Here is a 97,072-nt window from a genome sequence, read left to right as displayed (position 1 = left end):
ATTCATGAATGTAGTTGGTCGCCTCAGTCAACGCATGCGCCAGACCAATTGCACCTTCACGATTTTTCATGATCATATGCAATGCCATACGTTGAGCCGATTTCGGCCCAACGCTTGGCAAAATGCGTAATGCTTGAACCAGTTGATCAAAACGATCACTAAACATTGCGCATTCTTCCTTAGAACATACCTGCCAGACCCGGTGGTAAACCCATACCCGAGTTTGCTGCTTTCATTCTTTCATCAGAGACCAATTCTGCCTGACGTGCTGCATCATTCATTGCAGCTGCAATCAGGTCTTCAATCATGTCTGGATCATCCTGAAGTAATTCAGGGTTGATTTCGATACGCTTCACCACATTGCGGCAAGTCATGGTGACTTTGACCAAACCACCGCCCGCTTCGGCATGCACTTCAGTTTGTGCCAGCTCTTCTTTGGCTTTTTTTACATTGTTTTCAACTTCTTTTTGCATGCGCTGAGCTTGCTGCATCAACATATTAATGTTCATAAATATCTCCGAACATAAATTTATAAAATTAGATAAGATCTAAACCACGAGTAATATCACGAATAATATCACCAATCTCTTCTAAACCAACAGAAACACGAATTAAACCTTCGCGAATACCTGCTGCTTCTTTGGCTTCAGGCGATAATTTACCGTGTGTGGTGGTTGCCGGATGGGTAATGGTTGATTTCGCATCCCCCAAGTTACCGGTGATCGAGATAAACCGGGTATTGTCAATCACCGTCCAAGCGGCTTCACGACCGCCTTTCACCTCAAAAGACACAATGCCACCAAAACCCGTCTGCTGTTTCACTGCCAGCACATGACCGATATGCGCAGGCAGACCGGCATAATAAACCTTCTCTACCTTTGGATGCTGATCCAGAAATTCAGCCAGTTGCTGCGCACTTGCTGAATGCTCACGCATACGTAAACGTAACGTTTCCAAGCCTTTCAGGAATACCCATGCATTAAACGGACTCATTGAAGGACCTGTGGTACGCACATAACCAAAGATTTCTTCCAGCAGTTTATGGTTTCCAACCACAGCTCCACCTAAGGCACGGCCCTGACCATCCAGATATTTAGTCGCAGAATACACCACCAGGTCTGCACCAAATTTGAGGGGTTGTTGTAACACTGGTGTACAGAAGCTATTGTCGATTGCCAGTAAAGCATCATTGGCATGGGCAATATCAGCCAATGCCTGAATGTCAGCCACTTCTGCAAGCGGGTTTGATGGAGATTCAACAAACAGTAATTTGGTTTCAGGCTGGATGGCATTTTTCCATGCATCAAGATCGGTCAAATCTACAAAATCAACACTAACGCCAAATTTTGCGACATATTTTTCAAATAGCGAAACAGTCGAACCAAAGACTGCACGTGAGCAGATGACGTGATCACCTGCTTTCAAAAAAGCCATGGTCACTGCCATAATGGCAGCCATACCTGAACTGGTAGCAACGGCGCGCTCTGCACCTTCGAGTGCCGCCAGACGTTTTTCAAACATGGCAACGGTTGGGTTGGTAAAGCGAGAATAGATATTGCCCGGTTCCTGACCTGAAAATTTCGCAGCAGCTTCGGCGGCATTTTCATAAACAAATGACGATGTTAGAAAAATGGGTTCAGCATGCTCACCCTCAAAGCTACGGGTATGACCTGTACGGATGGCTAAAGTTTCTAATTGATATGAAATATCGTCTTGCTGGCTCATCGCTCTACCTCAGCCCTAAGGCTGCCTTTTGTAAAAAATTGCCAACATTTTGAGCGCCTATGCTATTTCAGGTCAAGGCATAATAAGCAATTATTGCTTAGACTTCGATCAATCCTTCCCCGGATACGGATATTTTATTTACATGATTCAGTTAAAACAAAACTTTCAGCGCCAGCAAAAAAAATTGAAACATTTCAGTGCCCGGATGTTTAATGCCTCCTCTCTGATTCTGTCGCAAAAAACGCCTTTTGAATATATTGCCAGCACCGAGTTTTGCAAGATTCGCTATTACGCCTCACCCGAGAAGAAATACAAGGAGCCATTGGTATTTGTCGCCCCTCTCGCCATCAATATGGATATCTATGATCTGTATCCCTATCGTTCGCTGGTCAAACATTTTCAGCATAGCGGTTTTGATGTCTATCTGGTGGAATGGAAACGTTTTAACTTTAGACATCGTCATTTAAACTTTTTGTCTTTTATTGATGCAGCCATTCCTCAATCTATTGAAACCATCTGCAAGCATTCGAACAGTCAGTTCATTTCCCTACACGGCTGGAGTATGGCTGGGGTATTTGTCACGCTTTATACCGCCTTGCATTCGCCTGAACATGTCAAAAATTTGATGGTCGTTGGCAGCCCCATCGACAGTTATGCATCAGGACGGGTCGGCAAACTGTTTTCGACCACCAATAAACTGATTTCTAAAAATAAAAATCTGCAACAGGCCATTCATCAGGGTCATATTCCAAAGCAATATATTCATACGCCCGGCATTGTGAATGCCTTGGGCTTTAAATTACTGGATCCGATCGGCTGGCTGAAAAGCCAGAAGCAGTTTTTGCTGAATCTGGATCATGTCGAAAATGTCTATGAACATGCCACCATGGGAAATTTTCTGAATAAGATGATTGATTATCCGGGCGGGATTAATCAGGACATGGTCTTACATCTGTGGCTGCAAAATCCTTTAAAACAAGGTTCAATCACCTTAAATGGTCGTACTGTTGACCTTAAGAATATCAGCTGCTCGCTGTTGGTCGGTGCCGGCCAAACCGATCAGATTGTCACAGAACAGTCAGCTAAGCCTTTGATAGAATTGACAAGTAGCCAGGATAAGACGTTTACTCTGATTCCGGGTGGTCATCTGGGCCTGATGTCCAACCAGAAAACAGCCAATACGTTCTGGCCCAAAATGACGACCTGGCTGGCGCAGCGCTCTATACGTCTTGATGCTTAGCGCATCTGCGTCAGCATCGCCAAAAAACATTAAAATTTATTTACATATTCAGAGGATACAGCATGATTCAGTCAGTAGCATTTATCGGCTTAGGTGCCATGGGTTATCGTATGGCAGCACATTTACCCAAGCAGTTTGATACCGTCTATGTCTGGAACCGCAATTTTGACAAAGCAGAGCAACATGCTGCTGAATATGGCACCCAAGCCGTTACGCTAGAACAGGCCGTTCAGGCAGATATTATCTTTTCATGTTTGCCGACCAGTGCCGATGTAGCACAACTTCTGGAAAATTTGTCGCTTAAATCCGGCTCAGTCTGGGTCGACTGTACCAGTGGTGTACCGGATTCCGCGCAAACACTGGCAGCACAACTGGCTGAACGTGGTGCTATCTTTCTGGATGCACCGGTCAGCGGTCAAACCATTGGTGCTGAAAATGGCACCTTGACAGTGATGGTAGGCGGCGATGTCCAAGGTTTTGAAAAAGCCCTTCCTGCGATGCAGGCTTTTGGCACACTGATTAAGCATGTCGGTGAATCTGGCGCAGGTTTTGCAGTGAAAGCCGTGAATAATATGTTAATGGCTGTAAACCTGTGTGCGGTCGCAGAAGGCTTTACTACGCTGAAAGCACATGGAGTCAACCTGAATGAAGCACTGGATTGTATTAATGCTTCAAGTGGTAAAAGCATGGTGACCGAAACCGTATTACCACAGCGTATTTTAAATCGCAGTTTTCCTGTAACCTTTGCCCTGCCACTCTTGGCCAAAGATACCGGCATCGCAATCGATCTGGCGCGTGAGGCTAAACTGTCTGCGCCTGTGCTATCATTAACCCAGAATCTAATTCAGGCGGCCAGTGATCTATCGGATAAAAACAGTGATTTTTCCAGTGCCGTGAAAATGTATGAATCATGGAGTAATATTACCATCGAGTAATATCTCGCCATTGAATAATGATAACAAAACCTCATATTGTGACTAGTAGGCAGGCACATATAGTGGATAACCCAGAGGAAACTCGCATGAAGAAATTTTCTGTTGCAGCATTAATTGGCTTAGCAACTTTGTTCGGGGCTTCAACATCGGTTCTTGCATCTGAACAGGAATGCAAAAAATTGAAAAATGATCATGACGTGATTTATGCGTCTAAAGGATTCTGTTTTAAAGATCCAGAAGCAAAAGCGAAGTTCGGCAATGACAATTGCTATACAACCAAGCCAAAATTCTCGGAAAAAGAGCAACAGCGTCTTGACGTGATCAAAGATCGTCAGAAAGAATTGAACTGTAAATAATTCAATTCAATAACGCTCAAGGAATGTACTTATGACTTATGATGATCAGAATATTTTTGCACGAATTCTACGCGGTGAACTTCCTGCGATTAAAGTGTATGAAGATGACCAGGTTCTTGCATTTATGGACATCATGCCGCAAGCAGATGGTCATACTCTGGTCGTTCCGAAAGCACCAGCCATCACTTTACTGGATCTAGATCCTGAAGCTGCGGCCTATACGATTCAAATTGTACAGAAGGTTGCGAAAGCAATTGAAAAAGGTTTGGGCGTTGACGGCATTGTCCTGATGCAATTATCAGGTGCTGCTGCTGGCCAGACTGTACCGCATATTCATTTTCATCTAGTGCCGACTTCTCTGCACAACTTGGGTAAACATGCTGCCCAGATGGGTGATCAGGAAAAAATTAAAGCGCTGGCTGAAAAAATCAAAGCTGCACTTTAAGTTTAACTGAATAAAAAAATGGAGCTTCGGCTCCATTTTTTTATTCTACTTAAAGCATAAAACTTTAGAAATAAATGCGAATCATTAAGATAATAGCAACCAAATTATCTTTAAATACAAAAAATTGAATGTGTAATATTACAAAACTTACAAAATACAACATTTAACAGATTTGAAATATTTCCTTAATCTTACTGTCTTATTTGTAATCGATACTTGGCACCAATAGAGCGGTACATGTTTTAACACATGACTGAAACTTGTTTTAAGACGATGAATAAAAAGTCTTTATTGGAGCAACACATGAAAAAAACGTTATCTGCATTAGCAATTGGGGCAACAATTTTAACACCAGTCATGGCAGCTGCTGCTGACGTTAAAATTTATGGTCGTGCACACGTTTCTTTAGATTATCTGGATGATGGCCAGGATTATAACGAAGTAGGTCTTTCTTCAAACTCTTCACGCCTAGGCTTTAAAGCTGAACAAGAACTAGAAAATGGCATGACTGTTTTTGGTCAAATCGAACAAGAAATTAACTTTGCTAGCGGTGCTCAAAATAATAGTGGTGTTGACTTCGCAACTCGCGATACCTTTGTCGGTTTAAAAGGTGATTTTGGTCAAGCACGTGTAGGTCGTTTTGATAGTCCGTTTAAAGTTGCACGTAGCCCGGTGAATTTCTTTGGTGATATGGTTGGTGACGTACGCAACGTAACACGTGTAGGTGAACAGCGTTTTGATGAACGTAATGAAAACACTATTGAATATAAATCACCAAAATTTGGTGGTGGTTTCAATGTATTAGGCGCAATGTCCCTACATGAAGACAACAGTCCATTAGCAGATGATAGCGCTAAACAAGATAACAAGGACAAAGATAAAGCATATGATCTAGCACTTACCTATAAAGAAGGTAAAGTTGATTTTGCTACTGCCTACGAGCACTATGAAGAAAATGCTAGTCGTGGTGAGCGTAATGGCTTCCGTATTGCAGCAGCCTACAAAATTACTCCAGAATTTAATTTAGGTGCTTTATATCAATACACTACGTTTGATAAACAAGGTACAGCAGCAGAAATTGCGGCAGCCGAAGGTAGTGATTTAGATAAATTAATTTCAAAACAAGATACACATGTATTTGGCGTAGCAGCTGACTATAAATTTGCACCAAAAACGTATCTCCGTGGCCAAGTGTTCCACCGTGATGTAGATGCAAATGATGCAAATGCAACATTATTGGCACTTGGTGTTGAACACCGTTTAGACAAAACAGTACGTGTATATGCAAACCTGGCAACTGTCCTAAATGATGAAAATTCAAATGTTACACCATGGGCACAAGCACGTACAAATAACGTAGGTGGTACACGCGGTGAAGATGCAACCGGTCTTTCTCTAGGCTTCCGTTACGACTTCTAAGCTGAATACCTATTCGCTTAAAGAGAACATCTCTGTAGCTATTATTTATTAAACATGACATACAAAAAGATCCCTAAACGGGATCTTTTTGTTGATGCGTTTCTATTAAAGAAACAGTATAAGAAAGCCTGTGATCAAGATCGCTTATCAGGCACATCTTTGAATAACCTCCTATAACACTTCCCTTTCAACCCTTATAAAACCAACCAAAATAGTTTGATTAATTTTATTCTTTATTTTAAAACCAAGCATTTTAATCAGATTAAAAAGCATTAATCCAACTAAAACAATCTACATTCAAATATATAAATATAAGCATTTTAGTCGGATTTAAAAAAACAATAAAATTACATAAAATAATAAAAAATATTTAGAATAAATTTTAACTAATAAAAATATATACCTTTTATTATCATACATTTAAAAATATATATTTATTTAAATTGTATCGTCTATTTATTTTTTAGTTACAATAGATTAATAATATACAACAAGTCACAGACAGGCTTAGTCGAATGAGCTTAGTTCCCAAAAATCTAAACCAGAGAGTGGTTAGAGAAATAACCGCTATTTTAATTATCAAGGTTATTTTACTGATGATCATTAAAAATATCTGGTTTGATGCGCCTACGATTCCTAAAAATTTTGATAACCAAGTCGCCGAGCGTATCGCCGGCAATCCTTCCCAAATCCAGGAGACACGTTGATGATTTCTGAAAGCGTGGTCGATCTCTCGCGGTTCCAGTTCGCCATGACCGCGATGTATCACTTTATTTTTGTTCCACTGACTTTAGGCCTGGCTTTTCTGCTTGCCATTATGGAAACCACCTATGTGATTTCCGGCAAAGAAATCTATAAAGACATGACCAAGTTCTGGGGAAAACTGTTTGGTATTAACTTTGCCTTAGGGGTAACCACAGGCCTGACCATGGAGTTCCAGTTCGGAACCAACTGGGCTTATTACTCGCATTATGTCGGTGATATTTTTGGTGCACCGCTGGCGATTGAAGGTTTGATGGCCTTCTTCCTTGAATCGACCTTTATTGGCTTGTTCTTCTTTGGCTGGGATCGCCTGTCCAAAGTGCAACATCTGGCAGTTACCTGGCTGGTAGCTTTAGGTTCGAACATGTCTGCGCTGTGGATTCTGATCGCCAATGGCTGGATGCAAAACCCGGTTGGTTCTGTATTCAACTACGAAACCATGCGTATGGAAATGGTGGACTTTGCCGCACTGATCTTTAACCCGGTTGCTCAGGTAAAATTCGTACATACAGTGTCTGCAGGTTATGTCACAGGTGCTATTTTTGTACTGGCCATTTCAAGTTATTACATGCTGAAAAAACGTGACTTGCCGTTTGCACGCCGTTCTTTTGCCATTGCAGCCATCTTCGGGCTTGCGTCTACACTTTCAGTGATTTTACTGGGTGATGAATCAGGTTATGAGCTGGGCGATGTCCAAAAAACCAAACTTGCGGCGATTGAAGCAGAATGGGATACGCATCCTGCACCAGCAGCATTCACCTTATTTGGGATTCCAAATGCAGAAACCCAAACCACTGACTATGCGATCAAGATTCCTTATGCGATGGGTCTGATTGCAACCCGTTCCACCACTGAACAAGTGACCGGAATTAAAGATCTGATTACTCAGCACGAACAGCGGATCCGTAACGGTATGGTGGCGTATGAACAGTTAGAGCTGCTCCGTGCAGGAGATAAATCACCTGAGCTTAAAGCGGCTTTTGATGAATCACAAAAAGACCTCGGTTATGGCTTGCTGCTGAAGAAATATACGCCAAATGTGGTGGATGCGACTGAAGCACAAATTAAAGCTGCGGCGGCAGACACCATTCCACATGTACCAAGCCTGTTCTGGGCATTCCGCGCCATGGTGGGTTCTGGTTTCTTGATGCTGCTTCTCTTCATTCTGGCAACTGTTGCAGTCGCAAAACGCAATGCTGAAAACAAACCTTGGTTATTAAAATTTGCCTTATTTGCACTGCCTTTACCTTGGGTGGCTGCACAAACTGGCTGGTATGTAGCAGAAGTCGGTCGTCAGCCTTGGACGATTGGTGAAGTCTTACCGACGCATCTTTCAGCCTCCAGCTTAAGTACTGGCGATGTATGGGGTTCAATCCTGGCATTGGCAGCCTTCTACACGGTGTTATTGATTATCGAGATGTATCTGATGATCAAATTCTCACGCCTTGGTCCAAGTTCCCTGCATACCGGTAAATACCACTTTGAAAAGCTTGCAGCAGAAAAGGCAAATGGGGAGACTCAAGCATGATCGAATATGAATTACTCAAAATAATTTGGTGGGTGCTGGTCGGCGTATTGCTGATTGGCTTCGCCCTCACCGATGGCTTCGATATGGGCTCTATGGCGATCATGCCATTTGTGGGCAAAAATGATAACGAGCGCCGTGCTGCAATCAATACCATTGCCCCGCATTGGGATGGTAACCAGGTCTGGTTCATTACTGCCGGGGGGGCTTTATTTGCTGCCTGGCCAATGGTTTATGCAACAGCCTTCTCTGGCATGTACTGGGCATTATTACTGGTACTGTTTGCCTTATTCTTACGTCCGGTCGGCTTCGATTACCGCTCTAAACTGGAAAATACCAAATGGCGTACTTCCTGGGACTGGGGCTTGGCGATTGGTGGTGCAGTTCCGGCATTAGTCTTTGGTGTAGCGTTTGGTAATATGTTCCTCGGTGTGCCTTTTACCCTGGATGAAACCGTACGTTCTACCTACACAGGAAGTTTCTTTGCCCTGCTGAATCCATTTGCGATTGTGTGTGGTCTGGTCAGTTTATCGATGTTATGTGCACATGGTGGTGCATGGCTGATGCTGCGTACCGATGGTGACTTACGTCAGCGCTCTGCCAAAGCGACGCAAATCATGGGTCTGGTCTACTTGGCGACTTTCCTTGCTGCGGGTGCATGGTTGTATTTTGGAAACATCCAGGGTTATAGCCTGGTGATGCCTTTTGACACCAATGGTGTTGCCAACCCCTTAGCAAAAGAAGTACTGACCAATGCCAATCCGGGCTGGATGAACAACTATTCAACTTATCCAATTACAATGGCAGCTCCAATTGCCGGCATTCTAGGGGGATTCATCATTGTACTGGCTGCAGGTAAAAACAAGGCTGGCTTGAGCTTCCTGGGTTCTTCTCTGGCAGTCGTCGGGGCAATCTTGACTGCCGGTTTTGCCCTGTTCCCGTTCCTGATGCCATCCAGCTTAAATCCGACTGTCAGTCTGACCATGTGGGATGCGGTATCCAGTAAAAATACCTTAACCGTGATGACCGTTGCGGCAGGTATCTTTGTTCCATTGATCCTGATCTATACCACTTGGTGTTATTACAAGATGTGGGCCGTGATTACCAACAAACATATTGAAGACAATTCACACAGCCTGTATTAAGGCTGTGCACTAAGGAGACAAAATTATGTGGTATTTTGCCTGGATTCTGGGTGTACTTATGGCGTGTTTTGCCAGTGTGATTGCTGCAATTTATATGGAACAACACCAAGACCTGGATGAGGAATAAAATATGACCGAAGCTGCGCTTGAGAAAACCGTTGTAGACAAGAAACCAAACAAATTTGCGATGATGATTTCCTGCCTGCTGGCTTTTCCTCTCGCCGCAGTGTTATTGGTTCATCCCTCTGCAATGCTGGATGCCAACGGTGAATATAGCCATAGTGCCATGATGTATATCATGATTGGTATTTCTGGAGGCTTTGTACATGGTGTCGGTTTCGTACCTCGCCACTGGTTCTGGAAATGGCTATTTAGTCCATTTTTGGCTTGGCCTTTGATGATCTGGGGCTATTACACCTGGTTTTTCAGTTAAGTTTTAAGACGAAAGAAGCCCTCGATTGAGGGCTTCTTTATATCGTTTATCCATTTCTGCTTTTTGTTGTACGCTTATATCACTCTGCATTTGGAAGCAATTTCCACATTGAGCATGAATGTAATGAAGATACTTTTCTTTACCCGCATGTCTTAACAATATTTGTAAAACCGGAACACATCCGACTTTTAGAATAATTTATCGATGGGTATGAATCGACATCACAATTCCCATGCCTGCGAGCATTGAGATTACCGCCGTTCCGCCATAACTCATAAGCGGCAATGGATCTCCAGTCACCGGTAAGATACCACTCACCATGCCCGAGTTTAAAAATACAAAGAAGAAAAAGGTCAGTCCAATAGCTCCGGCATATAAACGTCCAAAATTATGAAAACTGTTTAAGCCAATCATCAAACAACGAATAATAATCGCAGTAAATAAACTGAACAGCAGAAACACACCAATAAAACCGAATTCTTCGGCATAGGTCGACATAATAAAGTCGGTATGATGCTCGGGCAGATAACCCAAATGCGATTGGGTCCCCTCAGTATAGCCTTTGCCTGTGGAACCACCTGAACCAATCGCGATTTTGGACTGAATGATATTCCAGCCTGCACCCAATGCATCCGACTCCGGATCAAACATCGTGGTGATACGTTTCTTTTGATACTCTTGTAGTACGAACATCCATAAAACCGGTGCTGCTACAGCCAGTGCTGCGGCCGCACCAACAATCAGACGCCACGACATCCCACTTAAAAACAAGACAAAAACACCCGGAATCACCAAACCAATATTCAAGTCAGGTTGGAGTGCAACCAAAACAAATGGTATAGCCAGTAAAATTAATGCACCGACAATATGTACAAATTTGGGAGGAAATGGCTTACGTGCAAAATACCAGGCCATCATCAAAGGCATGGCAAATTTCATCACCTCACTCGGTTGCATACTCCCAATACCAGGCAAAGTAATCCAACGCGTTGCACCCAGGCGTTTTTCACCAATCACAAACACCAAGAGCAGCATGAATATGCCAAAGGCATACAGGTAGGGACTGATCGCCTGATAGACTTTCGGTGGAATCTGCGCACAGATAAACAGCAGCACAAAACCAATCCCGAAACTGATTGCCTGACGAACAACCATCCCGGAGTCTTCAGAGGTCGCGCTATACACCACCATCAAACCCAGGATTGCATTGAGAACCAGAAAGCACAACAACCAGGGATCAAGGTGCAACTTGGTCCACCGGGAGGAATCTTGCGGGTTAATACTACGTCCATCACGCAAAGAATGACGTAAAAACCGATACTGCTGTGAAGGTATCATTGGCCAAAAGGTGAAAAAGAATGATGGCAAAATTATAAGTGAAAGCTATAGGGAATAGATCGCTATAGCCAGATTTATTCTGCTTTTATTTAAATTTTATCGAATATATTTTTAAGCCTGAGCTTGTAAAATCAGCTTGGCCAGTTCCAGATCATCCGGATAGGTAATTTTAATATTATCGGAACGCCCTTGCACCACACTCACCTGCTCACCGATATGTTCCAGTGCGCTGGCTTCATCGGTAATGTTAGCACCATCCTGCAAAGCCTGTTCAATCGCCCGTTTTAATGTGCCCAGCTTGGCCATTTGCGGCGTTTGTGCCTGCCAGAGCATGGAGCGATCCACCGTTTCCTCAATATCAGAACCGGTGACTACACGCTTAAGTGTATCTCGTACCGGAATCGCCAGAATCGCAGCCCGATCCTGTGCAATTGCCGTATTGACCAACTGTTGAAGACAATCCAGACTGACACAAGGGCGTGCCGCATCATGCACCATGATCCAGTCATCTTCAGAGGCCATTGCAGATAAATAATTTAATGCATTCAGCACCGAATTCACTCGCTCTGCGCCGCCCAAACAAAAATGTGCTTTTTCCAGATCGGAAAATGGCAGAGTTTTTGCGACATTGTCCTGTGTACCAATCGCCAATACATAACCAGTCAAAGGCAATTGATTCAGACGTGCAACGGTATGTTCAAGAACAGTTCGTTGTTGAAGCGTCTGATATTGCTTGAGTTCTGTTTTAGAAAAACGGCTACCTGAACCTGCAGCAGGAAGAATGACCCATAATTTACGGGGTATTTGTTGGCTCAGGTGACTCATTGGTTCGCAGATCTACTTTAGAATTTGGATTAAGATAGATGGGTTTATATTGAGTACTGATCGTGCTCATTTGAATAAAAGTTTCACGTGGCTTAATCAGGCCAAGATCTAAACGCGCATGTTCTTCGATGGCTTCAATACCATTCTTTAAATCGTAGACTTCTGCCGCCAGAACGCGATTACGTTCTTTCAGCTCATCATTCAATTCCATTTGCTGCTGGATTTTCTGGGTCAGCTGCTGATGATCATGATAACCACCTTCACCAAACCAGTATAAATATTGAAACCCTGCGATCAAAATGATCGCAAGGCCCAACAGTACTTTACTCGCAGTCGAGTCGAATACATTTAACATTGACATAAGTCGCTTAGTTCAAACCTTTAAACTCAGCTTTACCGCGATATGCAGCATTAGTCAATTCTTCAATACGAAGTAACTGATTATATTTCGCTACACGGTCAGAACGGCAAAGTGAACCGGTTTTGATTTGACCTGCTGCTGTACCTACTGCAAGATCCGCAATGGTTGAATCTTCAGTTTCACCTGAACGGTGTGAAATCACAGTAGAGTAACCATTTTCTTTGGCAAGATAGATCGCATCTAAAGTTTCAGTCAAGGTACCGATCTGGTTATATTTGATCAGGATCGAGTTACCTACTTTTTCGTTGATACCACGTTGCAGGATTTTAGGATTCGTTACGAACAGGTCATCACCTACCAACTGGATCTTGTCGCCAAGAATCGAAGTCAGGTAAGACCAGCCTTCCCAATCCGACTCATCCAAACCATCTTCAATTGAAATAATTGGGTATTGGTTTACAAGGCCAGCCAAATAGTCAGAGAACTGGTTGCTGGTGAACGCTTTGTTGCCTTCGCCCGCAAGAATGTACTGACCATTTTTGTAGAATTCTGAAGATGCACAATCCAGCGCCAGCATAATGTCAGAACCTGCTTTGTAGCCAGTTTGACCAATTGCTTCAAGAATAACCGTGATTGCTTCTTCGTTAGAACGAAGGTTTGGTGCGAAACCACCTTCATCACCCACAGCAGTGTTTAAACCTTTTTTGTTTAATACTGATTTTAAAGAATGGAAGATTTCAGCACCGGCACGTAGCGCTTCAGAGAATGAAGTGAAGCCTACAGGTTCAATCATAAACTCTTGGATATCAACGTTGTTGTCTGCATGTGAACCACCATTGATGATGTTCATCATTGGTACAGGCATGGTCAAAATCGAGTTGTTGCGAAGGTCTGCAATATATTGAAAAAGAGGAATTTTCTTTTCATCAGCAGCAGCGCGTGCAGCAGCCAAAGATACAGCTAAAGTTGCGTTTGCACCCAGTTTTTCTTTGTTTTCAGTACCGTCTAAAGCAATCATCGTGTTATCGATGTCTTTTTGTTCGAATACAGATTTACCAAGCAAAGCATCACGGATTAAGGTGTTTACATTATTTACCGCAGTTTTAACACCTTTACCTAAGTAACGTGCTTTATCGCCATCACGAAGTTCTAAAGCTTCACGAGAACCAGTTGAAGCACCAGATGGTGCACATGCACGGCCAACTACGCCAGATGCTAAGATTACGTCTGCTTCGATGGTAGGGTTACCACGAGAGTCCAAAATTTCACGTGCACGAATGTCAACGATTTGGCTCATGAACTATTCCTCAGTTGATTAATATGAGCTGCCTTTAGGGCAGCGCAAGAGTGATAAACTCAGTGTGTATCTAACTTTTCGAAACCTTTGACCAAGGTATCCAATTCTTTTAGCTGTGCCAAGAAAGGCTCAAGTTGAGACATGCGCAATGCACATGGGCCATCACACTTGGCTTTCTCTGGATCAGGATGTGCTTCCAGGAACAAACCTGCAAGACCGGTTGCCATACCTGCACGCGCCAATGTGGTAATCTGGGCGCGGCGTCCGCCAGCAGAATCGGCACGGCCACCTGGAGTTTGCAAGGCATGCGTCACATCAAAGAACACAGGCACATTCATTTCTTTCATGATATCGAAGCCCAGCATGTCTACAACCAGATTGTTATAGCCAAATGCTGAACCACGCTCACAAATGATCAGTTTGTCATTTCCTGCTTCCAGACACTTATGCAAAATATGACGCATTTCGTGTGGTGCAAGGAATTGTGCTTTTTTGATGTTGATGATGGCATCGGTTTTTGCCATGGCTTCCACCAGATCCGTCTGACGACTCAAGAAAGCCGGCAGCTGGATAATGTCCGCCACTTCTGCAACAGGCGCCGCCTGGTACGGCTCGTGTACATCAGTGATGATTGGCACATTAAAGTGTTTTTTAATGTCAGCTAACCACTCGAGACCTTTGTCGAGGCCTGGGCCACGGAACGAGTTCAAGCTTGAACGGTTGGCTTTATCAAAGCTGGCCTTGAACACATAGGGAATACCCAAACGTGTACAAATATCGACATAAGTCTCAGCGATCTCAAAAGCCAAGTCTTTAGATTCAAGTACATTCATTCCGCCGAATAATACAAATGGCAAATGATTTGCCATTTGTATATCGCCCAAACGTACAATTTCTTGTGGTTTTAATTGCGACATTTAAACTTCCTAGTTGTGTCCTACACACCGATTATTGAGTTTTTTGGTACTGCTTTTTCGCAGCATCAATGAAACCGGCAAATAATGGATGACCTTCACGTGGTGAGCTGGTAAATTCCGGGTGGAATTGTACCGCAATAAACCAAGGATGTTGAGGAATTTCAACTGTTTCTACCAGATGCTGTACCGGTGAATAACCAGAAATCTTCATGCCTTTTTCTTCAAGCAATGGGATATAACGGTTGTTCATTTCGTAACGGTGACGGTGACGCTCAATGATTTCTTCAGAACCATAGATTTCAGCTGTTTTTGTGCCTGCAACCAGTTCAGATTTTTGAGCCCCTAGACGCATGGTGCCACCCAAATCAGAGTCAGCAGAACGTTGCTGAACTTCACCGCGCTCATCTAACCATTCAGTGATCAAGCCAATCAATGGAGATTTGGTCGAACGGTTAAATTCAGTCGACGTTGCATCGCTAATGCCCACAACATTACGTGCATATTCGATTACAGCCAACTGCATACCTAAGCAAATACCAAGGAAAGGTACACCGTTTTCACGTGCGAATTGAATCGCCTGCATTTTGCCTTCAGTACCACGTTCACCAAAACCACCTGGAACCAGAATCGCATCGGCATCTTTCAATACTTCGTTCACGTCCTGGCTTTCAAGTTCTTCTGCATTGACATAGTCAATTTGGACTTTAACGCGGTTTTTCACCCCGGCATGTAAAAGTGCTTCGTTCACAGATTTATACGCATCTGGAAGTTCTACATATTTACCGACCATCGCTACACGAACGGTGTATTCTGGGTTCAATAATGCTTCTACCACGTTATCCCAATCGGTTAAATCCGCTTCAGGAAGGTCGTTATAACCAAAACGTTCGCAGATTAAATCATCAACATTCTGTTCGTAGAAAGTACGTGGAATCTGATAGATCGAACGTGCATCTTTACATACCACAACGGCACGTGCTTCAACGTTGGTAAATAATGCAATTTTACGGATAGTATCTGCATCTACATCGTACTCGGTACGGCAGATGAGAATGTCTGGCTGAATACCAATCGACAGAAGTTCTTTAACAGAGTGCTGTGTTGGTTTGGTTTTTAATTCTGCTGCAGACTTAATGTATGGGAGTAACGTTAAGTGCATTAACATGGTACGTTTATGACCAAGTTCAACCATTAGCTGACGTACAGATTCCATGAATGGGAGAGATTCAATGTCACCTACTGTACCGCCGATCTCTACAATCGCAACATCATAGCCTTCGCCTGCACGCAGGACACGCTCTTTGATATTGTCAGTAATGTGTGGAATAACTTGCACAGTACCACCCAGATAGTCACCACGGCGTTCTTTGTTCAGAACATCTTGGTAAACACGACCTGATGTGAAGTTATTCAGTTTGGTCATTTTCGCACGACGCAAGAAACGTTCGTAGTAACCCAAATCTAAGTCTGTTTCAGCACCGTCTTCTGTAACAAAAACTTCACCATGTTGGAATGGGCTCATCGTCCCTGGATCGACATTAATGTATGGATCCATTTTTACCATGGTCACTTTTAAACCACGAGCTTCTAAAAGTGCAGCAACAGAAGCAGCTGAAATACCTTTACCTAGTGATGAAACTACACCACCAGTAACGAAAATAAAATGGGTCATTGGGTTTCTCGTACAATCGAGCCTAAATCGGCCTGCAATGTTGCGCAATTTTACTTTACCTTGTACCTAGAAAGCAAAGTCAATCCGCATCAATTCAAAGAACAATAAACAATTGACTATTCTAACAGCAATTCCAATAAAAAATTACTGTAAGTTCATATGATTTCTATCTTGTAATTTGCTGCTATAATAGTGTAATCCCCTCCACACTTTTCTGTTTGATGCAATGATGATGAAGAAATTTTTACTCTGTACCGTAATCCTGACTGGCCTGAGCTTGACTGCGTGTGTAAAAAAAGAAGCACCTAAAGAAGAAGAACAAGTTGAGGTTAATCCAGCACCTGAAGTTGTAACGCCTGAACCAGCACAATTTGAACCGCTTGAGCCGGTAGAAGAAGCGGTAATTGAAGAAGTTCCAGAGACAACTGTGGAAATTCAACGTGAACAGACAGCTAACACGACGACTGAAATTCGTCGTGAAGTGAAGAAGCCTGAACCTGTTGAAGCTACACCAGCTCCAACAAGAACGCCGTCAGAAAACAATCCAGCTCCAGAGCCTTCAAAACCTGCAGCAACGCCTAAATCAAACTCTGATTCAAACAAATCTGAAGAAGACGCTGTGGCTGATGCCATTGCAGCAGCGATGCCAGCGCTTGATTAATCAAGAGAATTCATCAAAAAAACCCAGCTTTTGCTGGGTTTTTTTATTACTCTTTTTTAAGCAGATGTCGGTGCAGAATTACGAGACAAGTGCATCAAATAGTCTGCCATTAATCGCGTAGCCCACGATTCTGTTTGCATCAGACCTTGATAAAATCCGCAATGACTGCCTTTTTTGGTGGTAATCACCATGATATTCGACATTGCCCGAATTTTTTCTTTATAAGGTTCCAGATTCTGGATATGACACACCGGATCATCTTCCGCATTTAAAATCATTAATGGAACTTTAATGTTTTCAAATACATAAATTGGATTCGTGGCCTTACTATAACTCTCATAGTCTGAAAAACCGGCCAGTTGATAATAACGCTGTTCAAACTCCGATAAGTCTTTTACCTCCAGCAATTGCTTCCAGGAAGGATAAATTTGCCAGGTTTCCTGATAAGGATGAATAAAGCGTTTGATTAGTTTTTTGGCCATGACTTTGCTATAAAACGGATGTACATGGGCAAATCCAGTTTCGGTGTTATAGCCTGGACATAAGGCAAAAGCCGCTTTTAACGGTGTTTGTGATCCCTCTTCTCCGAGATAACGCACCAGCAAGCCTGTACCCGCAGAAGATCCGACCCCATACAGCTCAGACTGAGGAAATCTATCCTGTATATACAGCAGTTGTTCACGTAGATCTTGGGTCGAGCCGAACAGGTTCATTTTAGCTACAGGCATGGGCAGGTCTGCATGCCCACGGCGCAAACACAAGGCCACTCGCCAACCGGTATGTTTATGCAGATCCTGTACCAGTTCACGCATCGACTCTGGAGAGCCGGTGATGGTATGTAATAAGACAATGGTCGGTGTATTTGCTGGCAAATCCAGCCCATACCAGGCAATACCGGTAATCCCGCCATCCGACATTTTTAGCTGTTCAAGTACATCATATTTAAGTTTAATCGTATGTTTTTTAATAAGATCCAAATATAGAATATGTGCGTGTGCATTGGCTAACCACGGCGTAGGACGATATTTTTGTTGCAGCTGCGGTAAGCGTTCAATGAGTCCTGAAAAAACACCATTTGGATGGTAATACAGGGTCGGTTCATCTGCGCCACTGAAGCGATCCAGATATTCACTGGACAGCTGACCCAATTTTTTAAGCAACATTTTCATCTGTCATCCTCTCTAGTTCGACTAGCTGTGATTTACAAACTTCATGCCGACTTGAATCAATAATTCGAATTAAGTTTTAACTTGGAATGACTGCATCCGTTGGCCCATTTGTACCGCTAAGGCTTCAAGTCCAGACTTAGGCCGGATCATCACTTCAAAATCAATGATCTGACCTTCTTCATTAAACTGAATCATGTCAACTCCCTTGAGTTTTTTATCGCTTACCTGAGCAGAAAACTCAAGTACGACATTGTTACCATCTTCACTTATAAATTCACGGTGATAAGTGAAGTTTTCAAAGACTTGGATCACATTGCTCAGAATAAAAAAGACCACCTGTTTGCCAGGATAAGGATGAAAAGCCACAGGTGAGCGAAATACAACATCCTCAGCAAGTAACTCATTCAAGATCGACATATCGCGGGTTGCTAACATCTCGTGCCAACGATCAATGGATTTTTTTGTAGTTTCGATGCTCATTTGAGGTTCCTTTTTTGTTTTGATATTTTAAATACAGAGCGCTCCCCCTTTATTAAAGGTGAGAAGTACTGCTTCACAAGGGAGATTCTTTCTTATAAATCCTCTCCTTTAATAAAGGAGAGGAAAAAAAGCAGGTTTTAATATTTTTAGATCACCGCTGCCAATTCAGCCCCCTGACGAATGGCACGTTTAGCATCTAACTCACCCGCTTCTTTGGCGCCACCAATCAGGTGTACACTTTTACCAGCAGATTTTAACTCATCAAACATGGCGGTATAAGATTCCTGACCAGCACAAATAATGACATTATCCACTTCCAACACCATTTGCTTATCATTGACGGTGATATGCAAGCCCTGATCATCAATCCTGTCATAGCTGGCACCCGCAATCATTTTCACGTCACGATGTTTAAGCCCTGTGCGGTGAATCCAGCCCGTGGTTTTACCCAGACTAGAACCCACAGAAGCAGCTTTTCGTTGCAATAAGTAAATTTCACGGGATGATTTTTCCAGAACCGGAGTTTTTAAACCACCGACCTGATCATATTTGGTATCGATGCCCCATTCATCATAGAATTTTTCTGGATTGATACTGCCACTTTCCCCTTCATGGCTCAGAAGTTCCGCGGTATCAAAACCAATACCCCCCGCACCAATAATCGCCACACGCTGTCCCACAGCTTTACGCTCTTTTAACACCTCGAGATAAGACAAGACTTTTGGATGATCAATCCCCGGAATATCCAGTTGACGCGGGGTTACCCCTGTTGCCACGACAATCTCATCAAATGCTGACGCTTCAAGTTCTGCAAAACTGGCAGTATGATTTAACTTTAACTTGATGCGTGGCTGCAACTCGATTTGACGTTTAAAGTAGCGCAAGGTTTCATAAAATTCTTCCTTGCCCGGAATGGTTTTGGCAATATTAAATTGTCCCCCAATCTGTGCAGCCGCATCAAATACCGTGACCTGATGACCACGATTCGCTGCATAGACTGCAAAACTTAAACCGGCAGGACCTGCCCCAATCACGGCAATATTTTTCGCTTCGCCAACGTCTTTGAAGATGAGTTCGGTTTCATAACAGGCCCGTGGATTGACCAGACAGGTGGCAATTTTCATCGAGAAAATATGATCCAGACAGGCCTGATTACAACCGATACACGTATTGATCTCATCGCTACGACCCTGTTCAGCTTTAAGCACAAACTCAGAGTCAGCCAGCATTGGACGCGCCATGGAAATCATATCGGCATCACCAGAAGCCAGTACATACTCAGCCATCTCAGGTGTATTGATGCGGTTAGAAGTAATGAGAGGAACTTTTACCAGACCTTTGAGCTTGCGGGTAACCCAGGTAAAGGCTGCACGAGGAACCTTGGTGGCAATTGTCGGAATACGTGCTTCATGCCAGCCGATGCCGGTATTGATAATCGTGGCACCGGCTTTTTCAATGGCTTTAGCCAGTTGTACCACTTCATCTAAAGTTGAGCCACCTTCCACCAGATCCAGCATAGACAGACGATAGATAATAATAAAGTTTTCACCGACCATTTCACGGGTACGGCGCACGATCTCGATCGGGAAACGAATGCGGTTTTCATAGCTGCCGCCCCATTCATCATCACGATGATTGGTTCGCGCTGCAATAAACTCGTTAATCAAATAACCTTCCGACCCCATAATTTCTACGCCATCATAACCGGCATACTGTGCCAGCTTGGCACAATTGGCGAAGTCATCAATAGTTTGCTGAACCTCAGCTGAACTCAAGGCATGCGGCTTGACCGGGTTAATGGGTGCCTGAATCGGAGAGGGTGCAACATTTTCTGCCTGATAGGAATAACGGCCCGTGTGCAAAATTTGCAGGGCAATTTTCCCGCCTGCATCATGCACCGCTTGGGTAATCACTTTATGCTTTTCAGCTTCTTCGACACTGTCAAGCTTGGAGCCGCCCTGAAACGTCACCCCATGATCATTGGGTGAAATACCACCCGTCACGATTAAGGCCACGCCACCTTTGGCACGCTCTGCATAAAAAGCTGCCATCCGCTCATATCCGCCGGGTGCTTCTTCAAGCCCCACGTGCATTGACCCCATCAGCACCCGGTTTTTGAGTGTGGTAAACCCTAAATCAAGCGGGGCAAGTAAATTCGGATATTTAGACATTTCAACTCCTTAGCGTGCTGATGTGCTGGCTATTTTTATTCAGCTGATCAGATATTGCATTTATCGATCAGAATTATGCAACTTGTTGCACTAATATATAAATCAGAATTGATTTTTATGCAACATGTTGCATAATAATCCCGAGTCATTTTTTTGAGACGTTTATGTCTTTATCGCATGTGCTACTGACCAGCCTGATTGAAAAACCCAGTACCGGAATAGAACTGGCGCGGCGCTTTGACCGCTCAATGGGATTCTTCTGGAATGCGACCCACCAGCAAATCTATCGAGAGCTAAATGCCATGTCAAAACAGGGCTGGATTTCAACACTCGAAGAAGAAGATGCACATTCACGTAAAAAAACCTATCAGGTTGAACTGCCCGGTCGTGAAGAATTGGCTCACTGGATGATACAGCAAAGTCCACCGGCACAGTTGCGCGAAGAATTGATGGTACGCTTACGTGCCGAAGCGCAGCTTGGTGGCAACAACACATTAGCGGAACTGGAACGGCATTTAGTCCTGCACAAAGAAAAACTCAACACCTATCAGCAAATTTTTGCCAAAGACTTTGCCCAAGCTGATGAAAATGATCGCACCCTGTATATTCATAAAATGATTTTACAGCTCGGCATTGATCAAGAACTTGGCTGGATTCACTGGCTGGAAACCGTTATTCCGCGACTCAAACAGTTTAAATAAACGATCGGGATAAAAATAAGGAGAATATTCATGCCCTTTTATCGCATGCCAGACGGCGAACAGCTGTTTGTACGTGAATACGGTCAGGGTCAACCGGTTTTAGTGTTGTCTGGTCTGGGCATGTTGAGCTGGCAATGGGCGGCCTTTTTATATCCGCATAAAAACAGGTTTCGTTTTATTATTCCAGAATGGCGTGGTTTCGGTGCATCCAAAGACTGTAAAATTCCAGCAAATCTGGATGCAATTAACTGTCATTGGCAGGATGTGCGCTCAGTGGTAGATCAGCTCAAGTTCGATCGAGTCATAGTCATTGCCTACTCTATGGGGGCAACCACACTTATGCATGGTCTGCACTCTGATCATTTCGCTAAACGGATCACGGCTTATTTGCATATTGATCAGACACCCAAAATACCGGTAGATGATACTTGGGCTTTTGGTCTGTTTGGACCAAAACATGACGAATTTAGGGGGATTTTGCAGCAACTGTCTGTTCTCCTCGCTGCACATCCGCAAATTCAATTTATTCGCGATCTAGATCAAACAGTACGCCAACAGATTGGCGCATTATGGCTGCGCTTTATCCAGCTGCAAAACAGTCATCCCTATAGTCTTAAAGCATTTGAGTTTTTACTGCATCAACCTCGCTTTCAAAGTTTATTACTGCCATCCAGCCGTGTGGACTACATGGCCTGGTATATCAACAATTATCTGTATCATCGAGAAGATTACCGTGAAGCATTAACCAAACTTCAATGTCCGGTGACTTTCTTTAGCGGCGCGCAATCCCGGCTCTATCCTTTTGAAGGACAGCGCCTGATTGCAGAAAGCCTGTCTCAAGCCAAACAGGTGATTTTTAAAAAATCCGGTCATACGCCCTTGCTGACTGAACCGCTAAAATTTTCCAGAGAACTCGGTGTCTTCTTGAAAGAGAATTCACAATCGAGTACTTCAGCAGTTTAAATATTCAGGAGAAAAATAATGAAAAAACTGGTGGTCTTTTCAGGTGCGGGTATGAGCGCAGAAAGTGGCATCAATACCTTCCGTGACAGCGATGGTCTTTGGGAACAGTATCGGATTGAAGATGTCGCCACTCCGCAGGCCTGGGCCAGAGATCCGCAACTGGTGCAGTGCTTTTACAATGCACGCCGAAAAAATATTCTGGAGGCAGAGCCAAATACTGCACATCTCCAGATTGCGCAACTGCAACAAGATTATGATGTGCATGTCATTACCCAGAATATCGATGATCTGCATGAACGTGCCGGCAGCAGCAAAGTGATTCATCTTCATGGCAATATCCGACTGGCTAAAACCTCAGGTCCAGATGCACAAAGTACGACCCAATTCTATCCGATTGAAGAAACTGAATTAGATTTAAACAAGCACTTTTGCACAGCAGGTTATCCACTGCGTCCACACGTGGTCTGGTTTGGCGAAGCCGTTCCTGCCTATGCAGAAGCCCAAAGTTGTGTACAAGATGCCGATATTTTTGTGGTGATTGGCACCAGTCTGCAAGTTTATCCAGTGGCGGGATTGATTCATGACATTCCGGCATCTTGCCAGGCCTATTATATTGACCCCAAAGCAGACCAACAACAATTGCCGGTACAATTTCACAAGATCACCCAAACGGCCACTCACGGTATGCAACAGTTGATCCAGCTCCTAGAAAAATAATTTCATCACAAGACATATGCTGTGTCATGTTCGATGATGATTATTCAGGTATTTAGAAAACGTAGCGACACTTAATCATATTGGTTACAGCCTAAATACTATCTAACTCTTACTGTCTATAGCATACACCTCGTGATTTTCTAAAGTGAAATAGCCGTATCTAAGGCGCCACACTTAAACCAAATTTTTTCAAATTTGGATATTCATAGGGGGCATCTTCAGCTGGATAACGTAATGACTCGAGCCCATAAATTTGTGCAATATTCCATAAAATACTTTCACCCGCAGGTAGAGTTTGTGGCTGAATTTTATAAATTGAATCCTGATAAGCGCTATCACTATCAACAAATTTCCAGCCCTGTTGCTTAAACAAATCAATAATGTCTTCTAGCCAAGCCGCATTAATGGCTCTTACATGAAGTAAAAGCACATGCTTGGGGGAACGTCCTAATGTTTGTTGTGCTAAATTATCGTAATACTGTGCTCGATCAAGCAAATGAAACAGATAGGCTTGTTTTAATTTATTCAGGTTTTCTTGATCTTGTGCTTGCTGATACTGCAAAAACAGTTGATTGTAATACCAATCACTCGCATCGATGCTAACAGTTCCCGATTGATAATGATGGGTTATCAGCCATTGTCGTACTCCTTCCCTTTTTTCTAGCGTATTTCCCTCTTTAAGAAATGGAAATCGGTAACGTGGTACAAATCCGGGTAATGTAGAAAATATTTGATGTCCTTGCTCTATGTCTTTTAAATAATTTTTCAAGCTAATGTCATCTTTATTTAGGTTAAGATGTAAATTTCCATGATTGCCTATTCGATGCCCCTGTTTCCCCCACTCTGAAATCATCTGCAACCCTTTTTCTGTGCTAATTTTACTGACGCTTGGATAGACAATAGCCAAAATTCGCTTTTGTTTTAGGGTATTTAGAATGTCATTATTGATATGACAAGCATCTGGGTTATTGGCTGGGTCTAGTCCATCATCGAAACTGAGGGCGATCTGTTGAGCAAAAGCCACATGAGAAACACAGAGACATAGGCTTAAGACAATTTTTTTAATCATAAATGAGTGCTAGAGCTTAGAAAATAAATACCTTTTAACCTAGCATAATTATTCAAACTGATTGAACTTTACATCGACGGCTAATACGAAATTTATTTATTATCTAAGCTTATATATTGAATGGCAATTTTTTTAATGAATCACCACTTAGCTGTGGTGTAATGAGATTCCAGACATTATAAATGAGCGCCTATGTATCACATTATCGAGTGTGTTGGCTTTTAAATTTTAGTAACTTCAATATTTTTTTAATTGACAGAACGTAACAATCAATTTTTAATCAGCAGATTGTTGCATAAATGGAATTTTGGAATGCTGACTGATCTTGATGATTTTTACTGCTTTGCACAGGTGGTGGAACATGGCGGCTTTAGCGCAGCCGAACGTGCAACAGACATCCCTAAATCCAAGCTTAGCCGTCGTGTCCATAACTTGGAAGAACGTCTAGGTGTCCGCCTGATTCAACGCAGCTCGCGTCATTTTGCGGTCACCGATATTGGCATGAACGTTTACCGCCATGCACAAGTCATGTTAAATGCAGCACAGGCAGCACATGATCTGGTCGATCATCTTAGTACCGAACCGCGTGGTACGATTAAAGTCAGTTTGCCGGTTTTAATTGCCCAGAATGAAATCGCCAAAATCCTGCCAAACTTCCTCAAGCAATATCCAGAAATTAAAGTTCAGATGATGATCACCAATCGCCGGGTCGATATCATTAATGAAGGCTGTGATCTGGCACTGCGAGTACGCTCCAATCTGGATGACGATCCGAATCTGGTCATCCGTCAGTTTGAAAAAATTGAACAGCATCTGTTTGCAAGTCAAGGTTATCTCAATCAGTTTGGTGAGCTAAAAACCCCCGAGCAACTGGCTGAACATAAGATTCTGACTATGGCAGAAGATCATACCGAACAATTTCTAACCTTACAAAACGAGCAGCAAGAACAAAAGAAAATTCGGGTCAGTCCAACTGTATTGGGTTCAGACCTCAATATGTTGGCGCAACTTGCGGCTTCAAGCTGCGGGGTGACCTTATTGCCAGATAACGTGGTAGAGCAGTATGTGGCACGTGGCGAACTGGTACGGGTTTTACCTGACTGGAAAGCACCGCATGGTATTTTTCATGCGGTTTATCCCTCACGTCGCGGTCTGCTGCCTGCAGTCCGGGTATTTATTGACTATCTGGTCGCAGAATTAAACCATAGCTAATAAAAATATGGACAAAAAAATAGCTCATTCTTGGGGAAAAATGAGCTAGAGAAACAGGTCACTACAGCACAGTGAATAAAAAAGGAAACTTTGTAACTGATTCTCAGTCTAACCAGACTTCTATTTTCAAACCATTGTTTTGCTGTAGTGTTTTGTATATTTTTGTCAGCAAAAACGATGAACTTGTAAATTTGGCAAGTCAAAAGTTTTTAACAGAAATCCCGTCAAAATTTTAAATTTCCGGATAATCACCCGTGCCTTCAGGCCATGGAGAGAGTAATTCAAATCCGGTTTCGGTCACATAAACCATATGTTCCCATTGTGCAGACCACGATTTATCCGTGGTAACCACAGTCCAGCCATCTTTTAGTTCTTTGACACGAGCTTTACCCATATTTACCATCGGCTCAATGGTAAAGACCATACCCGGCACCAGCTTGATGCCTTGACCCGGCTGTCCATAATGCAGAATATTCGGTTGTTCGTGATAAACCTTGCCGATGCCATGACCGCAATACTCACGCACAATCGAATAGCCTTCACGCTGTGCAACGGTTTGAATTGCATAACCAATATCGCCTAAGGTAGCTCCCGGCTTCACTGCATGAATCCCGGCCAGCATCGCTGCATAGGTGGTATTGACCAGACGTCTGGCTTCTGGAGATGGCGTTCCCACATAATACATCCGGCTGGTATCACCGAAATAACCATCTTTGATGATCGCCACATCAATATTGATAATATCACCATCCTGCAACACGGTTTTTGAGGATGGAATACCGTGACAGACTACTTCATTCGGCGAAATGCAGGTGGTCTTGGTATAACCATAATAGCCAATATTGGCCGGTGTTACTTTTAGAGTATTGATAATAAAATCATGACAGAGATCATCCAGATATTCGGTCGTGACACCTGGCTTGACATGCTCCCCGATCATCGCTAAAACTTCTGCGGCCAAACGCCCAGATATCCGCAATTTTTCTACATCTTGCTCAGTTTTAAGACTAATCGCTGGAGCTCGCATATATCTATCCTCACTATGAATATCTGAATTATAGTCCCTTTTTTGTTACATATGTCACAGTTAGTGGATTTCATCACCGCAATTTTTCTGGAAATCAGAATTTCAACTGTTGCTTATTCATACAAACAATAATCTGAGAATTTTAAAGAAAATTCAGATCAATCCATACAGTGGGCTTAGATCATCTATTTTTTAGCTGATTATCAATCAGATATTTCTACCAAAATTTGAATGAATGGTTATCTGAGCAGCAAAATCAATAGATTCAAGGTCTGCAGCCTTAAAATAAGCTCCAAAAAGATGGACATATACACTAAAATCGCTTTCTTTTGGTCGATTGATCTCCCTTTATGACAAGTCTGCGTACCCGGGATATTGTCGCCCTAGGTTTTATGACCTTTGCACTGTTTATTGGTGCGGGCAACATTATCTTCCCCCCGATTGTGGCTCAACAAGCTGGTGAACATGTATGGCTCGCTGCTTTAGGTTTCCTTATTACTGCAGTTGGCTTACCTGTAATTACCATTATTGCGTTGTCGCGCGTTGAAGGCTCCATTCAGGCACTCAGTTCCCCACTTGGTAAAGCAGCCAGTATTTTACTGACTGTGGTGTGTTACTTAGCTGTTGGCCCTTTATTTGCAACACCGCGTACTGCAACCGTTTCTTATGAAATTGGTTTTTCTTCTTACTTTGGTGATGAATCGAGCAGCCTGCTCATGTACAGCATCATCTATTTTTCTATAGTCACTGTGGTGTCTTTATATCCAAACAAGATTCTGGATACAGTTGGCTATTTCCTGTCACCGCTTAAAATTATTTCTTTGATCATTTTGGGTGTGGCAGCCGTAATGATTCCTGCCAGCAATCCACCGGCAGCGATCAATAATTACGTTACCAGTCCGGTGACTGAAGGCATCGTCAATGGTTATTTGACCATGGACACTTTAGGTGCTTTGGTTTTCGGGATCGTGATTGTGAAAGCGATTACTTCACGTGGTGTAACCGATAAAAAACTGATTACCAAATATGCGGTGAATGCCGGCATTATTTCCGGTATTGGTTTAACACTGGTGTATTTAAGTCTGTTTAAACTCGGACTCGGTAGCCACGAAATTGCACCGAATGCAGCCAATGGTGCCATTATCCTGCATGCCTATGTACAACATGCCTTTGGTGATATGGGTGCTTATTTCCTGTCTGGCATGATTTTTATTGCCTGTATGGTGACTGCGATTGGCCTGACCTGCGCCTGTGCCGAATATTTCTCCAGTTTGACTAAAATTCCATACAAGATTTTTGTATTTATTCTGGTCGGTTTCTCACTGATTATTTCAAATCTGGGTTTAACCAAACTGATTGCCGTTTCGGTGCCCGTATTGAGCGCGATTTATCCACCTGCAATTAGTGTGATTTTATTGAGCTTCTGCGCTAGCTTCTTCAAAAAACCGTCTCATGTGATTGCACCAGTGACGCTAGTGGCATTTATCTTCGGTATTTTTGATGGAATAAAAGTTGCTGGTTTTGAGTTGCCTGCCGTACTACAAAATTTGCCGCTCTCAGAACAGAATCTGGCCTGGTTTATTCCATCCATGATTGTATTGCTAATTGCAGCTGTGATTGACCGTATTAGAAACTAATCTTTCTAGGCTGTCTGATAAAGATCGTATTTTTACCCAAAATCCGGTTTTAGCGTGATCAATAATTGTCAGGTTTTACCCAAACGGACTTTTATTGCTTCTTACAGACAATATCAAATCATCGCTGTGTGTCTATTTACTCGTGCTTTTTCCAGAAAGTGTGATTCATAATCAGGCTCGAATGATCCTATTTTTAATATAAATATAAATAACTTTTTGAATTTTAGCTTTTAGATACCTGTTGTTGCTGACTTAAACCATCTTGCCCTCTGACTTATACACAGTCTTACATTCTATTGATTAACACTACATATCTTTGGCGTAGAATTTGCATTTTCTATCTGCTCACATCAAACAATTGCTAGCTATTGTTTTCATGACGATATGGAGGTGTAATCTGAATATATAATGCTTTACTAATCAATTGATTATGTATTTTTACGACTAAAGAAGGCCATTTTGACCCTGAAAGTGCAGCCCGATGGTTGCAAAGGCTGATATTAAACAGTACAACTGTATGTTCAATTCTGACTAACTTAATCTGCTTTAGTCTTCAATAACATAAATAAATGGGAGGGATGGAGATGTTATCATTACATTTCAACAAGCAAGTCTTCATTGACGCTCTTAAAGCCAACGACACCAATCTGGTGACATTTATATGCACCACTTTTGCACTTATGCTGACTTTAACCGTCCATTGCTTAATTCAAGGTAATTTAAAACTTGAATACTTTGGTTATGCGCTGATCGTCTCAGCTGCTTTCTTCCTATGGGCTGCCATAGACCAGAAATACCGATAATCAAATTTTAAATTAGCCCAGATGGATGATGTGGCCAGTCATCCATCTGGTAAAAAAACCAAAATATTACTTTTAAGAATAATTAAAATAGCCCACCAAATGCGCCATAGAGTAAAATCCCCGTTCCTCCAAGTTCTGCAATAATTAATCCCAGCATTGCCAAGCTCATCAGACTGCCAGGTAGATGAAACCGACCCAGTTGATGCGGTTGCTTAAACTGATTGGTGGTATCTTGCAGGAAACCATGCAGCATATAAGCTGCAATCGAAAAACTAAAAAATACGATATTCACCAGTACGCAGATCAAATTCATGGCACTGGATAAATCGGAATAATATGCCAGAACTGCCAGAATTAGCGTCGCTGGTGCATATAGCAGACTGCTACGATGGGCAATATCGACATAATAATGTGCGCGTGACTGTGGTGATTGACGGATCTGCCAATACTTCCAGACCCCGGTAAACATCCCAATCCACAAGAATATTCCACTAAAAATAATGGCGATTTTAACGGCCAGTGCAAGTTCCATTGATAGCATAAGCTCATTCCATATCTATTATTTTACTGACTTTTAAGTCATGCTTTGCGCAAGCATCCCTTCAAAAACTGTATAAAGTTAAAGCTTCATCAGGAAGCTAAAATCATAGTGTATCGTATGTCTGAATTTGAAACATTGACTCTACAGTGCCAGGATGGCTATCACTTAAGTGCACGCTTTTATGCGGCTTCTTCAGAATCTGAAAAACGTCCGGTATTGGTCTGTCCTGCCACAGGTATTACCCAACAGTTTTATCATCATTTCTGCATCTGGTTGCAAGCTCAGGGCTATGCGGTACTGGTCTTTGACTTTCGGGGAATTGGTGAGTCACTCGCAGGCCCTTTAAAACAGTCCAAAGCCAGCATTGTGCAATGGGGTCAACTGGATATTCCCGCCGCGATTGATGCTTTATTAGCACGTACTCATGCAGAAAAAGTGATTTTGCTGGGGCATAGTGCTGGTGGTCAGCTTCTGGGGATCGTACCGAATTATGACAAAGTTGCAAAAGTGGTGGCTGTTGCTGGCTCAACCGGACATGTCAAAGGACTTAAAGGTAAAACCAAACTGCTGGCGCCGGTCATGTTCAATCTCATTTTCCCACTGGCCCGTATGAGCAAAGGATATGCTCCGACTCAAGCCATTGGCATGGGCGAAAATCTGCCTAAAGATGTGGCGCGTGAATGGGCACAGTTCTGTAGCAAACCGGGCTATGTCATGAATGCAATGGGTAAAACCATATTGCCACGCTCAGATTTTCATGCTCAAATCACCTGCCCGATTATTTCGATCTGGTCATCGGATGATGAAATTGCAACAGAAGCAAATGTAAAAGATTTACTGCGTTTATACCCCAATGCAGATACTCAGATGATTGAGCTTCAACCTAAAAGATATGCGCATAAAGCCATTGGCCATATGCTGATGTTTAAAAAATCACATGAGAATTTATGGCCGGTGATTGAACAACAATTGACGGTTTAAATCAGATTTAGATGGTTATTTGCAAGCTGCTATGTTCTAATACACTCAGTTTGAGATGAGCCTCTTACAGTATATGGGCTTGACCTATATACGACTAGCCCCTAACCATGGGGCTTTTTATTGCATGTATGATTTTAAAAACGTATTAACATTTAGCCGAAAAATGCAATGATGCTTTGGATCACCACAGCATTCACAATATCAATAAAAAATGCACCACACAGCGGTACAATTAAAAAAGCTTTATGTGATGGACCATAGCTATTGGTCACCGCCTGAATATTGGCAATCGCTGTCGGTGTTGCCCCCATACCAAAACCACAATGCCCTGCCACTAATACTGCTGCATCGTAATTTTTGCCCATAATTCTAAAGGTCACAATTGCGGTAAATAAAATCAATACCGCTGTCTGCGCCAATAAAATGGTAATGAGCGGACCTGCCAAATCGGCCAGTAACCAGAGTTGTAGTGATAGTAAAGCCATAGATAAATACAGGGATAAAGACGCATTGCCAAATACATCGATTGCACGGTCGAAGATATCGACTTTCAGCACATGCTCCAAGACATTACGCACAATCACACCTGTGCCTAAAGCCCATACAAAAGTGGGCAATTCAAACCATCTTCCCTGACTGAAGTCTGTCATCTGATTGGCGACAAAAATACACAGGGCAAACATCCCCAAAGTCGACACGGCATTACTGGATGTAATCAATCGGGTTTTCTTTGGATATTCAAAGGGCGCAGTGTTGATGTGCGATTCGAGCTGCTGTTCATTAGTCTCTTGCGCTACTGTTTCAGCCAGTTGGTTGCGTTTAATCAGGAACTTGGCAACTGGACCGCCCACAAGTCCACCAATAATCAAGCCAAAGGTAGCACTTGCCATACCAAGGACAACTGCTCCCTGGATCGCATATTGAGTTTCCAGAACCTCGCCCCAGGCACCGGCGGTACCATGACCACCCGTTAAGGTGACGGAACCGACAATCAAGCCAATCAGTGGATCAAGTCCAAGCGCTGTGGCTAAACTCATACCGACAGCATTTTGCACGACTACAAATAAAATGACACAGACCAAGAAGGTCAGGAGCGATTTTCCACCTTCTTTCAGTTTCAAAAAGTCTGCACTTAAGCCAACAGAAGTAAAGAACATCAGCATCAGGATGGTTTGAATTTGTGCGTCAAATGTGGCACTGATATTAAACAATTTATAGAGAATAAAGGCCGTAATCGCTGCGACTAAACCACCGATTACAGGTTCAGGTAAGTTATAGTTCCTAAAGAAGCTAATTTTACTAACAAGATACCGCCCAATAAAAAGAAAAAAAACAGCAATTACCAGAGTGCCAAAGGCATCTATTTCATAAGTCATAACATTCCCTATTGGCTTTATTTTCATACAGTTTTAGGAAAGAGGTATGAAAAATCAACCACAGAAATGTAATGCAAGTTATTGTTTCTAATAATTGTTTAATTTATAGCCTGAATAGATGCAATTAACGGGATGGAATATCATAAACCCAGTTGCGCGCTTGCTGATCTGTGGTGCTTTCACAGACATAGTAGTCATGATCCCAAGCGTCAGGATGGAAAATTTCCTTTTTTGTGTAAGTCACATTTTTAGACTTTTCGACACAGACAAAGTTATCGCCTTGGTCTTTAACTTGCGTTCCATTGAGGAAACCACCAATACATAAAAATCGGGATTGTTTGGGCATTACTACATCAACTTGCTAAATCATTTTTCAATGTAAAGATTAAACGATGATTGAGTTTAGTTGTAAGGTCTAGTTAATGATTACTTACCAATTGATCGCAATTTAAACTAAAAAATCATTTACTGGGCTTAGCATTTCTTCATTTTATAAATTTTCGCTCTAGTTGGAGAATAAGATTATCTATATATTCATGATTACAATCATAAATATTTTCGTATACACCATACTGACTAACTTGTGCAGTTATATGCTTCTTAAGTGTAGTTAAAATGGAATCTGTGACAACTTTACCCTGAGCTTCTAATACGCTTTTCAAAGCAGTACTCCACTTACTATTATCTTTACTAAATTTGGTGTTCTTAAGGTCAATCCCAAATTCCTGATCTACTTTATTTGAATAAAATTCAATTTTAAATAAATTTTCAATTTCTGTTTCTTTTTTTCCCTTCGCCATTAAATAGCTATAAGAATTATTATTTAACTCAGTAGAATCGAGTAGTTTTGGTATGATTGATTTTGAGGCCTCATCGTTATCCACAATAACAAAACATGAGCAAAGCATATCTTGATAATGTTTAAGTTCATAATTTAATTTACTCACACCACCCAAAAATTTAATTATTAAATCACCATCTTTCATTATTTTTGATAGTTTTTGACTCCTCTCGGTTATAAGTTTTTTAATAATAATACTGTCACATTCACCTTCAACAATAATAACTTTACGTGCATGCTCCAAATTATCAGAAGTTCTAACACCCAAGCAATCACGAATTTCTTGAATTTTCTTAACTGATTTTACTTTATTATTCGATACTAAAATATTATTAGATAGCTCATCTCTGTCAACAAACACTGGATTATGTGTTGATATAACTAACTGGTTTACTATAGACAGCTCTTCAACAGCCACTTTCAAACTGTGCATTGCTGAAGGATGTAAATGTGATTCTGGTTCTTCAATAGCAATAATAGATGCCCCATTATGAATTCTATTTCTATCTTTCAACAAACCGATAGCTGCTAGGCTTTTCACTCCATCACCTTTATATTTAATATCGGTTTGATCACCATCATCAACCTCAATAACATAATCTTTTCTTAATCTATATCTTCTAGCTGAATCAGAGATTCTTAATTGTACTGATTTAATATTTGGCAAAAATTTATGTAAAGAATCTTTAATAGTATTTGCAACTTTATCTAATACAGGTTTTTGTAAATTTTCGATTACAGCTAATGCTTGTTTAAAATCTTCATCACTTTCTAATTTTGCTAATTCCTCTTCGACCATTTCATTAATTACATCTAAAGCTTCTTGTTCAGTTCTTACCGCTGGTATATATGTAAATTGAATTTTTTCAGCAATGTATTTTGCGATTTTCTCTGATTTTTCAGATAAAGAACTACTTCCACGTTTTGGTACAAGAATTTCACCTACATTATTTTGATCAAATGAAATCTGTATACATAAATCACCATTGATTCTACTTCTTATTACTTTATAAAAATCTAGTCTTTCATCTTCATTTAGCTCAAAATTTAATATAAATAATGTATTTTTAGCGCGTGGCTTATTTTGAAGAGAAATTGGAAAGTCCCTATACCAGTCATAATTATTTCTCTGTTTAAAACGTACACTTCCTAAACTTTTATAAGATAATCCATGAAACTTTAAAGTATCCATTGCTAACTTCAAAGCAAGTAAAACAGTAGTTTTACCCTCATTATTTTTACCAACTAGGACGGACTGATCTTTTAAATTAATTTCTCCTCCATCCGTAATACTTCTGAAATTTTTAATCGTAAATTTTGTTAGTTTCATAGAAAAAGCCCCACCTAAGTGGAGCTTTTATAAACTACTTTAATTTATTTTTCAATAAATTAAGTCAACTGAGCAGCAGCAATTTTCTTCGTATCAACATTCGCAGCAGCGTTAGTATATTCGCTCATCTTGTCGAAGCTTAAGTATTGATAGATGTCAGCTGACATACTGTCAATTTGAGCTGCATATTGTTGGTATTCTTCTGGAGTTGGTAATTTACCCAATACAGCAGCAACAGATGCAAGTTCAGCAGAAGCCAAGTAAACGTTAGCACCCTGACCTAGACGGTTCGGGAAGTTACGTGTAGACGTCGATACACAAGTTGTGTTCGGAGCTACACGTGCCTGGTTACCCATACATAATGAACAACCTGGCATTTCAGTACGCGCGCCAGCTTTACCATAAATGTTATAGAAACCTTCTTCCATCAACTGATGTTCGTCCATACGCGTTGGCGGAGCAATCCACAAACGAGTTGACAATGCACCACCTGGAACTTTCTCTAACAATTTACCAGTCGCACGGAAGTGACCAATGTTTGTCATACAAGAACCAACGAATACTTCGTCAATTTTCACGCCTTGAACGTCAGAAAGAAGTTTTGCATCATCTGGATCGTTCGGGCAGCAAAGAACAGGTTCTTTAATGTCAGCTAGATCGATTTCATACACTTTCGTGTATTCAGCATCCGCATCAGCTTTAAGAAGTGATGGATTCGCTAACCATTTTTCCATGTTCTCAACACGACGAGCCATCGTACGCGCATCGCCATAACCTTCAGAAATCATCCACTTAAGCATAGTGATGTTTGAACGAAGGTATTCAGCAACTTTCTCTTCAGAAAGCGTGATCGAACAACCAGCAGCTGAACGTTCAGCAGAAGCATCAGACAATTCGAATGCTTGCTCAACAGTCAGGTCAGTTTCCATTTCTGTCAAATCGATCTCAAGGATACGACCAGAGAAGATGTTTTTCTTACCTTTCTTCTCTACAGTTAAGTCACCCGCTTGAATTGCGTAGTAAGGAATTGCATGTACCAGGTCACGTAGCGTGATACCAGGCTGCATTTTACCTTTGAACTTCACAAGTACAGATTCAGGCATATCAAGTGGCATAACACCAGTTGCTGCAGCAAAAGCTACTAGACCAGAACCCGCCGGGAACGAAATACCGATTGGGAAACGAGTATGCGAGTCACCACCAGTACCCACAGTATCCGGAAGAAGCATACGGTTTAACCAAGAGTGGATAATACCGTCACCTGGACGTAAAGACACACCACCACGGTTCATGATGAAATCAGGAAGCGAGTGTTGCATTTGAACGTCAACTGGCTTTGGATACGCAGCGGTATGACAGAAAGACTGCATAACAAGGTCAGCAGAGAAACCTAGGCAAGCCAAGTCTTTCAATTCGTCACGCGTCATTGGGCCAGTGGTATCTTGCGAACCAACAGTGGTCATCTTAGGTTCACAGTAAGTACCTGGAAGTACGCCTTGACCTTCAGGAAGACCACAAGCGCGACCAACCATTTTCTGTGCTTGAGTGAAGCCTTTGCCAGTTGCAGCAGGTTGAACCGGAGTACGGAACAACGTAGATACTGGAAGACCTAAAGCTTCACGTGCTTTAGTGGTCAAACCACGACCAACGATCAGGTTAATACGACCGCCAGCACGAACTTCGTCTAGAAGTACAGGTGTTTTAAGATCAGCTTCAGCAATTACAGCACCGTCTTTAGATGCAGAAACTTTCGCAGCAGCATGATCGATTTTAAGAACGATTTCATCGCCCATGTTCATGTTGCCAACATCGATCTCGATCGGTAATGCACCCGCATCTTCCATCGTGTTGAAGAAAATTGGCGCAATTTTAGAACCTAGGCAGTAACCACCGTCTTTTTTGTTCGGGATATGAGCAATGTCATCACCAAAGAACCAAAGCACAGAGTTGGTTGCAGATTTACGAGATGAACCTGTACCAACAACGTCACCTACGTAAGCAACCTGGTTGCCTTTCGCGATCAATTCTTTGATTTGGTTTAATGGACCCACTTCACCAGGAACTTCCGGCTTGATTCCGTCACGTACGTTTTTCAACATTGCATTTGCGTGCAATGGAATGTCCGGGCGGCTCCAAGCATCTTGTGCAGGTGACAAGTCATCAGTGTTGGTTTCGCCAGTGACTTTGAAAACTGTCAGTTTGATTTCTTCAGGAACGTCTGGACGTGAAGTAAACCATTCAGCATCAGCCCAAGACTGCATAACAGCTTGTGCATTTGCATTACCCGCTTTTGCTTTATCAGCGACATCGTGGAATGCATCAAATACAAGAAGCGTTTTCTTAAGCGCTTCAGCAGCAAGCTCAGAAAGTTCAGCGTTGTCTAAAAGTTCAACTAAAGGCGCTACGTTATAACCACCAAGCATAGTACCTAGCAAGTAAACCGCACGTTCTTTAGAAACAAGTGGAGAGGTTGCTTCGCCTTTTGCCAATGCAGCCAAGAACGCAGCTTTTACATATGCAGCTTGGTCAACACCTGCTGGTACACGGTTTTCAAGCAAATCTACCAAGTATGCTTCTTCACCAGCTGGCGGGTTAACTAGTAGTTCAACTAATGCAGCGGTTTGGGCATCGTCAAGTGGCTTCGGTGGGACTCCGAGTGCGGCACGTTCTTCAACGTGTTGGCGGTAAGCTTCTAGCACAGTGTTATTCCTCTTTTTTAAAAAATTACTTATGAATTCCTGCTTATTCCAAGCTTCACAAATAATATGGACTCCGAAATTTTACTAAATTTCCAGTTAAAAGTTAATGCAACTCAAGTGTTTCTTTGTGATGCTCGTTATTTTATAACTAAATGATGCTCTTAATGATTATTCAATAATCACTTTTAGATCAGATCTCAAGAAACAAGCCTATGAGCAGGCCCTTTTAACTGAATTTAATGCATAAAAAAGGCAACCATGATGTTGCCTGATTTGAAGTTAAAAAGATACTCCACCTTAGTGTACAGTGGTCGAGTTTAAATATTGCTGATATGAATCCCGGCAGCCTTTGAATTTCACCACACATTCATCTTCACACATCGTGCTGTGATTATTGCTGGCAAAGGAAATATCCACCTGATACAGCTTTTTTTCTTGTTCTAGCACCTTCTTTAAAAATACTTTGTCGCCTACGCTCAGGACATAGCGACTACCAGCAATAATGACTACACCATGTTCATCTTCTAAGAGCAGATCAGAATGATGTAAATATCTGACGACTTGCATATTGTGTTACTCCTCGGGTAATTGGAGTTAAATTCATTATTCAATATAAAGATAAGTATTTCTATATTTTAGATTTAGAAATTGTCACAAAGTGTACATTTCGCTTAGGCTATTTCTATTATTCATTAGATGTTTTTTTGTCTTTTATTCGGGTTGATAGTTTTTTTTAAAAGAGATGCTGCATTATGCCCGATTCAGCCATTAAAAAAAACCGTTCCCTAGAACGGTTTGTAATCTGGTAATTCATCATGCGGCGTGGCAATACATTTTTCAGTAAACTCAGCGCGGACTTTTTCACGGGCTGCTTTTACATCTGCCTTAATCTCTTCGGCTGGAAGTGCGTAGACTTCATCAATAATGTTCAGAATAAAACCTTTGGTGGTTTCATCATCGATCTTGTTGGCATGCTCGATTGCTTTTTCTTTCTCAATCGCGTTCTGACGATCCAGCATAATGGTACGCGCCGCATTACCGACACTTCGACAATAACCTTGCCACTGCTCTTCAGGGGTTAAGGGTTTCTTCTCGGCACAACCGGCCAGCGCCAGCATAAACGATAAAGCCAATAACTTTTTCATGAATTTCTCCTTCCGAGGGGCAATATAAAAGATCGGGGAAGATTTGTCATTTCAAAATGCCAGTTGTATGGAATTAAAAAAAGCCCACTCATGGGCTTTTTCATTTTGTGTGATTAACCGCATGAAGCCTGGATAATCTTTTTGCTTGCAGGATCTACGGTTACAGTCACCCGTTCTTCGCGATAATCCATCGTCACCGCTTGACCCGGCTCGACCATACGTACAATTTGTGCCTTGGTTTTCTGCTTGATTTGCGCTTCAGTCAAATTGGACTGACCCACCAATGCTGCCGCCTGATCAGCAATACATTTAGGTTGATTCATGTGCAGTAATTCCCACTCCTCGACCACCTGACCATTTTTTAAATGGCAATATCCGACCTGACCATTGCTTTCAGTACGAATCTCAAGCTTGCCACCCTGATTGACACAATAAGCGCTTGCAGGATTCGCTGAACCTATTTTAGGAGCTTCCGTCTCAGATTGCGGCGTGGTGGTACATGCACTTAGAGCGACAGCCAGCAAACCGAACAGCATTGTTTTTTTCATGAGAGCCTATTCTTCTTCAATAATTCTTCACCAATTTAGCATATTTCCTTGTCCTTGCCAGGCACAAGTCTGTGTACATTGTTAATCAAATACCTTCAATAAGGTTTAATAATAAAAGTATTGCTAAATTCAGTATTGCTATCTTGCCAACTATTTGATTGATGAAGATAGAGATGCAGGGAATCTGTTTAAATTGAAACGAATACGAATTTAACGTTCTCAATGAAGTGATTCTTCATTCCATCATCAACACAATGTCATTACATAAAGTTTAAGTGACTGCATTTTTAGATTTGTGATCTTGAGCAGATTGATTTACTATTTGATTGAATTTTAAACTTTATACTGGCATGACAGACGATCTCCAACTCTCCCTCAAGGAATATCTTGCGACAGTTCAGGAAGCGGTCAAACTCACTTTCGATACGCCGGTATGGGTCAAAGCTGAGATTCGCAACCTTAGTACCAAAGCAGGTCATTATTATCTGGAACTGGCAGAAAAAGAGGCTGATAGCGATCAGGTCATTGCCAGTTGCCGAGCCACCATCTGGAAATTTAGCGCCCAGAAAATTGTCACTCAATTTGAACGTGAAAGCGGGATTGAATTAAGTCGTGATCTCAAAGTTCTGATTAAAGTCCAAGCCAATTTTGATCCACAATATGGTTTTTCTTTAAATATCGTCGAGATTGACTCGGGTTATACCTTGGGTGATATTGCCCGGCGTTATCAGCAGATTATTGACAGGCTAAGCGCTGATTCAGCGTAATAGAAACCTGCCCAGCCCTTTTGATTTGAACCGAATTTTAGTGATTGCTCCCGAAAACGCAGCAGGTCTCGGAGATTTCAGAAAAGATGCCGATGCACTACATCGTGCGCAAGTTTGCGAGTTTATCTATCACACTGCGACTTTTCAGGGAAATTCTGCCCCGCAAAGCATTATGCAGAGTCTGGCACAAGCTCTGAAACAATGGGCGAAAACCTATGACACTGCGCCAGATTTAATCGTCATTATTCGGGGTGGCGGAGCAGTCAATGATCTGGCTTATTTAAATGATTATGATCTGGCTGCCCTGCTCTGTAAACGCTCGGTTCCGATTTGGGTGGGCATCGGACATGAAAAAGACCACACCATTCTGGATGAGATTGCGCATCGCTCCTTTGATACTCCGAGTAAAGTCATCGCCGGAATTCGCAATCATATAGTCGAACTCACACAAGATGTCTTGAATTATTTACAGCGGATTCAGCGTTTATCTCAACAGCAAATTCAGGCCTACCAAAATCAGAATGATCAATTCTTAAAACTCATTCAAAGTCTGGCCAACAGCCAAATTATGGATGCCCTGCAACGTCTGCAACAGATCAAGGCCAATACCTCCAGTCTGGCTCAGCAACATACCCAACTAATCAATCAGCAGCTAGATGCCCTGATGCGGGAAACGCTATTGCAAAACCCACGACATGTTTTATCGAAAGGTTATGCCATCGTACGTCAGCAAGAACATGTGGTGGGTTCTATCAACCAGATTCAGCCCAGCGATCCGGTTCAGGTAGAACTGCAGGATGGCATTTTTTCAGCACAACTTATACAGGTACTTCCCCATGACTCATGATACTTTAAGCTTCCAGCAAGGCTATGACATCTTGAAAAAGAATGCGGAATTGCTCGAATCTCAGCAAGAACCGGACATTGATAATCTGATGAAAATCGTGGAAGAATCCATGAGCGCCTATAAAGCCTGCAAGGCACGTGTTGAAGCGGTGCAAAGTGCGCTAAATGACACATTTAAAGATTAGTGATTGAATGACTCTAGTTGAGTAGCTTAGGCTATTTAAGCATCTTTATATCATAAAAAACCCTCAAAAAATGAGGGCTTTTTTCAATTTAATTTACGCTATGAATATCCAGTTCCTCATTACTTGCCAATACGACAGAGGCTAAAATTGGCACCCCCAGAATAAAGGGTACAGCGAAGATCCATAAAACCACAGTCACTTCTGGATCAAAGAAAAATTGAATCGAAAGCGCAGTCAAAATAAGTACAGCGAATAGAATCATTGCAAAACGGATTATAAATTTAGTCGCCATGCGAACATACTCTGATGAGTGAAATTGTACTTTCAATATACACCTAATTTTATTAAGGCTTTATTGATTTTCAATTTATTATGATCTGATTTGATTGATTTTTTATATTTTAGCGCTGATTTATTGCTTCATTCATTTTTCTTAAGGATGTAACAGAAACATAATTTCAGCCATATTTCACAACTTTTTTGCAGCCCATTGCGCTTAAATTCTGATATTCATTGCTTCTACAGGTGTATACCCAAAGCACTGTACTTCATGACAAAGAAAATCACGAACATAAAAAGCCCAATATTGAATTGGACTTTTTTCTTTACTCTTCAACTTCTATGGGATTACCATCTTCAGGGCGAATATGCCGCGTGCCATCATCTGCAGGATCAACACTTGAACCATCTTTGGTAATCGTGTTGTACAGCTCATCCTCTTTCTTATCATCGATAAACTCTTCATCTTCGAAATCTTGAGGCTCATTGTCATCATCGAAGTTTAACGGCTTTTCTTCATCTATCATGGCGATCCATCACTTCTATAACCCAGAAAATATCATGCTCAAACATTTGATCGTTTCATTCAAGGGTCAAGCATGATCATTTGTGTAACCGGGTCTATATTGCGGTTTTCAAGCCAGATACATATCAATAGATACTAGCGTTCTTTGATAAGTCATTTTTTAATCATTATAAATAAAATACCCTCATCCTCTTGCGAAGCAGTGCTTCTCATCCCAGAAGGATGAGGGTATTTTCAGCATCTATTTAAATATGAATAAATTGAACATTTTTTGATCAATTAAAGATATCTAATGAAATCTAGCAATCATTTAAAAATATTTATCTGTCCTTATGATTAGAAACGCCAGTTATAGAACAAGTCAATTGCACGTTCTAAGGACTGACTCGCTTCCAAGTAAAGACGCTGATTCACCTGATAACGTAAAGTCAGCTTGTTCACCGGGGTAAACACCCCAACACCATAACGAAGATATAAATCAGGGGTAATATAGCCGGTCACCGACACCTGGGTATCATCCCCTGTTCCTTGTGCATCTAGTGCCAAACCACTCAAGCCAAACGTCCGTCCAATCTGGTTGGTGAGCGCGCGGGTTCCACCCAGGCCCAGACTGATACCTGCTGCGGCAATGGTATTATTCACATCAGATCTGAATCCTTCAGCCTGACTTAAACCGGATGCACCTTCGTTGATACGACCAGTAATCAAGGCATTTAAAGCTTCCTGCTCTGACAAGCCAGCATCATTATAAATCTGAATATTTGAACTTGAAGCAGTGCCCGTCACCCGTACCCCGACCGTACTTCCCTGAACCGACTTATTGGCATCAACATCCAGCGTCGGATTGGTCAACTCACCATTAAAACGGGCAATGGCACGGTTCAGATCCAGACTCTGACCATAAGCTTCGATTTTCACCCGCTGTGATACCCCGATCGCACCATTGGCACGCATCGCAGTTTCCAGACCCCGCTGTGACAGATTGACCCGGCCCAATAGCGGAATACGGCTATCAAAGCCCTGAAATATCACTTGATTACCCAGAGAAACCGCCACATCAGCCCGAATATCCCAAGGACGGGCCGATTTGAGAATAGCCAGCTGGTCATCACCTTCACGCACCACACGTACATCTGAAGAAAGTCCGACCACAGGTTCTGAGGCTTCAGGCATAGAAATTAGTGCACGTGGCACATCAACCGTACCACTTAGACTCAGCTTTTTATTGAATGGATACATGTCCAAGGTTAAATCGGGCGTAACCACGGCAGTAATTAAAGGTGCCTGACGAATCAGCAGATTTTCACCTTGCAGTTTTAACTGTACTCGCGGATCACCTTTCCAGTCGACTGAACCGGTCAATTTACCCACGCCACGACCACTGTTAAATGCACCATTAATACTGGCAGAATTCTGACGTATCGATGAATACAACTGCACATTGGTCAGATTCACCGGCAAGGAGATCATGCTGATCGAAGCATCTTTGACTCGAACCTCACCTTCCAGCAAAGGATCAGTTAAGGTTCCACTCACTTTTCCGGCATAGGACAAGGTGCCATCCAGATTACGGATGTCCTGAATAAAGGGTTTAAAGACTTTAAGCTGCACCTGATTAAAGGCAATTTCGCCACGCATCGGTTTACTGTCCCGATATGGATCAATAATGACATTGGCATACCCTGTCCCGATATCCGGAGTTTTTACATCCAGTCGAACTTGTAAGCCTTCTGCGACACTTTTTGCCACCAGACCCACTTCATCATATTTTAGGGTAGAACCTAAATAATCCGGGTCTTCCGAAGATAAGCCGACCACACCACTTCGGGTGACCAGACGCGCATCGATTTTTGGTTTAGCACCTTGCGCCCAGGCTGCCTTGGCATAACCGTTCACTTTACCGGTCAATGCCAGCCCTTCAGGCAGGAATGCACTGAAATCATCCAGATCCAGGTTTTGGGTCACAAAGGATACGCTGCCACGGGTTTTATTGACCCGAATCGGTTGATCAAAACACAACTGGCTTTGCTGACTCATCCAGCAATGTGCACCGACAAACAGATCAGACTGGGCCGCATTATAAATCACTGCCGCATTTTGACGCTGTACTAAATGAGCACGCAAAGAGTCAAAATCACCTTTTTGAATCTGACCCAGCCAGTTATTTTGTGCATTAAAGCCACCGGCCAGCTGCACAAAGAATTTTGACAGTTTATTTTCTGCCTGAACTTTAAGGATATGCGCCGCACGAGTACCGGCAAGTGATATTTCCCCGCGTACAATTTCCCGTGAACCGCTACGCAAGCGATCCATTGTCGCGGTCAATAAAGTTGGTGTGCTTTGCGATGTTGGCAACTGTCCGCGGACACGAATTTTTTGCACACTCATCAGGTTTTTAAAGGCAAAATTATCAATCGAAAGATTTGCCGAAGCCTGCAAACGTGGCTGCGCCTGCATATTGATATAGCCCTGTGCACGACCTCTTAAGCCCGGATATAACTCATACAATGCTGGTGCGTTGACTTTGAGTTGCAGATTCTGCGCATTGCCAGTGGCCTGAATCTGGTTGCTGGCATAAGACAGGAACAGGTTATTGGCTTCAAACTGCTCTGGGACAAAACCACGCTGATTTGAATTAATAATGACTGATAAATTACCTGTGCCTCGTACCGGCTTGTTATTTAACATACCGGCCAGATTCAAACGCTGGATCTGAATGCGTTTTAAGGCATCTGACCAAACCCCTTGGGTTTTTACATTGCCCGACAACTCGCCTTTCAGGTTGGCATTAAAATATTGCGGCTTAAAGCGGATTAATGAAGCGTTAATATCCCAGCCAATACCATTTGCCAGATTCACCAGACCATTGGCATTAATCTTGCCAGCGATACCATCATGACGCAATTCATTGACTCTCAATACTTCTGGTGTACCTGAAACACGCAGTTTCAGGATTCCCTGACTGGCTTGCAACTGACTGGCATTTAAAGCCCCATCATAATTGACTGCATAGCCTCTAAAACCACCGCCGGCTTTTTCATTATGGAATAATAAAGCAATGGTACTGTTACCGGTCAGACGTACTGTTTCGTTCTGTTCTGCCAGGCGCCCAGTCAGGTCTACATTAGACAGTTTAATAATCTGCTGATTGGGTTGTGCATAGCCATTGGCCTTGATCTGGCCATTTAAACGGTCTATCGGTGAAGCCGCAGCCAGACTTCGGGTATTTAAGTCCTTGGCGTTTAATAATGCAGTCCATTTCAACTGGCGTTTTTCTTGTGGCAGTTCAATTCGCGCATGACCGCTTAAGCTACCTGCCTGTGCATTGGCGCTATAATTGAAGCTCGGCACATTTAGAATATTATTTTTCAGATCCAGTTTGGCCTGATACATGCCTGCTGGCAGAAGACCTTGTTCGTGCTGTTCGACTTTGGTTGCCACATGAATATTCTGCTGGCCTTCGACCAGTGCCAGTTTCACATCGCCAGACTGACTGCTGAGCCAGCCGACATAGGGTACGGCGCGGTCGATATTTTGCCAGGCAACATCCAGAAGAATCGGTTGTGCTTTATTGTCTTTAACCGGATTCTGATCCAGTTTGATATTCCAAGTTTCATAACGGTCAAAATCTACCAGCGCCGTCAGATGCAGGCCATTTTCCAGATTGCCTTTTGAGGCAATATTGCCATCCAGGCTAGGTGGTAAAAAGTCTTGTACGACTTGCGGGATACGTTCATGCTTAGGATCAATTCCGTTTAATCGTCCGTTCAGATCCCAGCTTACCTGTTCGTTCCAGCCCACTGTCCCGGCAAGGCTAACCGCACCTTTCATCAGCTGGCCATTCAGATCGGTAATATTGAGCTGATTGACCAGATCGGTATACATCACCGCGTTATACTGGCCTTGTGGAATATTTTCACCGATCAGGTCGGTACGGACGTTCAAGTCCAGACGATCGATATCTCCATTGAACTCGGCAATCCCGTCTTTCGTAAACAGTTTCTGCTCAGTCAGAATCGGCCAGTTATAATCCTTAAATTTTAACTCGCCACGCATCGGCACCTGGGGCCGCATTGGATGTACGATGGCCCAACCGGTTAATAAATCGGGTGTATTGGTCGCTACGCCTGCCTGAATCGTATCCAGCGTGCCACGCGCCCGAACCTGAATATCATGAATATTCAAGCTGTCTCTTAAAGAAGGCAGATTGACGATTGCGCGGGCATCCAGTGGATATTTGCCTTCAAACTGCATTTTACCCGTCGCTTCACGCACCGAGAGATAACCCATATCCATGCGGGAATCTTCAAAGTTTAATTCGGTACCAGACCAGAGCGCATCATTTAATTCGATATTATAAAAATCAACTGCCGTGGTTTGGGTTTTAATCACCAGATGATCAAGCAGCAGATGATCGACGCGCAGCACAAAAGGCAAACGGATGGCATTGAACTTGAAAGGTTCGCTGCTAGACGGAGTTTTATTAATAATTTGCAGGTTACGGACATCTGCTTCATTCAGATGAATTTCTTTTTTGATGATCGCCCGCCAGCCCAGTTTTACATCAGCACGATCAATTTTGACATCGACCGGTTTCAGGCTGACCAGCACATTTTTAAGAATAATTCCACGCCATAAATTTCCGCCTTCATATTCATAATGAATAATTTGCTGGCGTTGTAATACCTGATCTAGCAGGAACTTACTGCCCTGATTGGTCGAAAACAGCAGCGCCAGCACAGAGAGCAGGAAAATGAGTGAGAAAAGTACCGACAACAGGATACTTCTCAATATACGGCGCTTTTTCGGCACAACGCTATCTTGTGGTTGTTGTTCTGGCTGTGGTTGGTTCTCGACCATGATGTACCCAAATAACTATTTTAAAAAAATGATGTTTTATAACTGCGAACCAATAAAGAAATGCAGACGAATTGGGTGATTGTCATCAGACAATCCAGTCGCCACATCGATACGAATCGGTCCAATCGGTGAGGCCCAACGTATCCCCACACCCGCACCATATTCGGTCGGATTACTGAACTCTTTATTATAAGCATTTCCGGCATCTGCAAAAACCGCAGCACGCCAGCCTTCCCTAAACTGATAGTTATACTCTAAGGAAGCAACCCCTAAGGCCTGACCACCGACTTTAAAGCCTTCAATTTCCGGAGAAAGACTCTTGTAATCAAAACCACGAATGCTCTGGTCACCACCGGTGAAATATCTCAGGTTATACGGCACTTTGGCAAAATCTTCAGTGAAGATATAACCGGCATCGGCACGTCCAACAAACTGATGATCTGCATTTTCACCCAATGAATAGATAAAACGCCAGCCTGCATTTACAATCGCCATATCTGCATCAGACAATAACACCTCACTACCCAGCTCGACTTTGTAGGTCTGCTTGAAACCCTTGGTCGGATTGACCCGACGATCGGTATCGGTACGTGAAACTTCATAACCGACCAGTAACGACTGCTGTTCATCTTCGGTATTAAAGCGAAACGCTTCCGGAATCTGGTTAAAATCAACAGAACCATTCTGCTTCAAGCGATCCAGACGGTAACGCGCTCCAAAAGTACGCTGCCAGTTACCCAGCGGGTTTTTAATAATCCGGTCTACACCCAGCACTGCCGATTCAATTTGCAGACCTTCACCTTGAGCCACGCCATCACGTTCTTCGCGCTCATAACCACCGACAATACTGACATAATCATTCAGCGGATGGTGATAAGGAATGTTATAACGACCATCGATGGACTGCCGGATACCGGACAACTCGAGGTTGGCATCAAAAGAATGTCCGCGCTTATTTACAATGGCGCGGCGGTACTGACCACGTAGACGGATATTGGTATCTGTTCCATAACCCAGACCCAGTTCAGCACTGTTTAAACGGTCTGCATTTAAAGTCACAATCACTGGAACTTTCTTCTCTTCCCGCGCTTGTGCCTTTAAACGCTCCTGCTCATTTTCTTTGGTCTGCTGCTCGACCCGCAAGCTTCTTAAATTTGGATTTTCCTGATCGCGGCTACCGGCAAACTGGTCTTCATCGACGACATTTTGAGTGACTTCTTTAGCAGATGCCACTGAGCGATCAGGCTGTGTCGCAGTCGCCTGATCTTCAGAAAGTTTCTGTTCTTCTATCAGGCTTTGAATATCCGGTGCCAGCTCCAGCTCCCTGTCAACCGGATCAGGGCGAATTGCATCCACCAGGGTATAGTTAAAATAGCGCGAGTTGGTCAGGTTATTGGCCAGGCTATTCACTCGCCAGAAGGTATAGTCTGCACCATCTTTCCAGGTGACCAGACTTTCGAGTACATCACGATCCAGCGGAAATTCCTTTTCAGGATCACTCATTCTAAACTCGACATTGCCCAACTTGTAACGCTCGCCTGTCTCGAAACGTAAATTTACATCGGCCGTATTTTGTGGCTGTGCAATCTTGACATCATGCAAGCGCCAGTATGAATCAAAATAACCGTTGTTATTGGCGGCAGTATTAATCCGTTGTTTGGTCTGTTCATAATTGCCGTGATTGAAAATATCGCCCTCTTCCTGCTCAGGCAAAAGACTGATGACCTGGAATTGCGGCTGTTCCGCACCCGCTCCGCTAAATTCCAGATTTTGTGTAGTGATCAGCACAGGTTCATTCGGGGTGACAAAAACCCGAACGCGACTATCAGAGATTTTTTCAAACCTGAACTGGGCATTGTAATAACCGACTGCCTGTGCCGCCTGTCGGGACAAGGTTCGCAGTTGTGGCAAAGCGGAATTAAAGTCGCCAAAAGACTCCTGGGTAAAACTGGACAGTTTGGCTTTGACATTATTTCTTAAATTCAGATAGCCTTCAGGCTCAGCTCTACGATTCAGCATACCATTGCTTTGCGCAATACCTTCGCCGTTCATAATCACCACATCCGCACTAATTCGCGGAACTCTCGCGGTCATGATCTGACGTGGCGGACGGATTTTATAAAATAGTCGTTTAAAAATATTGGGACGTTTCTCATCTTCAGCAACAAGTGGCCCCGTTACTTCTGGCAAAGTCATGCCGGCTTCATTATTTTGTACAATAATCTGGCTGTCTGCCTGAATCGATTGCATCAACTGGTCGACATTTACAGGTGCCTGATTGATTTCAAGTAACTCTTGCTGACTGATATCTGCTACGACTGTTTCAGCGGTCTGGGTATTGCGATAATTTTGTGCTTCCTGCTTGGCTTGCTCGGCCTCACGATAAATTTCATTCGCCATGTTCTGGTCAATGGACTGGATCGGCAGCTCTTCCAGATCATCGAACTGGATCGGTGTAAATACGTCCAGACCGGAGCCTGCATTTTGCTGTTGCTCCAGCATCAACATGCTGTCGACAGATGCTTCCGGCTGTATCGCTTCTTCAATTTTTTCGGTGGCTTCATTTTCAGATGTGACCAGTCCCTGTCGCATCGCTTCTTTGGACAGTTCATCTACCATTTCTGCCTGAGAAATGGCCACAGGTGTTTCAGGCTGTTCGGTTTGTGCCATGCTCTGATGGGATAACATCATAAAAAAAATGCTCATACACAGCTGTGTCCCACTCTGAAGTGGTATAAGCGACCCCATACTGCGATGAAGCATCGTTTTTTTAAATTTTTTCTTTGCAGGCATGGCAAACTCGAAACGAATACATTCTTTAATTGATTATTTGACCGAAAAATATAAGCTAAAGAGCTTAATTGATTGGTTTTTACCTTTACATGGCTGAAAGTATCTTACATGATTTTTCTCAATGTTTACGCATAACTGACATTTCTTAATAAAACTTAATGTAGCACGCTCTATATGAACAAAAATGAACATTTGTTAGCTTCTCGGCGCTTTTTACCGATGTTTCTGACGCAGTTTTTTGGTGCATTAAACGATAATGTATTTAAACAAGCGTTACTCCTAGTCATCACCTACGGCTGGATTCAGCAACAATCGGCCAGCATCAGCACCTTGAATAATCTGGCTGCTTTGCTGTTTATCCTGCCTTATTTTATTTTTTCAGCCACCGCCGGACAAATTGCCGATAAATACGAACGTTCACAGCTGATTCGCTATTTAAAGATTCTGGAAATTGTGATTATGTTGTTGGGAACGGTGGGTTTCCTGCTTGGCAACCTCTGGATTCTGTTATTTGCCTTGTTCCTGATGGGAACCCAGTCCACCTTCTTTGGCCCAATCAAATATGCCATTTTACCGGAAGTGCTAAAACCCAATGAGCTGATGTCTGGCAATGCCCTGTTTCAGTCCGGAACATCGCTGGCAATTTTATTCGGTATGATTCTGGGTGGTGCGGTCATTGCTGCATCTTCTGGTAATCTGATCTGGATCAGTTTAACAGTCGTTGTGATCGCCCTGATTGGTTATGGATCGAGTCGTTATATTCTCAAACAGAATATCCCTGCGCCAGAACTGCAAATTGACTGGAATTTTTTCCGTACCAGCTTGCAAACATTAAAATATGCCCAGGGTTTGCCATTAGTCTTTACCATTTTATTGGGCAACTCATGGTACTGGTTTTACGGCGCAACCTATCTGACTCAAATCCCTCAACTGACCTTGCAAAATCTGCATGCCTCTGAAAATGTTGCCAGCCTGCTCTTAACTTTCTTTTCTGTCGGAATCGGGCTAGGTTCATATTTATGCCGTAAAATTGGCGGCAGCAAGGTCAATATCAAGATGGTGCCTTTTGGCGCAATCGGTCTGGTGATCTTTGCCCTATATCTGGCCGCGAGTCTGGCCTTTGTTCCAGCACGTACCGGTGAATTAATCGGTCTGGCTGATGTGTTTCAGCAAGGCTGGAGTTATTACCATGTGATGCTGGCAGTGACCTTACTCGGGATTAGTGGCGGTTTTTATATCGTACCGCTTTATGCCATGATGCAGGCGCATTCTCCCCGCTCACATCGTGCGCGTGTGGTTGCAGCAAATAACATTCTGAATGCCGTTTTCATGGTATCTTCTGCTATATTTTCGATTATTATTTTAAGTATTTTAGAGCTTGATCTTAAAGTACTTTTTTGTATTACCGCAGTGTTGAGCGGCCTGTTTACCCTATGGCTGCTTTTCCGACTCAAACCCATGATCAAAACCGCGAAAACACCCTTGGAGGATTAATTCATGCGTCAATATACAGGTGTCGACAAGCTGATTCATTCTTTTGATCAGGCATTACGCAGTCTCGTCCCGGGCACGACATCGGCACAACGTGAAAATCCAGCCCAACCGGTAGAAACACAATTGACGGTGAGCGATGCCCGTCATGTGGCAGGTTTGATGCGGGTCAATCATAGTGGTGAAGTGTGTGCACAGGCGCTCTATCATGGTCAGGCCATGACGGCAAAACTTCCGAATGTGCGTCGTGAAATGGAACAGGCAGCGATTGAGGAGCAGGATCATCTGGCCTGGTGTGAAGACCGCTTGAAAGAACTGGATAGCCATACCAGTCTGCTCAATCCGGTCTGGTACGGCCTGTCCTTTGGTATGGGCGCGCTGGCCGGAATTGCCGGTGATAAATACAGTCTGGGTTTTGTCGCAGAAACTGAACGTCAGGTGAGCATGCATTTGCAGCATCATATCAGTCAGTTGCCGCTGCAAGATGAGCGTTCTCGCCGTATTCTGGAACAGATGAACGAAGATGAGCTGCATCATCGGGATACAGCGTTGAAGGCAGGCGGTGTAGATCTGCCTGCTCCGGTCAAAATCACCATGACAGCTATTTCCAAACTCATGACCAAGACCAGTTATTTTATTTAAAAAGATCGATCCGATCTCAGCCCACGCATTGTGGGCTTTTTAATGTGTCTCAAATTTTGATCTAAATTTATTCGCTAAAGATATGCGATCATCCTTTATTTACAATCCATATAAAATATGAGAAATACCACAGCTTTTCATTTCAATACTTCTTGCTCATTTCCGAGAGTAAATCTAGCTGGATTTCCTGTATTTGCGCCAACCGTTCCCATTGATGCATTAATAGATGATCGAGTTTTTCATGTAAATGCTGAATTTCCAGTTCAGCTTTTAAATTAATCTGATAATCATTTTGCGAACGTAAGCGGTCTTTTGCTTCCTGTCTGTTCTGGCTCATCATAATAATAGGTGCTTGAATCGCCGCAAGACACGAAAGGATTAAATTCAACAGAATAAATGGATAAGGATCAGCAGGTCGTGTCACCATCACCACAGTATTTATCATAATCCACAGACCCAAGAAAATTGCAAAACAAATCAAAAAGGTCCAGCTTCCACCAAAAGTTGCAATTTTATCGGCGAGCCTTTCTCCCAAGGTCCACTTTTGCTCTAAGGTCGTTTCCACATTTTTGGTGATCAGTTCATGCTGATGCATGCTATCAATCACTTCAAACTCAAGATCTGTGACCTCACCCTTTTCCAAACTTAATAATGAATGTACATACTGCATGCGATAGCGGGTTAGATCTGTCTGACAAATATAATCTTGCGGCGTCCAGACTGGAATATCCTTGCCAATCTCTTCAGTAATGACTTTTCTGACCGTTCCCATCGGAGTAAGATCTTTCAGAAGAAAGTGCTTGCCGCACACCAAACATTTATGGCTCTCATTTTTTTCTTTCATGATAATTCTCTTTTTAAACCAGCTCACTCAGCTATAATTTTTATATAATTGTTTTTATTAAATAAGTTTGATCCCTTGGATATCAATTATATATCAAGTCCGTCTGGTCTTTTGAATAAATGAATTTCACCTCGGTTTTATTTTGGATTGATAAAATACTTAACCAAGCGCACTATGATCTGATCATTCAAGGTAATTTTCAGATCGATTCAATCCTACTATCTATACATGACTTAAATTTACTATAATCATAATGATAATAAAAAAGGGCTTCATTGTGCGCCATTCATACCATCTTGAAAAACATTATATCGAACGTGCGGGCTGGCTTCGTGCAGCTGTACTGGGGGCAAATGACGGGATTATTTCGGTCACCAGTCTGGTGGTGGGTATCGCAGCCAGTGGAGCATCCACTGAAATTTTATTGGTGACCTGTGTTGCCGGATTGATTTCTGGCGCCGCATCAATGGCGGCCGGTGAATATATTTCAGTAAAATCCCAGCAAGATATTGAAACCAATGATCTACTCATGGAAGAGCGCGAACTGCAACGCCATCCCACCCATGAATTAAATGAGCTCAAAACGATTTATATACAACGAGGTCTGGAACCCGCTTTGGCACAACAGGTCGCTGAACAGTTGACCGACCATAATGCCTTGGATGCCCATGCCCGGGATGAAATTGGTATTTCAGCACATACCTCGGCTCAGCCCTTTCTCGCTGCATTTTCTTCGGCTATGGCATTTACGGTAGGTTCATTATTTCCTTTAATTTCAATCATGATTCTACCGGAACACTATCTGGATAAAGGCGTCATGCTGATTGGCGTTTTAAGTTTGGGGATGATGGGTGCACTGGCGAGCTATGCCGGTGGAGTGAGCGTCTGGAGAGGTGCAGTTCGGGTGATGCTCTGGGGAATTATCGCCATGTTATTCAGTGCGTGGATCGGATCATTATTTAATGTGTCTGTTGCCTAAATATGGGTTTATTTTTTAGTTAAATACAGAATAGGATTGAGCGGTTCTTCTATTAACATCACTGAAAAATGTTTTTTCGAAAAACTAACGGCTCTAACAAAACTTGAGTTTATTTTAATTTACGTTCAGTTTTAATTTAGACGCTTAAACCTTAAGATCTATGTCTGAGAGGTATTGTTATGGAAACTACGATCATTCTTGCCATCTTGGCGATCATTATCGTATTGCTGATCATTTTTTATAACAAGAAAAAGTGAAATAGCGATGATTCATTTCTTGCTACTTTGAGGTTTTTTATCGAGCTTAAAATAAATTCCAGAGCTTTAAATCAATCAAATATTAATTCCCTGTCGGAAAACCATGAAATCCCCATTGGATCACATAAAGGATCCCAAGGATTAAAATCACCGAAACCACAATTTCCAATATTTTCATTTTTAAATGATTCCTAAACTCCACCTGAGCCATCTTATCTGAATTTTTCTTTTCATATAAAAACAAAAAACTGCATCATAAAAAAGCCTGATATTGCTTGATCAGGCTGGTTAATTATTCTTACTGGATAAATTGTATTAGCAGAAAATCATGTGATTCGATTTAAATCAGCTGTTCAACTGTTGGGAAACTATGTGATCCATGTTCAAACATGGCATCATGCCAGATATCAAACATGGGCACTTTCACATCCAGAGCCAAAGGCAATTTTTTTTCATTAAACTGCATATGTCCAAGATCCGGGCCCCAGGCAATTAAATCAACATCCAAAGTAATCTGATGTGATGGACGTGCTCGCCCTGATGCCTGTTCCAGCTGTTTAAGCAACTCAATCATGTCTTCACTAGATACCGAACTTCGCAATAAACACGCTGCATTCCAGTAATCGGCGCCGATGCCATCACGGCAAGGAATCATATAAATGGGAGAAAACTGAACTTCCCCCCATTCGGAAATACGTTGCTGTGCAGCTTGAAAATGTTGCTGAGGATGACAATTACTCGCTAATGCTAGGGCGAAAATCGTTTCGGTGGCGTTCAAGACGTATCCCTACAGAATTGGCTTGCGCGATAATGGCAGGCTTACGGATCGTAATATTAATCGATTCAATTGCTGTAAAGGTAGTAAAAAGTGCATTCAGCACTAACTTTGCTGCATGTTCAATCAATTCAGGCTTGGCGTCTTGAATGACTTTGCTGGAAATCTCACAAATTTCTGCATAATTCAGCGTATCTGCAAGTGCATCTGAGTTTGATGCCTGTTCTAAATCGGTTTGAATGGTCAAATCCAGCATTAGAGGCTGAATAATTTGACGCTCCCAGTTAAAGCAGCCCACGACTGTCTCAACCTTTAAACCTTCAATAATAATGGCGTCCATTAGATTGCTCGAGAATTTAATACTGACCACATCCCTCTCAAGCTCCTCTTCAAAGGGAGGAGCTTTTAAAGTCCCCCTTTAAAAAAAGGGGGATTTAGGGGGATTTTTCCAAGTCTAGATGGGTTTAAGATTAATGCTTTAACAGCAGATTCGGATCCATGCTCTGCACCATTTGCAAACGCTGATCGGCATAGATATCGGTATACGGCGCCAGAATTCGCATGAAACGGTCGAAATACAACATTTGCTTGAACAGCAAGGCAAAGTCACGCGGGAACCGAATCCCATGACGTTCACCCACAGCCACCATATCCATCATGATATCGTTCAGGTCAGCAGGATTTGAAGTGAGCAGTTCCTGTGGATCTGCCATCAATACACCACTAAATAAACGTTCCAGATCAGCAGCCAAGACTTTGGTATCAATCTGCACAGCGGTCATGCCCATTTTCAGCATGTTTTGCGCCATCAGCTCATAATTGGTATGTTGCAATGAATCCATAAATGCCATACATGCCGTCCATACCTCAGGCTTGAGCTGACCGACAATACCGAAATCAATAAAACCGACACGGCCATCTTCGAGCAGCATCAGGTTGCCTGCATGCAAATCGGCATGAAAACTGTTACACATCATCAAGCTGCCAAACCAAGTATTCATCGCAGTGATGAGTACTTGAGATGGATCTTTGGATACCTTTTTAACCACTTCAAAATCTGTCAAAGGCACACCGTATAAACGCTGCATGGTGAGCACACGACGGGTCGAATATTGATGATAAACCTTCGGTGCAGTCGCTGCCTGATTGTTGGTGATATTCAGGTAATTAACAAAATCATCCAGATTCTGGGCTTCTTCGATAAAATCGACTTCACGCACCATACGGGTTTTGATTTCTTCGACAATGTCGGCCAGTGACGCAAACTTGACTTTTGGTACTGCTTTTTCCAGCACTTTGGTCGCCCAGTGCAGTACATTTAAATCGGTGTATAAAATGGTTTCCACACCCGGTTTTTGTACCTTAATCACGACATCTTCGCCAGACACCAGTTTGGCTGCATGCACCTGTGCAATAGATGCAGAAGCTAACGGCGTTTCATCAATCGATGCAAAGATTTCATCCAGATTGCGTCCTGCAAATTCAGAAGCCAACACTTGCTGGATATAACTGAACGGTAAGCGTGGAGTCTGATCCAGACAGCCCTGAAATTCTTCTACATATTCACGCGGAAATAGAGACGGCGTACTGGCAATAAACTGCCCCAGCTTGATATAAGTTGAACCCAGAGATTCAAAAGTCTCCCGCATGAGTTTGGCATTGCTTGGCTTTTCAGTAGCATATTTAAAGCCCGCCTTTGCCGCAACGACCGCTGTTTCTCCCATGCGGGCAACTGAACGTATTCCATCTAACCAGATATTGTTTTTCATAATGTCTTAGGAAAAATTAATTACATGCAGTGTAGCAAAAAAATATTAATTTGCAGGCTTATCTTGCCTGACAGATCGGACAATCTGTATCTTTTTCGAAAGCGAGAATCCGCTGCTTAAAACTCAATCCATCCCATAACAGCAGTTTTTGTCTGAGTGGCATCAATCCCAAACCCAGATATAACAAGGCATGATGGGCTTGCAAGCTGGCCATCACGTTAGGCGTGGTCGCCAGTACACCGGAGTTTGCACAGCGTAGACTTTCATCAGCCTGGTTTTCGGGTGGGAACAGGCAGGCATAGCAGGCCGAATCCCCTTCGAGCATAAAAAGTTGCCCTTGCAGGCCAATCGCCGAGGCACTCAACAAAGGTACATTCAGTTCTACACAGCGCTGATTAACCAGATAACGTGTCGCAAACTGGTCGCAACCATCCAGCACCAAGTCCTGATGCCGAATCACACTGACTGCATTTTCAGCCGTTAAGGCCTGATTAATATATTCAACCTGTACGTTTGGATTAATTTGGCCCAGTCGTTTCGCCAGAATTTCTGCTTTGTAAAGTCCAAGATCCTGCGGTGTAAATGCAAGTTGTCGCTGTAAATTGCTCATCTCGATCGTATCTGGATCGATTAGGGTAATTTTTCCTACACCGGCACGTGCCAAAAGTTCTGCCAGTGCACAGCCAATTCCACCACAACCAACAATGCAGACATTAGAAAATTTTAACCGTTCTTGAGCGTCAATATCCCAGTCATCTAAGAGAATCTGACGGCTATACAAATGTAATTCAGCATCGGTGAGTTCGAATTCTGGGGATATGGCATCCATATTAAATGTAGACAACGTCTTTCCTTGTTTCGAAAATTTTTAACAATGATCGCAAAATTGGCTTTACTGATGTTTCTAAAGGCTAAAAATCTTTGGAAGATCAATTTCACAGTCAATTCACAGCACATCAATAAATGGTTTGGCCATCGCTGAGCCAAATAGCATATCAGCTAAACGCTCGGTATCAAGCTGCAGCCACTAGAGCTTGGCATGATTTTTTTGAATCACCTCAATTAAACAGTTCCGGCAAATGGCTCTCCAGTTTATAAAAGGCGTCAGACCTGCTGTTATTAAAATCTTTGCTATTAAATTACCCTGTACATTAAGTTGCCTTGTTTAGCGATTCTGTAGTCTCTGCCTGCATTTGCGTATAAAAATGTATGAGTTCAGTGAGACCTCAGGCATCTGTCTCTAAATATGATTAATCTGAAAATACCAAGCAATTTTTTCAGCTTTCATAAAATCGTATGGAGAACATACATGACCGAGCATAACAATACTCAACATGATAATCGTGAAAAATTATGGGAATTGATCAAGGATGTTCGTTATACCATGATCAGCCATTTAACCGACACACATGAAATCCACTCCCAGCCGATGACCATGCTGAACTCCGAGCAGATGAATGAACGTCAAAACTTATATTTCATCCTGCGTAATACCAATGATCTGGTCAAAGCAGCAGAAACAGGCCGTGGTCAGATTGGTCTGTCTTTTGCAAAACCATCAGATGGTATTTATGTGTCGATTAGTGCACATGCTCAGATCAGTACTGACCGCATCTTGATTGAGCAATTATGGAATCCCTGGGCTGAAAACTGGTTTGAAGGCAAGGATGATCCGACTGTACGGGTACTGATTGCTGAAGCGGTCAGCGCTGAATACTGGAATGTGACCGACAACAAAGTCACCCAGCTCTTTAAAGCTTTAAAAGGTGGCGTTACCGGTGAAGCGGGTGAGCCACATGCGGAACACCAAAAAGTAAATTTACAAACCAATATTTGGTAATGGATACATTTAGCCTCTTAAGATTAAGAGGCTAAATTTTTGATATATTTAATCTTAAACCTTGTCATAATTTCAATGTAATTACATCAACCATGTATTTCGCTTAATTTAATTCGTACTTTTGAAAATAAAATCTTGTAAAAATCAGTCCTATTTCTAACTTAAAATTTAACTAGAAAATGCTGTATTTTGTCAAAAAACCACAGGCTGCCATGGCAGCCTTTTGACACTTACTTAACAGATTAATTTTAAAAACTAACTAACTTGTTTGATTTCTTGAAGTTTGGCAATTTCCTGCTGTTTGAGTAAATTTCGCTGAATTTTTCCACTCGACGTTTTAGGTAAACACTCGACAAATTCAATCTCTTTTGGGTAGGCATGCTTGGATAGGCGTGAACGCACATAGCTTTGCAGCTTCAGCATGAGTTCCTCAGTGGCTGGATAGGCTAATTTAAGTACCACAAAGGCTTTTACAATTTCTGTTCGTTCTGGATCTGGTTTACCGACGACTGCAGATTCAAGCACTTCTTCACATTCCAGCAAGGTACTTTCCACATCAAAAGGCCCTACACGATAGCCCGAAGTTGTAATGACATCGTCCGCACGCCCAATAAAATCAATACCGCCATATTCATTCAGTTTTACAGTGTCACCGGTTAAATAATACTGCCCGACAAAAGACTTTCGATTATGACCGGCATAGCCTTTAAACCACATCAAGGGTGAAGCCGAACAGTCAATTGCCAAGATTCCAATCCCGCCTTTTTCGACTTCCTGATGTTCTGCGTTCAATACCGCAAAGCGATGCCCCGGAATCGCAAATCCAGCTGAACCCACTTTTTTATGATGCTCCAAGCCATGATGATTGGCGATCACCATACCGAGTTCAGTCTGTCCATATTGATCATAAATATTCACATTTAAATCATGATTGAACCACTGGATCACTTCAGGCGTAAGCGGTTCACCTGCACTACTGACCACACGCAAATGCGAACTGATGCCTGCATCAAATTTTTCTTTAAAGCCAAAGAACATCCGGAATGCAGTTGGCGAGCCAGTCAGGTTACTGACTTTATATTTCTCAATGATATGTACAGCATTATCGACGCTAAATCCACGTTCATCCATAATGATGCTATGACCTAAACTGAGCGGGCCCGCAATGCCATAATATAGTCCATAGGCCCAACCTGGGTCGGCCAGATTCCAGAAGGAATCTTCTTCTCGCAGATCTACGGCGTGCAGCATATAGCCTTTAAAGGCCAACAACGCTTTTAAAGGTACAGGAACCGATTTTGCCAAGCCTGTGGTGCCTGAAGTAAACATCATCAGAAAAATATCATTAAATTGGCCACTCACTGGCTCAAACTCTTCTGACTGCTGCTTTAACTCGGTCCAAAAGTCAGCATCCGGATAATGATCTGCCACTGCCTGATGTACGGTCAGAATATTTGGAATATTCAGATCATGCAGTTTCAAGCGCTGCTCTTGATCGGTGACAATCAGTTGAGTAGCGGCTGTACTCATACGATGCTCAATTGCTTTACTTTCAAAGGCAGTGAACAAAGGCTGATAGATAGCACCGATCCGCCAGGTGGCCAAAATAGTAATTAAGAGTGCAGGTGTTCTTGGCAGTAGTCCAGCTATACAATCTCCTGCTTTTAAACCCAGAGAATGCATATAATTGGCCAGCTGTCCTGAAGCAGTTGCCAATTGTTCAAATGTCCACTGCTCTGTTTGACCATTTTTGCCTTCCCAGATCAGTGCGGTTCGGTTTTGGCCAAGGTAACGTCCACAACATTCAGTATAGGCATTGATGGACTCTGCATTTCCAGCCAGATGTTCCTGAACCATATTTTCAAAATTGAAATCAACATATGCTTGTTCTAGTGTCTTCATGACGACAACCTCTATCCTGTTGTATTTTTCAGGCGACCTTGCCTGAGTGTGTCCACTTATCGTTGTTGTTCCTGCTGATTCCATCAGCATAGTTTCTTCACATCTAATTCATGCCTGATGACTAAGACATGAATCATGCTGCTTTATTTATCTTCTGCGTACTGTCTGTCTTTAGCTAATCAGGGTTGCTTGATCCTGGCAATTTCCATATCCATCAACCGAAATGCCAGATTTGAACATCGACCAAAGTCTATTTTTAATCAAAATCAACGTTAACAGACTTCACGCGCAATCACCAAACGTTGAATATCCGATGCACCTTCATAAATTTGGCTCACGCGCACATCACGGTAAATACGCTCTACTGGAAAATCAGAGACATAACCGTAGCCACCATGAATCTGAATCGCATCGGAACAGACCCGTTCTGCAATGGTTGATGCAAACAGTTTTGCCATTGAGGCTTCTTTTAAGCAGGCTAAACCAGCATCTTTTAAAGTTGCCGCATGCAAGGTCAGCTGACGTGCCGCTTCAATTTGTGTCGCCATATCTGCCAGCCTGAAAGCCACTGCCTGATGCTGCACAATTTCTACACCAAAGGCTTTACGTTCATTGGCATATTCCACCGCTGCATCCAGCGCAGCCCGAGCCATCCCGACTGATTGTGCTGCAATACCAATACGACCAGATTCAAGATTGGACAAGGCAATTTTGTAGCCTTCACCTTCCTGACCCAGCAGGTTTTCCACCGGAATCCGGCAGTTATCCAGAACAATCGTCGCGGTATCGGAACAATGCTGACCCATTTTCTCCTCTAGGCGTGACACGATATAACCCGGTGCATCGGTCGGTACCAGAAAACATGAAATGCCTTTTTTCCCTGCCAATTTATCTGTCACAGCAAAGACTAATGCGATCTGTGCATGTTTGCCCGTGGTAATAAACTGCTTGGTGCCATTAAGTACCCATTCATCGCCATCACGTTCGGCCCTACATTCTAAAGAACTGGCATCTGAACCGGCCTGAGGTTCTGTCAAGCAGAAACAACCCAGCCATTCACCGGTGGCCAGTTTAGTTAAATACTGCTGTTTCTGTGCTTCGGTGCCATAACGCTGGGTAATCCCACAAGGCAAAGAATTCTGCACACTAATAATAGTCGAAATTGCCCCATCTCCTGCGGCAATTTCCTCAAGTGCCAAAACCAGAGAAACATAATCCAGACCTGCACCGCCCCATTCTTCAGCAACGGTCATACCCAGTGCGCCAAGCTCACCCAGTTCTTTGAGTTCTTGTGCAGGAAATTGTGCTGTTTTATCGCGTAAGGCCGCTGTTGGTTTCAGTTTCTGCTGCGAATAATTGCGCATCATGTCCTGAATCATTTTTTGTTCATCATTTAAAATCATTGAACTTCCCTTTCTATATCTATTTTATTTACTTCAAGCTTTTTACTATTGAGATCGTTGGAACGTCAGTTAAGGCGGCATGGATGTCGCCTGCGAAACTGAGATACAGGGATGTATCTTCAGTTTCGCAAAGGGTTTTTGTTTCTTTTGATCCTTCAAAAGAAAATGCATGCTTAAACAAAGTCATTTAAATTCAATGAGAAACTGGCAGCTGTGCAAATCATCATGTCCTATATAAATCGAAGACTTATTTAGGCTGCATGCGAATCGCGCCATCCAGACGAATCACTTCACCATTTAAATAGCTATTTTCAAAAATATGCCCCACCAGCTGGGCAAATTCCTGAGGTTTAGCCAAACGTGATGGGAATGGCACCATTTGTCCCAAAGCATCCTGAACATTTTGCGGCATACCTTTTAGCATCGGGGTTTCCATAATGCCCGGGGCGATGGTCATCACTCGAATGGCTTCACGTGCCAGTTCACGAGCCAAAGGTAAAGTCATCGCCACCACTGCACCTTTGGAAGCAGCATAAGCGGTCTGGCCAATTTGACCATCATAAGCGGCGACCGAAGCGGTATTTACAATCACGCCACGCTCTTCTTCACCAGATTGCAGTTCATATTTTGCAATTAACGCCGCTGCATGACGTAGCATATTAAATGTGCCATTCACGTTAATATTCAGCACTTTTTGGAACATCGCCAATTCATGAATACCGTTACGCCCCAGCACTTTGGCAGAAGGTGCAATACCTGCGCAGTTGATCAAACCATTCAGTTGAGCATACGCATTTTCGACATGTGCAAAGAACGTTTCTACGGCCTGCTCATCGGTGACATCCAGCTGTACAAATTCAGCCTGCTCACCCAGTTGTTGCTGTAATGCCTCACCCTGCTCCTGATTCATATCGACCAGAATCACTTTGGCACCGTGTGCAACCAGATGCGTGGCTGTCGCTGCACCCAAACCCGATGCTCCCCCGGTAATCACAACGACTTTTCCCTGAATTTTCATATTTCTTCCCTGATAATTTTCTATTTGAGATACGACTTAATATGCAGAGTAAACAGAGTTTTTATTCTGTACAATTTCCAAATATTGCATCTTGCCTGAGGTATTTGGACAATAAAAATGAGGATGTCACACTGAACATGCATAAGCCTGCACTGGAATATAGCAAAGGGACTATTTCGATCGACTTGGTCAAGGAAGCCTTGCTCGATGCCAAACGATTAGAATTTGATATCTCTACTATTCTAAAAAAAGCCAATATTCCAGCCGAAGTACTCAATGCACCTAAAGCGCGCGTGTCGGTGAGCCAGTTTGCTCAATTATGGACAGTGCTTGCAGACAGCATGAATGACGAATTTTTTGGCATGGACAGTCATGCCATGCGCCGTGGCAGCTTTAAATTGCTTTCAAAAATGCTTATGCAGGCAGATACACTAGAAAGGGCGCTACAACACATTTTGCAATTTCTCAACTTGATTCTGGACGATCTGCAAAGCACGCTTCTCGTTGAGGAACACTATGCCTATATCGTGATTTATGATTTAAAATCTACAAAACGCATGTTTAGTTATGCGACCTATCTGATGCTGATTCATACCTTGATCTGCTGGTTAAGTGGACAACGGATTTTGCTGAATCAGATTCAATTAAAATGTCCTGCACCACTCGATGATTTTGATTATAAAGTCCGTTTTTGTGAACAGATTGAATATCAGGCCAATGAAAACTATGTGCAGTTTGATGCAAGCTATCTGCAACTGCCGATTAAGCAGGATGCTCAATCCTGGTATCAGTTTATTCAACAAACGCCTCACAATTTATTGGTGCGTTTTAAAAATCCTTATGCACTCAGCACCCAGATTCGCAGACAGCTTCTGCAAGTTTCACCGTCAGAATGGCTAGAACTGAATGATCTTGCCTCAAAAATGAATATGTCCGAGGCGACCATACAACGGCGTTTAAAAAGCGAAGGGGTCAGCTACCAGCAATTAAAAAATGAAATACGCCGGGATACCGCAATCGAATTATTGACGCGTACTGAGCAAAGCTTGCAAGACATCAGTGACCAGCTCAACTTCCAGGAATCCAGCGCCTTTCATCGTGCCTTTAAGAAATGGACTGGAGTCAGTCCGGGAGCTTATCGTCAAAATAATATTAGATAATTTATATAAATTGATACTTAAAAAATATTAATAAAATTTTATTGAAACTTAAGTTCATATTTTTACTGTGATTATAAATTTCAAGCCCTGCAGCATATATTAGCAGGACTACACAGTCATCCAGAAAGCTTTGCAATTCGCCTGAGAATAGATTATTTTTCACTCAATTTATAGCACTTTGCTATTAGCTGTACTCCCAAATTTTCTCCTAAGTTGAAGGTATTTTCATGTTAAAGATGACTGATGTTCTTGAACAGAATCTTGTTCAAAACTTCGCCAATGCTTTAGTTCATTCAGCTGATCAAATCTCTGAACAGCTTAATCAAGCTATTTTAAGTGCCTCTGACTCAGCGCTTAAAGATGTTGTGGTTCAGTTCTTTAACCGTGTTGATGCAACTGAAACTGCCGCAGCCTTAGAAATTCCGGCAGATCGCATTGTCGCCCTGCAACAAGGTATTGCGCTCAAAGATGAACAATACTTGGCAGATACCGTGAAAGTTGTAGCGCTTTGTCTGGCAATGGAAACCGGTGGCTTAGATCAAGTCGAAGTCTATGACTGCCTGCAAGACTATCCGATGTAATTCTTTTAAAGAATTTAACAAAAGTGATGCTCTGGCATCACTTTTTTCTTTATAGGATAGTAATAGAATGTCATTAAAAATACTGGATATTTCAGATGTTAATCTAAGAATTTAAAAAACCAAAAAAAAAGCGACCAAATCGGTCGCTCTTTTCATAAAGAAGGATTAAAAATTAATGCGGCCACTGACCCAAAGTCACCCGATCATTACCGCCATAATCTTTTACGGTACGGACCTTTTTATAACCGGCCTGCTTAAATAGATGCTGCACGGCATCAGCCTGATCATAACCATGCTCAAGCACCACCCAGCCATTGACGGTTAAATGCTTTTTGGCCTGAATAATAATGTCTTCCAAATCAGCCAAGCCCTTTTTATCCGCAACCAGTGCACGTTGCGGCTCGGTCGCCAGATGCTGCATATGTGCATCATCCGGATCGATATACGGCGGATTTGAAGCAATCACATCAAAGAACTGACGGCCAAATGGTTTCAACCACGAACCCAGAACGAATTCTACATTCTCAATATCATGTTGTTCTGCATTATATTTGGCTACTTCAAGCGTAGGCGCATAAATATCTGATGCAACAATCACCCATTCAGGACGCTCCGATGCAAGCGATAAGGCAATTGCACCTGTGCCTGTACCCAAATCCACCACACGGGCATCTTCAGGCAAATCTAACTTTAACACGGTTTCAACCAGCACTTCAGTATCAGGACGCGGCACCAACGTATCTTTGCTGACTTTCAGATCCAAAGTCCAGAATGGTTGTGAACCGGTGACATAAGCCAAAGGTTCACCGGCAGCAATTCGTGCCAGACCATCCTTATAAGCTTGTTCCTGCTCAGGCGTCAATTCCTGATCTTTTTTCATCAACAGATCAAATGAATCAATCTTGGTGATGTGTTCCAGCAACCAGGCATTTTCCTGACGCTCATAACTTTCAGCTTCGCCGCGTAAAGCCAGCGCTTGTAAAATATTCATTATCCACCATTCTGCTGTGCAAGCATGGCCAACTGATCGGCCTGATATTCGCGATGCAGGCTGTCCAGCAATTCGGTCAAATCACCTTCCATGACCGCATCCAGCTTGTATAAAGTCAGGTTAATGCGGTGGTCGGTCATACGACCTTGAGGGTAATTATAGGTACGAATACGTTCTGAACGATCCCCTGAACCAACCAGATCACGACGCATTTCAGAGGTTGCAGCATCGGCAGCAGCCCGTTTGGCATTTTCTAAACGAGACACCAAAAGTGCCATCGCTTTGGCTTTGTTTTTGTGTTGCGAACGTTCATCCTGACACTCCACTACCGTGCCTGTCGGTAAATGGGTAATACGTACCGCAGAATCAGTTTTGTTAATATGCTGACCACCAGCACCTGAGGCACGGTAAGTATCAATCCGCAAATCCGAGGAATTGATTTCTACCGAAGTATCGACATCGACTTCCGGTAAGATCGCAACGGTACAAGCAGACGTATGTACACGACCTTGCGATTCGGTTGCTGGCACACGTTGTACACGATGCGCACCACTCTCAAACTTCAAGCGACCATATACACCGTCACCATTGATCAGGCAAATCACTTCTTTATAACCGCCGTGTTCACCTTCATTTTCTGACAGGATTTCAATACGCCAGCCTTGATTTTCTGCGTATTTACTATACATGCGATACAGATCACCCGAGAAAATCGCTGCTTCATCGCCGCCGGTTCCGGCACGAATTTCCAGATAAGCAGAGTTGGCATCATTTGGATCTTTTGGAATCATCAGAATATTCAGGTCTGATTCAAGCGCTTCAATCAAAGCTTTATTTTCTTTGATTTCCTCTTGTGCCATTTCCTTAAAGTCCGGGTCCGACAACATGGCCTGAGCTGTTTCAATATCTTCTTCAGCCTGTCTGTACTTGCTCCAAACGCTGGTGATTTCTGTCAGGTCATTATGCTCACGCGACAGCTGACGAAAACGTTTATTGTCTGAAATTACTTCTATATCAGCCAATAATGCTGTCAGCTCTTCGTGGCGGTCAGAGAGTTGGTCTAATCGTAAACGTAACGATTCTTTCATTTTTTAAAAAATCTCAAAACATAGGCTGCAACTAAAAACCGATTTAGCACAGCGAAATCAAAAAATTGCGCCTAGTTTAACGATTCTGGCTTCTAATGAACATCATTATTGAGTAAGTCCACGCCGCTATCATTCTCTCTCGGCAGCATTTGTTAACAAATAAGATTAAAAATAGTGGAATTGCCTTTTTTATAATCGATCTTATGCTTATTTCTTGCAGATTTTACAATTCATCAAATAAAGCAGTGAATTATGGAGAAACATCTTCATATTATTCTGGGCATGATTTGTTACATTTTCCACATCGAAATAAATACAGTCCTGTTAATGGACACGGAGTGATGACATGAAACTCAACGCACTTTTAATGAGTACAGTTTTAGCTGCTGGTTCAATGATGGCGGTAAATGCACATGCAGACAGTACAGCACGTGTTGCAGCAGCAAGTGCCTTAGGTAGTGTTGCAGGTACAGCCCTAGGTAAAAACATGGGCGGCAATACTGGCGCTACACTTGGCGCAGCCTTGGGTGGTGCAGGCGGCGCAGCAGTGGCAAGTAGCAAAAAGAACCGTACTGAATCTGCAATCGGTGGTGCTTTGGGTGGCGGTGCAGGTTATACCGTAGGTAAAAACATGGGCGGCAGCAATGGCGGTTATATCGGTTCAGCCTTGGGTGCTGCCGGTGGTGCTGCATTAGGTAACAAGATTTCCAAAGACAAAACTGCAGAAAAAGCCAAATCACGCCACTACAAGAAAAAACGTCATTACCGTTATAACTGATCAATGCGTTAGACCTCAGACATTCGTCATTAAGAGCACCTTCGGGTGCTTTTTTTATGCTTTTCAAACACAGTCAAATTCATGTAATACATAAAATTATTCACTCAAAATCATGAATAAATTAAGGAGATAAAAATCACAATTCGTCAACACGGCCTTCATGCTGTTTGACGCTTGCTAGATTAAATTGATCTTATCAACAAATACAGCTAGATATACGAAAAGGTGTACTCATGAACTATAAATCTCTAATGATCGCTGTTGTAGCAACCTCAGCCATGGGTATGACAGCAGCCAATGCCGGTAATACCACCAATACAGCTTTAGCTTCAGCACTTGGTGGTGTGGTTGGTGCAGCCGTGGGTAATAAAATGGGTGGTACAACCGGTGCAACCATCGGTTCTGCGATTGGTGGTGGTGCTGGTGCAGCTGTTGCGGCAAACAAGCGTGACCGTAATGGTGCGATTATCGGTGGTGCCCTCGGTGGTGGTGCCGGTTATGCAGTCGGCCGAAATATGGCGGGTACCAATGGCGGTTATATCGGTGCAGCACTAGGTTCTGCGGGTGGTTCAGCACTGGGTAAAAAAGTCAGTGAGGATCGCCGTTATGATGACCGCTATGACCGTCGCTACAGTTCAAAAAACTACCGCACGAATGACTATCGCTATAACAACCGTCGTCGTTAAGGCTGCACTCTCTAAGCTTCCCTCCTTAAATAAGCATCTTCGGATGCTTATTTTTTTGCCTGTTATTTTCGTTTACACTTATATCGATTTTTTTCGATATACAAATACAATGCAAAGTCGTATGCTTTTAGTCATGTCTATTTAAGAGTAATACGATGCGTACACTTAACGATACCCGGTTCTCTATCCTCGAACTGGTTCCTGTTCGTGACGATAAGACTATTCAATTCGCGCTGAACCACGCGCTGGAGCTTGCCCAGGCAGCAGAACAACTGGGTTATAGCCGAATGTGGCTGGCAGAACATCACAATATGGATGGCATTGCCAGTTCAGCCACAGCCGTTCTTTTAGGCTATTTACTGGCGAACACCAAAAGCTTAACTTTAGGCTCAGGCGGGATTATGCTCCCGAATCATGCGCCGCTGGTGGTGGCTGAGCAATTCGGAACTTTAGCGACCTTATATCCAGATCGTGTTGAACTCGGTCTGGGCCGTGCTCCTGGAACTGACCAGATGACCATGCGTGCCCTGCGCCGTGGCCGTCAGGAAACTGAAGATCAGTTCCCGCAAGATATTCTGGAAATTTTGCAATATTTTAAAGATCCAGAGCCAAATCAGCGTATTGTTGCGACTCCCGGTCAAAGCACGCATGTTCCGGTCTGGCTACTCGGATCGAGTCTGTTCAGTGCACAACTTGCAGCAAAACTGGGCCTGCCTTATTCTTTTGCTTCACATTTTGCCCCGCGTATGCTCGGTCAGGCGATTCAGCTGTATCGTGAAAACTTCGAGCCTTCCGAATACTTGGATCGACCTTATGTTTCAATGGGTGTACCGACCTGTGTGGCAGATAGCGATGAAGAAGCAGAATATCTGGCGACCAGTGCCTATCAGCGGGTTTTGTCATTGATTCGTGGTCAGACCTTAAAACTGAAAGCGCCGATAGATTCAATGGACGGTCTATGGTCACCTGCGGAAAAAATGTCAGTCGATAATTTCTTTGCCATGGCACAGGTCGGCTCCAAAGCAACTGTGAAAGCTGGGCTGGAATCACTTTTAGCCAGATATGATGTTGATGAGTTTATCTTCACTTGTGACATCTATGACACTGACAAGCGTCTGCATAACTTTGAGCTGTTGATGCAGCTTAAAAACGGGCAATAAATGAAAGCGACATCTACCTATTCTCAGCAATGGGTAGATGTTGTATAATTTTCAAATAAAATAGCAACAACCTGTTTAACGCCTTCATCCAAACTTTTTCTATTCATTCTTCTCTCTTACTTAACACCACCGCTTTTTAATCATATTTATCTCCCCTGACTTAGAAAAAAATAAGCCGCTGTATTTCTGTCAAATAGATGACTGTCTAAGTTAAATTTTCTCCTTTACCCTGCTTCTGGTTTTTGTTTATATCTAGGACAAAGAAAATCAATTATTAAATAAATTCAAGGAAGTCTAATGGCCACCAAGCAAGATCTACACGCTGGCATTTTTGAAAATCATCCCGAACATTTCCAGCTGTTTACCGGAATAAATATCGCTTCTTCCGAGCTTATGAAACTGGATTATTCAAACAAAGATATTGCAATTATTGGTACAGACCAGTTTACCGTTACCCAGCTGGATAAAATTAGTCAACATGCCGGTTCGGTGAAAGTTTTTCAGATTAATCCTGCTTTTGTGCTGCCAGGTTCAGACCGCATTCTGCAACGCATTATTAATCATCCTTTAATTGGTAAAAATCGTCGTCTATTTAACAACCGGATTAAGAGTCTGCTTTCCCTCAGATTTCTGGAAAATCAGGTACAAAACCTGTGGCTAAGACGCCAGTTAATGCCAAATCTTGCATCTTCTCCTAACACCTATCTCAAGTCAGATCATTATTATGCCGCGCTACAGCGGGAAAATTGTCAGCTGATTACCTGGCCAATCCTAAAAATTACTGAAAACAGTATTTGCTGTATCAATGGAGATCAGCATCAGGTCGATATTATTATTCATACTTATTTAGCAGAAGAATAAGCTACGTTGGCAACTCAACATGAAAAATTGATGAAATCTAGAACTCTACACCCAGGATTAATAGTGTACTTATTCAACAAATTGATTAAATAACGCTCTTTTGTATTTTTAATTATGATACTTGATATTTTTTAAATTTATAAAAATCATATATTATTTCTATAAATAAGCACTTATTGGTATTTTTTAGCTATAAAACAGAGCCAAATCAAAGTTTGGCTCTGTTTGGCTTTTTAGCCAATTCGACGTTTTAAACCCGTCATTTGCAAGACACGTGTCGAGATTTCTTCAATCGACATTTCAGAGACATTCAGGTACTTGATTCCTTCCGAAATGTAGATTCCTTCAATGGCACGCAGCTCCATCTGGCACTGGCTAAAGCTGGCATAACGACTATTGGCCTTACGTTCAGTGCGAATCGCGACGAGACGGTCTGCATCAATCATCAGACCAAACAGCTTGTTTTTATGCGGACGCAGTACCGCTGGCAAGCGATTATCGTCCAGATCTTCTTCTGTTAGTGGATAGTTGGCCACCCGAATACCAAATTGCAAAGACAAATAAATAGAGGTAGGTGTTTTACCCGAACGCGACACCCCAATCAGAATCAGATCGGCTTTATCATAATGACGCGTACGCGCGCCATCATCATTGTCCAAGGCAAAATGTACCGCATCGATACGGGCTTTATAGGAGGCAGTATCAGTCACCGCATGGGTTTGACCGACTAAAGTTGTAGGCAACACCTGCAACTCATCCGACAACTTACTGATAAGCCCTTCAAATACATCAAGATTTACGGCATTTGCGGTATTAATAATCTCCCGCACATAAGGGTCGACTAAAGTATCAAAAACCAGTGGTTTTTCACCGTCTTGCAGAGCACGCGCATTGATCTCTGCAACCACACTGGTTGCGGCTTCTTCAGAGCTAATATAAGGGATAATATGAATGTCAAACTTTACATTTGGAAACTGCGCTAATAGTGAGTGTCCAAGCGTTTCAGCGGTAATTGCCGTGCCATCCGAGATAAAGAAAACACTACGCTGAATTTGTTTACCTTCTGACATTAAAATTCTCCTCCACCATTTGTCTTAGTGCTATATAATCTTTATAGTAAACCGATCTTACATGACTGTCGCTTAGTAAAATCAAAAACCTAGATGATTTGCTATACTCTCATGCCAAGATAGTGATTAATACTGCAAAAGTGGAGTAACAACTTTGGAAGCGCGCGTAATTGGTCTGGAAAAATTAGGGAAGCACGACGTTGAACTCGTGGGTGGGAAAAACTCATCCTTGGGCGAAATGATCAGCCACTTATCCAATGCTGGTGTATCGGTGCCAGGTGGCTTTGCAACTACAGCTGAAGCATATCGTGAATTTCTCGAGCAAAGTGGCCTAAACGCTAAAATTAATGCAGAGCTTGCAGCACTAAATGTGGATGATGTGAATGCTCTTGCTGAAACCGGTGCAAAAATCCGCCAATGGATTGTGGATACTCCACTTACCTCTGAATTAGAACAAGAAGTTCGTACAGCATTTGCAGAACTTTCTAACGGCAACCCTGATATCGCGGTTGCCGTTCGTTCATCAGCGACAGCAGAAGATTTACCAGATGCTTCTTTTGCTGGACAGCAAGAAACTTTCTTGAATATTCGCGGTATTGATAACGTGCTTATCGCGATCAAAGAAGTTTTTGCATCTTTATATAATGACCGCGCAATTTCTTATCGTGTCCATCAAAACTTCGCGCATGACGTGGTTGCCCTTTCAGCAGGGATCCAACGTATGGTTCGCTCTGAAACGGGTGCTGCAGGTGTGATGTTTACCCTGGACACTGAATCAGGCTTCCGTGATGCAGTGTTTATTACCGCGTCTTATGGTTTGGGTGAAATGGTCGTTCAAGGTGCAGTCAACCCTGACGAATTCTATATTTCTAAACCGCTGTTAAATGCAGGCCGACACGCGATTTTACGCCGCAACTTGGGTTCTAAACACCAGAAGATGATTTATGGTGAAGAAGCTTCTGCAGGTAAATCAGTGGTTGTCGTAGATGTAGAAAAAGCTGAGCGTCAACAGTTCGCTCTAAACGACCAAGAACTCCAAGAACTTGCCAAACAAGCGCTGATCATTGAAAACCACTACGGTTCTCCAATGGACATCGAGTGGGCAAAAGATGGCGATGATGGAAAAATCTACATCGTTCAGGCACGCCCTGAAACAGTAAAAAGCCGTGAAAATGTCGGCACCATGGAGCGCTATCTCCTCAAACAACGTGGTACTGTGATCTGTGAAGGTCGCTCAATCGGTCAACGTATCGGTTCTGGTAAAGTCCGTATCGTGACTTCAATCAAAGAAATGGACAAAGTACAAGACGGTGACGTGCTGGTATCTGACATGACTGACCCGGATTGGGAACCAGTGATGAAACGTGCTGCTGCGATTATTACCAACCGTGGTGGTCGTACCTGTCATGCTGCAATCATTGCACGTGAACTTGGTGTTCCTGCGATTGTAGGCTGTGGTAATGCCACTGAAGTACTGGTTGACGGTCAGGAAGTGACTGTGTCTTGCGCTGAAGGTGATACGGGCTTCATCTATGAAGGTGCGCTGGATTTCGAAATCCAAACCAACTCGATCGAATCAATGCCTGCTCTTCCGTTCAAAGTCATGATGAACGTCGGTAACCCGGATCGTGCATTCGACTTCGCGCAAATTCCAAACGAAGGGATTGGTCTTGCACGTTTAGAATTCATCATCAACCGTATGATCGGTGTGCATCCTAAAGCATTGTTGAATATTGACAGCTTGCCACGTGAAACACGTGCTGCTGTGATGGCGCGTACTGCTGGTTATGCTTCTCCAATCGAGTTCTATGTAGAAAAACTGGTTGAAGGTATCTCTACTCTTGCTGCTGCATTTGCAGATAAACCAGTGATCGTGCGTATGTCTGACTTTAAGTCAAATGAATACGCAAACTTGATCGGCGGTAAGTTGTACGAGCCAGAAGAAGAGAACCCGATGCTGGGCTTCCGTGGTGCAAGCCGCTACGTGTCTGACAACTTCCGTGACTGCTTCGAGCTTGAATGCCGTGCATTGAAAAAAGTTCGTGATGAAATGGGCTTAACCAACGTACAGATCATGATTCCATTTGTGCGTACTGTGGCTGAAGCAAAACGTGTGATCGAGTTATTGGAATTGAACGGTCTTAAACGTGGTGAAAATGGTCTTAAAGTGATCATGATGTGTGAATTACCAACCAACGCATTGTTGGCCGATCAATTCCTTGAACACTTCGATGGTTTCTCTATCGGTTCAAACGACCTGACCCAGCTAACGCTTGGTCTAGACCGTGACTCTGGTATCGTATCGCACTTGTTCGACGAACGTGACCCTGCTGTAAAAGCGCTTCTTGCTCTTGCAATCCAGGCATGTCACCGTGCAGGCAAATACGTGGGTATTTGTGGTCAAGGTCCTTCAGACCATCCTGATCTTGCGAAATGGCTCATGGAACAAGGCATTGAGTCTGTATCTTTAAACCCGGATTCAGTCCTGGATACCTGGTTCTTCCTGGCTAAAGAAAAAGTGGCAACTGCATAATAGATTTTAAATAAAAAAAAGACCCTTTCGCAGGGTCTTTTTTTTATGGGATGAATATTCTTTTATATTTCAAAACGCTCTTCTGAAAGTTTTAAAAATATAAGTTTTTGTATTTTGTTTCTCCACATTCAAATTGTAATGACAAACAAATGCCAACAGTAAAATCATTTTTAAAGGGCAATAATTAAAGCGAATCGGATATGTTGAATGATGCACTCAAACCACCCGATCCTTGTTACACTGTTTTTGATTTGAAGCATTTTCTTCATAAATAGGATTGAAAATACTCAATTTATCTATAATCTTAACGATAAGATGGTGTTTGTTTTCAAAATAGAATTCAATACAATCTTAATTCAACCTATTATCAGTTCAAATTTATATATTGAGATTCAGTCTATATGCAGATTTACTTGGCACGAAACAATCAACAAGCTGGTCCATATACGCTCGAGCAATTAAATCAAATGCTTGCCAATCAGCAAGTCATGCTAACTGATTTGGCATGGCATCAAGGCATGGCAGAGTGGAAAGCTTTAGGTGAGCTTACCCAGGGAAAATCGGTATATCAACCTGAGGGTTATGTCGCACCAACCGCAACACCTGACACGCCTTTCCAGAACAACCCGCCTATAACAGTGTCTGGTACGCAACCACGCACCCAAGCAACTACGCAAAAAAATACACTTGCCAGTATTCCCAGCCGTATTCTGGCCAAAATTGTAGACGTGTTACTCTGGTTACCAGCGACTTTTATTCTGACTGGATTCTTCACCCCTGAACAGGAAGTCCGCTTTGCAGAATTGAACCAAGAGTTCATGAATGTGATACTCAACAGTGATGCTGATCCTACCATGGCGCAGCAACTGCAAACCCAGATGTTTGAGATGTTTTCTCAACAAGCCTGGATTGCAACTGCGGTCTATTTACTGATCATGCTGGTGATTCAAGCCTACCTTATTGCCAAATCTGGGCAAAGTATTGGCAAAAAAATGATGAAAATCAAAATTGTAGATGCTGAATCTGGTGAGAAAATTAGCTTATTACGTGCCTTCACCATTCGTAGCGTATTCTTTATATTTCTGAATATCATCTTCATGCCCTTGAGTTTAATGATTGACTGGGCCTTCGGATTGGGTAAAAAACGTCAGACCCTACACGATAAACTGGCAAAAACTCAAGTGGTAAAACAATAATTTTGAATCACTTAAAATGGGATGATATTCATCCCATTCTTTCTTACATAACTTTGAAATTGAAATAAAATTCCTATAAATATTCCTAAATCCCGAGCAACAAAATCGGTTTTTATTACAGGCATTTAAAGCGGCTTTAGATATAGCTTAGTTCGTCAATCTCAGGCATAATGCCCTACAACGTAGCGGTGTATTATGATTAATAGGATGTTTTGTAAAAATCAGCCTTTTTCGTCATGTGCACTTTAATCGCTATCCCATATTAAATTAGGGAATGGGACTCTTCACCGAGGTTGTAAAATGAGACAAACGATTTTAGCTGTATTGTCTTTATCTGCGATGACTGCACTCTTGACCGGGTGTGGTGGTGATATGGTACTTCTGAACTCTAAAGGTCCAGTTGCAGCAGGTCAAAGTAACCTGATGATGACTGCGATTTACTTAATGCTGTTGGTGGTTATTCCATCAATCATCATGGCATTATGGTTCGGTTGGAAATATCGTGCATCGAATAAAGACGCAGACTATAAACCTACATGGACACACTCTACTGCAATTGAAATTGTAGTATGGGGTATTCCTGTCATTATTATTGGTATTTTAGCTTGGTTAACTTGGTGGGGTTCCCACAAGTATGACCCATACCGTCCAATTGAAGCAGATAAAGCACCATTAACTGTTCAGGTTATTGCTGAACAATTTAAATGGATCTTCATCTATCCTGAGCAAAACATTGCAACAATTAACGAATTGCGTTTCCCAGAGAAAACTCCGGTAAGCCTTCGTATCACGTCTAACTTCACGATGAACTCTTTCTTCATCCCGGCGTTAAGTGGTCAGATTTATGCAATGGCAGGCATGCAAACTCACCTTAACTTCTTAGCTGATGAAACGAGTCCAGCTGAAGGTTATCGTGGTTTCTCTTCAAACTATTCAGGCTATGGCTTCTCGCAAATGCGCTTCCGTGCACATTCTGTGACTGATGCTCAATTCGCTGAATGGGTTGCTGCAGTTCAATCAGGTAATGGTACTTCAGTAAATCCTGTTGCAGTTCAAAAAACTGTTTTAGACCAAGCTGAATTTGCGACCTTACGTGACGGCAACCGTTCACAAAAACAAATTGATGCAATGGTTCGTAATGCAAGAACAGATTTAGAGAAACGACTTGCTGAAACTGCACAAGCAGAAGGCCCATATAAGACTCAGCCACATCCTGTGACTTATTATTCTTCTGTCGAGTCTGGTTTGTTTGAATCTGTGATTCACAACTATATGAGTAACTACCACGGTGCTGATCATACAGCTCCTGTAGAAGCTGCAGCGACTGATGCTGTTGCTCAGGAAGCATCTGCTTCTGAAGCTCATGTAGCAGGTGAACATGCGACTGCTTCTCAAGGAGAATAAGACATGAGCTTCTTAGGTAAGTTAGGTCCAGATGCAATTCCTTACGATCCAATCGTATTGGCAACTGTTGCAATGATGATCTTGGGTGCTATCGCAGTTGTTGCTGGTATTACCTACTTCAAAAAATGGGGCTACTTGTGGAACGAATGGTTCACATCTGTAGACCATAAAAAAATTGGTATCATGTATATCTTCGTATCTGTGATCATGCTGGTGCGTGGTTTCGCCGATGCGATCATGATGCGTCTTCAGCAGTTCCTTGCAAAAGGTGGCGGCGAAGGTTATTTACACCCTGAGCATTACGACCAGATCTTTACCGCGCATGGCGTGATCATGATCTTCTTCGTGGCAATGGGTCTTGTAGTTGGTTTAATGAACATCTCTGTGCCGCTTCAAATCGGTGCACGTGACGTTGCATTCCCATTATTGAACTCACTCAGCTTCTGGTTATTTGCCGGCGCTGCGGGTCTGATGATGGTTTCACTTGCGTTAGGTGAATTCGCTGCAACAGGCTGGATGGCATACCCTCCACTGTCAGGTATCGAATATTCTCCAGGCGTAGGTATGGACTACTACATCTGGGCACTGCAAATTTCAGGTCTAGGTACGCTATTAACGGGTGTTAACTTCTTTGTTACCATCATCAAAATGCGTGCGCCTGGCATGAAACTCATGGAAATGCCAATCTTTACCTGGACATCTTTATGTACAGCGGTATTGATTATTGCTGCTTTCCCGGTGTTGACTGCAACAATTGCAATGCTAACGCTTGACCGTTACTTCGATTTCCACTTCTTTACAAATGACCTGGGTGGTAGCCCAATGTTGTATGTAAACCTGATTTGGACTTGGGGTCACCCAGAAGTGTATATCTTGGTATTACCAGCATTTGGTATTTACTCAGAAGTTGTTGCGACTTACTCGCGCAAAGCATTGTTCGGTTACAAATCCATGGTGTATGCAACAGTAGCAATCACAGTATTGTCATTCGTTGTATGGGTTCACCACTTCTTTACTATGGGTGCAGGTGCCAACGTTAACGCGTTCTTCGGTATCATGACCATGATTATTGCGATTCCTACAGGTGTGAAGATCTTCTCTTGGTTGTTCACCATGTACAAGGGTCGTATTGTTTACACTACCCCAATGCTATGGACACTTGGTTTCCTTGTGACTTTCGGTATCGGTGGTTTAACAGGTGTATTGATGGCAGTTCCACCAGCGGACTTCCTGGTACACAACTCTTTATTCCTGATTGCTCACTTCCATAACGTAATTATTGGTGGTGTAGTATTCGCGATGTTCGCAGGTATCATCTTCTACTGGCCGAAAATGTTCGGTTGGAGACTGAATGAAACTTGGGGTAAAGCAGCATTCTGGTTCTGGTTCTTCGGTTTCTACTTTGCATTCATGCCACTTTATATCCTTGGTTTCATGGGTATGACTCGTCGTTTGAATACATTTGACAACCCAGACTGGGATCCGTATGTAAATATTGCAATGTTTGGTGCAGTTCTGATTGCACTTGGTATTGTATGTTTCGTGATGCAAATTGTGGTTGGTTTCCTACAACGTGACCAACGTCTAGATTTGACTGGCGATCCATGGGATGGTCGTACGCTTGAATGGTCGACATCTTCTCCTGCTCCGTTCTATAACTTTGCTCATCTTCCAAAGATCAATGGTATTGATACTTTCTGGGTTGAGAAAGAAAATGGTGTTGCATATGCAAAACCAACGAAGTATGAAGATATCCATATGCCAACGAATCGTGCTGCTGGTTTCGTTATCGCGATGTTCATCACTGTAATGGGCTTCGGTTTAATCTGGCACATCTGGTGGTTAGTAGTTGTTACGTTCATTGCTTCTATCATTAGCTTCATCGTGTCTTCTTTCACCAAGAAAGTGGATTACTATGTTCCTGCTGCTGAAGTTGAGCGTATTGAAAACGAACGCTATGCGATTCTTGAAAAACACTTGAAGAAGGACTAAGACAATGGCTGAAGTACTTCATCACGATAACCACGGACACGATGAGCATCATCACGATGATACTGACATCACCGTCTTTGGTTTCTGGACTTACTTGATGAGTGACCTTGTCCTGTTCGGTACACTCTTCATTGCGTTCGCTGTTTTAAGTAGCCACATTCCTGTGGGTACTCCAAGTGCGAGAGACCTGTTTGGCGACTCTTTAGGTTTCGTTCTGACTGAAACCTTCGCTCTCTTGATCTCTTCTGTAACCTTTGGTTTTGCAGTTCTTGCTGCATACAAAAAAGACGTTGCAAAAGTACTGACTTGGTTAGCGATTACTTGGGTATTCGGTGCTATCTTCATCGGCATGGAACTATATGAGTTCAATCACTTAGTTCATGCGGGTCACGGTCCAAGCACAAGTGCGTTCTTATCTGCGTTCTTTACCTTGGTAGGTACGCACGGTATTCACGTAACTTCTGGTCTGGTCTGGATGATCGTGTTAATGGTTCAAATCAAGAAATATGGTTTGACTCTTGCAAACACGCGTCGTCTAGCTTGCCTAAGCTTGTTCTGGCACTTCCTTGACATCGTTTGGATCTGTGTATTCAGCGTAGTTTACTTGATGGGAGTTCTGTAATGAGTCACGATCATAACTCAGCTGGTGCATCACACGGTAACGTTAAGCAATATACAATTGGCTTCGTACTTTCTGTCATCCTTACCGTAATTCCATTCGGTATGGTGATGGCAGGCGGTTTTGAACGCGGTATCTTGATTGCAGTAATTGCGATTACTGCGGTTGCTCAGATTCTTGTGCAGTTAATTTACTTCCTGCATATGAACTCTTCTTCAGAGCAACGCTGGAACGTGATTGCGTTCGTGTATACCATCTTAACCATCGCTATTCTTTTAGTAGGTTCTGTATGGATCATGAATTACCTACACTACAACATGATGATCTAAACTGGTCGTCATGTTGAAAAAGTATTTATTCCTGACTAAGCCAGGAATTCTCTTCGGTAACTTTGTTACCACTTTGGGTGGCTACTTCGTAGCCACTCAAGGTTCTGTAGATTTCCTTCTCCTGCTTATTACCCTTCTCGGTACTACGCTTGTCGTAGCATCAGGATGTGTGGTCAACAACGTGATTGACCAGGACATCGACCAAAAAATGCAGCGCACACAAAATCGTGCTCTGGTCATCAAAACCATCTCTGAACCTGTTGCCCTGGCTTTTGCTCTGGTCTTAGGCCTCATTGGTTTTAGCATTTTATGGTTCTGGGTAAATGCGTACGCTTTTCTTTTCGCGGTGATTGGTTTTGTTGTATATGTTGGTTTCTACAGCCTATGGACAAAACGAACCACAATTCATCAAACTGTAGTCGGCAGTATTTCTGGTGCAGCTCCGCCTGTCATTGGCTATACCGCTGTGGCCAATCAATTTGACCTGGGTGCATTACTGATCTTTTTAGGTTATGCGTTGTGGCAAATGCCTCACTCATGGGCAATTGCGGTTTACCGCTTTGATGATTACAAAAATGCAGGCATTCCCATTTTGCCTGTGGCGCGCTCGATTCATCGTACCAAGATCGAATCACTTTTGTATGTGGTGTTATTCACCCTGACCATGAATGCATTATTTGTATATGGCTATGCCAATTGGTTGTATGCAGTCATTTTAAATCTATTGTGCATTTACTGGTTGTATATCGGTGTCATTGGATTTAAAGCTGAAAATGATCAGCTTTGGGCAAAGAAATATTTTCTGTTCTCTGTCATCCTGATTACCGTGATCAGTATTGTATTTAGCTTTACTTCAACTGCGCCATCTACACAGATAGTGTTTTTTTAAAAAGATAGAGAGTTCGCCTCTATCTTTTTTTATTTTGATTTTATCCCCCCACTCCGAGCATCTGTTTGCAGAATCAAAATTTCAGCTTTAAGCGCTCGTCCCCTCCTTTCTTATCTTCTGTGAAATTCACTCATTTTTGTTTTAGAGTCACATTCATAGGTTTAGGCCAATTCCTGCCTAGAAAGAGTCGGTTGATATGATCAACAGTATATTTAATAAATTTAAGCAGTTTAAGCCTGATTAAAAATATAACGATTTTTTGATAAGAGAATCTGGCAATAGATATAATTTCACAAAAATGGCTTATCTGGTTGAAATTATCCTCGAAAATCTCTACAATTCACCCTTCGCAAACACTGCGACACAACCTTGGTTGTGACTCCTTGCTTCAATTTACTTAAATTGGGGCTGTCCAAACCGTAAGGAGCTGACAATGCGTCATTACGAAATCGTACTTTTAGTACACCCTGATCAAAGCGATCAAGTCGTTGGTATGGTAGAACGCTACCTAACTCACATCAAAGAAGCTGAAGGTCAAATCCACCGTCTTGAAGACTGGGGCCGTCGTCAATTGGCTTACCCAATCAACAAGATCCACAAAGCTCACTACATTCTTATGAATGTTGAGTGTGGTCAGACTACTCTTGATGAGCTTGAAGAATTGTTCCGTTATAACGATGCAATCATTCGTAGCCTTATCATCCGTCGTGAAAACGCAATCACTGAAGAGTCACTATTGGCGAAAAGTGCTGAAGAAAAACGTGCGCGTAAAGCTCAACGTGAAGAAGCACAACACGCTCAAGACTCTGCTGAAGCTTAAGGAGAACATAACATGGCACGTTTTTACCGTCGTCGCAAGTTCTGCCGCTTTACAGCTGAGAACGTTACGTACATCGACTACAAAGATATCGACACTTTAAAACAGTACATCACTGAAAACGGCAAGATTGTTCCTAGCCGTATTACAGGTACTAAAGCTCGTTACCAACGTCAATTGGCGCTAGCTATTAAACAAGCTCGCTTCTTGTCTTTGATCCCTTACACTGACAATCATAAGTGAGGTTGAGCTGTGGATATTATCTTATTACAACGCATTAAAAACCTAGGTAAACTAGGCGATAAAGTATCAGTTAAAGCTGGTTATGGCCGTAACTTCCTTATCCCACAAGGTATGGCAGTTGCTGCAACAGAATCAAACACTGCTGCTTTTGAAGCTCGTCGTGCTGAACTTGAGAAAGCTGAAGCTGATGTTTTAGCTGCTGCTCAAGCACGTGCTGACCAATTGAACGAAGTAAATATCGTAATCACTGCGAAAGCTGGTGACGAAGGTAAACTATTCGGTTCTATCGGTACTCGTGACATCGCTGACGCGTTGACAAATGCTGGTCTAGAAGTAGACCGTGCAGAAGTACGTCTTCCAAATGGCGCACTTCGTCACACTGGCGAATTTAACATCGCAATCCAATTGCACCATGATGTTACTGCAGAAGTTCTGGTTACTATCGTAGCTGAGTAATTTCTCGCCTCAAAAAGAGCATGCGAAAGCATGCTCTTTTTTTATCTATAAAAAAATGACAGGTATCTCCTGCTTAAAAATTATTTTATTACCCATACAAATGAAAATTTACCCTTCGCATTTGATTTCAGAACGCGTATGATTTCATGTCGTAGTGAATAAAAGCTATTCATCTCCGATAATGTTTAACCATTGTATTTAAAATCAGGGATTTATATGTCACAGGCGAATGCCAGCAAAAAGCCGACCAGCGCTAATATCGAAATCAGTACTGAGAACAGCAATCTCAAGGAATTTCGTACTCCACCGCACAATTTAGCGATTGAACAAGCCGTACTTGCTGCATTAATGACCGTTGCCGAATCTTTTGAACAGGTCGGTGATGTGCTGACTGAAAATGATTTTTATGCGACCCGACATAAATATATTTTCCGCGCCATTGATCAGCTCTCTAAAGAAAACTCACCTTATGATGCGGTACTGGTGCATGACTGGCTGATCAAGCAGAATTTACTGGATGCGATTGGCGGTGAAGAATATCTGATGCAGCTCATGGCAGACTCGCCATCGAGTTTCTACAACCTGGAAACCTATGCAGGCAAAATTAAAGAATTCTCCACCCTGCGCAGCATGATTAAAGTCAGCTCTGAAATTTTACAAAATGCCTATGACACCAAAGGCCGTACCGTCAGTGAAATTCTGGACTTGGCTGAAACCAATATTTTCTCGATTGCAGAACAGCATAATAATAATGCCAAGGCGCAAGGGCCTAAACCGATTAACTCTGTCGTTGCCGATGTTTTTGATAAATTGAATGAATTATCACAAATGGAAGGTAGCATTACCGGTCTAACCACAGGTTTTGTGGAGCTGGATAATAAAACCTCAGGCATGCAATCCGGCGACCTGATTATTGTCGCGGCGCGTCCGTCCATGGGTAAAACCACCTTTGCCATGAACCTGGTCGAAAGCGTTTTATTTAATAACAACCTGCCGGCGCTGGTCTATTCCATGGAGATGCCAGCGGATTCGATTGCCATGCGTTTGATTTCGTCATTTGGCCGTGTGCATCAGGGGCATTTGCGTTCAGGCAAAATGGACAGCGATGAGTGGTCAAAAGTGACCAGTACCATTGTGCATTTACAGGAAAAAAACCTGTATATCGATGATTCCTCTGCCCTGCCACCAACTGAATTACGTTCCCGTGCCCGTCGTATTGCCAAAATGCATGGTGGCAAACTCGGCTGTATCATGGTCGATTATCTTCAGTTGATGAAAGTACCCGGTATGGGCGACAACCGTGTCGGCGAGATCTCGGAAATTTCACGAAGTTTAAAAGCCTTAGCCAAAGAAATGCAGTGCCCTGTGATTGCACTTTCCCAGTTAAACCGCGCCCTGGAAAACCGCCCCAATAAACGCCCGGTGATGTCCGATTTACGTGAATCCGGTGCAATCGAGCAGGATGCCGATTTGATCATGTTCATTTACCGCGACGAGGTTTATAACAAGGAATCAAAGGAAGCCGGCACTGCTGAAATTATTATTGGTAAGCAGCGTAACGGCCCGATTGGTACGGTACGTCTGGCTTTCGAAGGTCAATATACCCGTTTTAGTAATCTCTCACCTGAGTTTTATGCTCAGTATGATGATGAAGAGTAAACAAGCTCAATCATCAGATTTCCATCGTCCCTCCAGGAGTAATTTAGGGTGCGCCAAGCTACAGTTTATATTGACAGTGCAGCACTGCAATATAATTTAAACCGTGTCAAACAACTTGCCCCAACCGCTAAAATCGTCAGTATGGTCAAAGCCAATGCTTACGGACATGGAGTTAAAGACTGCCTGGCAGCCTTAAGTGCAAGTGATGCTTTTGGTGTCGCATGCTTACAAGAAGCCCTGGAAATTCGTGAACTGGGTTATCAACAGCCGATCACGCTCATCGAAGGTGTTTTTGTTGCAGACGAAATGCCAATCGTGATTGATCAGAATATTGAAGTGATTGTGCATCAGCAGGCACAGGTCGATTGGCTCTTGGCACATAAAGATGCTTATATCGCCAAAGACCTGAAAGTCTGGGTCAAGCTGAATAGCGGGATGAACCGTCTTGGCTTTAAAATTGATGTAATTAAAGACGTGATCAATCAACTCAAAGCTGAAGGTTTTACTTGTGTTTTGGCGATGCATTTTGCCAATGCCGATGCTGATCACCCGCTGAATGATGAACAAATCCGTCAATTCTTAGAAATTAAAAATGACTGCGCACCATTGATGGGTTCATGCTGTAATTCAGCAGCCATTTATAAATATCCAGAATTGCATTTTGATTTTGTCCGTCCCGGGATCATGCTTTATGGCGCGACTCCATTTGCAGATCGTGATGTGCATGATCTGGATTTAAAACCAGTCATGACCTTTACTGCCGAAGTGATTGCACTTAACCATATCAAGGCAGGTGAGCATGTCGGTTATGGTTCAACATTTACAGCTGAGCAAGACATGACACTTGCGATTGTTTCAATTGGCTATGGTGATGGCTACCCTCGTGCTTTCCCGAAACAGAACTATGTGGCGATTAATGGCCAGCAAACGCGTGTCATTGGTCGTGTAGCAATGGACATGATCGCGATTGATGTAACTGCGATGCAGGTAAAACCTGGCACTCAAGTCGAACTTTGGGGGAATACCCGTTTGGTCGATGAGGTTGCTGAAGCCAATGGCACCATTGGTTATGAACTGTTATGCAGACTCAGTCATCGTCCGCTACGTAAAGTTATTTGAGTTGATCCTCAGAGCCAAAAAAGTCCAACAGAAGTTGGGCTTTTTATTTAAGCTGATTTTTGTTCTTCAGCCTGCTCTAAACTCAATTTCTCTAATAAAGCATCGACATGATGTTGCTGAAAGGCAAAAGGATTAAAGTCATTAAATCCCATGTCCTGACAGAATTGCTGGATTTGACTGCGTTTAGAAATATACTTCATCGACCAGTCGGGGAAACTCGGATATTCGATTTCCTTGGTCTCAAACAATTTAATATCATGATGGCGAGGATCTTTATTGAGTCTCTCGAGCAGCAGACTTTTTAAGGTTAAACACTCACCTTCCAGACATTGAAAAAAATAACCATCGGCAAAATACAGCACTCCTGTGACTTGATAGCGATGATTAAAATCACGTGCTTCTTTCAGGATATTGGTCAGATCTTCAAGCAAATCAACTTTAGAAGACGTACTTTTACTGGCGTAACAAAATTGGTACATGCGCTAACTTATCTATTTTTATTATGCTGGTGCACAGAAGTTCATACTGTACGCGAAAAAACTGAACCAGAATACCTTTTACAGAAAATATTCATTCGATGGAACAGGTAGCGCTGCCAGTCCTTTTTTCAAGGTGTCTGACCATTGCCGGCTGATCGACGTGAAATATTCATCATCTTCGGCAATACGTTTACCCCTCGGCATCATTAAACTGTCTTTTTTATACACCAGCACATCGAGTGGCATACCGACCGATACATTGGAACGTAAGGTCGATGCAAATGAAATGAGCGAACAACGCAGAGCTTCATCCAGCGGCATATCATAAGTCAAGGCGCGATCCAATATCGGCTTGCCATATTTACTCTCGCCAATCTGGAAATACGGCGTATCCCGCGTGGCACAGATAAAATTTCCTTGCGGATACACATGATAGAGCTGCATTTCTTGATCTTTGAGCTGACCACCCACCAGTAAATTACAATAATAATTACTCTGTTCCAAAATGTCGCTGGTGACATTGGCGATGACTCTCTTAAGCGTGCTCCCGATCAGTTCAGCCACATCAAACATGGTATGCAGACTGAGTATATTGGGTTCCTGCTTCAACTCCAGCTGATTTTTGATACGCCCAATTACGGCTTGTGTTGTGGCCAGATTTCCGGAGGCCTGTATGACGATCATACGCTCCCCAGGAATACCAAAGGTATACAGTTTGCGAAAGACAGAAATATGATCTACTCCGGCATTGGTCCGTGTATCACTAATAAAAAGCATACCTTGCTCTAAACGTAGCGCACAACAATACGTCATTCTTTTGTCCTTATTAACATCCTAGTACCTGAACAATGGAATGCATGGATTCCACTCCGCCCTTCTCCCTCACACCGCGTACCGGTGCTACATCCCAATAATCCCGCCCAATGGCTACATAAATATGCGAGCTTGGACTAAACAGCAGATTACTCACATCAAAACAATACCATGTCTGCTCTACAAACACCTCTGCCCAGGCATGACTGGCCAGATGTGAAGCATTTTGTGCATATAAATAGCCAGAAACATAACGGGCAGCCAAGCCCAGATATTTACACATGGCAATGAAAATATGACTATGATCCTGACAGACCCCCTGACGTGCTTCAAAGGCATCTATGGCAGAGCCTTGCACTGAGGTGCTATTGGAAATATAAGGGACATGTTCCAGCAAGGCCTGTGCCAGTTCAATCAGACGTTGACGGCTTAATGCAGGGACATGAGCTTGTGCAAAATCTTTCATTGCTGCATTACATTGCGTTGATTCGGTTGGCTGTAAAAAAATATTGGGATTGATTGAATCATTCAGTCCAGTCTGATGCGCGGGATTCAGCTCGACAATCCCTTGCGCCATGATCGTTAAGGAATAATAAGGTTCACGCTGGTTACAGGTCATCCACAGATTATGAAAGGCATCTTTTCGGATTTCTTTATTCCCCGGTACACTAATATCCCAGGAATGCACCCGTTGATGCGCATTGCTCGAAGGCATCATTTTGATGTACTGAATACTGTTCCTCACCTCAGCTGTATACATATAATGCGTTTGGTGATTCACCATCAATTTCATACATCTGCCTCAAACAGTTGATGGATATGGTCGCTAAACTGATAGAACTGAATCCGGTTCGGTTCTGTACGCAACTGTTCCCAGTATTGCTCCAGGTCACCCCAGCCCATTTCCACTAGAATTCTGACTACATCATCGATCTTGCACAGTGTCGTACTGGTTTCTTCACCGAGTCGTAACTGATGATCGAGCTGTTCGACACATTGTCCCAGGCTAAAGAACAGAAAAATATCGGCAGATTCAGCTTCCAGAATATCTTCACATTCAGTCACCACTTCACAAATATAACCAGCATTTTTGTCTGCAGTTTTGATCAGTTTCATTAGTTCTGCATAGCCTGATGCAGACAATACTCCGCGTAGTTCCTGAATATTATCTTTAGCCACTTTAAACTGCTGGCTAAAAGATGCGGTCTGAGTTGAATCTAGTACCAATTCATTTAAGGAACTGGCATCAAAAGCGGGTAAACAAAAAGCATGGGCATAGGCCACAGCTGCTTCGTCTTCTAAAAATGGAAAGCGCGCACATAAAAAATGAGTGCGAGATAAATAACGCCCTAACCAAAAAATATGTTGTGCATTGCTATTCAGCAAAACCATGACATTTTCCTTCTTTGGAATATTATGAATGTAAATTGTCGACTACCCAGGTATCTTTAATACCGCCACCCTGTGATGAATTCACCACCAGTGAACCGGGCTGCATCGCTACACGTGTCAAGCCACCCTGCACAATTTCAGTACGGTAAGGCGAGCTTAAGACAAATGGGCGCAAGTCAATATGACGTTCAGCAATACCAAAATTGGTCAAAGTCGGACTAACCGATAAGTCCAAAGTTGGCTGCGCAATATACAAATGCGGCGCAGCTAAAATTTTCTCCCTGAAAAATTCAATTTGCTGTTTCGAAGCCTGTGGCCCAATCAGCATGCCATAACCACCCGAACCCTGAGCTTCTTTTACCACCAGCTGGTCCAGATGGGCCAAAACATAGCTTAAATCTTGCTGATTACGACATTGATACGTCGGAACATTTTTTAGTATTGGCTGTTCACCCAAATAAAAATGAATCATTTTATCGACATATGGATAAATCGATTTATCATCTGCGACACCTGTACCCGGTGCGTTGGCAATCAGGACATTATTTTGTAAATAAGCTGACATTAAGCCAGGTACACCCAGGGTACTCTCCGGTTTAAAGCATAATGGATCGAGATAAGCATCATCGACCCGTCTATAAATAACATCGACTCTTTGGCGACCACGTATAGTTTTTACATAAACCTTCGAGTCATCAACAAAAAGATCACGTGATGTTACCAACGGTACATTCATTTCTCTTGCGAGAAAGGCGTGCTCATAGTAAGCACTATTAAAACGCCCCGGCGTCAGCACTACGACAAAGGGTTTGTCGACATGGGCGTTTTCGATCAGGATTTCTTTTAAAAGCTGCGGGTATTGCTCAATTCCAGCAATCTTGGACTGTTCAAATATTTTCGGCATCAGCTTTTGGCTAATCTTACGGCATTCCAGCATATAAGAGACACCCGATGGCGTTCTAAGATTGTCCTCCAAGACATAAAATTCGCCCTTGGAATCACGTATTACATCAATGCCACTAATCTGGCTATAAATCCTGCCTTTCAGGCTATGTTGATACATATGCGGCTGATAAGCCTCATGCGTCAAAATCTGGAGTTCAGGAATGATATTGGCTTTTAAAATATCCTGTTGATGATAAATGTCATGTAAAAACAGATTCAGTGCGCGCACGCGTTGTGCCGACCCCAGAGCCACCATATTCCACTGTTTGCGGTCAATCACTCGTGGAATGATATCGAAAGGAATGCTTCGCTCTACCCCCTCTTTATCTTCGTAAACCGTAAAGCTAATGCCATGATGTAAAAAATGTTCTTTTGCCACCTGATTCAGAGCATTCAATTCATCCAGCGTGTGTTGGGATAACCATTCTTCCAGTCTTTGACTTGCCTGACTGGACATGACTTGCTCATCCTGCATTTCATTAAAGAATTTTGAAGACAACTGTTGAAATAAAAGTTGTGGATTTGCTGTAGTCGATACCGTTGCTGTTTTAGCCTCTATAAAATTTTTCCCAAGATTTTGGGAACTAAAATTATCAATTTTTTCAATTACATTTGTATCCCGATTTCCTTTAAGCATACAAACCTCGTCTTATCATCTATTATAATTAAATCAAAGCAATATCCATGCCATTGAACCTATATTGCAACTACCATTAATCTAATAAATGCGCCCTGAACTCAATGCCATTTCTTACCAAGTTGTTTTTAGTTTGTAGGGCAATTGTTGCGCAGAAAGACTTGCGAAAAAATGAGAGTTTTTTTATTGTGTTAGTCTAAGCCTAAATCCCATCCTCTTTATCGCCAGCAAAATAAATTATGTCAGCACAAGAAAAAGAAACCTCGAATAGCCTGTATCGCCAATGGCAAATCTTGTCGCGTCTTTCTACCGGCAAATGGATGGGAACACGTGAATTACAGGAAATCTTGAATCGCGAAGGAATTGATATCAGCCTGCGTACCATTCAGCGTGACCTGAACCAGATTGCGCAGCGCTTTCCAATCGAAAGCAGCAAGACCACACCACAAGGCTGGCGTTGGCGCTCAGATGCACCGCTGCAAAGCTTGCCGCATATGACCAGCTCACAGGCGGTCACCTTTATGATGGTCGAAGAACATTTAAAACATTTGCTGCCACCGAGCCTGATCGAAGAAATGAATCCCTGGTTTGATCTGGCACGCCGCAGTCTGTCCTCGCAAAACAATGTCCGCCAATGGATTAATCGGGTACGGATTGTGCCAGCCACCCAACCGCTCATTCCACCTTTCGTGGATAAGACTGCACAGCAGGCGGTATATGAAGGCTTGTTGCAGGACAAACAGCTGGAATGTGTCTATCAGGGCCGCGGTCACAACAGCGAAGAAAAGACTTATATCCTCAATCCACTGGCTTTGGTGCAAAAAGGCTCCATCATTTATCTGGTCTGTACCCGTCATGACAAATCTGATATTCAGACCTTTGCCCTGCACCGTTTTAAATCGGCAGTAGTTCTCAATTCACGTGCCCTGCATCCGGTGAATTTTGATATTGATGACTATATCGATTCTGGTGCATTGGGCTTCCGGGTGGATTTCAATCACCCTACTGAAAATGTCATGCTAAAACTGAGCATGTCGGAATCGGATGCACATTATTTTGAGGAAAGTCAGCTCAGTAAAGATCAGAAGATTGAAAAACTGGACAATGGTATGTCGCTGATTAGTGCAACGGTTCCTTTTACTTCACAACTGGTGTGGTGGCTGCGCAGCTTTGGTAAAAAGATTAAACATATTGAACCCAGTATGGTGTCCAATGCAGTTAGCCAGATGGATGAGGAAAACCCTTAACCAAATGGATTTCATTCAGCTTTAATAATTCCAGAATAAAAAAATCCCCAGATTGGGGATTGGAGAATTATGCTTGTATTTTTATGATTGTTCTGGTGGTCTACCGCTGTACCAACCTGCTTTTCTCTAATACCCCGAAATGCAGATTGGATGAAACCTCAATATTTAAATAGAACTGAGACATGAGCAAGCCAGTTCGGCATTATTAAAGCGAATGGATTTTTTTGTCATGGTTTATAACTCCTGTATGGGTGATAAATCGACTATAAAAGCATTCACTCTGCCTGTGAAATAAATAGAATATATGTGCTTTGCATATTTTTTCTATAGGAATTTTTCCGCAAAATTTATCTGCAATTGCTACTGATTGCTTGCCTGTCTGGGTATGATTTTTGGCAAGTTTATAAAATTGAATAACAATTCTATGCTTGCATAAGATACCTGGCTCTGCACATCATAAAGCCCTATAGAAGTAGAAATAGGGACTTAATTTTACAATGGCTAACCCTGCTCAATTAGTACGGCACAAGCTGCTCAATACTTTCTTTTCTCGCCATTCAGTCTGGTTTGCCTGCATTCTGATTGCAGTGATTTTTACCACATTCCATATCGGTTATTCGCCGCGTTATATCTATTATTTTATGCCGCAAACTTTGGTGAATACCCTGTGGATTCTGAGTATACTCCTGAGCCTGTTGGGTTTGTATGATGTACTGCAAAACAAGCATTCTATTCTGAAAAACTACCCCATCATGGGACATTTCCGCTTTATCTTCGAAGAATTTCGTCCGGAGATTCGTCAATATTTTATTGAAGCCGACCGCGATGCACTGCCCTTTTCCCGTATGCAACGTAGTCTGGTGTACCAGCGGGCGAAAAATGAAAATTCAGATAAACCTTTCGGTTCAATTCTCAATGTCTATGAAGACAATTATAGATTTGTCAGTCACTCTTTGACGCCATGTAAGGTGGCCGATCCACAAACTTTCCGTATCCTGATCGGCAATGAGCAATGTACACAGCCCTTCTCTGCTTCCATTTTAAATATTTCAGCCATGAGCTTTGGCAGTATGAGTGCCAATGCAATCCGTGCGCTGAATCTCGGCGCTCAAAAAGGTGATTTTTTCCATGATACCGGTGAAGGCAGTATCAGCCCCTATCATCTTGAATATGGGGGCGATCTGGTCTGGGAAATTGGCAGTGGTTATTTTGGCTGCCGTACCTTAGATGGACAGTTTGATCCGGAACGCTTTGCGGCACAAGCCAAATTACCGCAAGTAAAAATGATTGAAATCAAGTTATCACAAGGGGCTAAACCCGGACATGGCGGTATTTTACCTAAAAGCAAGATCTCGGAAGAAATTGCCCAAATCCGGGGCATCAGCCGTGAACATGATTGCGTATCACCCTCTAGTCATCCCGCCTTTAGCACCCCGATTGAAATGATGAATTTCATCCAACGATTACGTGAACTTTCCAACGGAAAACCGGTCGGATTCAAGCTATGTCTGGGGCAGCCCTGGCAGTTTATGAGTATGGTCAAAGCCATGCTGCACACCCAGATTTATCCCGATTTCATCGTCGTCGATGGCTCTGAAGGTGGAACGGGCGCTGCACCCATTGAGTTAATCGACTTTGTCGGTGCACCCCTAAGAGAAGGTTTACTATTTGTGCATAATACCCTTGTTGGTGCAGGTTTAAGAGATAAAATCAAAATTGGTGCAAGTGGTAAAATTATTAGTGCATTTGATATTGCCAGCACGCTCGCGATTGGGGCAGATTGGGTGAATTCGGCACGTGGTTTTATGTTTGCCGTCGGCTGTATTCAGGCTCAAAGCTGTCATACCAACCAGTGTCCTGTCGGTGTCACCACACAGGATAAAGATCGTCAAAAGGCCTTACATGTGCCCACCAAAGCAGAGCGCGTATTTCATTATCATAAAAACACCTTACACGCCTTGTCTGAACTGATTGCTTCTGCAGGCCTGAAACACCCTTCGGCGATTAAGGCACATCACTTGGCACAACGTGTGAATAATCACGAAATAAAGAACTTTGCGCAGATTCATTTTTGGTTGAAAGAGGGAGAATTATTATCCTGTGAAAATAAGGATGAGGAGAACTTCTACTTCCGGATGTGGAACCTGGCTAAACTGGATAAATTTTAACTCAATACAGTTAAATTAGAAAAGGCGTTTAATCAAACGCCTTTTTTCACATTGAATTGTAGATCAATAATAGGTTTTACTGCCCCGTGCATGTAGAAAGGCAGGAATCAAGCCGGTCAATGCAGCACGAATATCCGCGCGTTCATTGATCAGTTGATGCGAACCTTCTTCCAGCATCAGTAAGGTCTGGAGACGGAATTTACGTCGGATAAATTCGATATTATAGCGCCAGTCTACGGTCTGATCCTGTGCACCCTGTGCCAGCCAGACCGGAATACGACAGGCCGGACGCGCTTCCATTTCCAGCATCCAGCGCGACATCGCCAGAATCCAGTCCATACCCATCATCCGCGGCTGTAACGGATCTTTAAGCCGGATAAAACGCAGAAACTCCGGATTATGGTTATTGCGTCTGAAATGCCGGGGAACTTCACGCTTGATCCGGCTAATAATGCCCAGCCCGACCGAGTTATGCCACCAGGCTGTTTTCGCAGGACGAATCAGCGGCGATAACAGCAAAACCCGTTCTACAAAAGGATTTTCGCGGCGCTGTGCAAATTCGAGTAAGTGATGCATCCAGATTGCACCACCGGTACTCTGTCCAATGCCGACCCAAGGTTTGGGCAATTGCGCGGCATGTTGTACATAGCGATGTACGGCATGCAAAACCTGCTGATAATGATCAAAATTCTGAATGCTGGCAGGTGAACCATCACTCAGACCATGTCCGGGCAGGTCATAGGTCAATACACTAAAACCTTGCTCCAGCAGCTCTTTGACAATCGGCTGATAAATCCCGCTATGTTCCAGATAACCATGCAGCAAGAAAGCAGTGCCCTGAATCTTGTCAAAGCGGGTATTTTCCAGGTTTGGTTCAAATACCTGTACATGTAATTTAAACAATGGCATCTGTACGTAGCCTTGCCAGTGTTTGCAGTCCAATAAATCAAAGCCATACAGCTTGCGATAGGATTGCAGATCAATTGGCGGCTCATCACTACGATTCAGGTTTAACGGCGGCAAGAGTTGTGGCGTTATATCCCGGCTTGGGATGGGTAAATCAAGTTGCTTCAGGATCGTGGGATTTAAAAATGGGATATCAGACATTATGGCACCTCCCGACAGTCACTAGATCCAAACCACATATCGCGCATGGTCGCCAACATTTCATAATTGGCACGACGACTATGATCATAATTTTGCGCACTTGGACGCCATCGTGTCAAAGGCTTCGGCATCGGTGCCTCTACCGGAATGGTTTGTATGCCATTTAAAGCAAATAAACGGCGGGTCCGTGGCATATGATAACGATCCGTAATCAGAATCACAGTCGGTGCTCCACCTTTCTTTTGTAATAATAATGAACTGAAACGGGTATTTTCACAGGTATTCATGCTGCGATCTTCCAGCAATTTGGCATCAACATCGTGGTTTTTCAACCAGCGCTGCATATACGGCGCTTCTACACCACTCAGCACAATCGGTAACTGATAATGTTTTTCTACCGCCAGCGTGGTTTCCAGACGTAAACGCGTATAGTGATTGACCACAATCTCTTCACCCTTTTCATCTAGCGTTAAACCGCCACCCAACACCACAATGGCATAAGGCTGGGAGCTATTCGCCGGTTTCACTTGTTGCTGATCTTGTAGTAAAGCCAGGTCCTGCTGAATTTCCTCTTCAGCGGTTTCTTGTACCGAGCTAGCCTCTTCTTGTTCTATAGGATGCGTACTCAGGAACTCAATATATTGTTCAATACGTTCTTTGTTTTCATTGCTGTCCCAGTCCAGCAACTTCCGAACATTTGCAGTCGGATCAACCGGCTCTGTCGGTACTTGTGAATATAATAATGGAACTTGAGCAGGCGGACTTTGCTCTGCCTTTTGACTTTGCTGCTCACGCTGATGTTCTTCAATGACCTGTTGCAGCGCTTTATAACGTGCCTGAATCAGAATCAGGTTGGCAGAATTGTTTTGTTGGATATCCTTTTCCATGACCTTTAAATATGCCTGACGGGCAATCCATAAATCGGAGCCAGGTTCCAGATTTTCATGCTCGCTCAATGCTGCCATTTTCTGGCTTTGCGCTGCTACTTCATTAAGTTCTAAAGATACAAACTGGTTTAAGCCCTTGACGATCATTTGCGAGTAAAAAGGGGTATAAACCAACACCAGTAGACAGCCGAATAGTACAAACAGTCCAGTGACCACTTGTAGCAAACGTACCATCCAATGGGTTTTATTCATATCATTTTTCATCCTGATGAGAACGGATCAATCCATTTTGGTCAAACAATACAGGTTCTGGTTCCAGCAGCAGCTTGAATTTTTCCCAGACCGACTGCTGTACTGCACGATAAGTTTTACGCACATCGGTAAGAGAGGCCTGACCATAATTCACCAAGACCAGCGCCTGTTTATGAAACATGCCGACAGACCCCAACTGTTTGCCCTTCCAGCCAGCCTGATCAATCAGCCAGCCCGCTGCCAGTTTAACTTGAGTATTGGCTTGCTGGTAATGGGGTAAATTCGGGAAAGATGCCGCAATCTGGTCAAAGACCGGCTGATCTACCAGCGGATTTTTAAAAAAACTCCCCACATTGGGAAATTCTTGCGGATCAGGTAATTTGCTTTGACGGATCTGAATCACTTGCTGTTGCAGGTTTTCTGCTGTAAGCGTATCACCGACGGCTGTCTTTAAGTCACCGTAATTCAGTTTCAAATCTGGCTGTTTCAGTAATTTAAAAGTCACATGGGTAATCACATAACGGTTTGGCTCATCTTTAAAAATACTATGTCGATAGGCAAACTGGCAATCTGCTGCGCTAATCGAGCCAAACTGTTTGAGCTGACGATCATAGACTGCAACCGAATCGATAAACTCGCCAACTTCGACGCCATAGGCGCCAATATTCTGTACCGGCGATGCACCAACACGCCCAGGAATCAGGGCCAGATTTTGTAAACCATACAGACCTTGTGCTGTAGTCCAGAGCACGAAGTCATGCCAGCCCTGCCCGCCGCCCACGCGTAAACGTTGCGACTGATCATCGCCATCCAGCATCTCAATGCCCTGAATATCGATATGCAAAACCAGTGCGTGAATCTGTTCAGGCAACAACATATTGCTGCCACCTGACAGAATCAGCACATTTAACTGTTGCTGTTCAGCAAAATCCAGTGCCACCAGCAGATCATCGGTCGATTGAATATGGGCATAGTGTGAAGCAACGGCTTCTAAATTTAGGGTATTAAAGGGTTTAAGTTGAACCTGAGTTTGAATCTGCATTGCTTAAACCTTGTGTACATTCTGTTTGAAAATTTCAACCCATGCCTGACTGCTGGACTCACACTGATCGAGCACCCGTTCAAAACCATCCGCTTCGCCATAATAAGGATCGGGCAAGGCCTGTTGTGGATAATCCTGATCATGCTCACTCATCAATGCAACGCGTGCACGTAAATGACCGAACTCAGTTTCGGCTAGACGCTGTATATTCTGGATATTAGATAGGTTTTCCAGATCCATTGCCAGAATCAGATCATAATCAATAAAATCATGCGTGGTCAGCTGACGTGCGCGAAGCGTTGACAAATCATAGCCACGTTTCAGTGCATGCTGCTGGCTACGCAGGTCTGGGGCCTTGCCCGGATGATAATTACTGGTTCCAGCAGAATCGACCACAATATTCAGTTGCTGTTCATCACAATAATGTCTGAGTACCACCTCTGCCGTGGGAGAGCGGCAAATATTTCCCAAACAAACACATAACACCTTGTATGGCGTTCTGGATGACATAAACAACCTCAGAGCTACTTTATTTTAAGGATTCTTATGTTAAGTTATTTATATACTGATTCCTATCTCACAACCATAGAATAATCTCGTATTTGCAATAAAAAAATCAAGGATATCGCCATGAATCGTTTTCAGTTTCAAACCGTCCCCAATATCATTGCCGGACTAGGCACGATTCAGGAATTATTTAAAATTCTAAAAAATGGCCGTTATCAACGTCTTCTACTGGTGACTGACCCGGGTATGCTGAAGCAGCAATTACATCTGCCGATTCTGGATATTATTGAATCTGCCGGTCTGGATTATGTGATTTACTCAGATGTTCAGGCTGACCCGCCCGATAACGTAGTGCTTGAAGCAGCAGCTTTTGCAAAGCAGGAAAAGATTGATGTGGTGCTAGGCTTTGGTGGTGGCAGCTCGATGGATGTGGCCAAGCTGATTGCGATTTTGGCGCATCCTGAGCAGCATCAGACGCTTTCCGATCTGTATGGCGTCGATAATGCCACCGGGCCACGTTTAGCTCTAATTCTGGTTCCCACCACAGCCGGAACGGGCTCCGAAGTCACACCAATTTCGATTGTTACTACAGGTGAAACCACCAAAAGCGGCATTGTCGCGCCTATTCTCTATGCCGATATTGCTATTCTGGATGCGACTTTCACTCGGAATTTGCCGGCACAGATTACCGCTGCCACCGGAATCGATGCCATGGTACATGCCATTGAAGCCTATACCTCAAAACACAAGAAAAATCCTTATTCGGATATGCTGGCCAAACAGGCTTTAAGATTATTGAATGCCAATTTGCAACGTGTTCTGCAAGATGGTCATGATCTAGATGCCCGTCAAAATATGCTGGTCGGTTCCATGCTGGCCGGACAAGCCTTTGCCAACGCACCGGTTGCCGCCGTGCATGCGCTGGCTTATCCACTCGGTGGGCATTTTCATCTGTCGCATGGACATAGCAATGCTTTGGTGCTGACCGAAGTCTTAAAATTTAATGCACCTGTAGCCAAACAGCTCTATGCCGAATTGATGACCTGGTTAGATCCCCACAGTAAAGGTTGTCATGATGGACTGACCGATCTGTTTATTGATCATTTTAATAATCATCTGATACAGAGCGGCTTAACCTTAAAATTAAAGCAGTTAAATGTACCAGAACAGATGTTGATGGTTATGGCAGAAGATGCCATGCAACAAAGCCGGCTGTTGCAGAACAATCCACGCGAACTCAAGTTGGATGACGCTTACCAGATTTACCAGGCGATTTATGCCTAAATCTATTTCCACACTAAGCCTTGTCTAGCTGAGAGCGAATCCTGATGAAAGCCACGATCAAACAACGCGAACACTATGCCTTTTTCTTGCCCATTCAGACCCGCTGGGCAGACAATGACCTGTATGGCCACGTCAACAATGTGACTTATTACAGTTATTTTGACACCGCAGCCAATGCCCTGCTGATTCAGGAAGCGGCCTTTGATCCGAAATACTCTCCGATGATTGGGCTGGTGGTCAGCTCCAACTGCCAGTTTAATCAGGAACTGTCTTATCCGGAAATTATTGAAGTGGGCGTGGCCATTGAAAGCATGGGAAATTCATCACTGAGCTACGATCTGGCCATTTTTAAACGCAATTCGGATACAGCTGCAGCTCAGGGTAATTTTGTTCATGTATTTGTCGATCGTGAGACACGAAAAAGCACCCCGATTTCAGCCGAAATGCGGGATGCCTTATCTCGATTTGTTGTGCCTTAAAATCCAGTCTATTTCAGCTGAATATTTTGCAGTTCGCCATCGAACTCTTGCAACAGATCGCGTACCACAGGTTCAGCCTGTAACAGCTCTTCGGCGCGTTTGAAAGCACGTGTCTTACGCTGATGCTGCATGGTATAGGGTGTTAGCTGGTCCAAACTTTCAAATTTCACCTGGAAATGAGTTTGCGGCCACTGCTGTTGTAAAGCAGCTTCCAGAGTATGTTGCAGTTGTGTCAAAAGTTGCTGGTATTGCTCAGGGATATGAAAAACGGATTGGCCATTAATCTGTCCGCTCATGACACCATACTGTGCCAGTTCCTGCACTGCTGGAGAAAGCTGGCTGTTACGGAACCAGTATTCCCATTTTTCGACGCTCCACTCACCCTCTAACATTTGCTCAGGGATTTTTAAAATATCCTGTGGCATCAGATTCTGCGTATTTAAATCTTGGGAAATGTCATCCGGTAGCGCAATCTGAATCGGAGCGACTTCTTCAATCACAGGCTGAGCAATCGTTTCCTGTGAAAGTTCCAATTCCGGTGAGGCAAGACTAAATTCCTC

At 42.9% G+C, this 97,072-nt stretch carries 91 protein-coding genes and 2 pseudogenes (1 of these 93 running past the window's edge); 46 read left to right on the top strand and 47 right to left on the bottom strand.

The window, feature by feature from the left end:
• From recR to CWI32_RS11415, 3 genes and pseudogenes are all read right to left on the bottom strand, one after another.
• A pseudogene (gene recR, locus CWI32_RS11425) lies at window positions 1–166 on the bottom strand (recombination mediator RecR); the annotation flags it as partial.
• 13 nt (window positions 167–179) lie between these two features.
• Window positions 180–509, bottom strand: coding sequence for a YbaB/EbfC family nucleoid-associated protein (locus CWI32_RS11420; RefSeq protein WP_004731251.1), 330 nt, complete (start codon window positions 507–509; stop codon window positions 180–182).
• A gap of 28 nt (window positions 510–537) precedes the next feature.
• Window positions 538–1,725, bottom strand: coding sequence for an O-succinylhomoserine sulfhydrylase (locus tag CWI32_RS11415; protein WP_100535324.1), 1,188 nt, complete (start codon window positions 1,723–1,725; stop codon window positions 538–540).
• A gap of 142 nt (window positions 1,726–1,867) precedes the next feature.
• On the opposite strand from CWI32_RS11415, the gene CWI32_RS11410 reads away from it, so the two are divergent.
• From CWI32_RS11410 to CWI32_RS11365, 10 genes are all read left to right on the top strand, one after another.
• Window positions 1,868–2,965 carry an alpha/beta fold hydrolase gene (locus tag CWI32_RS11410; protein ID WP_100535323.1) on the top strand — a complete coding sequence of 366 codons (1,098 nt, stop codon included), beginning with the start codon at window positions 1,868–1,870 and terminating at the stop codon, window positions 2,963–2,965.
• Window positions 2,966–3,027: 62 nt separating this feature from the next.
• Window positions 3,028–3,900: an NAD(P)-dependent oxidoreductase gene (locus tag CWI32_RS11405; RefSeq protein WP_005097081.1), complete on the top strand. Its 873-nt coding sequence runs from the start codon at window positions 3,028–3,030 to the stop codon at window positions 3,898–3,900.
• A gap of 86 nt (window positions 3,901–3,986) precedes the next feature.
• Window positions 3,987–4,256: a YARHG domain-containing protein gene (locus CWI32_RS11400; protein WP_005170626.1), complete on the top strand. Its 270-nt coding sequence runs from the start codon at window positions 3,987–3,989 to the stop codon at window positions 4,254–4,256.
• A 31-nt stretch (window positions 4,257–4,287) separates the two neighbouring features.
• Complete coding sequence (locus tag CWI32_RS11395; protein ID WP_005170623.1) at window positions 4,288–4,701, top strand: HIT family protein; 414 nt, start codon at window positions 4,288–4,290, stop codon at window positions 4,699–4,701.
• 303 nt (window positions 4,702–5,004) lie between these two features.
• Window positions 5,005–6,120 carry a porin gene (locus tag CWI32_RS11390; protein WP_100535322.1) on the top strand — a complete coding sequence of 372 codons (1,116 nt, stop codon included), beginning with the start codon at window positions 5,005–5,007 and terminating at the stop codon, window positions 6,118–6,120.
• Between the two features lie 515 nt (window positions 6,121–6,635).
• The gene (gene cydP / locus CWI32_RS11385; protein ID WP_004645265.1) at window positions 6,636–6,827 is read left to right on the top strand and encodes a cytochrome oxidase putative small subunit CydP; all 192 of its coding nucleotides are present in this window, start codon (window positions 6,636–6,638) and stop codon (window positions 6,825–6,827) included.
• Complete coding sequence (locus tag CWI32_RS11380; RefSeq protein ID WP_100535321.1) at window positions 6,827–8,410, top strand: cytochrome ubiquinol oxidase subunit I; 1,584 nt, start codon at window positions 6,827–6,829, stop codon at window positions 8,408–8,410. Before cydP ends, CWI32_RS11380 begins: the two co-directional genes overlap by 1 nt.
• On the top strand, window positions 8,407–9,552 hold the full coding sequence (cydB, locus tag CWI32_RS11375) for a cytochrome d ubiquinol oxidase subunit II (RefSeq protein WP_100535320.1): 1,146 nt from the start codon (window positions 8,407–8,409) through the stop codon (window positions 9,550–9,552). Before CWI32_RS11380 ends, cydB begins: the two co-directional genes overlap by 4 nt.
• Before the next feature lie 25 nt (window positions 9,553–9,577).
• Window positions 9,578–9,679: a cytochrome bd-I oxidase subunit CydX gene (cydX, locus tag CWI32_RS11370; RefSeq protein WP_004278713.1), complete on the top strand. Its 102-nt coding sequence runs from the start codon at window positions 9,578–9,580 to the stop codon at window positions 9,677–9,679.
• 3 nt (window positions 9,680–9,682) lie between these two features.
• On the top strand, window positions 9,683–9,985 hold the full coding sequence (locus tag CWI32_RS11365; RefSeq protein ID WP_005170606.1) for a cyd operon YbgE family protein: 303 nt from the start codon (window positions 9,683–9,685) through the stop codon (window positions 9,983–9,985).
• A gap of 198 nt (window positions 9,986–10,183) precedes the next feature.
• On the opposite strand, the gene rodA is transcribed toward CWI32_RS11365, so the two are convergent.
• The 6 genes from rodA to pyrG all read right to left on the bottom strand — a co-directional run bounded on the left by rodA (window position 10,184) and on the right by pyrG (window position 16,395).
• Entirely contained in the window at window positions 10,184–11,323 is a 1,140-nt protein-coding gene (gene rodA / locus CWI32_RS11360) for a rod shape-determining protein RodA (RefSeq protein WP_005170604.1), read from the bottom strand.
• Between the two features lie 111 nt (window positions 11,324–11,434).
• On the bottom strand, window positions 11,435–12,148 hold the full coding sequence (ispD, locus tag CWI32_RS11355) for a 2-C-methyl-D-erythritol 4-phosphate cytidylyltransferase (RefSeq protein ID WP_005097091.1): 714 nt from the start codon (window positions 12,146–12,148) through the stop codon (window positions 11,435–11,437).
• Window positions 12,117–12,509: a septum formation initiator family protein gene (locus CWI32_RS11350; RefSeq protein ID WP_005097092.1), complete on the bottom strand. Its 393-nt coding sequence runs from the start codon at window positions 12,507–12,509 to the stop codon at window positions 12,117–12,119. The genes ispD and CWI32_RS11350 overlap by 32 nt, the downstream gene beginning before the upstream one ends.
• Before the next feature lie 7 nt (window positions 12,510–12,516).
• Window positions 12,517–13,806, bottom strand: a complete 1,290-nt coding sequence (gene eno, locus CWI32_RS11345) for a phosphopyruvate hydratase (RefSeq protein WP_005097093.1) — start codon at window positions 13,804–13,806, stop codon at window positions 12,517–12,519.
• Between the two features lie 59 nt (window positions 13,807–13,865).
• Window positions 13,866–14,723: a 3-deoxy-8-phosphooctulonate synthase gene (kdsA, locus tag CWI32_RS11340; RefSeq protein ID WP_005106657.1), complete on the bottom strand. Its 858-nt coding sequence runs from the start codon at window positions 14,721–14,723 to the stop codon at window positions 13,866–13,868.
• 31 nt (window positions 14,724–14,754) lie between these two features.
• Complete coding sequence (gene pyrG / locus CWI32_RS11335) at window positions 14,755–16,395, bottom strand: CTP synthase (RefSeq protein ID WP_005097095.1); 1,641 nt, start codon at window positions 16,393–16,395, stop codon at window positions 14,755–14,757.
• Window positions 16,396–16,621: 226 nt separating this feature from the next.
• Here pyrG and CWI32_RS11330 point away from each other — a divergent pair, with 226 nt between their 5' ends.
• Window positions 16,622–17,056, top strand: a complete 435-nt coding sequence (locus tag CWI32_RS11330; protein ID WP_005097096.1) for a hypothetical protein — start codon at window positions 16,622–16,624, stop codon at window positions 17,054–17,056.
• A gap of 56 nt (window positions 17,057–17,112) precedes the next feature.
• On the opposite strand, the gene CWI32_RS11325 is transcribed toward CWI32_RS11330, so the two are convergent.
• The 3 genes from CWI32_RS11325 to CWI32_RS11315 all read right to left on the bottom strand — a co-directional run bounded on the left by CWI32_RS11325 (window position 17,113) and on the right by CWI32_RS11315 (window position 20,876).
• Window positions 17,113–18,225: a YheT family hydrolase gene (locus CWI32_RS11325; RefSeq protein ID WP_005097097.1), complete on the bottom strand. Its 1,113-nt coding sequence runs from the start codon at window positions 18,223–18,225 to the stop codon at window positions 17,113–17,115.
• Window positions 18,226–18,294: 69 nt separating this feature from the next.
• Window positions 18,295–18,705, bottom strand: coding sequence for a nuclear transport factor 2 family protein (locus tag CWI32_RS11320; protein ID WP_005097098.1), 411 nt, complete (start codon window positions 18,703–18,705; stop codon window positions 18,295–18,297).
• A 146-nt stretch (window positions 18,706–18,851) separates the two neighbouring features.
• Window positions 18,852–20,876, bottom strand: a complete 2,025-nt coding sequence (locus CWI32_RS11315) for an NADPH-dependent 2,4-dienoyl-CoA reductase (RefSeq protein WP_005097099.1) — start codon at window positions 20,874–20,876, stop codon at window positions 18,852–18,854.
• A 164-nt stretch (window positions 20,877–21,040) separates the two neighbouring features.
• On the opposite strand from CWI32_RS11315, the gene CWI32_RS11310 reads away from it, so the two are divergent.
• The 3 genes from CWI32_RS11310 to CWI32_RS11300 are packed head-to-tail and all read left to right on the top strand — an operon-like array spanning window position 21,041 to window position 23,257.
• Window positions 21,041–21,577: a PadR family transcriptional regulator gene (locus CWI32_RS11310; protein ID WP_100329579.1), complete on the top strand. Its 537-nt coding sequence runs from the start codon at window positions 21,041–21,043 to the stop codon at window positions 21,575–21,577.
• A gap of 30 nt (window positions 21,578–21,607) precedes the next feature.
• Window positions 21,608–22,540 (top strand): alpha/beta fold hydrolase, encoded by a 933-nt coding sequence (locus CWI32_RS11305; RefSeq protein ID WP_100535319.1) that lies wholly within the window; start codon window positions 21,608–21,610, stop codon window positions 22,538–22,540.
• A gap of 18 nt (window positions 22,541–22,558) precedes the next feature.
• On the top strand, window positions 22,559–23,257 hold the full coding sequence (locus CWI32_RS11300; protein WP_100535318.1) for an SIR2 family NAD-dependent protein deacylase: 699 nt from the start codon (window positions 22,559–22,561) through the stop codon (window positions 23,255–23,257).
• Between the two features lie 160 nt (window positions 23,258–23,417).
• Here the strand turns inward: CWI32_RS11300 and CWI32_RS11295 are convergent, their stop codons facing one another.
• On the bottom strand, window positions 23,418–24,326 hold the full coding sequence (locus CWI32_RS11295; RefSeq protein WP_100535317.1) for a polysaccharide deacetylase family protein: 909 nt from the start codon (window positions 24,324–24,326) through the stop codon (window positions 23,418–23,420).
• Window positions 24,327–24,638: 312 nt separating this feature from the next.
• On the opposite strand from CWI32_RS11295, the gene CWI32_RS11290 reads away from it, so the two are divergent.
• Window positions 24,639–25,538 (top strand): LysR substrate-binding domain-containing protein, encoded by a 900-nt coding sequence (locus CWI32_RS11290; RefSeq protein ID WP_005097107.1) that lies wholly within the window; start codon window positions 24,639–24,641, stop codon window positions 25,536–25,538.
• A gap of 232 nt (window positions 25,539–25,770) precedes the next feature.
• On the opposite strand, the gene map is transcribed toward CWI32_RS11290, so the two are convergent.
• The gene (map, locus tag CWI32_RS11285) at window positions 25,771–26,565 is read right to left on the bottom strand and encodes a type I methionyl aminopeptidase (RefSeq protein ID WP_074383204.1); all 795 of its coding nucleotides are present in this window, start codon (window positions 26,563–26,565) and stop codon (window positions 25,771–25,773) included.
• A 350-nt stretch (window positions 26,566–26,915) separates the two neighbouring features.
• On the opposite strand from map, the gene brnQ reads away from it, so the two are divergent.
• Window positions 26,916–28,202 (top strand): branched-chain amino acid transport system II carrier protein, encoded by a 1,287-nt coding sequence (gene brnQ / locus CWI32_RS11280; RefSeq protein ID WP_100535316.1) that lies wholly within the window; start codon window positions 26,916–26,918, stop codon window positions 28,200–28,202.
• Between the two features lie 584 nt (window positions 28,203–28,786).
• Window positions 28,787–29,005, top strand: coding sequence for a hypothetical protein (locus tag CWI32_RS11275; protein WP_005097112.1), 219 nt, complete (start codon window positions 28,787–28,789; stop codon window positions 29,003–29,005).
• A gap of 82 nt (window positions 29,006–29,087) precedes the next feature.
• Here the strand turns inward: CWI32_RS11275 and CWI32_RS11270 are convergent, their stop codons facing one another.
• A complete protein-coding gene (locus CWI32_RS11270; RefSeq protein WP_005097113.1) occupies window positions 29,088–29,546 on the bottom strand; it encodes a hypothetical protein in 459 nt (152 codons plus the stop codon).
• Between the two features lie 117 nt (window positions 29,547–29,663).
• Between CWI32_RS11270 and CWI32_RS11265 the strand changes: the two genes are divergently transcribed.
• Window positions 29,664–30,527, top strand: a complete 864-nt coding sequence (locus CWI32_RS11265) for an alpha/beta hydrolase family protein (protein ID WP_005170572.1) — start codon at window positions 29,664–29,666, stop codon at window positions 30,525–30,527.
• Between the two features lie 152 nt (window positions 30,528–30,679).
• Here CWI32_RS11265 and gltS read toward each other — a convergent pair whose 3' ends face one another.
• From gltS to CWI32_RS11230, 7 genes are all read right to left on the bottom strand, one after another.
• Window positions 30,680–31,903 carry a sodium/glutamate symporter gene (gene gltS / locus CWI32_RS11260; RefSeq protein WP_005097189.1) on the bottom strand — a complete coding sequence of 408 codons (1,224 nt, stop codon included), beginning with the start codon at window positions 31,901–31,903 and terminating at the stop codon, window positions 30,680–30,682.
• Window positions 31,904–32,027: 124 nt separating this feature from the next.
• Window positions 32,028–32,249 carry a hypothetical protein gene (locus tag CWI32_RS11255; RefSeq protein ID WP_100535315.1) on the bottom strand — a complete coding sequence of 74 codons (222 nt, stop codon included), beginning with the start codon at window positions 32,247–32,249 and terminating at the stop codon, window positions 32,028–32,030.
• 139 nt (window positions 32,250–32,388) lie between these two features.
• Window positions 32,389–34,074: an ATP-dependent nuclease gene (locus CWI32_RS11250; protein ID WP_100535314.1), complete on the bottom strand. Its 1,686-nt coding sequence runs from the start codon at window positions 34,072–34,074 to the stop codon at window positions 32,389–32,391.
• A gap of 59 nt (window positions 34,075–34,133) precedes the next feature.
• Complete coding sequence (locus CWI32_RS11245; RefSeq protein WP_100535313.1) at window positions 34,134–36,773, bottom strand: bifunctional aconitate hydratase 2/2-methylisocitrate dehydratase; 2,640 nt, start codon at window positions 36,771–36,773, stop codon at window positions 34,134–34,136.
• Between the two features lie 297 nt (window positions 36,774–37,070).
• Entirely contained in the window at window positions 37,071–37,340 is a 270-nt protein-coding gene (locus tag CWI32_RS11240) for a hypothetical protein (RefSeq protein ID WP_005097192.1), read from the bottom strand.
• A 218-nt stretch (window positions 37,341–37,558) separates the two neighbouring features.
• Window positions 37,559–37,918, bottom strand: coding sequence for a hypothetical protein (locus CWI32_RS11235; RefSeq protein WP_100535312.1), 360 nt, complete (start codon window positions 37,916–37,918; stop codon window positions 37,559–37,561).
• 113 nt (window positions 37,919–38,031) lie between these two features.
• On the bottom strand, window positions 38,032–38,466 hold the full coding sequence (locus CWI32_RS11230) for an I78 family peptidase inhibitor (RefSeq protein WP_100535311.1): 435 nt from the start codon (window positions 38,464–38,466) through the stop codon (window positions 38,032–38,034).
• A 350-nt stretch (window positions 38,467–38,816) separates the two neighbouring features.
• On the opposite strand from CWI32_RS11230, the pseudogene xseA reads away from it, so the two are divergent.
• Together xseA and xseB are read left to right on the top strand one after the other, a co-directional pair.
• A pseudogene (xseA, locus tag CWI32_RS11225) lies at window positions 38,817–40,080 on the top strand (exodeoxyribonuclease VII large subunit).
• Window positions 40,070–40,264 (top strand): exodeoxyribonuclease VII small subunit, encoded by a 195-nt coding sequence (gene xseB, locus CWI32_RS11220; RefSeq protein ID WP_005170556.1) that lies wholly within the window; start codon window positions 40,070–40,072, stop codon window positions 40,262–40,264. Before xseA ends, xseB begins: the two are co-directional and overlap by 11 nt.
• A gap of 88 nt (window positions 40,265–40,352) precedes the next feature.
• Here xseB and CWI32_RS11215 read toward each other — a convergent pair whose 3' ends face one another.
• The 4 genes from CWI32_RS11215 to CWI32_RS11200 form a co-directional block, all read right to left on the bottom strand.
• Window positions 40,353–40,556: a hypothetical protein gene (locus CWI32_RS11215; protein WP_005097198.1), complete on the bottom strand. Its 204-nt coding sequence runs from the start codon at window positions 40,554–40,556 to the stop codon at window positions 40,353–40,355.
• A 313-nt stretch (window positions 40,557–40,869) separates the two neighbouring features.
• Complete coding sequence (locus tag CWI32_RS11210) at window positions 40,870–41,070, bottom strand: hypothetical protein (protein WP_005097200.1); 201 nt, start codon at window positions 41,068–41,070, stop codon at window positions 40,870–40,872.
• Window positions 41,071–41,405: 335 nt separating this feature from the next.
• Window positions 41,406–45,929 carry a translocation/assembly module TamB domain-containing protein gene (locus CWI32_RS11205; protein ID WP_100535310.1) on the bottom strand — a complete coding sequence of 1,508 codons (4,524 nt, stop codon included), beginning with the start codon at window positions 45,927–45,929 and terminating at the stop codon, window positions 41,406–41,408.
• Between the two features lie 36 nt (window positions 45,930–45,965).
• The gene (locus CWI32_RS11200; protein WP_100535309.1) at window positions 45,966–48,722 is read right to left on the bottom strand and encodes an autotransporter assembly complex protein TamA; all 2,757 of its coding nucleotides are present in this window, start codon (window positions 48,720–48,722) and stop codon (window positions 45,966–45,968) included.
• Window positions 48,723–48,896: 174 nt separating this feature from the next.
• Between CWI32_RS11200 and CWI32_RS11195 the strand changes: the two genes are divergently transcribed.
• Both CWI32_RS11195 and coq7 read left to right on the top strand, forming a co-directional pair.
• A complete protein-coding gene (locus CWI32_RS11195; protein ID WP_100535308.1) occupies window positions 48,897–50,216 on the top strand; it encodes an MFS transporter in 1,320 nt (439 codons plus the stop codon).
• 3 nt (window positions 50,217–50,219) lie between these two features.
• Window positions 50,220–50,855 carry a 2-polyprenyl-3-methyl-6-methoxy-1,4-benzoquinone monooxygenase gene (gene coq7 / locus CWI32_RS11190; protein ID WP_100535307.1) on the top strand — a complete coding sequence of 212 codons (636 nt, stop codon included), beginning with the start codon at window positions 50,220–50,222 and terminating at the stop codon, window positions 50,853–50,855.
• Window positions 50,856–50,997: 142 nt separating this feature from the next.
• Here the strand turns inward: coq7 and CWI32_RS11185 are convergent, their stop codons facing one another.
• The gene (locus CWI32_RS11185; RefSeq protein ID WP_100535306.1) at window positions 50,998–51,699 is read right to left on the bottom strand and encodes a DUF1003 domain-containing protein; all 702 of its coding nucleotides are present in this window, start codon (window positions 51,697–51,699) and stop codon (window positions 50,998–51,000) included.
• Between the two features lie 277 nt (window positions 51,700–51,976).
• Between CWI32_RS11185 and CWI32_RS11180 the strand changes: the two genes are divergently transcribed.
• Window positions 51,977–52,678: a VIT1/CCC1 transporter family protein gene (locus CWI32_RS11180; protein ID WP_005097209.1), complete on the top strand. Its 702-nt coding sequence runs from the start codon at window positions 51,977–51,979 to the stop codon at window positions 52,676–52,678.
• Between the two features lie 597 nt (window positions 52,679–53,275).
• Here CWI32_RS11180 and CWI32_RS11175 read toward each other — a convergent pair.
• From CWI32_RS11175 to CWI32_RS11160, 4 genes are all read right to left on the bottom strand, one after another.
• On the bottom strand, window positions 53,276–53,713 hold the full coding sequence (locus CWI32_RS11175; RefSeq protein WP_100535305.1) for a 2-amino-4-hydroxy-6-hydroxymethyldihydropteridine diphosphokinase: 438 nt from the start codon (window positions 53,711–53,713) through the stop codon (window positions 53,276–53,278).
• A complete protein-coding gene (gene folB / locus CWI32_RS11170) occupies window positions 53,670–54,050 on the bottom strand; it encodes a dihydroneopterin aldolase (protein WP_004645388.1) in 381 nt (126 codons plus the stop codon). Before folB ends, CWI32_RS11175 begins: the two co-directional genes overlap by 44 nt.
• 130 nt (window positions 54,051–54,180) lie before the next feature.
• Entirely contained in the window at window positions 54,181–55,479 is a 1,299-nt protein-coding gene (locus tag CWI32_RS11165) for an ABC1 kinase family protein (protein WP_100535304.1), read from the bottom strand.
• A 58-nt stretch (window positions 55,480–55,537) separates the two neighbouring features.
• Entirely contained in the window at window positions 55,538–56,308 is a 771-nt protein-coding gene (locus CWI32_RS11160; protein ID WP_100535303.1) for a HesA/MoeB/ThiF family protein, read from the bottom strand.
• Between the two features lie 480 nt (window positions 56,309–56,788).
• Between CWI32_RS11160 and CWI32_RS11155 the strand changes: the two genes are divergently transcribed.
• On the top strand, window positions 56,789–57,319 hold the full coding sequence (locus CWI32_RS11155; RefSeq protein ID WP_100535302.1) for a pyridoxamine 5'-phosphate oxidase family protein: 531 nt from the start codon (window positions 56,789–56,791) through the stop codon (window positions 57,317–57,319).
• Between the two features lie 255 nt (window positions 57,320–57,574).
• Here CWI32_RS11155 and CWI32_RS11150 read toward each other — a convergent pair whose 3' ends face one another.
• The 3 genes from CWI32_RS11150 to CWI32_RS11140 all read right to left on the bottom strand — a co-directional run bounded on the left by CWI32_RS11150 (window position 57,575) and on the right by CWI32_RS11140 (window position 61,642).
• Complete coding sequence (locus CWI32_RS11150) at window positions 57,575–59,221, bottom strand: AMP-binding protein (RefSeq protein ID WP_100535301.1); 1,647 nt, start codon at window positions 59,219–59,221, stop codon at window positions 57,575–57,577.
• 272 nt (window positions 59,222–59,493) lie between these two features.
• Window positions 59,494–60,624 carry an acyl-CoA dehydrogenase family protein gene (locus CWI32_RS11145; protein ID WP_100535300.1) on the bottom strand — a complete coding sequence of 377 codons (1,131 nt, stop codon included), beginning with the start codon at window positions 60,622–60,624 and terminating at the stop codon, window positions 59,494–59,496.
• 247 nt (window positions 60,625–60,871) lie between these two features.
• Complete coding sequence (locus CWI32_RS11140; protein WP_005097220.1) at window positions 60,872–61,642, bottom strand: 3-hydroxyacyl-CoA dehydrogenase; 771 nt, start codon at window positions 61,640–61,642, stop codon at window positions 60,872–60,874.
• Window positions 61,643–61,779: 137 nt separating this feature from the next.
• Here CWI32_RS11140 and CWI32_RS11135 point away from each other — a divergent pair, with 137 nt between their 5' ends.
• Both CWI32_RS11135 and CWI32_RS11130 read left to right on the top strand, forming a co-directional pair.
• The gene (locus CWI32_RS11135) at window positions 61,780–62,802 is read left to right on the top strand and encodes an AraC family transcriptional regulator (protein ID WP_213064371.1); all 1,023 of its coding nucleotides are present in this window, start codon (window positions 61,780–61,782) and stop codon (window positions 62,800–62,802) included.
• A 227-nt stretch (window positions 62,803–63,029) separates the two neighbouring features.
• A complete protein-coding gene (locus tag CWI32_RS11130; protein WP_005170516.1) occupies window positions 63,030–63,383 on the top strand; it encodes a hypothetical protein in 354 nt (117 codons plus the stop codon).
• A gap of 172 nt (window positions 63,384–63,555) precedes the next feature.
• Here the strand turns inward: CWI32_RS11130 and prmC are convergent, their stop codons facing one another.
• Together prmC and prfA are read right to left on the bottom strand one after the other, a co-directional pair.
• Window positions 63,556–64,374 (bottom strand): peptide chain release factor N(5)-glutamine methyltransferase, encoded by an 819-nt coding sequence (prmC, locus tag CWI32_RS11125; RefSeq protein ID WP_005097223.1) that lies wholly within the window; start codon window positions 64,372–64,374, stop codon window positions 63,556–63,558.
• Window positions 64,374–65,462 carry a peptide chain release factor 1 gene (gene prfA / locus CWI32_RS11120; protein WP_005097224.1) on the bottom strand — a complete coding sequence of 363 codons (1,089 nt, stop codon included), beginning with the start codon at window positions 65,460–65,462 and terminating at the stop codon, window positions 64,374–64,376. Before prfA ends, prmC begins: the two co-directional genes overlap by 1 nt.
• 346 nt (window positions 65,463–65,808) lie before the next feature.
• Between prfA and CWI32_RS11115 the strand changes: the two genes are divergently transcribed.
• From CWI32_RS11115 to CWI32_RS11100, 4 genes are all read left to right on the top strand, one after another.
• Window positions 65,809–66,240 carry a glycine zipper domain-containing protein gene (locus tag CWI32_RS11115; protein ID WP_005097225.1) on the top strand — a complete coding sequence of 144 codons (432 nt, stop codon included), beginning with the start codon at window positions 65,809–65,811 and terminating at the stop codon, window positions 66,238–66,240.
• A gap of 233 nt (window positions 66,241–66,473) precedes the next feature.
• A complete protein-coding gene (locus tag CWI32_RS11110; protein ID WP_005097226.1) occupies window positions 66,474–66,926 on the top strand; it encodes a hypothetical protein in 453 nt (150 codons plus the stop codon).
• Window positions 66,927–67,081: 155 nt separating this feature from the next.
• A complete protein-coding gene (locus CWI32_RS11105; protein WP_005097228.1) occupies window positions 67,082–68,086 on the top strand; it encodes an LLM class flavin-dependent oxidoreductase in 1,005 nt (334 codons plus the stop codon).
• 297 nt (window positions 68,087–68,383) lie between these two features.
• Window positions 68,384–68,947 (top strand): NAD(P)/FAD-dependent oxidoreductase, encoded by a 564-nt coding sequence (locus tag CWI32_RS11100; protein WP_005097230.1) that lies wholly within the window; start codon window positions 68,384–68,386, stop codon window positions 68,945–68,947.
• 233 nt (window positions 68,948–69,180) lie between these two features.
• Here CWI32_RS11100 and ppsR read toward each other — a convergent pair whose 3' ends face one another.
• Window positions 69,181–70,017, bottom strand: a complete 837-nt coding sequence (gene ppsR, locus CWI32_RS11095; protein WP_005097231.1) for a posphoenolpyruvate synthetase regulatory kinase/phosphorylase PpsR — start codon at window positions 70,015–70,017, stop codon at window positions 69,181–69,183.
• Window positions 70,018–70,171: 154 nt separating this feature from the next.
• On the opposite strand from ppsR, the gene ppsA reads away from it, so the two are divergent.
• The 12 genes from ppsA to alr all read left to right on the top strand — a co-directional run bounded on the left by ppsA (window position 70,172) and on the right by alr (window position 83,273).
• Window positions 70,172–72,550 (top strand): phosphoenolpyruvate synthase, encoded by a 2,379-nt coding sequence (gene ppsA, locus CWI32_RS11090; RefSeq protein ID WP_005097232.1) that lies wholly within the window; start codon window positions 70,172–70,174, stop codon window positions 72,548–72,550.
• A gap of 401 nt (window positions 72,551–72,951) precedes the next feature.
• Window positions 72,952–73,746 (top strand): RDD family protein, encoded by a 795-nt coding sequence (locus tag CWI32_RS11085; protein ID WP_100535298.1) that lies wholly within the window; start codon window positions 72,952–72,954, stop codon window positions 73,744–73,746.
• 300 nt (window positions 73,747–74,046) lie between these two features.
• A complete protein-coding gene (cyoA, locus tag CWI32_RS11080; protein ID WP_005097235.1) occupies window positions 74,047–75,150 on the top strand; it encodes a ubiquinol oxidase subunit II in 1,104 nt (367 codons plus the stop codon).
• A gap of 3 nt (window positions 75,151–75,153) precedes the next feature.
• Entirely contained in the window at window positions 75,154–77,142 is a 1,989-nt protein-coding gene (gene cyoB, locus CWI32_RS11075; protein ID WP_005097237.1) for a cytochrome o ubiquinol oxidase subunit I, read from the top strand.
• A gap of 4 nt (window positions 77,143–77,146) precedes the next feature.
• Window positions 77,147–77,764, top strand: a complete 618-nt coding sequence (gene cyoC / locus CWI32_RS11070) for a cytochrome o ubiquinol oxidase subunit III (protein WP_005097238.1) — start codon at window positions 77,147–77,149, stop codon at window positions 77,762–77,764.
• Complete coding sequence (locus CWI32_RS11065) at window positions 77,764–78,090, top strand: cytochrome o ubiquinol oxidase subunit IV (protein WP_005097239.1); 327 nt, start codon at window positions 77,764–77,766, stop codon at window positions 78,088–78,090. The genes cyoC and CWI32_RS11065 overlap by 1 nt, the downstream gene beginning before the upstream one ends.
• 10 nt (window positions 78,091–78,100) lie before the next feature.
• A complete protein-coding gene (gene cyoE, locus CWI32_RS11060; RefSeq protein ID WP_005097240.1) occupies window positions 78,101–78,979 on the top strand; it encodes a heme o synthase in 879 nt (292 codons plus the stop codon).
• Window positions 78,980–79,412: 433 nt separating this feature from the next.
• Window positions 79,413–79,799 (top strand): 30S ribosomal protein S6, encoded by a 387-nt coding sequence (gene rpsF, locus CWI32_RS11055; protein ID WP_004278789.1) that lies wholly within the window; start codon window positions 79,413–79,415, stop codon window positions 79,797–79,799.
• Window positions 79,800–79,811: 12 nt separating this feature from the next.
• Complete coding sequence (gene rpsR, locus CWI32_RS11050; RefSeq protein WP_005097242.1) at window positions 79,812–80,039, top strand: 30S ribosomal protein S18; 228 nt, start codon at window positions 79,812–79,814, stop codon at window positions 80,037–80,039.
• A gap of 9 nt (window positions 80,040–80,048) precedes the next feature.
• Window positions 80,049–80,495 (top strand): 50S ribosomal protein L9, encoded by a 447-nt coding sequence (rplI, locus tag CWI32_RS11045; protein ID WP_004645413.1) that lies wholly within the window; start codon window positions 80,049–80,051, stop codon window positions 80,493–80,495.
• 216 nt (window positions 80,496–80,711) lie between these two features.
• Window positions 80,712–82,154 (top strand): replicative DNA helicase, encoded by a 1,443-nt coding sequence (dnaB, locus tag CWI32_RS11040; protein ID WP_005097243.1) that lies wholly within the window; start codon window positions 80,712–80,714, stop codon window positions 82,152–82,154.
• Window positions 82,155–82,202: 48 nt separating this feature from the next.
• Window positions 82,203–83,273: an alanine racemase gene (alr, locus tag CWI32_RS11035; RefSeq protein WP_100535297.1), complete on the top strand. Its 1,071-nt coding sequence runs from the start codon at window positions 82,203–82,205 to the stop codon at window positions 83,271–83,273.
• Between the two features lie 47 nt (window positions 83,274–83,320).
• Here the strand turns inward: alr and CWI32_RS11030 are convergent, their stop codons facing one another.
• The 5 genes from CWI32_RS11030 to CWI32_RS11010 form a co-directional block, all read right to left on the bottom strand.
• A complete protein-coding gene (locus CWI32_RS11030) occupies window positions 83,321–83,752 on the bottom strand; it encodes a BLUF domain-containing protein (RefSeq protein WP_005097246.1) in 432 nt (143 codons plus the stop codon).
• Between the two features lie 78 nt (window positions 83,753–83,830).
• Complete coding sequence (locus CWI32_RS11025) at window positions 83,831–84,565, bottom strand: proteasome-type protease (protein ID WP_005097248.1); 735 nt, start codon at window positions 84,563–84,565, stop codon at window positions 83,831–83,833.
• A gap of 13 nt (window positions 84,566–84,578) precedes the next feature.
• Window positions 84,579–85,358 (bottom strand): transglutaminase family protein, encoded by a 780-nt coding sequence (locus CWI32_RS11020; RefSeq protein WP_074383227.1) that lies wholly within the window; start codon window positions 85,356–85,358, stop codon window positions 84,579–84,581.
• Window positions 85,355–85,957, bottom strand: a complete 603-nt coding sequence (locus tag CWI32_RS11015) for an alpha-E domain-containing protein (protein WP_005097250.1) — start codon at window positions 85,955–85,957, stop codon at window positions 85,355–85,357. The genes CWI32_RS11020 and CWI32_RS11015 overlap by 4 nt, the downstream gene beginning before the upstream one ends.
• Window positions 85,958–85,979: 22 nt before the next feature.
• Complete coding sequence (locus CWI32_RS11010; protein WP_100535296.1) at window positions 85,980–87,539, bottom strand: circularly permuted type 2 ATP-grasp protein; 1,560 nt, start codon at window positions 87,537–87,539, stop codon at window positions 85,980–85,982.
• A gap of 239 nt (window positions 87,540–87,778) precedes the next feature.
• Between CWI32_RS11010 and CWI32_RS11005 the strand changes: the two genes are divergently transcribed.
• Window positions 87,779–88,786 (top strand): helix-turn-helix transcriptional regulator, encoded by a 1,008-nt coding sequence (locus CWI32_RS11005; protein WP_005097252.1) that lies wholly within the window; start codon window positions 87,779–87,781, stop codon window positions 88,784–88,786.
• A 497-nt stretch (window positions 88,787–89,283) separates the two neighbouring features.
• Entirely contained in the window at window positions 89,284–90,954 is a 1,671-nt protein-coding gene (locus CWI32_RS11000) for an FMN-binding glutamate synthase family protein (protein ID WP_005097253.1), read from the top strand.
• Between the two features lie 63 nt (window positions 90,955–91,017).
• Here CWI32_RS11000 and CWI32_RS10995 read toward each other — a convergent pair whose 3' ends face one another.
• Genes CWI32_RS10995 through CWI32_RS10980 form a run of 4 tightly spaced genes read right to left on the bottom strand, consistent with a single transcriptional unit; the run spans window position 91,018 to window position 94,752 of the window.
• Window positions 91,018–92,061, bottom strand: a complete 1,044-nt coding sequence (locus CWI32_RS10995; protein ID WP_100535295.1) for an alpha/beta hydrolase — start codon at window positions 92,059–92,061, stop codon at window positions 91,018–91,020.
• Entirely contained in the window at window positions 92,061–93,200 is a 1,140-nt protein-coding gene (locus CWI32_RS10990) for a YdcF family protein (protein WP_100535329.1), read from the bottom strand. The genes CWI32_RS10995 and CWI32_RS10990 overlap by 1 nt, the downstream gene beginning before the upstream one ends.
• A 1-nt stretch (window position 93,201) precedes the next feature.
• Window positions 93,202–94,242 (bottom strand): UDP-N-acetylmuramate dehydrogenase, encoded by a 1,041-nt coding sequence (murB, locus tag CWI32_RS10985; protein WP_100535294.1) that lies wholly within the window; start codon window positions 94,240–94,242, stop codon window positions 93,202–93,204.
• A 3-nt stretch (window positions 94,243–94,245) separates the two neighbouring features.
• Window positions 94,246–94,752: a low molecular weight protein-tyrosine-phosphatase gene (locus CWI32_RS10980; protein WP_005170478.1), complete on the bottom strand. Its 507-nt coding sequence runs from the start codon at window positions 94,750–94,752 to the stop codon at window positions 94,246–94,248.
• 120 nt (window positions 94,753–94,872) lie between these two features.
• On the opposite strand from CWI32_RS10980, the gene CWI32_RS10975 reads away from it, so the two are divergent.
• On the top strand, window positions 94,873–96,033 hold the full coding sequence (locus CWI32_RS10975; RefSeq protein WP_005170476.1) for an iron-containing alcohol dehydrogenase: 1,161 nt from the start codon (window positions 94,873–94,875) through the stop codon (window positions 96,031–96,033).
• A gap of 44 nt (window positions 96,034–96,077) precedes the next feature.
• Window positions 96,078–96,512, top strand: coding sequence for an acyl-CoA thioesterase (locus CWI32_RS10970; protein ID WP_005170474.1), 435 nt, complete (start codon window positions 96,078–96,080; stop codon window positions 96,510–96,512).
• Window positions 96,513–96,520: 8 nt separating this feature from the next.
• On the opposite strand, the gene dnaX is transcribed toward CWI32_RS10970, so the two are convergent.
• On the bottom strand, window positions 96,521–97,072 hold the 3' end of the coding sequence (gene dnaX, locus CWI32_RS10965) for a DNA polymerase III subunit gamma/tau (RefSeq protein ID WP_100535293.1). The gene runs 1,566 nt beyond the window's last position; the window shows 552 of its 2,118 coding nt (coding positions 1,567–2,118); its start codon lies beyond the right edge, outside the window; it ends in the stop codon at window positions 96,521–96,523.

This window comes from Acinetobacter pseudolwoffii, assembly GCF_002803605.1.
Taxonomy (GTDB): domain Bacteria; phylum Pseudomonadota; class Gammaproteobacteria; order Pseudomonadales; family Moraxellaceae; genus Acinetobacter; species Acinetobacter pseudolwoffii.
The sequence above is the reverse complement of the archived record's forward strand: the minus strand, read 5'-3'. Positions and strand labels throughout refer to the sequence as shown.

Excerpts from the sequence above, each read along its gene's own strand:
- CWI32_RS11420 (WP_004731251.1), bottom strand. The coding sequence starts at position 509 with ATGAACATTAATATGTTGATGCAGCAAGCTCAGCGCATGCAAAAAGAA.
- CWI32_RS11415 (WP_100535324.1), bottom strand. The coding sequence starts at position 1,725 with ATGAGCCAGCAAGACGATATTTCATATCAATTAGAAACTTTAGCCATC.
- CWI32_RS11410 (WP_100535323.1), top strand. The coding sequence starts at position 1,868 with ATGATTCAGTTAAAACAAAACTTTCAGCGCCAGCAAAAAAAATTGAAA.
- CWI32_RS11405 (WP_005097081.1), top strand. The coding sequence starts at position 3,028 with ATGATTCAGTCAGTAGCATTTATCGGCTTAGGTGCCATGGGTTATCGT.
- CWI32_RS11400 (WP_005170626.1), top strand. The coding sequence starts at position 3,987 with ATGAAGAAATTTTCTGTTGCAGCATTAATTGGCTTAGCAACTTTGTTC.
- CWI32_RS11395 (WP_005170623.1), top strand. The coding sequence starts at position 4,288 with ATGACTTATGATGATCAGAATATTTTTGCACGAATTCTACGCGGTGAA.
- CWI32_RS11390 (WP_100535322.1), top strand. The coding sequence starts at position 5,005 with ATGAAAAAAACGTTATCTGCATTAGCAATTGGGGCAACAATTTTAACA.
- cydP (WP_004645265.1), top strand. The coding sequence starts at position 6,636 with ATGAGCTTAGTTCCCAAAAATCTAAACCAGAGAGTGGTTAGAGAAATA.
- CWI32_RS11380 (WP_100535321.1), top strand. The coding sequence starts at position 6,827 with ATGATTTCTGAAAGCGTGGTCGATCTCTCGCGGTTCCAGTTCGCCATG.
- cydB (WP_100535320.1), top strand. The coding sequence starts at position 8,407 with ATGATCGAATATGAATTACTCAAAATAATTTGGTGGGTGCTGGTCGGC.
- cydX (WP_004278713.1), top strand. The coding sequence starts at position 9,578 with ATGTGGTATTTTGCCTGGATTCTGGGTGTACTTATGGCGTGTTTTGCC.
- CWI32_RS11365 (WP_005170606.1), top strand. The coding sequence starts at position 9,683 with ATGACCGAAGCTGCGCTTGAGAAAACCGTTGTAGACAAGAAACCAAAC.
- rodA (WP_005170604.1), bottom strand. The coding sequence starts at position 11,323 with ATGATACCTTCACAGCAGTATCGGTTTTTACGTCATTCTTTGCGTGAT.
- ispD (WP_005097091.1), bottom strand. The coding sequence starts at position 12,148 with ATGAGTCACCTGAGCCAACAAATACCCCGTAAATTATGGGTCATTCTT.
- CWI32_RS11350 (WP_005097092.1), bottom strand. The coding sequence starts at position 12,509 with ATGTCAATGTTAAATGTATTCGACTCGACTGCGAGTAAAGTACTGTTG.
- eno (WP_005097093.1), bottom strand. The coding sequence starts at position 13,806 with ATGAGCCAAATCGTTGACATTCGTGCACGTGAAATTTTGGACTCTCGT.
- kdsA (WP_005106657.1), bottom strand. The coding sequence starts at position 14,723 with ATGTCGCAATTAAAACCACAAGAAATTGTACGTTTGGGCGATATACAA.
- pyrG (WP_005097095.1), bottom strand. The coding sequence starts at position 16,395 with ATGACCCATTTTATTTTCGTTACTGGTGGTGTAGTTTCATCACTAGGT.
- CWI32_RS11330 (WP_005097096.1), top strand. The coding sequence starts at position 16,622 with ATGATGATGAAGAAATTTTTACTCTGTACCGTAATCCTGACTGGCCTG.
- CWI32_RS11325 (WP_005097097.1), bottom strand. The coding sequence starts at position 18,225 with ATGAAAATGTTGCTTAAAAAATTGGGTCAGCTGTCCAGTGAATATCTG.
- CWI32_RS11320 (WP_005097098.1), bottom strand. The coding sequence starts at position 18,705 with ATGAGCATCGAAACTACAAAAAAATCCATTGATCGTTGGCACGAGATG.
- CWI32_RS11315 (WP_005097099.1), bottom strand. The coding sequence starts at position 20,876 with ATGTCTAAATATCCGAATTTACTTGCCCCGCTTGATTTAGGGTTTACC.
- CWI32_RS11310 (WP_100329579.1), top strand. The coding sequence starts at position 21,041 with ATGTCTTTATCGCATGTGCTACTGACCAGCCTGATTGAAAAACCCAGT.
- CWI32_RS11305 (WP_100535319.1), top strand. The coding sequence starts at position 21,608 with ATGCCCTTTTATCGCATGCCAGACGGCGAACAGCTGTTTGTACGTGAA.
- CWI32_RS11300 (WP_100535318.1), top strand. The coding sequence starts at position 22,559 with ATGAAAAAACTGGTGGTCTTTTCAGGTGCGGGTATGAGCGCAGAAAGT.
- CWI32_RS11295 (WP_100535317.1), bottom strand. The coding sequence starts at position 24,326 with ATGATTAAAAAAATTGTCTTAAGCCTATGTCTCTGTGTTTCTCATGTG.
- CWI32_RS11290 (WP_005097107.1), top strand. The coding sequence starts at position 24,639 with ATGCTGACTGATCTTGATGATTTTTACTGCTTTGCACAGGTGGTGGAA.
- map (WP_074383204.1), bottom strand. The coding sequence starts at position 26,565 with ATGCGAGCTCCAGCGATTAGTCTTAAAACTGAGCAAGATGTAGAAAAA.
- brnQ (WP_100535316.1), top strand. The coding sequence starts at position 26,916 with ATGACAAGTCTGCGTACCCGGGATATTGTCGCCCTAGGTTTTATGACC.
- CWI32_RS11275 (WP_005097112.1), top strand. The coding sequence starts at position 28,787 with ATGTTATCATTACATTTCAACAAGCAAGTCTTCATTGACGCTCTTAAA.
- CWI32_RS11270 (WP_005097113.1), bottom strand. The coding sequence starts at position 29,546 with ATGCTATCAATGGAACTTGCACTGGCCGTTAAAATCGCCATTATTTTT.
- CWI32_RS11265 (WP_005170572.1), top strand. The coding sequence starts at position 29,664 with ATGTCTGAATTTGAAACATTGACTCTACAGTGCCAGGATGGCTATCAC.
- gltS (WP_005097189.1), bottom strand. The coding sequence starts at position 31,903 with ATGACTTATGAAATAGATGCCTTTGGCACTCTGGTAATTGCTGTTTTT.
- CWI32_RS11255 (WP_100535315.1), bottom strand. The coding sequence starts at position 32,249 with ATGCCCAAACAATCCCGATTTTTATGTATTGGTGGTTTCCTCAATGGA.
- CWI32_RS11250 (WP_100535314.1), bottom strand. The coding sequence starts at position 34,074 with ATGAAACTAACAAAATTTACGATTAAAAATTTCAGAAGTATTACGGAT.
- CWI32_RS11240 (WP_005097192.1), bottom strand. The coding sequence starts at position 37,340 with ATGCAAGTCGTCAGATATTTACATCATTCTGATCTGCTCTTAGAAGAT.
- CWI32_RS11235 (WP_100535312.1), bottom strand. The coding sequence starts at position 37,918 with ATGAAAAAGTTATTGGCTTTATCGTTTATGCTGGCGCTGGCCGGTTGT.
- CWI32_RS11230 (WP_100535311.1), bottom strand. The coding sequence starts at position 38,466 with ATGAAAAAAACAATGCTGTTCGGTTTGCTGGCTGTCGCTCTAAGTGCA.
- xseB (WP_005170556.1), top strand. The coding sequence starts at position 40,070 with ATGACTCATGATACTTTAAGCTTCCAGCAAGGCTATGACATCTTGAAA.
- CWI32_RS11215 (WP_005097198.1), bottom strand. The coding sequence starts at position 40,556 with ATGGCGACTAAATTTATAATCCGTTTTGCAATGATTCTATTCGCTGTA.
- CWI32_RS11210 (WP_005097200.1), bottom strand. The coding sequence starts at position 41,070 with ATGATAGATGAAGAAAAGCCGTTAAACTTCGATGATGACAATGAGCCT.
- CWI32_RS11205 (WP_100535310.1), bottom strand. The coding sequence starts at position 45,929 with ATGGTCGAGAACCAACCACAGCCAGAACAACAACCACAAGATAGCGTT.
- CWI32_RS11200 (WP_100535309.1), bottom strand. The coding sequence starts at position 48,722 with ATGCCTGCAAAGAAAAAATTTAAAAAAACGATGCTTCATCGCAGTATG.
- CWI32_RS11195 (WP_100535308.1), top strand. The coding sequence starts at position 48,897 with ATGAACAAAAATGAACATTTGTTAGCTTCTCGGCGCTTTTTACCGATG.
- coq7 (WP_100535307.1), top strand. The coding sequence starts at position 50,220 with ATGCGTCAATATACAGGTGTCGACAAGCTGATTCATTCTTTTGATCAG.
- CWI32_RS11185 (WP_100535306.1), bottom strand. The coding sequence starts at position 51,699 with ATGAAAGAAAAAAATGAGAGCCATAAATGTTTGGTGTGCGGCAAGCAC.
- folB (WP_004645388.1), bottom strand. The coding sequence starts at position 54,050 with ATGGACGCCATTATTATTGAAGGTTTAAAGGTTGAGACAGTCGTGGGC.
- CWI32_RS11165 (WP_100535304.1), bottom strand. The coding sequence starts at position 55,479 with ATGAAAAACAATATCTGGTTAGATGGAATACGTTCAGTTGCCCGCATG.
- CWI32_RS11160 (WP_100535303.1), bottom strand. The coding sequence starts at position 56,308 with ATGGATGCCATATCCCCAGAATTCGAACTCACCGATGCTGAATTACAT.
- CWI32_RS11155 (WP_100535302.1), top strand. The coding sequence starts at position 56,789 with ATGACCGAGCATAACAATACTCAACATGATAATCGTGAAAAATTATGG.
- CWI32_RS11150 (WP_100535301.1), bottom strand. The coding sequence starts at position 59,221 with ATGAAGACACTAGAACAAGCATATGTTGATTTCAATTTTGAAAATATG.
- CWI32_RS11145 (WP_100535300.1), bottom strand. The coding sequence starts at position 60,624 with ATGATTTTAAATGATGAACAAAAAATGATTCAGGACATGATGCGCAAT.
- CWI32_RS11140 (WP_005097220.1), bottom strand. The coding sequence starts at position 61,642 with ATGAAAATTCAGGGAAAAGTCGTTGTGATTACCGGGGGAGCATCGGGT.
- CWI32_RS11135 (WP_213064371.1), top strand. The coding sequence starts at position 61,780 with ATGCATAAGCCTGCACTGGAATATAGCAAAGGGACTATTTCGATCGAC.
- CWI32_RS11130 (WP_005170516.1), top strand. The coding sequence starts at position 63,030 with ATGTTAAAGATGACTGATGTTCTTGAACAGAATCTTGTTCAAAACTTC.
- prmC (WP_005097223.1), bottom strand. The coding sequence starts at position 64,374 with ATGAATATTTTACAAGCGCTGGCTTTACGCGGCGAAGCTGAAAGTTAT.
- prfA (WP_005097224.1), bottom strand. The coding sequence starts at position 65,462 with ATGAAAGAATCGTTACGTTTACGATTAGACCAACTCTCTGACCGCCAC.
- CWI32_RS11115 (WP_005097225.1), top strand. The coding sequence starts at position 65,809 with ATGAAACTCAACGCACTTTTAATGAGTACAGTTTTAGCTGCTGGTTCA.
- CWI32_RS11110 (WP_005097226.1), top strand. The coding sequence starts at position 66,474 with ATGAACTATAAATCTCTAATGATCGCTGTTGTAGCAACCTCAGCCATG.
- CWI32_RS11105 (WP_005097228.1), top strand. The coding sequence starts at position 67,082 with ATGCGTACACTTAACGATACCCGGTTCTCTATCCTCGAACTGGTTCCT.
- CWI32_RS11100 (WP_005097230.1), top strand. The coding sequence starts at position 68,384 with ATGGCCACCAAGCAAGATCTACACGCTGGCATTTTTGAAAATCATCCC.
- ppsR (WP_005097231.1), bottom strand. The coding sequence starts at position 70,017 with ATGTCAGAAGGTAAACAAATTCAGCGTAGTGTTTTCTTTATCTCGGAT.
- CWI32_RS11085 (WP_100535298.1), top strand. The coding sequence starts at position 72,952 with ATGCAGATTTACTTGGCACGAAACAATCAACAAGCTGGTCCATATACG.
- cyoA (WP_005097235.1), top strand. The coding sequence starts at position 74,047 with ATGAGACAAACGATTTTAGCTGTATTGTCTTTATCTGCGATGACTGCA.
- cyoB (WP_005097237.1), top strand. The coding sequence starts at position 75,154 with ATGAGCTTCTTAGGTAAGTTAGGTCCAGATGCAATTCCTTACGATCCA.
- cyoC (WP_005097238.1), top strand. The coding sequence starts at position 77,147 with ATGGCTGAAGTACTTCATCACGATAACCACGGACACGATGAGCATCAT.
- CWI32_RS11065 (WP_005097239.1), top strand. The coding sequence starts at position 77,764 with ATGAGTCACGATCATAACTCAGCTGGTGCATCACACGGTAACGTTAAG.
- cyoE (WP_005097240.1), top strand. The coding sequence starts at position 78,101 with ATGTTGAAAAAGTATTTATTCCTGACTAAGCCAGGAATTCTCTTCGGT.
- rpsF (WP_004278789.1), top strand. The coding sequence starts at position 79,413 with ATGCGTCATTACGAAATCGTACTTTTAGTACACCCTGATCAAAGCGAT.
- rpsR (WP_005097242.1), top strand. The coding sequence starts at position 79,812 with ATGGCACGTTTTTACCGTCGTCGCAAGTTCTGCCGCTTTACAGCTGAG.
- dnaB (WP_005097243.1), top strand. The coding sequence starts at position 80,712 with ATGTCACAGGCGAATGCCAGCAAAAAGCCGACCAGCGCTAATATCGAA.
- CWI32_RS11030 (WP_005097246.1), bottom strand. The coding sequence starts at position 83,752 with ATGTACCAATTTTGTTACGCCAGTAAAAGTACGTCTTCTAAAGTTGAT.
- CWI32_RS11025 (WP_005097248.1), bottom strand. The coding sequence starts at position 84,565 with ATGACGTATTGTTGTGCGCTACGTTTAGAGCAAGGTATGCTTTTTATT.
- CWI32_RS11020 (WP_074383227.1), bottom strand. The coding sequence starts at position 85,358 with ATGAAATTGATGGTGAATCACCAAACGCATTATATGTATACAGCTGAG.
- CWI32_RS11015 (WP_005097250.1), bottom strand. The coding sequence starts at position 85,957 with ATGGTTTTGCTGAATAGCAATGCACAACATATTTTTTGGTTAGGGCGT.
- CWI32_RS11010 (WP_100535296.1), bottom strand. The coding sequence starts at position 87,539 with ATGCTTAAAGGAAATCGGGATACAAATGTAATTGAAAAAATTGATAAT.
- CWI32_RS11005 (WP_005097252.1), top strand. The coding sequence starts at position 87,779 with ATGTCAGCACAAGAAAAAGAAACCTCGAATAGCCTGTATCGCCAATGG.
- CWI32_RS11000 (WP_005097253.1), top strand. The coding sequence starts at position 89,284 with ATGGCTAACCCTGCTCAATTAGTACGGCACAAGCTGCTCAATACTTTC.
- CWI32_RS10995 (WP_100535295.1), bottom strand. The coding sequence starts at position 92,061 with ATGTCTGATATCCCATTTTTAAATCCCACGATCCTGAAGCAACTTGAT.
- CWI32_RS10990 (WP_100535329.1), bottom strand. The coding sequence starts at position 93,200 with ATGAATAAAACCCATTGGATGGTACGTTTGCTACAAGTGGTCACTGGA.
- murB (WP_100535294.1), bottom strand. The coding sequence starts at position 94,242 with ATGCAGATTCAAACTCAGGTTCAACTTAAACCCTTTAATACCCTAAAT.
- CWI32_RS10980 (WP_005170478.1), bottom strand. The coding sequence starts at position 94,752 with ATGTCATCCAGAACGCCATACAAGGTGTTATGTGTTTGTTTGGGAAAT.
- CWI32_RS10975 (WP_005170476.1), top strand. The coding sequence starts at position 94,873 with ATGAATCGTTTTCAGTTTCAAACCGTCCCCAATATCATTGCCGGACTA.
- CWI32_RS10970 (WP_005170474.1), top strand. The coding sequence starts at position 96,078 with ATGAAAGCCACGATCAAACAACGCGAACACTATGCCTTTTTCTTGCCC.